Raw genomic sequence first — 114,834 nt, forward strand, 5'->3', positions numbered from 1 at the left:
TCACGCCCACCAGCATGAACACCGAGGCTTCATCCTGCCAGTCGGTGGGCTGATGGAAGAAGTAACGCACCACCACCGAATAGGTGAGGATGCAGGATGTGACCAGGAGCGCAATCATGCCCAGGAACACGGCCACCCGATGGTAGCCCCGCAGGAAGGCCCCCAGCCAGGCCACTGGGGCGCTGGCCGGCACTTCGGGGCGCGTCGCTGCCGCGCCGGGCATCTCGAAGCCATGACTCATAAGGTCTTCTCCGCCAGGGCCAGCAGCTTGGCGCAATTGGCGTTGCGCGCCGCGAAGTCCTTCCAGGCGGTGTTGCGGGCGATGTCCTGCCACTTCTTGACGACCTCGGCATTCAGGTCCACCACCTTGGCGCCGGCCTTCTGGTAGACCTGGGCCACGGCGATGTCATCGGCCTGGGCGGCCTTGGTGGCGAACTGTTCCATCTCGGCGCCCACGGCCATGATGACGGACTGCTGGTCCTTGGGCAGGCGCTCGAAGACGGCCTTGGAGATCATCAGCGGTTCGAACATGTACCAGTAGGCCTTGTCGCGCCCCGTGGTGAGGGCCTTGGCGACTTCTTCCAGGCGGAAGGACATGAAGGAAGTCGACGAGGTCATCGCCGCATCCATCGCGCCAGTCTGCATGGCGGCGTAGATTTCATTGGAGGGCAGCGTGACCACGGCGGCGCCCGCTTCCTTCAAGATCAGGTCCATCTCGCGCGAGCCGCCGCGCACCTTCATGCCCTTGGCGTCAGACGGATCGACGATGGGCTTGCCGCGCGAGGCCACGCCGCCGGCCTGCCAGATCCAGCTGACGATGATCACGCCCTTCTCGGCCAGTACGCGGGCCAGCTCCTTGCCGACTTCGGCATTCTTCCAGGCCGCGCCTTGCTGGTAGGACGTCACCAGGCCGGGCATGAGGCCGATATTGGTTTCGGGCACTTCGCCGCCGGCGTAGTTCAGCGGCACCAGCGACATGTCCAGCGCGCCCTTGCGCATGGCCGAGAACTGGGCATTGGTCTTCATCAGGGATGAACCGGGGTAGATCTCGAACTTCAAGGCGCCCTTGGTGCGTTCGCTGACCTGCTGGGCAAACATGCGCACCAGGCGGTCGCGGAAGTCGCCTTCTGTCAGGGTGCCGCCGGGGAACTGGTGCGAAATCTTCAGGCTGGCCGTTTGCGCCCAGACCGAGGGAACGGCGCTGGCCAATGGGGCTGCTGCGAGGGTGCCAAGAAACTGACGACGGGTGAATGCGCTCATGCTGGTATCTCCTCCAGGATTGATGGGACTGCGTGTGTTTTTATGCTCTCATCGTGTATACAATTTCATAGGAAACGCATACATTGTCAAGCATAAATCCCGTGGAGGCCCTTTCTTTTACAATGCTGACTTTAGAGGCAAACGCCATGGATACGCCAAAAACCCGCGCTGAAGCGCTCCGCGAGTCAATCGAAGAACTTATCGCTGTCAGCAAGCTGTCGCCCGGCCAGCACCTGGATGAGACATCGCTGGCCGAGGAATTCGGTGTCTCGCGCACCCCCATCCGCGAGGCGCTGATCCAGCTGGCCTCGATGGGCATCGTCGAGATGCGCCCGCGCCGGGGCGCCATCGTGGCCGAGATCGGCCCGCAACAGCTCATTGAAATGTTTGAAGTGATGGCCGAGTTCGAGGCCATGTGCGGCCGCCTGGCGGCGCGCCGGATGACGCCGGCCGAGCATGCCGAGCTGCTGGCGGCGCACCAGGCCTGCCAGGCGGCGCGCGACGCCAATGATCCGGATGCCTATTTCTATCTCAACGAAGCCTTCCACGACCATATCTACGCTGGCAGCCACAATGGCTTCCTGGCCGATCAGGCGCGCGCCCTGCACCGCCGCCTGCGGCCCTATCGGCGACTGCAGCTGCGGGTGCGGGACAGGCTCAAGAGCTCCTTCGACGAACACCAGGCAGTGGTCGACGCCATCATCTCCGGCGACGCCGAGAAGACCGTGGACCTGCTGCGCGAGCACATCATGATCCAGGGGCAGCGCTTTGCCGACCTGGTGGCCTCGCTGCATCAGCTGAAATCGGCCGCCTAAGGCGGCCACTCTCAAAGATTGCGTTCACTGCTGAAGTGACGTTCGCTGCCATCGAGCGGATCGATGAAGAACAGTGACCGGGCCAGCAGCTTGAGCGGCTTGTCCAGGTCATCGGCCACGCCGACCGGCACCGCCTCCGGATAGAACAGGTCATTGAGGATGGGGATGCCCAGCGCAGCCATGTGTACCCGCAACTGGTGACGCCGCCCGGTGACCGGTTCCAGCCGGTACAGGCCCAGCGCGCCACGAGCCTCGATGAGCGAGATATGGGTCTCGGAATTGGGCGCGCCCTCGGCTTCATGCATCTTGAAGAACTGCTCGGGAATCTCCTCCACCCGGCTGCGATGCACGCGCGGCAGCTCGAGATCGCTGCGCAGCGGGGCAATGGCTTCATAGACCTTGAACATGGCGCGCTGCTGGAACATCGACTGGTACTTGCCACGGCTGGCCGGCTGGTGGGAGAAGACGATCACCCCGGCCGTCTCGCGGTCCAGGCGGTGGATGGGCACCAGGTCTTGCAGGCCGGTGGCTTTCTTCAGGCGCACCAGCAGCGTCTCCTGCACGAAGCGCCCGGTCGGGATCACCGGCAGGAAGTGCGGTTTGTCGGCCACCAGCAGGTGATCATCCAGATGCAGGATCTTCTCTTCCACGGGTATGCGCGCTTCGCCCTGCGGCAGTTCGCGATAGTAGAAGATGCAGTCGCCGCTGCGGTAGGGCGTATCAGGCTGCAACGCTTCCCCATGCTGGTTGCGCACTTCTCCACGCAGCAGGCGTTCGCGCCAGACCGGCTCCGGCACGGCGGTAAAGCGCTCGGCCAGGAAAGACAGCATAGTGCGCCATGGCCCCGGCTGCAGCCACAGATAGCTGGGTGACAGCCCCTCGCGCATGGGCAGGGTCGGGGTCGGCCTCATGCGCCCTCCCCGCCGGCGGTGGCAGCTTTGCGGGCGGCGCGGCGACGCCAGGCGAGTACGCTGGCGTTGGCGTCCAGGTGACTCAGCAGCCGCGTGCGCTGGGCGTCGGTCAATGGCAGGCTGGCGATCAAGGCCGGCCATTGCGTCATGGCGCGCTCCACCGTGTCCACCAGGACGGCCTGCAACTTCGGTTCCGGGATGCGCCACAGATTGGCCAATTGGCGCAGGATGGCGGGGGTGAGCAATTGCTTGCCCTTCTGGCCCGGCACGAAGGCCAGGGCATGGCCATCACCGCCCACATAGGCGGCGTAGGCCACGATGTCATAGGCCGGCGACAAGGCGGCGGCCTGGGGCGTGTGATAGAGCAGGCTGAAGTTCTTCAGATGGGCGTCGAAATTGCCGAGCAGCTCGTTGACCTTGATCCGCCGCAGCAATTCATACACATCCTCCACCCCGCGCGTACTGCGTTCCAGCAGCACTACCCCGATGGCGGCATAGCTGCCCACATACTTGGCTCCTGGCGCGGTGCCGGTGACCTGGGCGAAATCCTCCATGTGCAGCCGGCCCGTGGGCGTGGGCGCGTCGCGGTCGAAACGTTGCACCAGCAGAAAGCGGCTGGCGTCATTGCGCAAGCCGAACGGCAGATGCTCCGCAATGGCTGAGAGCGGCTCCAGGCTGAAGCGGCAGGTATGGACACCCGCCGCCGCCGCCAGCGTGAGCGAGGAAAATTCGACCTGCGGCATGTTGGGATAATCGGTGGCCGGCAGCTTGGCGATGAAGTGGCTGCCGTGGCTGTCCTTGGAACGCATGACGTAGCGTCCTCCCGCTTCCCTGACCAGGGCCAGCTTGGGCTGCACCCCCGAGAGTGATTCCCCGCCCGGCACCGGCAACTGGCCCGAACTCATCTCGTAGCTGTCATGTCCCTGGCCCAGCAGGCGCCCCAGTCCACGTTCATCGAGCTCTTCGGCGCTGGCCGAGACATCGCCGGGCAAGTCGCGCCCGCAATAGGCCAGCAGGCCGAATTCATCATCCGGCGCCAGGCCTGCGCGCTGCACCAGATGCTTGCGCAGTTGCCCTTCCGGCAACAGGTTCTGGAAGAACGGTGGCAAGCCGCCGCGACCATCACCCCGGTTGGCCGCCAGGGTAGGATCGAGCAACTGGGCGCGAGTGCGTTCTTCGGTAGAGGCGCTGTAGAGCTGGGACAGGACGGGCCGTTGCGGACCTTGCAGGGCATAGGCGTCATCGAAACGGAAATAGCAACGTCCATCGTCGAGGGCAAACAGCGAACCGACCTCGGTCTGGCCCAGGCGTATGCGCAGGGAACGCAACATGCTCATGGCCGGCCTCCCTCACCCATCAGCGCTTGCAGGCGCTCACCCAGCTCGGTCTGCCCGCCTGCGCCCTGGCTGTCGGCCGCACGCAAGGCTGCGGCCTGGCGCGGCAGCACCAGCAGGTCCAGCTCCAGTTCGCTGCACAGGGCCAGCAGCTTGACCAGTTCGGTATTGCCGCGCCCGGTTTCCAGCGCCAGCAAGGTATTGCGATGCATGCCGGCGCGTTCGGCCAGCTCGACAGCCGTCAGTCCGCGCGCCTTGCGGGCGCTGCGGATGCGTTGGCCGATGTCTTGCAGATTGGTCATGGAAGAGGTGAAGTCCAATAAAAAAGGCTTTTTGAATATATACCATTCTATTGGTCATTCGCCTTAACGCAAGTACATTTAATTATTCAAATTGAATTAAGACCAATTAATTATGCTTTTTATGGAATAGGGACGAAAAAAATCGCAGTCCGAAGACTGCGATTTTCAAAAGCCTGTGACAGCACTCAAGCGGTCGTATTGACGTTGCGGCCGATATTGGGATTGGCCGGCACGGGCGGCAAGGCCTGCAACACGCCGACGACAGCCGCCGCCTGGGTATTGAGCGCCTTCTTCAGCATCAGGATATTGACCTGGTCCGAAGTCTGCGCTGTTGCCATGCTGGTGGCCAGCGATGCGATCTGATTGACATCCATGGACAGCTCCTTTTGAGGGAAACCGGCTGACAGGATTAATCGGCCGGTACACAGCGTTACGGCAGGATGTCGGGTTTCTTTACAGTGATCAAGACATTTCTTGCTATTCACTTACAGGCTCTCTTCTGTTGAGCAAGTAGAAATTTCTCTAAAACAACTTCTCTATTTGAGGCGCGACAGCGAGCCTTACCTGAACAGGTATAACCTGCTAGCATGCACGGTAAAGAAAAACCACTTGAATGGATAGGTAGCAGCTACAAGGACCTCATGGCACTGCCATCAGCCATTCGTCAGCGCTTTGGTTATGCCCTATCGTTGGCACAACTGGGAGATCGCGACGACGCAGCCAAAGTTCTAAGAGGATTTGGAGACGCAGGCGTGCTGGAAATCATTGAGGATGAGGCCAGCGGCACCTATCGGGCGGTGTACGTGATCAGGTTCGAAGAGGCGGTCTTCGTCCTCCATTGCTTCCAGAAGAAAAGCAAGCACGGTATTGCCACCCCGAAAACCGACATCGATATCATACGGACACGGCTGAAAGTCGCCGCCGCACGCGCAGAGGAGCTAAGACATGCACGACATGCAAAGAAGAACCATTGACGACACCCCTATCTTGCGCAGTTCAGACAATGTCTTCGCCGACCTCGGTCTGCCCGATGCGGACAAGCTCAAAATCAAGACTGCCCTGGTGGTTGAAATCCGCAAAGCCTTACGTACACTCGGACTCACCCAACAGGCCGCAGCCAAGCGCATGGGGATCTCCCAACCCAAGGTGTCAGGCATGATGCGTGGCGATTTCAGCAATCTGTCGGAACGCAAGCTGATGGATTGCCTGAACCGACTGGGCTATGACATCGAGATCAAATTGCATCCGACCAGCGCTGTTCAGGGTCACCTGACATTGACGGTGGCGTGAGCCAGCATGAGCGGCCAAGAGCGTCTTTATTGAACACTGGGGCATCCGGCCGGCGTTACGCCATGCCGTTGTGCTAAAACTAGACAATGGTATTGATGATCCGCCCGATATTCACATTCCCCGGCAACCGCGCCACCACCGTGGCCGCGCCGACCACCTCGTCCACGGTCGTCTTGGCGATCTTGCCCAGGTCGATGCCCACCGCATGCGCCGCCTTGTCCGCCAGCCAGGCTGTTGCCACTCCGCTGGCAATCGTTGCCATTTCCATATGAGCTCCCTCTGTGAAGTGCAGCCGGACCAAGGCGCCGGCATTCATCCATGTTTCCGCTTTCCCCCATCCTTGGGTCAAGCGCCTTTACGACATGGATGATTGTGTTAGCGGCAGCACGGTCGCGGCCTTAACCGTGGTTGGCCTTTCCTTACCCGCTTTTGCACTTGTAAACGCCGACCTCAGCGTGGCGGGGACGACGTCAGGGGAGACAACTGTTCATACACCGAGCTGGCGATGCGCGAGAGCTCGGCGCGGGCGATGCCGCCAGAAAGCGCATAACCGAACTGGCCATCGATCCAGTAGAAGACGTTGACCTTGCCTTCCTGGGCGAAGCGAAAGCCGGTTTCTCGGTTCTGCACCTGCTCATGCGAGACATACAGGGTCAGCCGCTGGCCCGCGGCGTCCTGGTACATGAATTGCGCCACCGGCCCGCTCTGGCCTGGCAGCAGGCGGCCACCGATCAGGTCGTAGCCCAGCGGGGCCAGCTTGGGGGCACGCAGGCTGGTTCCCAGGCGACGCGACAGCCAGGTCACCAGCGCCTGTTCCTGGTCCGCGCCGACTTCGACCGGACGGCGCAGGTCGACGCTGAATACCGCATGCGCCACCGCAGCCTGGCGCGCCAGCACCAGCGGCGCCTGCACACGGGCGTGTCGGCCATCGTCGCCAATATCATGCAGATACCAGCCCCCGACGCCACTGGCCATGCTCAACAGCAGCATGGCTGCCATGCGCCACCAGCGCGCTGCGTTGGCCGCAGGCGCGCGGGGCTGCTCCTGGTGGTTCGCCCCGGCCAGCACCGCCGCGGCCAGCCTGGGCGGCAAAGCCTCTTCGAGCACCGGGTCGAAGTGCGCATGCAGGGCGCGCTTCTGCCAGCGCCAGTCACGCACTTGCTCGGCCGCCTCGGCCTGGGTGGGGTCTTGCTCCAGCCAGGCGGCGATCTCGCTGGCGCGCGCGGCCGGCAACTGGCCGTCGGCAAAGGCGTGCAGATCTTCTTCAGGGATGGCCGGGGTCTTCATTTCACCACCTTCAAACTGGAACCGGGCGAGCTCTCGCCCTGCCCTTGCATCACGCGCCGCAGCCGCTCGCGGGCGCGCGACAGGCGTGACATGACGGTGCCGGTCGGAATGCCCAGCGTGACCGCCACTTCTTCGTAACGCATCTCTTCGAGCACCACCAGCAGCAGCACTTCGCGCTGCTCGGGCGGCAACAGCTGCAGGGCGGTTTCCAGGTCCAGCAAGACCCCCGGATCCAGCGCGACCTGGGCCTGGTCGATCTCGCCGTACTCGTCCAGCGCGACGGTCGCGGGCGATGCGCGCCGACGGGCATCGGCGTGCAGGTTGTGCATGATGGAGAACAGCCAGGGCCGCATGGGACTACCGCGCTGCCAGCTATCCAGCTTCTGCCAGGCGCGTTCCAGGGTGTCCTGCACCAGGTCGTCGGCGGCCTCGCGTGCACCGGTCAGCGCCCGGGCATAGCGGCGCAGACGCGGCAGGCAGGCGAGCATGGCTTGCTCGTCGGCCTGCCGCTCACGCTGCTGGCGTTGCTGCCGGGCCTGGCGTGTGAACATGGCGGGTCTCTGGACGGATCGGATCAGGGCTTGACGACGTGCCAGACATCCTTGAAGTTGTCGCCGGCACGGTCACCCGGCTTCTTGTCCTGCTCGTACAGGTACAGCGGCTTGCCCTGGTAGGCCAGCTGGGCGCTGCCGTCGTCGCGGGTCACCGTGGAGTACGGGGCGGCGGGGCTGCCCATGGGGGCGACCGGCGGCCACAGCTTGGCGCAGGGGCCGTTGCAGACGCTCTTGCCATTGTTGGGGGTGTCCTTGTCAAAGGTGTAGACGGTCATGCCGTGGGCGTCCACCAGGATGCCGTCCATGGCCTTCACGCCAGCGCCCTGGGCCAGCGCGGTGACGGATGCCGAGGCGCAAGCCAGGGCCAGCAGGGAGGTTGCGAGCAGTCTCATGTGATTTCCTTTTTCATGGTCGGGTTGCGCGGTGTGCCATACCCATGCCAGCGTATACGTCAGCCAGCCCGGCTTTATTCCAGCCGCCTGAAAAAAAACTTGCCATGCCTGGCTAGCGGGTCACGGTGTCGCGCTGCATCGGTGCCAGGAGCGCCAGCAGGCGGTTCTGGGTGCGGAAAGGGATACCGTTCTTGTCCATGGCCTGCTGCAGATCCTCGACCAGGGCGTTGAAATCGGCATTGGTCAGCTTGAGCCCCTGGTGGACCTCCTTCATGGGGTCGCCCGTATAGGTGCAGGGACCGCCGCTGAGCATGCAGAATTGTTCCACCAGCATGTCTTCCACCCGCTTCAGGTTGGAATGGTCGAAAGTATGCCGGATGCGCGCATCGGCCAGCATGTTGGCCATGAAATCATGCACGGTCTGGCGGATCACCGGCAGGCCGCCCAGGTCGGCAAAGAGGGTATCGGCGGCGTGCGCGGGCGGGGCCCACAGGCTCACGGCCAGCGCTGCCACGGCCAGGGCTTGCGGCAGGGTGCGGGGTGTCATGGGAAGGCTCCTCAGAATCCGGCCTGCAGCGACAGATAGACGCCGCGCTGCCGCTTGGGGTTGTAGACAGTGATGTCGCCCAGCGCCACATAGGCCAGGGTCAGCGACAGGTTCTTGCTGGGGAACCAGGCCAGGAAGGCGTCGTAGTAATCCTTTTCAGGATCGGCCGCCAGATTGCGCGGCTTCATGCGGTATTCCACACCCAGCGCCAGGTCGCGCTGGATCAGGTAGGCCGCCGAGAACTCGCCCATGGCCTGATAACGGTCGCCACGGTCACCGCCAAAGCCGAGCAAGCCCATCTGGTTGGCCTTGGTCAGTCGCACCGTGCCGTTGAGCAGCAGGCTTTGCGCCAGCAGCAGCTTGGTGGCCGAGAGGTAGTAATCGATGCCGGCGTCGCTGGCCGCCCCCAGTTGCTTCACGCTGGTGACCGGCCCCAGCCCGCCGACGCCGTTATTGCGCTTGAACATCACCCCGGCGGCGATCTGCGGCAGCCAGCGGTCCTGGTCATAGACGGCGTCACCGGCCAGCTTGAGCTTGACGCCGACGATATCCTGGGTGATCTTCAGATCATTGAGCGGGGCCGCGCCGCCGTAGAACTCCTGCTTGGCCACCGACAGTTCCAGCCGGTCCAGGATGCCCACGGCCACGCCATAGGATCTCAGGGTGTAGTCCTGGGTCGCCAGGTAGGTGTAGTGGGCATTGGCGCCATAGCTGTCACGGCTGCCATAGCCGGTGATCAGTGCCCAGGGCGTCAGCCCGCCCCCGCCCGCGCCTTCCACCTGGATCACGCCGCCGGTGGCGGTGAGCTTGGCCAGATCCGGCATCCAGCGATCATTACTATCATTGCGCTCATTGCGATCGGACGCCGGCGCTGCTTCTGCTGTGCTGGCCTGGCGCATGGCCTGCACCGCCTTCCGCTGGCGCGCTGCGGTCCAGGCCTCCTGTTCGGCTGGCGTCATCGGACGCATTTGCGCCAGCACCGGCGCGCCCAGCATCGCCAGCACGGCCAGCGCCGCGCCCCTGATCGTGTGTTTCATCCGCCCCCACCTGCCCCATATTCATTGATGTATTGCCGCTCGTGCAGCTGCACCCGCGGTGCGGCCTAGACGGCCATGTTTTCCGACTGGTCCAGCATGTCCGGCGCGCGCCATTGCTCGCGCCATGCGAGGAAGTGCTGCACCGGCATGGGCTTGCCCATGAAATAGCCCTGCCCCTGGTCGCACCCCATCTGCCGCAGCAGGAACCACACTTCCTCGCTCTCCACCCCCTCGGCCACCACCCGCAGGCCGAGGTTGTGACCGAGGTCCACGGTGGACCGGACGATCTTGGCGTCATCCTGGTCCTGCGCCATCTTCATGACGAAGGACTTGTCGATCTTGAGTTCATCCACCGGCAGCCGCTTGAGATAGGCCAGCGAGGAATAGCCGGTGCCGAAGTCGTCGATGCTCAGTGCAAAGCCCATGTTGGACAAGCGCTCCAGCGTGTTCTGCGCGCGCGCCGGGTCGTCCATGATGGCGCTTTCGGTGATCTCCAGGCAGAGCGCCGCTGGTTGCAGGCGGTGCCGCTGCAGGATCGCAGCGAACGCGGTCGGCAGCTCCTGGTCCAGCAGGTCGCGGGTGGAGAGGTTGACCGAGAACTTGAGCTGCACGCCCTGCTGCTGCAACTGCTCCGACAGGCGCGCGACCTGTTCCATCATCCACAGCGTGAGCATGCGGATGAAACCCGTGGTCTCGGCAAAGGGAATGAAATTGTCCGGCCCGATGAAACCCTTCTCCGGATGAATCCAGCGCACCAGCGCCTCGGCGCCGACCACCTGGCCCGAGCACAGCTCCAGCTTCGGCTGCAGGTAGAGCATGAATTCGTCGCGCTCCAGCGCACGGCGCAGCTCGGAGAGCAGCGACAAACTCTCCTGGCTGCTCTGGTCGATGGCCGGATCATAGATGACCAGCCCGCTGCCCTTGCGCTTGGCGATGTACATGGCGACCTCGGCGTGGCTGAGCAGCACGTCGCTGCTCTGGCCATGGGCCGGATAGCCGGAAATGCCGATACCCGCGCCCAGGTCCACGGTCTGCTGGTGCAAGGACAGGGGCTGTTCCAGCGCACGCAGGATCTGCAAGGCTTGCTCCACCGCGCCCTCCTGGTCCACCCCCGGCAGCAGGATGGCGAATTCGTCGCCGCCCAGGCGCGACAGCTTGGCGCCGGGATGCAGCAACTGCGCTGACAGGCGCAGCGCCACCTGGCGCAACAGGTCGTCGCCGAAGCTATGGCCGAGCACATCATTGACCTGCTGGAAGCGGTCCAGGTCCATCATCAGGATGTAACAGGCCGCCCCGGGGGTGCGCGCCGCCTCGGCAATGGCGTCGCGCAGCAGGTCGGCGAACTGCACGCGATTGGGCAGTCCGGTGAGCTGGTCCTGGTAAGCCAGCCGGCTGATCTTCAGTTCGCGGCTGGCGATTTCCAGGCGCATGGTCTCGAAGGCGTTGCCAAGGCGGCCGATCTCATCTTGCCGGCGGATGAACAGGCCTTCGCTGTAGTCGCCCTCCCCCAGTCGCTTGGCCACGTCCGCCAGGTCGCGCAGCGGGCTGGTGATGCGCCGCGCCAGCACCGCGCTGGCCACCGCCGCCCCCAGCACGCCAAGCACCGTGATGCTCAGCAGGATCAGTTGCAGACGCTGGTACGGCTCCACGGCCTCGCTGACCGAGCGCTGCAGCACCGCCACGGCCTGCTGCCCATTGCTGGCCTGCGCCAGCGGCAACAAGCGCGCACGGTACTGGTTGCCGTCGATCTGCAGATCGATCAGGCCGCCCGCACGCATGGCAGGCTGGCCGACCTCCTTGAGCAACATCGACGCGGCCGGCGCGGTCAGGGTCGACACATCGGCATTCCAGCCCACCCCGCCGCGCTGGCTGACCAGGATGGACACCTGCAAGGAGGACAGCTCGCGCATGTCGCTCACCAGCTGATGATCGATGGGAAAGCCCATGACCACCCAGGCGATGGTGACCGGCGCCTTGATCGGCACGGCCACGATCTGGAACAGGCGATCGCCTACCACGGCGTTTTCGGACGCGCCATTGCCATTGCCGGCCTTGCGCACCAGCTCCAGGCTGCTGCGCTGCAAATCGGTATCGGGATATTCGACGGTGGAGGCGCGGATCTGGCCATCATTGCCGATCAGCATGGCCATGGAAGCGCCAATGCGCGCGCCATGGTTGCTCAGCACCGAAGCGATGGTCTCGCGGTCATCGGTGCCGATGGCCTGGCGAAAGCCGAAGTCCGAAGCCAGCAGGCGCGCGCCCTGGGTGAGCTTCTGGGCGTTCTGGTCCAGCTGGCGCGCAAAGACGCGCTCGCCGACGGCCAGCTCCTCGCTGATGGAGGCGCGGGCATTGCGGTCGATGGCTGTCCGGATAGCCACGAAGCCAGCCAGTTGCACCACCACCAGCAAGGTGATGAACAGCGCAACGATCTTGCTCTCCAGACGATATAGACGCACCACCCTGACCCCGCTTCCCCTGAGGATGCCGCCCTACAGCGGCACGGCCTTGACGTTGAGTTTGATGGACGCCCGGCCGTCACCCTGGACCTGCAAGGGCTGTTCCACCGCGGCCTCGTTGGGCCCCATGGTGAAATACCAGGCCTTGAGCGTGTACTTACCATTGCCCACCCCCTCCAGCTTCACCGAACCGCTGCGGTCGGTGACGCCGAAAAAGGGCGTATTGACCACCTGCACATAGGCCACCATCTCGTCATGGATGTTGCAGCCCAGCACTACCGTGCCCGCCTTGTCGAAGACCACGGGGCTGCCCGGCACGCCTGAATACAGCTTCAGTTCAAAGGTCTTGGCGGGTGAAAAGGAATAGACGTGATGACGGACATTGTCGTGATTGGGGAAGAGAATCGGCGTGCCCGTCTGCACCACCGTTACCAGCGGCATGAAGGTCTTGTTCTTCTGTTCGATCTCGACCTGGCGCGGCGCCTTGGCCGGCGGCGCCGCAGCGCCGGCCGGTTCGACATAGACCACGGCATTGGGCATGGGCTGGCCGGCAGCGTCCAGCACCTGCACCGACACCGCCGCCTGCGCTGCGGCGGCCAGCGCCAGCAGCGCAGGCAGCAGGCCTGCCGCAATGCCGGTGCGGATCATGTTCTTCTGTTGCATATGGCTGGCGATGAATGAGTTGAGGGCGGTGCTTGTGCGTTGTGATGAATCCGACAAGAAACTCCCGCCACTATACGGGACTGCCCCGTATTTCATATAAGGAAGTTTCTGAGTGTGCCCGCCCGCGCCCCTTCTACGCGATGGCCGCTGCCAGCAGATCCGTCGCCGGCGGCCAGCAGACCCTCATATTTCTTCACACCATCAATTATGCCTGTGAATCAGATTGATCAGAATGACCAGAATGATCCGAACGCGGCAAGGTGAGATAACCGATCACCGCCGGCAGGATCTCCGAGCGCACGCTACCCGGCGGGACTCCGCCCGGGCCGGTCAGCACCACCGCCTTGATGAGGGCCTTCAACATCCGCTGCAGCACGAAGGCGGCCAGGTCCAGGTCGGGCGTGGTGATGCTGTCGCGGTGCTTTTCCAGCACGCGGTGGATGGCCTCGAAGAAGCCCTGGCGGATCTCGGTGGAGACCGGCAGGTTATAGGCCGGGAATTCCTCTTCCAGGATGCGGTTGAGCTCGGGCTCCAGCAGATGGGCCGCCACCACCGCACTGATCACCTGGTCGAAGTCGCTGGAGAGCGTACCGGCGTCGTCGATGTGCGCCACCGCGTCCTCGAACAGCGCCAGCATGCGGGTGGCGTGGCGCTCGCGCAGCGCGAAGATCAGCGCATCCTTGTTGGGGAAGTACTGATACAGCGAGCCCACGCTGATGCCGGCCGACTCGGCCACGAGATTGGTATTGGTCTTGGCGTAACCGCGCTCGACCAGCACGCGCGACATGGCATCAAGGATGGTATCGACCATCGCCCGCGAACGCGCCTGGCGAGGTTCTTTTCTGGGTTGCAGTTTCATTGGCTGATTTGGTAAGAATTCGCTCGCCCCCGATGCGAATTAGCCCCATAAGGGCAACATGAGTGATTGTTCGTATATCGAAGTATAATACGAAAAATGAGTTTTTACTCGCCCCATCCGGCATGGTACTCGTAAATTGCGGTTAGGGTAAGGCGTGCTGCCGGCTGGGCGTAGTGACGATTTTCCCGCGATCACTGCCCTGTGTGCGTACCGTCGTTCGCAAAACTCAGAAAAATTACTCGTATCGCCAAACAATTCGTCGTGGAGAATTCTATGAACCGTATCAATTCGTCCGCCTTCCGGCTGCGGGCGATCGCCGCCGTTGCTGCGCTGGCGGGCGTGCTCGGCCTGTCGGGCTGCGCCAGCTTCGCCGGCATCGGCAGCGACCGTCAGGTGGCGCAGGCGGGCGACTTCGCCACCCAGCGCAGCCTGTCCGATCCCAATCCGGGCGCGCCCAATGGCCAGTGGCCGGGCAGCGACTGGGTCCGCCAGTTCGGCGATGCGCAACTGGTCGCCCTGGTGGAACAGGCCCTGACCAGCAGCCCCAGCCTGCAACAGGCGCGCGCCCGCATCGCCGCGGCCAGCGCCCTGGCCGAGTCGCGCGGCGCGCCGCTGCTGCCCAGCGTGAACGCCGAAGCCTCGGTCACGCGCAACCAGTTCTCCAGCACCACCATCTATCCGCCGCCCTATGGCGGCAACTGGTACAACGAAAAGAAGGCCGGCCTGAACGTGGGCTATGAGCTTGATCTCTGGAACAAGAACCAGGCCGCCCTGGCCCAGGCCATCTCCAGCGAAAAGGCGGCCCAGGCCAGCGAGCAGGAAGCCCGCCTGGCCCTGACCGCCTCCATCGTCACCGTCTACAGCCAGCTGGCGGCGCAATACGCCTTGCACGATATCCTGCAAAGCACGGTGGACCAGCGCACCTCGCTCGAAAAGATCACCGCCGAGCGCCTGCGCACCGGCCTGGACAGCCAGATCGAACGCGACCAGTCCCGCACCAGCAGTGCCGACGCCCGCGCCCAGCTGGCGCAGAGCGAAGGCCAGATCGTGCTGCTGCGCCAGCAACTGGGCGCACTGGCCGGCAAGGGCCCGGACTACGGCCTGCAACTGGCGCCGCCGGCCCTGCAAGGGCTGGCCACGCCGGGCCTGCCCGCTGAGCTGCCGCTGAACCTGATGGGCCGCCGCCCTGACATCGTGGCCGCCCGCTGGCAGGTCGAAGCCGCCAGCCGCGGCGTGGACGTGGCCAAGGCGCGCTTCTATCCGGATATCAACCTGTCGGCCATGATCGGCTTCGATACCCTGCTCGACAGCAATCCCTTTACCGCCGCCAGCAAGAGCATCGCCTTCGGCCCGGCCATCACCCTGCCCATCTTCGAAGGCGGCGCCTTGCGCGCCGGCCTCAAGGGCGAGTACGCCAGCTATGAGCTGGCCGTGGCCACCTACAACAAGACCTTGAACGATGCCTATGCCGACGTGGCGCGCCAGATCGCGGCGATCCATGCCACCGAGCGCCAGCTGCCGATCCGCAGCGAGGCCCTGCAGGCCGCTGAGCGCGCCTATGCGCTGGCGCGCGAGCGCTACCGCCTGGGCCTGGTCTCGCAGCTCACGCTGCTGTCGGCCCAGACCGGCGTACTGGCCCAGCGCCAGGCAATGGTGGCCTTGCAGGCCCAGCGCCGCGACCAGCAGGTCGCGCTCTACAAAGCGCTGGGCGGCGGCTTTGACGCCCAGCGCGACGGCCTGGCCTATGGCGCGCAGCCGTGAAACAAGCCTGACATCCTGAACCGAACCCAGCCCGGCAGCCGGTCTCTCCACTGACCCACCGGCCACCGGGACGGCATGCCCTAGCAAGGCAGGCCGATTGACCGCCTACAAAAAGATAGAACGGAGTCCTCCATGAGTGACAGCACCACCCAACAACAACCGCAAGCCAACAACAATGGCAATGGCAAGCGCAAACGCCAGCTCATCCTCCTGACCCTGGTCTTGCTGGTCATTGCAGTGGCCTGCTTCCTGTACTGGTTCCTGCATGCGCGCTTCTTCGAAGAAACCGATGACGCCTACGTCGGCGGCAACGTCGTGCAGATTTCCGCCCAGGTCGGCGGCACAGTCGTGGCCGTCAAGGCCGACGATACCCAGGTCGTCAAGGCCGGCCAGCAACTGGTTGCGCTGGATGCGGCCGATACCAGGCTGGCGCTGGACCAGGCGCAGGCCGCCCTGGCCCAGGCCGTGCGCCAGACCCGCCAGCTGTTCCTGAACAATGACACCCTGGCCGCCAACGTGGCCGCCGCCGACAGCAACCTGGCGCGCGCCCGGGAAGACCTGCAGCGCCGCCAGGCCGGCCTGTCTTCCGGCGCCGTCTCGCAGGAAGACGTCTCGCACGCCCGCGACGCCGTCAAGAGCGCCGTGGCCGCGCTGGACCAGGCCCGCGCGGCCGCCGCTGCCAACCGCGCCCTGACCGACCACACCAGCGTGACCGAGCACCCCAACGTGTTGCAGGCCGCCACCGCCGTGCGCAACGCCTACCTCAACTATGCCCGCGTGAACATCGTCGCGCCGGTCTCGGGCTTTGTCTCCAAGCGCTCGGTGCAGGTGGGCCAGCGCATCGCCGCCGGTAATCCGCTGATGGCCATCGTGCCGCTGGAACAGATCTGGATCGACGCCAACTTCAAGGAAAGCCAGTTGCAGCACATCCGCATCGGCCAGCCAGTGGAAGTGATCGCCGACGTCTACGGCTCCAGCGTCAAGTACAAGGGCACCGTGATCGGTTTCTCGGCCGGCACCGGCGGCGCCTTCTCGCTGCTGCCGGCGCAGAACGCCACCGGCAACTGGATCAAGGTGGTGCAGCGCGTGCCGGTGCGCATCGCCCTGGACCCGGAACAGGTGCGCGCGCATCCCCTGCGCATTGGCCTGTCCACCACCGCCACGGTAGACATCCACGGCGATGGCCGGGCGCTGGAAGCGGTGCCGACCAATTACCAGACCAATGTCTATGACGACCTCGGCAAGCAGGCCGACGCCATCGTCGACCGCATCATCAGCGACAACGCCAGCGGCTTGCCGCAGGCGCACAAGAGCAAGGCGGCCGCAGCGCCCGTGGCGGTACCGCACACCTGAGCTGACGCCTCGCCGGACTTCTACTGGACAATGATCGAGCCCCATGGCTACTAGCCCTACTCCCTCCCAAGCCTACACGCCGCCGCCCCCGCTGACCGGCGCCAACCTGGTGCTGGGCACCTTGTCGGTGTCGCTGGCGGTGTTCATGAACGTGCTGGATTCGTCCATCGCCAACGTCGCCATCCCGACCATCTCGGGCAACCTGGGGGTGTCGGTCGATGAAGGCACCTGGGTCATCACCTCCTTTGCCGCCGCCAACGCCATCTCCATTCCGCTGACCGGATGGCTGACGCAGCGGCTGGGGGCGGTGCGCCTGTTCGTCACCTCGGTGCTGCTGTTCGTGCTGGCCTCGTGGCTGTGCGGACTGGCCCCGACGCTGCCCATCCTGCTGGCCGCGCGCGTACTGCAAGGCCTGGTGGCCGGCCCCATGGTGCCGCTGTCGCAATCGCTGCTGCTGGGGGCCTACCCCAAATCGAAGTCCTCCTTCGCCCTGGCGCTGTGGGGCATGACGGCAGTGGTCGCCCCCGTGGCCGGCCCGGCGCTGGGCGGCTGGATCACCGACAGCTACACCTGGCCCTGGATCTTCTACATCAACATCCCGGTGGGCCTGATCGCCGCTGGCGTCACCCTGGCCATCTACCGCTCGCGCGAGACCCCGACGCACAAGCTGCCCATCGACAAGATCGGCCTGGCGCTGTTGGTGACCTGGGTGGCGGCCTTCCAGATCATGCTCGACAAGGGCAAGGACCTGGACTGGTTCGCCTCGCCCACCATCGTCACGCTGGGCATCATCGCGCTGATCGCCTTTGCCTACTTCGTCGTCTGGGAACTCAACAATGATCACCCGGTGGTGGACCTGCGCCTGTTTGGCCGGCGCAATTTCGCCGGCGGCACCATCGCCATTTCCATCGGTTATGGGGTGTTCTTCGGCAATCTGGTGATCCTGCCGCAGTGGCTGCAGCAATACCTGGGCTATCGCTCCATCGACTCGGGACTGTCGACCGCGCCCATCGGCATCTTCGCGGTGATCCTGATGCCGCTGATCGGACGCTTCCTGCCGCTGGTGGATGCGCGCAAGGTAGCCACGGCTTCCTTCATCGGCTTTGCCATCGTGTTCTGGCTGCGCTCGCGCTACAACCTGCAGGTAGACCAGATGACGGTGATCCTGCCCACCCTCTTGCAGGGCATTCCCACGGCCATGTTCTTCGTGCCGCTGACGGTGTTGCTGCTGTCGGGCCTGCCACCGGAGCGCATTCCCGCGGCGGCCGGCCTGTCGTCCTTCGTGCGCGTGTTCTGCGGTGCGGTCGGTACGTCCATCTCGACCACGGCCTGGAACAACCGTAGCATCATGCACCACGCCCAGCTGACCGAGCACGCCACGCCCTACAGCCCCTGGCTGCAGGAAACCGTCAACAACCTCAGCAGCACCCTCGGGCTCAACGCCGAGCAAACGGCAGGCATGCTGGAGCGGACCATCACCTTCCAGGCCGCCATGCTGGGCATCAATGACATCTTCTATGTCTCGGCGGTGATCTTCATCGTCATCATTCCGCTGATCTGGATCATCAAGCCCTCCAAGGGTGGCGCCGGGGCGGCGGAGGCCTCGGCGGCGCACTAGTGCGCAGGCTATCCCGGCTAGCGCAGCCGGGACAGTCCATGCTGCAGGCGGATGATGTCGATGAGCTTGCGCAGGGCCGGATGGGCATGACGCCGGCTGCTGTAGTACATATGAAAAGGCTCGCTGGGGGCCGCCCATTCTTCCAGGATGGTCTCCAGCGAGCCTTCTTCGATTTCCTTGCTGATCCTTCCCTCCAGCAGATAGGCGATACCGACCCCAGCCTTGGCCGCCGCGATGGTGGCGGCGGTATTGTTGATCGTCACCAGGCCCGGCACGCGGATGCGCTGCCGGTGCTTGCCACGGCCGAACTCCCATTGATAGCTGGAATTGTCGCCCAGCAGCAGTTGCAGGCAGGTGTGCTGCTGCAGGTCTTGCAGCGTCAGGGGCCGCCCATGCCGATCCAGATAGGCCGGCGCAGCCGCGGCCACCCAGCGGTGCGCACGCGTGAGCGGCGCGGTCACCATGCCTTCCGGCACGTAATGCCCGTAGCGGATGCCGGCGTCATAGCCTTCGCTGACGATATCGATGGGCTTGTCATCGACCACGATGGTCAGCCTGACCTTGGGACATTGCCGCACGAACTCGGGAATGGCCGGTTCGATCAGCAGATGGGCGGCGTCGGCAAAGACATTGATGCGCAGCTCGCCCAGGCTGCCTGCTGCCGAACTGTCCAGTTGACTCAGGGCCGCCCCGATCTGCTCGAAACCCTGCTCCAGCCTGGCCGCCAGTTCGCTGCCCGCCGCCGTGGGCGAAATGGCGCGACTGGAGCGGTACAGCAATTGCGTGGCGAGCCGCTCCTCCAGCCGTTTCATGGCATGGCTGGTGGCCGAGGGGGTCAGGCCCAGCTGGATGGCGGCGGCCTTGAAGCTGCCGGTGCGCAAGATGGTGACGAACACCCGCAGGTCGGAAAATTCGATATGGTCGAGGATGGACATGGATGAATTTCAATCACTTCAGGAATGAATCAGGCTCATCTTAAACCAAGCGTCCTCGCGCGTGGCGCGCGGTATAAATACGGCTTTGAACATGCGACGAAGGAGTGCATACATGAAATCAAGACGCTTTGGCCGCACCGGCGCACAAGTCTCGGAAATCGGCTTCGGCGCCTGGGCCATCGGCGGCTCCTGGGGCGATGTCTCCGCCCAGGATGCCAAGGCCGCCCTGCATGCCGCGCTGGACGCGGGCGTGAGCTTCATCGATACGGCCGACGTCTACGGCGATGGCCGCTCCGAGCAACTGATTGCCCAGGTATTGAAGGAGCGCGGCGGCGAGCGTCCCTTCGTCGCCACCAAGGCCGGCCGCCGGCTCTCGCCGCATGTGGCCAGCGGTTACAACGACCGCGCCCAGCTCAGCGCCTTCATCGACCGCTCGCTGAAGAACCTGGGGGTGGATTGCCTGGACCTGGTGCAACTGCACTGCCCGCCCACCGAGGTGTATTACCAGCAGGAAGTGTTCGGCCATCTGGATGCGCTGGTCGCGGCCGGCAAGATCCGCCACTACGGCGTGTCGGTGGAGAAGGTGGAAGAAGCCCTCAAGGCCATCGAATACCCGAACGTGAAATCGGTCCAGATCATCTTCAACATCTTCCGCCAGCGCCCGATCTCGCTGTTCCTGCAGGAAGCGCAGCGCCGCGACATCGCCGTCATCGCCCGCGTACCGCTGGCCTCGGGCCTGCTGACCGGCAAGATGAGCGCACAGACCACCTTTGCCGCCGACGACCATCGCCAGTTCAACCGTCATGGCGAAGCCTTCGATGTCGGCGAGACTTTCTCGGGCGTGCCGTACGAGGTAGCCCTGGCCGCCGTGGAAAAGATCCGCGCACTGGTGCCGCAGGGCGTGCCTATGGCGCAATTCGCACTGCGCTGGATCTTGATGGAAAGCGGCATCAGCACCGTGATCCCCGGCGCGCGCAATGTGGCGCAGGCGCAATCCAACAGCGCCGCCAGCGCCCTGCCGCCCATTACGGCTGAGGTGATGCAGGCGCTGCGTGCGATCTATCTGCATGACATCGCCCCATACGTCCACCAACGCTGGTAATCTGTGTGCCCCCCTTCATGTAACCAACAATAAACAAGGACACCATGACAGCCATCCAGCTCGCCATTGCCGGCGTCGGCAAGATCGTCTATGACCAGCACGCCCCGGCCATTGCCGGCAACACCGATTTCAAGCTGGTCGCCACCGCCAGCCGCAACCACAGCATCGACGGCGTGACCGCCTACAAGAGCATGGCCGAGATGCTGGCCTCGGGCACGGCCATCGACGCCATCTCCCTGTGCATGCCGCCGCAGTACCGCTACGAAGCGGCGCGCGAAGCCATCCGCGCCGGCAAGCACGTCTTCCTGGAAAAGCCGCCCGGCGCCACCCTCTCCGAGGTCGAGTCGCTCAGGGACCTGGCTGCCGAACAGGGCGTCACGCTCTTTGCCAGCTGGCATTCACGTCACGCGCCGGCGGTCCAGGTGGTCAAGCGGCACCTGCAGCAACACGCGCCACGCCAGGTCAAGGTGATCTGGCGCGAAGACGTGCGTCACTGGCATCCCGACCAGGAATGGATCTGGCAACCGGGCGGCCTGGGCGTGTTCGATCCAGGCATCAACGCCTTGTCCATCGTCACCGAGATCCTGCCGCAGGCCATGTTCCTGAAGCAGGCAGCGCTGGAAGTGCCGTCCAACCGCCAGACCCCGATTGCCGCCCGCCTGGCCTTCACCGATGCGCTCGGCACCGATGTGCAGGCCGACTTCGACTGGCGCCAGACAGGGGGACAGACCTGGGACATCATCATCGAGACCGGCAGCACCCATGTCCACCTGAAGAAAGGCGGGCATGAACTGTGGATCGACGGGAAGCAGAGCGAGCTGCCGGTGGAGGGGGAATATCCTTCGCTGTACCAGCACTTCTGCCAGCTCATCCGCAAGCACGCTTCGGATGTGGATGTGGCGCCGCTGCGGCATGTGGCCGATGCGTTCATGCTGGGCGAGCATATCGTCACGGATGCGTTCGTCTGATTATCGCAGGCGACGTCGAGTCGTATCGATTCAGCGAAACCGGCCCCATCGGGCCGGTTTCGCTGTTTGGGGCACTGAATCAGTCCACCATTCCATCGAGGAAGAACAGCCTCCCCTTCTTGCGCGTCTCCAGCAGATAGCCATATCTGGCCTTCTGGAAACTGCCACTGCGGCCGATACCGTCGAACTGATCGCTGACGCACAGATATTGCTTGCCGTTCTCCCGGATCAAGGACCACTCTGCGAGCGCAACCTGGATAGGCTGCCTTGCTTTGGTCCTTGTCTGCGGCAGGGCAGTTGCCCGTCGCAATGGGTGGAGCAAGCCACGATAGACCAGTGCATCACCTCTTTGAGATCGGGCCACCCCGATCTCCATGCCGCGAAACAAAAGATACTCGGCCTGGTAACCGGACCGGTAATTCTCCTCGAGATAGATTTCGCGGGTTTCAATGGCGGTCAGCGACACGCCATCAACAGCTGTGGCTGAGAGGCAACTTTTGATAACCTCCTCGGAAGGAGCGGCGAGCACTCGCGTCGATAGCACGAATAAAGCCAGCAAGCATTGCCTCACTTGTACTCCTTAGCTTTCGTATGCCTCAAATAGGCAGCGTCTTGCTTCCAGAAGATGGTTCCACCATGCGCAGCAGTTGACACATAAATATGGTCATAACGATAAACCTCTTGTTTCTCGATCTTGATTTCACCGTTGATCTTCTTTTTTACCGTCTTGTGCTTGATGACCAGTTTTGAAGACTCCTTGATGGAGTAGATATTGTGAGAGGGATGCCCAAAGCGAATACCGTTTTTGACTTTGAAATGCTTCAGATAATTGCTGCTGATATCTGCGCCGTCCCAAAACCAGGCTCCATTGGACCTATCAGGCCCATCTGCCAAGGCATTTTCGGCTGCCTCAACAGCCGTCTTCATTACCGGATCTGACAAAATCTGCGTGTCCGTAGAAAGTCGGAAAAGTTGATATCGTTTATTGCCGTCACTGACAACGAAACTGAAACTTGATTCTCCGCGAACAAACGCCTCCATGGATGAATATCCTCTGGCGTCTCTTTGCCTTTTCAATACGCTGGCAAGGGCATATATTTCATCTGCGTTATTTTGGGTGGATGCCTCTCCATAGGCCATCGCCGCGAGCAATCGGACCTCGGGCGCTATCGGCTTCACGGCAGGCTCCGGGATGTTCCTTGTCATGACATGTCCTTTGCGACATGTTCTGATTCGCCAGCCAACCACATGACCATGCCTGATGCATCACCCGCGAAGGGCACGCTCCTCCCATCCAGAAAATGGCACTCCTGGGCAAGCATTTTCTCTTGCTGATAAACGTCGAAAAGATAGCCTTCTATAGGGTTTCCATCGCCATCTTCCAGGCTGTACCAGTGCTCAATGACCTCTTCATCAGATGCTTCGGTGGCTCGCAAGGGGGCGGCAACCGGACTCGCGCTGGCACCGATGAGAAAAGCACTCTGGCTGGCTTGCAGCTCCGCCCCACAGGCTGTCTTCATACCAGCCACTGCAACCGGGTTTCCCCCACATCTGAAATGTCGGACACCCTCCACAATGGCGTAGCTCCCTTTACAGCGTGGGCAATACACCATATGTCCAACCAACGCAGCAGGCAGGCCGAGTACGTTGAACGAGACAAGTCCTTCGAGAACCGTGCCGCCGTGAGACGTCGAATCTCCTTTTCGAATGATTGCTGATGACATGCTTCTCCTTTGAAAACGGAGAAGGTAAGCGGCGGCCGCTGATCAACCCATCGTCAAATGACGATTTCTCGGCGACATAGTCATCGCCAGCTATTGGTGCGCCAAGCTAACAAAAAAAGAACGAAATTATCGAAGATCTCTCGCGGAAGATGACGCCGACAGCTGGCCGCGACAGCAAGAAAACCGGGCAAAAAAAAAGAGGACTGCCGATACTGATCGCAGTCCTCTTGCTCTTTCCGAGCCCCCACCTTCAGAAACGTCAGCCCACCAAGTTCGCATGATGGAAGCGCAAATGATCTTCCATAAAAGTCTCAATGAAGTAATACCCGTGGTCATACCCCGCATGCCGACGCAAGCTCAGCGGTTGCGACGCCTCCTTGCAAGCTGCCTCGAAGCGTTCTGGCAGCAGCTGCTCGGCCAGGAATTTGTCGGCCAGCCCCTGGTCGATCAGGATGCCCTGCGGGAACGGCGTCTGCAATGCACGCATGAGCTCGCTGGCGTCATGCTGCTTCCATGCCTGCCGATCCGTCCCCAGGTAATGGCTGAACGCCTTCTGGCCCCACGCACAGTTGATCGGCGCAGCGATAGGCGCAAACGCCGACACCGAGCGGTACACGTCGCGATGGCGCAAGGCCAGCGTGAGCGCGCCATGCCCGCCCATGGAATGTCCGAAGACGCCCATGCGCTGCGGATCGGCGGGGAAATTGTCCAGCACGGCGCGCCGCAGGTCATCGACCACATAGCTCTCCATGCGGTAATGCTGGCTCCAGGGCGCCTGCGTGGCGTCGAGGTAGAACCCCGCTCCCACGCCGAAGTCCCAGCTATCGCTTTCGCCGGCAATGCCCGCGCCGCGCGGGCTGGTGTCGCTGGCCACCAGGATCATGCCCAGCTCAGCGGCCACGCGTTGCGCGCCGGCCTTGATCATGAAGGTTTCCTCGGTACAGGTCAGCCCGGCCAGGTAGAACAGCACCGGCAGCGGGCTGCCCTTGCTGGCCTGGGGCGGCACAAAGACCGAGAAGCGCATGTCCAGCCCGATGGCCGGCGACGCGTGGCGATAATAGCCCTGCACGCCGCCGAAACAGCCGTGCTCGGAGAGAGTCTCCAGCATCGCGCCCTCCTCAGAACTCGACCACGGAACGGATCGACTCGCCACTCTTCATCAGGTCGAAGCCCTCATTGATGCGCTCCAGCGGCAGCTTGTGGGTGATCAGGTCATCGATGTTGAGCTTGCCTTCCATGTACCAGTCGACGATCTTGGGCACATCGGTGCGGCCGCGCGCGCCGCCGAAGGCCGAGCCCTTCCAGACGCGGCCGGTCACCAGCTGGAACGGACGGGTCGAGATCTCCTGGCCGGCGGCGGCCACGCCGATGATGATGGACTGGCCCCAGCCCTTGTGGCAGCACTCCAGCGACTGGCGCATGGTGGTGGTATTGCCGATGCACTCGAAGCTGTAGTCGGCGCCGCCATCGGTCATGCCGATGATGGCGTCGACCACGTTGGGCACGTCCTTGGGATTGATGAAGTCGGTCATGCCGAACTTGCGGGCCATGGCTTCGCGGGCCGGGTTCAGGTCCACGCCGATGATCTTGTTGGCGCCCACCATCTTGGCCGCCTGGATGACGTTCAGGCCAATGCCGCCCAGGCCGAATACCACCACGTTGGCGCCCGCTTCCACCTTGGCGGTGAAGAGCACGGCGCCCACGCCGGTGGTCACGCCACAGCCGATGTAGCAGACCTTGTCGAAGGGGGCGTCGGAGCGGATCTTGGCCAGGGCGATCTCGGGCACGACGATGTAGTTGGAGAAGGTCGAGGTGCCCATGTAGTGGAACAGGGGCTTGCCATCCAGCGAGAAGCGGCTGGTGGCGTCGGGCATCAGGCCACGGCCCTGGGTGGCGCGGATGGCCTGGCACAGGTTGGTTTTCTGCGACAGGCAGAACTTGCACTCGCGGCATTCGGGCGTGTACAGGGGAATGACGTGGTCATCTTTTTTCAGCGACTTCACGCCCGGGCCGACATCGACCACCACGCCCGCGCCCTCATGGCCGAGAATGGCCGGGAAGATGCCTTCCGGGTCGGCGCCCGAGAGGGTGTAGTAGTCGGTATGGCAAATGCCGGTGGCCTTGATCTCGACCAGGACTTCGCCGGCCTTGGGGCCGCCGAGTTCGACTTCCTCGATGGTCAAGGGCTTGCCTGCCTGCCATGCTACCGCTGCTCTTGTCTTCATAGGGATGGGTCCTTTGCTAGGTAATGAGGGGGGTACGCACCCTGCCCGGGTCCGGTTGGACCGGGACAGGCGTGATGAGCTCTGTCACGAAGGCGTTATTATCGCATTGCAAATGAAACTGCATGAGTGCAGCTATCGGGAGGCAGCGTGACAGCATCGATTCCCGAAGCGTCGAAAATGTCTTGCCGACATGAAATTCTGGCTGTCCATACAACGGCAAGATGTGGCTTAATGACAAAGATCGCCGCTTGCGGTAAGGTTGCTACAGAAGAAACGGTACGGGGCCAGGATGGATCTGGCCGGATCAGATGACCAAGAGCAAACAATAACGGTCTGGTTCAACCAGCGGCAAGGGGTATCACGAGGCAAGATGGACGGCGGCGGCATGCTGCGGTCTCGCGTATCATCGCGTATCAAATAGTGGGGGCATCCACGTAACTCTGGTGTAAGCAAGACTCAACTGCTAGGATCGCGCTGCATTGCAGCGGTCATCGGCGGATGCGTCCTGCCCGGGCCAGCGGCGTGAGAGAGCTGTCGAAAGGGTCATTCCGCTGCGGCGGGACGAGAAAACGCGCAGCCGCAGGCTGCCTAACGACAGGTGTGGTGATATCGGTTACATGGGAAAAGAGAACAAATCGCCGGGACGCACGGGCTATACCCTCAAGACCTTGCTGCTGTTCGTCGCCTTCGTCGGTTCCTTCATCGTGGTGCAGACCTGGTGGGAAATCCGCCAGGACCGCCAGTTGACCATCGACGCCGAACGCGCCAGTTCGCTGACCGCTGCGCGCAGCATCCAGGAACATGCGACGCGGGTATTCAACGACCTCGAGCAGACCATGTGGAGCACGGCCGTGCAACTGCACGCGGGCGGCCCCGAGCTGCTGGAAAACGACCAGGGCCTCTACAACGTGCTGGCCAGCATGCAACAGCGCCTGCCCACGGTGATGGTGCTGCGCTACGTGGACCGCAACGGCAACACCCGCGCCACCTCCCTGCGCAGCCTCGACACCAGCAGCATTCCCGAAGACCGCAAGCTGACCTATGTGGATGGCAATCCCGCGCGTCCCAACCTGTTCGTGGGCCAGCTCATGCGCAGCCGCTACAACCGCGAGCTGGTGCTGCCGGTGGCCATGAACCTGTATGACCGCAGCGCCCGCCCCATCGGCCTGTTGGTGGCCGAGCTGCGCGCGGCGACCTTCTTCGACTTCTACAAGCGCATCACCAATTTCGAGGCCATCGTCTCGCTGCGCACCGAAAGCGGTTCGATGATGCTGCGCTCGCCCTTCGAGGAACGCTGGCTCGACGTCAACCTGGCCGATGCCAAGAGCATGACCTACATCCGCGCCGGCGGCGATGAAGGCAGTTTCGAAGAGAATTCCTACCTGACCGGCGAGCCGCTGCTGTTTGCCTACCGGCGGCTGGAGAAATGGTCGCTGGTGGCGGTCTATGCCCGGCGCATGAACGATGTGCTGGCGCCCTGGCGCAGCCGTACCGAGAACCGCATCCTGCTGACCACCGGCATCCTCGGCTTCATCCTCATTGCGCTCATTTCCTTCCTGGTCTATTACCGCTACCAGCGCCGCCTCGACCATGCGCTCTCGGCCAGCGAATATCGCTATCGCAAGCTCTACGAGGAAGGCAATGACCCCATCGTGCTGATCTCGGCCGAACTGCGCTACCTGGACTGCAATGCCGCCGCGCTGCGCTTTTTCGGCGTGCCGGACAAAGAACGCATCATCGGCCGCAAGGTCGGCCTGTTCTCGCGCCAGAAGTCGCGCCACATGGAGCAGCCCGACATCGACGAACTGGTCGCGCGCGTGCTGTCCGGCCAGCCGCAGCAATTCGAATGGGTGACGGTGCGGCGTAACAAGATCATCCACACCGATGTCACGCTCAACCGCGCCGAGTTCGAACGCGGCTACGCCATCTTTGCCATCCTGCGCGACATCAGCGCCCGCAAGCGCGCCGAGCTGCTGCAGAGCGAACAGAACCGGGTGCTGCACATGGTGATGGCCGACGATGAGCTCGACGGCGTCCTCTACGAGATCGTCAACTTTGCCGATGCGCAGATCCCCTATGGGGCGTGCAGCGTGATGCTGGTCAACGAACAGGCCTCGCACTTCACCTCGGTGTTGAGCCATCGTTATCCGCCACGCCTCATCCGTGCGCTGCAAGGCATGCCGATCCGCCATGGCTGCGGCGTCGGCGCAGAGGCGGCGCTGCGGCGCGGCCCCTGCATCGTCGCCAACATCGCCCAGGACCCGATCACCGAGCACCTGCGCCCGCTGATCGACACGGAGATCTACCCGTCCTGCGGCGCCTGGCCCATCATCGGCAAGGAGGGGCAACTGCTGGGCGTGTTCGCCGCGCTGCTCAAGGAAAACCAGGCCCCCAGCAATGAATACCTGCAACTGGCCAATATCGCCGCCGACCTGGCCAGCGTGGCCATCGAGAGCCGCCGCGCCGATGAACGCATCCGCCACCTGGCGCACTATGACGAGCTGACCGGCCTGCCCAACCGTTTCCTGTGCACCCAGCACGTCTCCAATGCCATCACCCATGCAGAGCACCGCAATGGCATGGTGGCGGTGATCCTGATGGACCTGGACCGCTTCAAGAACATCAACGATACCTTCGGCCATGAGACCGGCGAAGCCGTGCTGCAGGAAATCGCCCAGCGCTTCCGCAACAGCCTGCGCGAACTGGACATCCTGGCGCGCGTGGGCGGAGATGAATTCATCGTGCTGGTGGATGACTTCGACGATCCGGTGCAACTGGGCGAGATCGCCCAGAAGCTGCTCACCGAGGCGCGCAAGCCCTTCATCATCGATGGCCAGGAAGCCATGCTGTCGGTGAGCATCGGCATCGCCACCTATCCCGGCGATGGCGACAATGCCCAGACCCTGATCAAGAACGCCGACATCGCCATGTACCGCGCCAAGCACCATGGCAAGGACGACTACCGCTTCTTCTCCGACGAGATCAACACCAACACGGTCGAACGCATTGCCCTGGAAGCCGAACTGCGGCGCGCCATCGAACGCGCCGAGTTCGTGGTGCACTACCAGCCCAAGATCGAGCTGGCCGAAGGCCGCATCGTCGGCGCCGAAGCGCTGGTGCGCTGGCAGCACCCGCTGCGCGGCCTGCTGCCGCCGGGCGAATTCATCACCCTGGCCGAAGAAACCCGGCTGATCGACCAGATCGGCCTGCTGGTGCTGGATGTGGCCTGCCGCGATATCGGCCTGATGCGCCAGCAGCAGATGACGTGCGGGCGCATCTCCATCAACCTGACCGGCAGCCAGTTCGGCGACGAACGCCTGCTGGACGACATCAAGGAAGTGGTGGATCGGCATGGCACCCCACCCTCCTGCCTGGAATTCGAGATCACCGAAAGCATGGTGATGCACAATCGCGAGCGCGCCATCGCCATCATGGATGGCATCCGCGCAGAGGGCTTCACCATTTCCATCGACGATTTCGGCACCGGCTATTCCTCGCTGGCCTACCTGAAGCGCTTCCCGGTCAATACGCTGAAGATCGACAAGTCCTTCATCAACGATATTCCCGACAATCCCAACAGCAGCGCCATCGTGCAGGCCATCATCGCCATGAGCCATGCGCTGAATCTGAAGGTGGTCACCGAAGGAGTGGAGACGGAGAAGCAGTTGCAGGCCCTGCGCGAGTTCGGCTCGGATGAATACCAGGGCTATTACTTCAGCAAGCCGGTGCCCTATGCGCAGTTCGTGCAACTGCTGGCGGGCCAGCAGGACAGGCCGCAAGGGCTGGCCAGGCAAGGTTGAGCGCACCACGCTGTGCTGCGCCCGCGTGCTGCAGCGCCCGGACTAGCGTGAAGTCAGGCGATCCACGCGGTAGAGCGCCGGGAAGAGCCTCACCCACAGCAACACGATGAGCAAGGTGCCGACGCCGCCGATGAGCACCGCCGGCACCGCGCCGAACCAGGCTGCCGTGAGCCCGGACTCGAATTCACCGAGCTGGTTGGAAGTGCCGATGAAGACCGAATTGACCGCCGAGACGCGCCCGCGCATGGCGTCCGGCGTTTCCAGCTGCACGAAGGACGAGCGCACCACCACGCTGATCATGTCAGCCGCACCCAGCACGGCCAGCGCCGCCAGCGACAGCGGGAAGGAGCGCGACAGGCCGAACACCATGGTCGCCAGTCCGAACACCCCGACCGCCACGAACATGGTGCGCCCCACMMGCCCGCCCAGCGGCCGGCGCGCCAGCCAGAGCGCCACGGCCAGCGCTCCCGCAGCGGGAGCGGAGCGCAACAGTCCCAGTCCGGCCGCACCGGTGTGCAGGATGTCGTGGGCGAACACCGGCAACAAGGCGGTGGCCCCGCCCAGCAGCACGGCGAACATGTCCAGCGAGATCGCGCCGAAGATGGCCGGCTTGCTGCGGATGAAGGCCAGGCCAGCGAAGACCGAGGACAGGCTGGCCCCGGTCGGCTTGGCCGCAGCAGCCGGCGCGCCGGCCTGGGCTGGACGCCGGATCAGCCAGAGCAGCAGGCTGCACAGCGTGAAGAGCACGCAGCTGCTGGCATAGACCACCGCCGGCCCGGCCACGTAGAGGAAGCCACCCAGGGCCGGCCCGATGATGATGGCGAACTGCGTGGCCGAGGCCGAGCCCGCCACGGCGCCGGGCAACTGGCGCGGCGACATCAGACTGGGCAGCAGCGCCGACATGGTCGGCTTGGAAAAAGCCCGGCCCGCGCCGATGACGGCGACGATCACAAAGATGATCTCGCGGTTGAGCCAGCCGCCCAGGCTGCCGGCAGCCAGCGTGGCGGCGGCCAGGGCTTCGACCAGCGCACTGACGCGGGCGACATTGCGGCGGTCGAAGCGGTCGGCCACATGCCCGACCACGAAGACCAGGATCAGCGAAGGGATGAACTGCACCAGGCCGACGATGCCCAGGTCCAAGGCGCTATGGGTGAGCTGATAGACCTGCCAGCCCACCGCCACGATCTGCATCTGCAAGGCGATGGTCGAGGCCACGCTGGCGCACCAGAAGAGTTTGAAGGGGGTATGGTGGCGCAGGGGCGGCGGGGGCTCTGGGGAAGCGTCCGCGGCCGCGTCGGCGTGGGTGGATGACATGTCTGGACGAAGATGATCTGGCGTAATGAAGACCGGCGCAGGCAAGGCCCGCCGGCGTGACACAAGCGGTCTTGACGCCGCTGCGGCCCGCTCCTGCAAGCGGGAACGGGCGCAGCTATACTACCCGATCCCGCGCCCGCCGGCAGGCCTCTCGCCACCGGCCACCGGCCCGCCCGCCTCATCACAAGGAGAATCCATGCAGTATCGCCCACTCGGCCGCACCGACCTCAAGGTCAGCCTGATCACGCTTGGCACCATGACCTGGGGCGAGCAGAACAGCGAAGCCGACGCCCATGCGCAACTGGACTACGCCGTCGAACGCGGCATCAACCTCATTGACGTGGCCGAGATGTATCCCGTCCCGCCCAAGGCCGAGACCCAGGGTCTGACCGAACGCTACCTCGGCACCTGGCTCAAGAAATCGGGCAAGCGCGACCAGTTGCTCATCGCCACCAAGTGCACCGGTCCGGCGCGCAAGCCGCACAATCCGCGCCATGTGCGCGGCGGGATCAACAACCTCGATCGCAAGGGTCTCACCGAGGCCCTGCATGGCAGCCTGGAGCGCCTGCAACTGGATCACGTGGACCTGTACCAATTGCACTGGCCGGACCGCAGCGTCAACAGCTTCGGCCAGCTCGGCTACCAGCATGTGGAGGACGAGAGCACCGTTCCCATCGAAGAGACGCTGACCGTGCTGAGCGAATTCGTCAAGGCCGGCAAGATCCGCACCATCGGCCTGTCCAACGAAACCGCCTGGGGCGTGGCGCAGTTCCTGCGCGCAGCCGAGCAGCATGGGCTGGAGCGCATCGTCACCATCCAGAACCCGTACAACCTGCTCAATCGCAGCTTCGAAATCAACCTGGCCGAATTCGCCCATCGCGAGCAGGTCGGCCTGTTGGCCTATTCGCCGCTGGCCTTTGGCATGTTGAGCGGCAAGTACCTGGATGGCGCGCGTCCGGCCGGCGGCCGCCTGACGCTGTTCGAGCGTTTTTCGCGCTACACCAATGCGCAGGCTGAACGCGCCACCGCCGAGTACGTCGCCCTGGCGCGCCAGCACGGACTGGACCCGGCGCAGATGGCGCTGGCCTATGTCAACAGCCGCCCCTTCCTCACCTCCAACATCATCGGCGCCACCACGCTGGCGCAACTGCGCAGCAACATCGACAGCGCCGAGCTGCAACTGGGTGAGGATGTGCTGGCCGCCATCGAAGCGATTCACCGCCGCCAGCCCAATCCAGCGCCCTGAGCCGTCCGTCTGGTACCGTCGACTACCGGTTACCGTTCGGACTGAGTAGGCCCATCAGGGCCGTATCGAAGGCGCGCCTGCCCCGGCACGCGCAGGCGCGCCCCTCCTCAGTCGCCGCCGCTCTCGCTGGCCACGGCGGCCTCCACCTCTTCCTGGCGGGCGCCATAGCGCGCTGCCAGCACCGCGCAGACCATCAGCTGCAGCTGGTGGAACAGCATCACCGGCAGCAACACCATGCCAATGGCGCCGCTGGAGAACAGCACCTTGGCCATCGGCACCCCCGAGGCCAGGCTTTTCTTGGAACCGCAAAAGACGATGGTGATCTCGTCTTCCTTGCTGAAGCCCAGCCGGCGGCTGCCATAGGTGGTCAGCGCCATGATCAGCGCCAGCAGCACTGCATTGATGACCAGCAGCGCCACCAGCATCGACATCGGCACCTGGTGCCACAGCCCCTGCACCACGGCTTCGCTGAAGGCCACATAGACCACCAGCAAAATCGAGCTCTGGTCCACGAACTTGAGCCAGGACTTGTTGCGCTCGATCCAGCGACCGATCCAGGGGCGGGCGATCTGGCCGGCGACGAAGGGCAGCAATAATTGGTAAACGATTTTCAGGATGGAATCGAGCGAGGAATGCCCCGCGCCCTCATGCGCCACCACCAGCGCGCCCACCAGCAAGGGCGTCAGGAAGATCCCCAGCAGGTTCGACGCCGAAGCCGCGCAGATGGCCGCCGGCACATTGCCGCGCGCCACCGAGGTGAAGGCGATCGAAGACTGCACGGTGGACGGCAGCACGCACAGGAACAGCAGGCCCAGGTAGAGTTCGGGCGTGATGAAGGGGGTAAGCAGCGGCTTGAAGGCCAGGCCGACCAGCGGAAACAGCGCGAAGGTACACAGCAGCACCGTGACATGCAGCTTCCAGTGCGTAAAGCCGGCCACCACCGCTTCGCGCGAGAGCTTGGCGCCGTGCATGAAGAACAGCAGGCCGATCATGAAGGTGGTCAGGCCATCAAAGACCTCGGCCACCTGGCCGGTACAGGGAAGCAGGGATGCTGTCACCACCACGGCGAGCAGCAACAGGGTCATGTTATCGGGGAGGAAGCGGGGACGGGCCATGGCCTTATCGGTTCGGTTGCGAAAATCCGCCCGCGCCGCGGCGCAGGCAAACCGCCATTCTACGTGAGAGGCGCCGACGCCTGCTGGCGCCCTCCCCTCACGGACGCCGCCGGATCAGGCCTTGCGCACGAACTCGGTCTTCAGACCCATGGAGCCGAAGCCGTCGATCTTGCAATCGATGTCGTGGTCACCATCGACCAAGCGGATGTTCTTGACCTTGGTGCCCATCTTGACCACGCCACCGCCGCCCTTCAGCTTCAGGTCCTTGATGACGGTCACGGTGTCGCCATCCTGCAGGACGTTGCCGGAAGCATCCCGCCAGACGCGCGCCTGTTCGGCGGCCGGTGCGGCCTGGGCGCTCCATTCATGGGCGCATTCGGGACAGACGTACTGGCCGCCATCCTCATAGGTGTATTCGGACTGGCATTGGGGACAGGCGGGCAAGGTGCTCATGGAAAACTCCGGCAATTAGCGTGAAAAGGCTGCGATTGTACTGCTTCTGCATGCAAGCGCGCCATGATCCTGCTCAGTTTGTGGGCCACCGGAGATAAAAAAACGGCAGGCCGCGTACAGCGCCTGCCGTGGTTCTCGCGCCTGGGCGAATGCGCGACTGGGCGGAACAGCGCTACCAGCCCCAGAACATCAGCCACCAGGCCGTGTTGACCAGGGCCAGGCCGCCCATGAGCGGCAGCATGGCCAGGCACTGCTGCGCCCAGTGACCGGCGTGACGCGCCACCACCTTCCAGCACAGCCACAGGCTCCACAACGTCATGGCCGCCAGCAGCGCGGCGCGCACGTCATTGGCCCAGTACACCGGCAGGTGTTCGGCACGCAAGAGGCTGATCGTGGTGGCCGAGAGGCCGATGAACACGCCGCAACCGGCCAGCGGGATCAGCGCCTGCACCAGATGATTGAAGCGGCCCCACTGCCACTTGCCCAGCAGCCGCGTGGCCAGGGCGAACATCAACGCCACCCCGCTGCCCAGCACCAGGCCGGTGGCCAGGATATAGCCCACCACCATGGCCCCGTCGAGCCAGGTGAACACATCGCTTTGCTGCGGATAATTGGTCAGCAGCCACCAGGGCGCCTGGGTGCCGAAGGGCCACATGATGTCGCGGTCGATCAGCCAGGTGGCGATATCCTGCTTGATGGCGATGAACCAGGGGCTGACCGTCCAGTGGAAGGCGCCGATGGCGATGCCCAGCAGGCCATAGAGCACCAGCGCGCTTTCCCAGAGATTGTTCTCGGTCTTGCCGAACTGCACCACCTCGACTGCCGGCGGTCGGAAGGTCAGCGCGATGGCGTCGCGGTGACCGCTGCAACGGCCGCACATGTGGCAGTCCGACGCGCCCTTCATGTTGCGCAGCGGCACCAGCGGCGCGCAATTGATGGGGATGATCTTGTGCTCGGGATGATAGGAGGCGCGCCAGGCGTCTTCGTTGACCTTGTAGTGCAGCGGTGCCAGCTTGGCCAGCAGGCCGAAGACCCCATTGACCGGGCAGAGGTACTTGCACCAGACGCGCTTGTCGCGCCCGTAGAGGTAGCCGATGATGATGGCGCCCACCGTCGAGCCGCCCAGCACCAGCAGCACCGCCTTGGGGTACTGGTAGACGCTGACCATCTGGCCATAGATGGTGGTGAGGGCAAAGGCCACGAAGGGCCAGCCGCCCCAGCGCACCCACCTGGGAATGGCGCGGCCGCGTCCGTGCTTGCTGGCGAACTCGGTGAGCGCGCCTTCCGGGCAGAGCACCCCGCACCACACCCGTCCCATGAGCACCATGCTCACCAGCACGAAGGGCCACCAGATGCCCCAGAAGGCGAACTGGGCGATCAGGGTCAGGTTGGACCACAGATGGGCCGTCTCATCGGGCAGCGGGAGGAACACCGGTACCAGGATCAGCAAGGCGTACACCGCCACCACGATCCATTGCAGGGAGCGGATGAAGGCGCCATGGCGGCGCATCCATTCTCCGGTACGCGAGAGCAGAGTCGGCGATTGCGTACAGGTCGTCATCAGGTCGTCAGACTGCTTCTTGCCTCTTGGGCTGAGGCTGGGGTTTTCGATAGAGGGCCGAGCATACCACAGCCCAATAGAGCGCATAGACGATCACCGACAGCAGCGCCGGACGGGCGCGGTAGCCGGTCAGCGTGGAGACCAGGCTGCCCAGCGTGGTGGAGTCGTCCAGCAGCATGGAGGTATCCCAGACGGGCGCCGTCAGGGTCATGGTCCAGTCGGCCGAGGCCAGCATGTCGGAGCTTTCCAGCAGCACGTCGAAGAGCTTTTCCACGCCCGTGACCAAGAGGCCCGACGCCAGCAACAGCAGGATCACTTCGGTGACCTGGAAGAAGCGCCGCCAGGAGAAGATCTTGCCGCCCAGCTGCAGCAGGTAGAAGGTCAGGAAGGCCAGGCCAAAGCCGATCACTCCGGCCAGCACCAGCGAGGCGGTGCTGGCGTCCTGCTGGCCCAGGCCGATGCCGTAGAGGAACACCGCCGTCTCGCTGCCTTCGCGCGCGATGGCCAGCATCACCAGCACGAACACGCCCCACCAGTTGCCACTGTCATAGCTGGCCTGCATGGAGCTTTCCATTTCCTTCTTCAGGGTGCGGCCGTGCTTGCGCATCCAGAACACCATCTGCACGATCAGCACCGCCGCAATGAGGACGATGGCGATCTGGAAGTAGGTCTGGGCGTCGCCCGAGAGCAGTTCCGAAAAGCCCAGCAGCGCCGCGCCCAGCGCTGCGGCCAGCACCACGCCGGCGACCACGCCGCCCCACAGGTAGGGCAGGCCGCGCCGTGCCGCAACGTCGCCATTCTTCAGCCAGGCATAGAGGATGCCGACCACCAGAAGCGCCTCGACGCTTTCGCGCCAGACGATGAACATGACCTGTCCCATGAAACCCTTCCCTTGCTAGAAACCGGACTTCCGCCGCACCGCCTGTTACTTGGCGACGATCACGCCTTGCGGCATGTTGAGGTGGAAGTCATCGAAAAACTTGTATTCGCCCGGACGTAGCGGGGCGATCACCACGAAGGACTGCGCCCCGGGGGCCAGCACCTTTTCCTTGCGCAGTTCCACACTTTCAAACTCGGCGGCGGACTTGCCGATGTTGTGCACTTCGATCTTGATGCGCTGCCCGGCCGGCACTTCGATGCGCGGCGGGATCAGCTTGCCGTCCTGCATCTCCAGCTTGAAGGTCGGCAGCTCTGACGCCGGGGCCTGCGCCGCAGCGCCCATGAGAGCGGCGGCCAGCAGGGCCAGGCGGACTGTTCTTGCGATCATGGAGACTCCGGAATATCAAAAACGGGAACCGGCTGCACCGACAAGGCGGTGAGCCGGCGTCATTCACAGTGTTGAACAGCGGCGAACCACAGCTCAGACGGCCAGCCCTGACGGGCCAGCGCCAGGCTTAGTAGCCGCCCTTCTTGCCGATGCCGGCGAAGGTGAAGTCGTAGTTCAGCTCGAAGGTCTTGAACCACGGACCCACGCCGGTTTCCTTGTCGACGTGGCGACCGAAGTGGGCGTGTTCATTGGCCTGCGGCGAGGAGATGGTCAGCTTGAGCTTGTACTTGCCCGGGCCTTCCAGCTTGACGTTGTCGCCATAGTGCGGACCGTCATTGGCCACCATGGGCATCATGTCGCCCTTGATGGACTTGGTCGAACCGACCTTGGTCAGTTCGTACTTGATGGCCAGGTAGGGCATCCAGTCGCCTTCGGCAAAGCCGTTGGGGTTCTTGGCCACGGCGCGGATGTCGGCTTCCAGGTGGATATCGGACTCTTCGGCCTTGCGCATCATGCCGTCCGGTTCCATCTTCACCGGCTGCAGGTAGACGGCGTTGACTTCGAAGCCGTTCTGGATCTGCGGCTTGCCGATCGGATATTCAGCGGCGGAGGCCATCCCGGCGGCACACAAGGTCAGTGCGACGGCGGCGGCGAGTTTCTTGATACCCATCATTGCTTGTTCTCCTGAGGTCGGTTGAATCAAATTCGAGGCTCATCCGAGTCAACATCGACTCAAATGATAATGATTAGCATTAAGTATATCACTCTTTGAGCGACCCGGTATGACCAGTTTGTGGCGCACGGCGCCCTGCCTTGCCACCGGCCAGCGCCAGGACGAAAAAAAACCGCCCGGCATGCACCGGGCGGTCGGATGATACGAAGCAGCAAAAAGACGCAGCAGAAAGCGCGGCTGGGAAGCTCAGAACTCTTCCAGCGCCGGCTCTGCCTGCCGCGCCGCCGGGCTCGCCGGCAGACGCGCCGCACTGGCAGGCGCCTGGATGACGGGAATGCTGCCATTGAGGCGGCCCTCCAGCTTGAACACCGCGACCACGCTTTCCAGCGTCTCGGCCTGCTGCTGCAGGGCATGGGCCGCCGCCGCAGCCTCTTCCACCAGGGCGGCGTTCTGCTGCGTGCCCTGGTCCATCTGCGCGATGGCCTGGTTGACCTGCGAGATACCGGCGCTCTGCTCTTCGCTGGCGTTGGCGATGTCACCGACGATGACGGTCACGCGCTGCACGCTGTCGACGATGTCGCTCATGGTCGTGCCGGCCTGTTCCACCAGCTTGCTGCCGCTGCCCACCTTGCTCACGGAATCATCGATGAGCTCCTTGATCTCCTTGGCGGCCGCTGCCGACCGCTGCGCCAGCGAGCGCACTTCCGACGCCACCACGGCAAAGCCACGACCCTGCTCGCCAGCACGGGCCGCTTCGACGGCGGCGTTCAAGGCCAGGATGTTGGTCTGGAAGGCGATGCCGTCGATCACCGCGATGATGTCGACGATCTTGCGCGAGGATTCATTGATGGAATTCATGGTATCGACCACCTGGCGCACCACATCCCCGCCCTGCGAGGCGATGTGCGAGGCCGACTGCGCCAGCTCGTTGGCCTGGCGCGCATTCTGGGTGTTCTGGAGCACCACCGAGGTCAGCTGTTCCAGGCTGGAGGCGCTTTCTTCCAGCGCCGCAGCCTGTTGCTCGGTGCGCGCCGACAGGTCGGCATTGCCAGCGGCGATCTGACGCGCCGCCACCGTCACCGAATCGGTCGAGGTGCGGGTGGTGGCGACCACATCGACGATGCGCGCCAGCAGCTTGTTGAAGGCCGCGGCGGTGCGGCCGATCTCGTCCATGCGCTCCACCGGCACCGGGCGCGACAGGTCCAGGGTCTGGCTGACGTGTTCGAAGGTATGCTGGATCTTGCCCAGGCTACGGATCACGCTGCGCACGACCTGCAGGCCCAGCAGACCGGTCAGCAGCACCGCCACCACCACCACGGCGATCATGGTGCGCAGGGCGAAGGCATAGGCCTCGTCGCTTTCCTGCTTGATGGTGTCGATCATCTTGCGACCGATCAGGATGTGGTCCTCGAAGCCCTTCTTGGCAGCCGCCGCCGAGATCGCCAGGGGCGTGCCGGCCTGCAGGGTGGCGCGCACGCCATCCATGTCATTGGCGTAGGCGGCGGCGAAGAACGGCACCAGGGCCTTGCGGTAGGCTTCGATGTTGGCCTTGTCGGCCTGGATCAGGGCGCGGTCCTTTTCATCGAAGATCAGGTCGCGCTCGTAGTGGGCGAACTCTTCATCGAGCAGCTTGTTGGCCGTATCCACGGCCTTTTGCAGGCCGCTCTTGTCGGACAGGTTGGCGAACACCGACAGGCGATAGCCGGCCAGGCGCGAATCGGCCAGGTAGCCCTTGAGCAGGTTCAGGCTGTCCATGCCCGGGATGATGCGGTTCTGGATCAGCTCCAGGCGCTGCTGGGCGCGCTGCAGCTGCCAGAGGCCATCGGCGCCAACGAACAGCAGCGCCAGCAGGGCTGTCGAGAGAGTAATGATGAGGCGCTTGGTAATGGTCATGATTGAACATCCATGAAAAGGAATGGAAAGGACGGCAGCACCGCTGGCCGCCGGGCTAGGCGGCCAGGGCCGTGGCGCGCTGGGGATCGAGCACGTCGCCATGCTCGCGGCAGAAGGCCACGCCGGCGCGGTAGCCGACGTCGAACAGCAACTGCATGTTGGAGGACGACCAGTCCAGCACCTGCGGCCAGTGCGACTCCGGCACGCCCTCCATGAGGTCGACCTTGAGCACCTGGCGGCGCGGCTTGCCGGTGGCAGCGTCGGTGTTGTGCTCCAGCTCGAAGAGGCGTTGCTCGGCCTTGGAGATCTTCACCAGCGGCGTGATGATGGAGCGCACCCAGGCATCGTAGAGATTGCGGGGCTTACGGATGAGCCGGTCCTCGCCCAGGATGTCCAGCACCACCAGGGTATCGACATCGCCGGCCGGGGCCGGGCTGCCGTCTTCACCAGCGATGAAGGGCGTGAAGTTGAGCGTATCCAGGGCCGCGCCTTCAATGTAGTGCTCGCCGTCGATCTCGGTGGGCGCATACAGGAAAGGGAAGGACAGCGAGGCCCGCACATGGGCCGGCGTGATCTGGTCCTTGTTCCAGATCTGCATGCGATGGCGATCGATGTTGTAGGCGTTGATGTAGAACTCCGGGCGCATGGCCGGCACCGCCGTGAAATCGATGGACTGCTCCAGGAAAGGCAGGTGCGCGCACAGGCCCAGGCTGCCCGAATGCAGATCCGAAGGCGACAGCGCCGACATCAGCAGATGCATCCAGTCGTTCCACTTGGCCGACGCATCGGCGAAATGGCGCGTGAACATATCGGTGAAGGCATGCGCGCCCAACCCCGGCAGCTGCTGCATCTGCGCCAGCATGGACTCGCGGTAGCTCTCGGCCTGGGCGCCGGGCTTCTTGAAGACCTTGTAATTGACCGGAAAGAGCTTGTAGATGCTGTCGGCCACCCCGACTTCGGCCCACTTCATCAGCGCCTCGCGCGGCCCGACATCGCGCGGAGCGGTGTAGAGCAAGCCCATCAGCACCCCGGCCCCCGAGGCCGAGATGACATCGAACTCGATTCCTTCGGCCAGGAATGCGGCCAGCGCACCGGCGATGAGTGTCGAATTGGGGGCGCCGCCCCCGATGACCAGCGCCTTTTTCTTGCGTCCTGGCGATATTCCCATTGATAACCCCTTGTATTCGCATTGTCTGCGCCGCTTCGTGGGCGGCGTTGTGGCGTCGGACGGTGCTCCGCCGACGTAACTCTTGCGTACGTCAGGAATATAGCCCACCAGCAACTTTTCTATGTTGCAGTGCGCGATTTTATTCCCGCATAACAGGCATTCACAAATTTAATGAGCCCCCGCACATCCGCCATAGCGCTGCGATCCTGACATAAACTGACCTGTTGAGCTGCGCGTGTAATGTTCACGTAAGCTCACTGCTTTATTGCGACGCAACATGAGCAAGCCGCACAGGCGCCCGGCAGCGGGCGCAATTAGCAATGGCTTTCTCTAGGTCGCTATGTCACACTTGCCGCACCTACAAGCGGATCATCCGAAAAAAACCACGCATCGTCTTGTCATTGCCAGCATGTCCCGCCCCAGCATATTGATGGTTGATCCCAGTCCGGAGTCGGTTGAGCTGGCGCGTTTCGGGCTATGGCGCAACAAGCTGGACTGCGCCTTCGGCTGGTTCGAGGATGCCGAGGGAGCGGCCCAGTCGCTGTTCAACCCGCAAGCCAGAGCCCATCCTGCCGACCTGCCCTGCCTGATCCTGCTGGAACCGCGCCTGCCGCGCATGGAGGGGCTGGAGCTGTTGCACATGCTGCGCGCCCATGCCCACACCCGGGCGCTGCCGGTAGTCATGTTCGCCACCTCCCAGGATGACGCCGACGCCGCCCGCGCCCGCGCCGCCGGCGCCAACGACTACCTGGTCAAGCCGGTGGACGCCCGCGCCTTCATGGAACTGGTCAGCCAGACCGTGCGCCGCTGGCTGCCGGGCGCAACGCCCTGAACTGGCCGGCGCAAGCGTAGCGCCCTGCCTGTCCTCCCACCCTTCTCATCTCTCCGCTCCCCTCGCCCCTCATCCGTTGCATACCGGGAAAATCCTGATATTTCTTCACAACGCTCTTTCTTACACTCCAGATAACACTCGCTAAGAGCGCCCCGGCGCGGGCGCAGAGGATTTGATCAGGATGGAGGCGACCGGCCCGCCGGGAGCAGATGTCAACAAGGAGAGCAACATGAAATGGTTCTACGACCTCAGGATTTCCCGCAAGCTGATCACCACCTTCCTGGTGGTGGTGGCCATGGTGGCGGCGCTGGGCGTGTTTTCGATCCGCCAGCTGGATCAGGTCAACAGCGCCTCCACCGAGATCTCCACCAACTGGCTGCCCAGCATCCGCACCCTGGCCCGGCTGCAGTTGGCCATGTCGCGGCTGCGCAGCTTCGAGCTGCAGCACATCCTGGCCAAGGACGCCAAAGAGTACGAAGAAGTCGAGCGCGGCATGCAGGTCCAGATGAACAACCTGAAAACCGCCCAGGCCGAATACGTGACGCAGATTTCCGAGCCTGAGGAAAAGGCGATCTATCCCGAAGTCGAGAAGCTCATCGCTACCTTCGTCTCGGAACATGACAAGATCATCGCGTTGTCACGCCAGGGCAAGGACGAAGAAGCCCGCAACCTGCAACGCGGCGAATCCACCAAGGCCTATCGCACCTCTCTGCAACAGATCGACAAGCTCGCCGCTGTCAACGACAAGGGCGCCGACATCTCCAACAAACAGGCCGACGCCATCTATGCCCAGGCCCGACTGTGGATCATCGTCACGGTGGCGGCCTGCATCGGTCTGGCCATGTTGCTGGCGGTGTGGGTCTCGCGCCTGATCGCGCGGCCGCTGGAAGAGGCCGTATCGGTGGCGCAGCGCGTGGCCGGCGGTGACCTCACCACCCGCATCGAACCGGCCGGCAAGGATGAGACCGGCCAGCTGCTGGTCGCCCTCAAGAGCATGAATGACAGCCTGGTGGGCATCGTCGGGCAGGTCCGCATGGGCACCCAGACCATCACCACCGCCTCCACCGAAATCGCCTCGGGCAACCTGGACCTGTCCTCGCGCACCGAAGAGCAAGCCAGCTCCCTGGAAGAAACCGCCTCGGCCATGGAAGAACTGACGTCCACCGTAAAGCAGAACGCCGACAACGCCCGCCAGGCCAACCAGTTGGCCGTCTCGGCCTCGGAAGTGGCCAGCCAGGGCGGCGCGGTGGTCAACCAGGTGGTCGACACCATGGGCAGCATCAATGCCTCCTCGCGCAAGATTGCCGACATCATCGGCGTCATCGATGGCATTGCATTCCAGACCAACATCCTGGCCCTGAACGCTGCGGTGGAAGCCGCGCGCGCCGGTGAACAGGGACGCGGTTTCGCCGTGGTGGCCTCGGAAGTGCGCTCGCTGGCGCAGCGCTCGGCCGGTGCGGCCAAGGAGATCAAGGAACTCATCGAAGGATCGGTGGCCCAGGTGGACATGGGCAGCAAGCTGGTCGAGCGCGCCGGCATCACCATGAGCGAAGTGGTGCAAAGCGTACGCCGGGTCACCGACATCGTCGGCGAGATCAGTTCGGCCAGCCAGGAGCAGAGCGAAGGGATCGAGCAAGTCAACCTGGCCATCGCGCAAATGGATGAAGTCACCCAGCAGAACGCCGCCCTGGTGGAAGAAGCCGCCGCCGCCGCCCAGTCCTTGCAGGAACAGGCGGAAACCCTGACCCAGACGGTCGGCTTCTTCAAGCTGGAGCAGCAACCAGACGAGCCAGCGTCGCGCCCACCTGTGCGCGCCGCCAGCGTGGCCCGCACAGCCGCAGTGCGTCACGCGCCGGCAACGCGACCTGCTGCCACCCTTGCTGCCTCGGCGGCCCCGGCCAAGCCGGCGTCCGGATCGCGCTTGCCGGGCGGTGCGGCAGAGGACGGCGGCTCCTGGGAACAGTTCTGAGGCAAGTCTGGTCTGGCCTGACCAAGGCAAAGGGCGCATCCTCGGATGCGCCCTTTCTGCTTTGATCGCAGCCAGGGCACCGCTTGCGACACTGTCAAATTTTCCGACAGTCCCTCTCTTCCCGCTCAGCGTCCCGTCATCAACTGCTGCACGAACTTGGCGGGAATGGCATAGGTGATGCCGCTGGGAGCGCTGATGGCCGATTCCTTGGTGGCGTTGAGCACCTTGTTGATCACGCCCAGCACCACCCCGCTCTCGGGGTCGTACAACGGGCTGCCGCTGAAGCCCGGATAGGCCGTGCCATCGAGCTGGAAGACCGGGTAGGCGCTGCGCTGCAACTGCACGATGGCCTTGGCGTCCAGGCTGCGCGCATTGGGCGCGGGCGTGGCCACGACGGTGATGGCGGAGATCATTGCGCGATGCGTGACCGGATGAAAGCCCAGGATGGCCGTCAAGGGAAACCCGGTAAAGGCCAGCATCTGCCCTTCCCTGGCGCTGTCCGAATCACCTACCCGCAGCGCCGGCTCGGGCGCGCCGCTCAGGCGCAGCAGGGCCAGGTCATGCAGCCTGTCCATCACCAGCAGCGCAGCCTCGCGCGCCTCCACATTGGCGCCGCGCGCCACCAGCACGCGCAGGTTGTCCTTGCTGTCCTTGCGCTCCTCGCCGCTGGCCGCCGCCACCACGTGGGCATTGGTGACCACCGTGAGCCCGTCACCGACCACGAAGCCCGTTCCCACGAAACTCACCGCCGGACTGCGCATGGCCTGGTAGCTGCCGACACCGACGATGGCAGGCTTGATCGCGGCGATGGTCTGCACCAGGTCAGCAGCCCCGGCGCGGCCCGCGCCCAGGCAGTACAGGACCAGCAGCGCCAGCAATGGGTTCAGCAGCCTCATACCAGCACCTCAGCGGGCGCCGGATGCCCGAGGAAGGCAGTCGGACTGGCGCTCAGGCCATAGGCGCCCGACTGGAACACCACCACCAGGTCGCCCACCGCCGCCGCCGGCAACAGCATCTGCGCGGCCAGCACATCGAGCGGCGTACACAGGGGACCGACCACCGAGACCCGCTCGGTCGTCCCTCCACCCGAGCGCTGCGGCTGCTGCGGCACGATGGTGACCGGATAGTTCTTGCGGATCACCTGGCCGAAATTGCCGGAAGCCGCCAGATGATGATGCAAGCCGCCATCGACCACCAGGAACACCTCTCCCCGCGACTGCTTGCGATCGATCACGCGGCTGACATAGAGGCCGGCCTCGCCCACCAGATAACGCCCCATCTCCATGACCACCCGCAGCTGCGGATGGAGCGCGCGCAGACGCGGCAGCCACTGCGCCAGATGCGCGCCGATGGGGGCGATCTCCAGCGCCCGCTCACCGGGGAAATACGGTATGCCGAAGCCGCCGCCGATATTGAGCACACGCAGCGACAGCCCCGCCTCGCCGGCCAGTTGCAAGGCCAGTTCGAAACTGCTGGACTGGGCCGCCATGATGGCCTGGGCGTCCAGGCTCTGCGAGCCGCAGAAGATCTGCAGTCCCGCCACCTGCACGCCCTGCCCCGCCAACCACCGCAGCAGCGCCGGTGCGGCTTCGGCATCCACACCAAAGGGCTTGGCCCCCCCGCCCATGCGCATGCCCGAGGACTTCAGTTCGAAAGGCGGATTGATGCGCAGGGTGACGCCAGGGCGCACACCGAGCTCCTGCGCCAGCGCCGCTACCGCCTCGGCCTCGCGTTCGGATTCCACGTGCAGCATGACCCCGGCCGCCAGCGCGCGCCGCAGCTCGGCCAGGGACTTGCCCGGTCCGGTGAAGCTGATGTGCTGCACTGGCATGGGCGTATCCAGCGCGGTCGCGAGTTCGCCGCCCGAGGCCACGTCAAAGCCATCGACCAGTTGCGCCATCGCCTGTACCAACGCCGGCATGGGATTGGCCTTGATCGAATAATGCAGCGCCAGCTCCGCCGGCAGATGGGCGCGCAGATGCGCTACCCGCGCCCTCAGCAAGGCGCGGTCATAGACGTAGAACGGGGTCGCGCCCACCCGCAAGGCCAGCCGGTCCAGCGGCATGCCGCCCACGTGCAGCATGCCGTCCACGATGGGGAAGGCGGTCTGCTCGGCGTGGAGCGGTTTCTGGCGTGGGTCAGCGTGCATGGTCGGCTTTCATGAAATGATCTGCCAGGGTCTGCTGCATCAGCTTGCGATCCAGCTTGCCATTGGGCGAACGCGGCAACTCGCCGGGCCAGCGGTGCAGCGCGGCCGGCAACATGTAGGACGGCAGATGGGCGCGGCAGGCCTGCTGCACGGCCTCCAGGCTGGCCGTGCAGGAGGACGGCACCACCGCCACCACCGCCTGCCCCTGCTGCGGATGGGCCACGCCGACCACGGCGAACTGGTCCGCCAGGCCGGTGGCGTGCAGCACCTCTTCGACCTCGTGCGGGCTGATCCGGTAGCCGGAGACCTTGATCATGTCGTCCGCCCGTCCGACGAAGTAGAGATAGCCCTGCTCATCCATGCGCACCGAATCGCCCGACCACACCGCCAGTTCCGGCGTGCCCAGCGCCGCCTCGCGCCCCGGCGCGGGACGGAAGCGTTCCGCCGTCCTGGCCGGATCATTCCAGTAGCCTTGCGCCACCAGCGCGCCGCGATGCACCAGCTCGCCCACCTCGCCGGGCGCACAAGGGCTGCCGTCGGGACGCACCACCATGATCTCGGCATTGGGAATGGCGCGCCCGATGGAATCGGGACGACGATCCAGTTCCGCCGGCGGCAGGTAGGTCGAGCGGAACGCTTCGGTCAGGCCATACATCAGGAACACCTGGGCCTGTGGCAAGGCGCGGCGCAACTGCGCCAGGACGCTGCGCGGCAAGGCCCCGCCGGAATTGGTGAGATAGCGCAGACTGCATCCTTGCGGCCACGGCAGGCCGGCCAGCTGCTGCCACAGCGGCGGCACGCCGGCCAGGCCGGTGATGCCCTCGCTGGCCACTGCATGGAGGATGTCGCGCGGCGCCAGGTAGTTCAAGAGCGTCACCGACGCGCCGCTCAGGAAGGCCGTGCTCAGCTGGCTCAGGCCATAGTCGAAGCTCAGTGGCAGCACCGCCAGCAGGCGGTCCTGCGGATGATTGCCCAGGTAGCCGGCCACGCTCTGCGCACCCGCCACCAGATTGCGATGCGACAGCACCACGCCCTTGGGCTGGCCAGTGCTGCCGGAGGTATAGAGGATGGCGGCGATATCGGCATCGATGCGGCGATGGGCGCGCCGGCTGCCTGGTCCCGGCGCAGCCTGCAGGAAGGCGTTCCAGTCCAGCGTGGCCAGCCTGCCCAATGGGGCCGGTGGGGCCGGTGTGGCCGGCGCAGCTGCGGCGGCATCGACCAGCACCACCGTCTGCAAGGCCGGGCATTGGCTGAGCCGATCCGCCAGCGCTGGGTGGCGTGGTTCCGAGCTCACCAGTACCCGCACGGCGCAATCCTGCAGGATGTGGCTGACCTGGGCCGGTTTCAGCAAGGGATTGATCGGCACAAAGACCAGCCCGGCAGCCGCAGCACCGAAGAGCGCCAGCACCGTCTCCATGCGTTTTTCCAGGTACACCGCCACGCGCTCGCCCGGCCCCAGGCCCAGCGCCAGCAAGGCCGCCGCCACCTGCTCCACGCCCGCGGCCAGGCCGGCGTAGTCCAGCTGCTGGCCGCGATAGCGCAAGGCCGTCGCCTGGGGCCGCGCCTGCGCGCTGGCCAAGAGGGTGTCGTGGATGAGCGTAGGCGTCACGGGCAGGCCTACTTGATTTCGTGCCGGCTCATCAGGTCATACAGCGTCGGACGGCTCACGCCCAGCAGTTCGGCGGCCTTGAGGATATTGCCATCCATGCGCGTGAGCGCCTTGACCACCGCCTTGCGCTCGGCTTCGTCGCGCACCTGGCGCAGGTTCAGCGGTTCGGCCTCGCGGCCTTCCACCGACAAGCCCAGGTCCTCGGCCGTGATCTGCTGGCCATCGGCCATGATGACGGCGCGCATGACGCAGTTTTCCATCTCCCGCACATTGCCCGGCCATTCATAGCGTTCGATCGCCGCCACTGCGTCCTGGCTCAGGTGCAGCGTGGCGCGCCCTTCCTTGGCGCAGAACTTCTGGACGAAATGACGCGCCAGCAGGACCGCGTCGCCATGCCGCTCCTTCAGCGCCGGGATCTTGATGATGATCTCGCACAGGCGGTAATACAGGTCTTCACGGAAGCCGCCCGAGGCGGTCAGTTCCTTGAGGTTCTGGTGAGTGGCGCAGATGACCCGCACATCCACCGGGATTTCAGTGTGGCCGCCGACCCGCTCGATCACCCGCTCCTGCAGGAAGCGCAGCAGCTTGGCCTGCAAGGGCATGGGCAAGTCGCCCACTTCATCGAGGAAGAAGGTGCCGCCATGGGCCAGTTCGACCTTGCCGATGGTCTGCTTGGCCGCGCCGGTGAAGGCGCCCTTCTCGTAGCCGAACAGCTCGCTCTCCAGCAAGTTCTCGGGAATGGCCGCGCAGTTGATGGCCATGAAGCGGCGCCCACTGCGGGGACTGAGCTGATGCAGCGCGCGCGCCAGCACTTCCTTTCCGGTGCCGCTGCTGCCCAGCAGCATCACCGAGGCCGATGAGGGTGCGACCTTTTCGATGCTGCGACACACCGCGAGCATGCCGGCGTCGCGCGTGATCAGGCCGCCCAGGGCGGTATGGCCGCCGGCCTGCTGCATGCGCTGGTTTTCGCGCTGCAGCGCGTGCAGGTAGAAGGCGCGCTGCACCACCAGGCGCAGGGTCTCGTCAATGCATGGCTTCTGATGAAAATCGTAGGCGCCCATGCTGATAGCCTTGACCGCATGGGCGTGGTCCTGATTGCCGGTGAGCATGATGACCTTGGTATCGGGCGCCAGCGCCAGCACCTGCTGCAGCGTGGCGAAACCTTCGCTGGCGCCGTCGGGATCAGGCGGCAGGCCCAGGTCCATCGTCACGACCGCCGGCTCATGCCGGCGCACCATGGCCAGCGCGCTTTCGCGGTCACCTGCGACCAGCACTTCATAGGCGTCCAGGCTCCAGCGCAATTGCTTTTGCAGGCCCGGATCATCTTCCACGATCAACAGTTTCGGCTTGTTTTCACTCACGGATTTTCCTCTAGCAGTTGCGGGGCGGCGTGCGCCGCTGACACGTGCAATGGCAGCCGCATGCCCATGCGGGTGCCGGCCCCTTCGGTACTCTGGACCTGCAGCTCCCCTCCCAGCAGGTGCAGGTATTCTCGGCTTTCGAACACACCGATGCCCATGCCGGCCGACTTGGTCGTCTCGAAGGGCTTGAACAGGCGTTCGCGGATGAATTGCTCGCTCATCCCGTGGCCGTTGTCGATGATCTCCACCAGCGCCTGCTCGCCCACGCGATCCAGCCGCACATCGACCTGGCCAGTCACCGGCGCGACCGCCTCCAGCGCGTTTTGCACCAGGTGGCCGATGACGCGCTCCAGGCGCTCCACATCGGCCGTCACCTGCAGCCCGCTGGCCGCCACGATCAGGCGCGCCGCCGGGCCGAAGCCAGCCTTGGCGTGCAGGATGCGCTGCAACAGCGGCTCCAGCGCGATGACTTCATTGCGTTCGGCCGAGTCCTTGCGACTGAGCTTGTGCAACAGCAGACGCATCTTCTGCACGGAAAAATCAACGGTATCGATCATGTCGCGCTGGAACTCGGGATTGTCCTTGTGCCGCTCGGCATTGGCCATCAGCAGCGAAAGCTGCGCGACCAGGTTCTTGAGGTCATGCACCACGAAGGTGGACATGCGGTTGAAGGACTCGAACTGGCGCGCCACCATCAGATCGGTGGCGACCTGGTGCTGGGCCAGGAAGCTGCCGGCCTGGCGGCCGGCGATCTTGAGCAGGTCCGTGACTTCCCAGTTCAGCTTGATCGGACTGCGCGACTGCGCCAGCAGCACGAAGCCGAACAGCGCCCCCTGCACATGCAGCGGCACCACCAGCCAGCCGCGCGGCACCTCGCGCAGCCAGGCCGGCAGCACCAGATGGTCGTAGTGGGCAGGATGCTCGCGATGCTGGACCAGATCGATGACCCATTGCTTCTCGCCCAGGTAGCGCAGCAGTTCGGCATTGGCGGCATCGGGCTGGGCCGCCACCGCCATGTTCCAGCGCGCCACCGTCTCGATGCCCTCGGCGCGCACCACGAAAGCCGCCCCGGCCGGACTTTCCACCAGTCGCGCCATGGCCTCCACCACGCGCCTTTCCAGGTCCGGCCCCTTGGCCGAGAGCGAACCGGTGAAGGCCAGCCAGACCTCGCGGTAGTCGTAGTTGTAATGGTAGAAGTGCTTGCTGATGAACACCCGCAGGCGCGAGCGAACCCCACCCGAGAACAGCGCCCCCAGCAACAGCACCAGCGCCGCGCACAGGAAGGCCAGTTGCGCCACGGTCCCCCAACTGCCGCCGAAGAGCCGCACGTAGTAACCGGTGGAGGCCATGACCAGCAGATAGGCAGCGCTGCCGAACAGCGCCGCCGAATGGAACAGCACCTGGCGCGACACCTTCAAGCCCAGCGACCAGCGCGGATTGCGCAGCGCCGAGATGGCGATCAGCGGCACCGCCAGCGCATTGACGAAGCCACGCGCGGCCCAGGTGTCGGGACTGAAATGGCGGAACAGCAGCGCATCGCTGTAGAGATAGAAGTCATAGGCGAACATCAGTCCCATGCCCAGGCAGGCGAACTTGATGCCCCAGCGCTGCGTATCGATGGTATTGCGATAGAGCTGCTCGATCAGGAACAGGCCGAGGATGGCCGAGGTCGTGCGCAGCAGCGTCATCGCCGTGAACTCGCCCGCCTGCAACGGATAGCCATAGCGCCAAGATACGGCCAGGGTGCAGGCCAGCTGCAGCCCATAGAAGGCCGCCACCAGGACCAGCCAGCGATCGGCATGCGGCACCGTGCGCCGCCCCTCCCTACCCTTGCCGCCATCACGGCCAAAGGCGCCGATGAGCAGCAGGATGAACAGGTCCCAGGCCAGATTGCGCGCGCCTTCCAGCAAGGCAGCCGCCATCGGCCAGTTGGCTGGCGCCCACAGCGGCAGCGCCAGCAGCAAGGCCCACAGCGCATTGACCGCGCAGATCGCGCCCAGCACCACCCGCCGTGGCTGACCATGATGGCGCACGAACAGGAATGCGCCGAAGAGCGCAAAGGTCAGCGACGCCACCAGGTAACTCACCAGCGCCACTTCCATCAACATACCGAACATGGGCCAGGGTCCTAGGTGCCAGCGCCGAAGATGACCACGCTCAGGGTGTCGATGAGGATCAGGACATCCAGGAACAGGCTGTTGTTCTTGACGTAGTAGAGGTCGTACTGCAGCTTCTGGACCGCGTCATCCTTGGAAGCGCCGTACTTGTAGCGCACCTGCGCCCACCCCGTGATGCCCGGCTTGACGCAGTGGCGCACGTTGTAGAAGGTAATCTCGCGGGCGAACTGCTCGACGAAATAGGGACGCTCCGGGCGCGGGCCGACAAAGCTCATGTCGCCGCGCAGGACGTTGAACAGTTGCGGCAGCTCGTCGATGCGGTACTTGCGCATCACATTGCCCACGCGGGTGATGCGCGGGTCGCCCGAGGAGGCCCACTGGGGCGTGCCGGCCTTCTCGGCGTCCACCCGCATGCTGCGGAACTTGAGGACCATGAAGTGCTCGTTGTTCTTGCCCACGCGCTCCTGGCGATACAGGACGGGGCCACGGTCTTCCAGCCAGATGCAGATGGCCGCACCCAGCATCAGCGGCGAGAGCAGCGGCAGCATGATGCAACTGGTGATGAGGTCGAAGCTGCGCTTGAAGAAGGTGCGCAGCAGGCTCTGGTCGAAGCCGCTGCCGAACACCAGCCAGCTGGGATGCAGCGAGTCGAGCCGGATCTGGCAAGCCTCGCGTTCGAAGAAGCCGGCGGCATCGGTCACGCGCACGCCCTTCATCTTGCACTCCAGCAGTTCCTGGATGCGCAGCGCCCCGCCGCGCCGGTTCTGCACCGCCACCACGATCTCTTCAGCCTTGTATTTGCGGGCGGTCTCCAGGAGGCTGCCGGCCGGCTCCACCAGCATGGCCAGGGTGCTGTCCTCGCCGGCCACGGGAATGGTGCCGACGATGTTGTACTTGTGGTTGCGCAGGTTCTGGTGCGAGGTTTCCATGCAGTCGCGCACCAGCTCGCTGCTGCCCAGGAACAGGATGGGCGAAGCCAGCATGGGCGAATTGACCAGGCGGAAGAAGATCGTGCGCACGCACAGGATGCCCAGCGCCGACAACAGCAGCACGATCACCAGCAGCACGCGCCCCAGCGACAGTTCCGGCGCGGCGTAGAACACCACCATCATCACCAGCAGCGCGATGCCGAAGGAAGGCATCAGGCGCAGCAGCGTGGCGCGCAGGTTTTCATCGATATTGCGCTGGTACATCCCCACCGCGCTCATGCCCAGCAGGATGGACAGCGCGGTCACCCCCACCGGCGCCCAGAACTGGCGAAAATCACTCAGGTATTCCGGCTTGCCCATGAAACGCAGGTTCACCCCCAGGTAACCTGCGGCGAACAACACGCCCAGCTCAATGAACAGCAAGACCGCCACTATCTTCGAGACATAGTGGTTCGAGATTCTAAACATTGGTTCCCCCGCCTTTGCAGACTCGTCGCTGCCGCGCAGAACCGAACGGTCCACGCGGACGGTCCGCCCCGCCCCCGGGGCCGCTCTGGCGACAACACTTTCCCTCCGACACCCCTGGATGTCATGTGAATACCATGTGAATTTTTTAAGCGGATTTTGACAGGTGTCAAACATCCGTGGCGTCCCGGCCAGCCATTCACAGCGCTGAAGAATGAGCTTTTTTGGTCAAAATTGCAACATTATTCCAAAGATTTTTTTTCGTTTCCAGACAGCATGAATCGGCTTCTATCCCTTTGCTGGCGCGCTCTCCAAGAATCACGGAAAAGTTGCCTGACGCCACATCGGGATAGCAGCACCGCCTGTTTCCGCCGCGAAAGGCGAAATAACGATGACGCAGGGAAATGTTTTCCAGTGTCGGAAAAATTTACAGTCTCTTTAAAATTTTATTCGTCGAAAAACGCAAGCGCTTGAAATCTAAGTTCTTTTATCGGTGGGCACAGGAATTGCTATATCGACAACGAATGCATCGTTCACCTGTTCAACGACCTCGGAGTCTTGCCATGAAAAAATTCCTGCTCGCCGCCTTGTTTCTGGCCGCCAACATCAGCACCGGTCAAGCCAATGCGACCACGCTGAACTCCACCTTGAACGTGGACAACACCTTCCGCCTCTACCTCAGCACCAGCAACAACACCCTGGGCACGCTGGTGGGCAGCGGCAACGACTGGCCGACCACCTACAGCTTCAGCAGCGCGCTGACCGCAGGCGTGACCAACTTCCTGCACATCGTGGCGACCAACGAGGGCGGCCCTGGCGGCCTGCTGGGCGCCTTCACGCTGTCGGATGGCAACTTCAAGTTCGCCAACGGCACCCAGACCCTGCTCTCCGGTGACGCCGGTCTCACGCAGAACCTCACCGGCGTGGGCGCACCCGGCAACGCCACCGTCAATGAAGGCGCCAATGGCGTGGGCCCCTGGGGCGGTCGCAGCGGCTATGGTTCGCTGTCGCCGCAATGGGTCTGGAACTACTACAGCAACAACGGCGACGACTTCAACACCGTCTATTTCTCGGCCTCCATCCTCTCCACCCACGCCGTGCCGGAGCCGGGCTCGATCGCCCTGATGGGCCTGGGCCTCTTGGCGCTGCTGGGCTGGCGCAAGCGCAAGCAAGCCTCGGGCTTCTGATGCAAGACAGGCGCAAGCGCATCGTGCTTGCGCCTGCTCACTGCATCAAGCCATGTCAGCCATTGCACCGATGACTTGCCCACTATGAATTGCTCCAGGACCCGCCCTAGCCCTCCTGCCGATCGCCGCCCATGAGTTTGACGATGTGGATGTCGATGTTGGCCAGGACGCTGTTGCTGCCGCCCCTGAACCTGCTGCTATTGATCGCAGCGGGTTTTTTGCTTTGGCGTCGGCCTGCTCCTATCGGACATATCGGGCAGGTCATGGTCGCCCTGGGCGTAGCGCTGCTGACGCTGATCTGCATGCCGGCAGTGGCTGACCTGATGGTGCGCCCGCTGGAACAAGGCTATCCGGTGCTGTCGGCCGAGGCCGCGCGCCAAGCCCAGGCCATCGTCGTGCTGGCTGCCGGCAGCCTGGACCAGGCGCCGGAATACGAGGGCCGCGACCAGCCCGATTACGTGGCCCTGGCGCGCCTGCGCTACGCCGCCCGGCTGCAGCACCAGACCGGCCTGCCCGTGCTGGTCAGCGGCGGCAATGCCCGCGAGGAAACGCCTGAACAGAACAAGGCGCTGGCCATGGCCGAGGCGCTGCGCGAGGACTTCCGCACCCCGGTGCGCTGGATCGAGGGTGGCTCCGAGAACACGGAAGAGAACGCCCTGCGTTCCGCCGCCCTGCTGCGCGCCGATGGCGTGCAGCGCGTGCTGCTGGTCACCGACGCCATGCACATGCCGCGCGCCATGCTGGCCTTCGCACAGGCCGGCCTGGTTCCCACGGCAGCACCCACGGCCTTCTTCAGCTTGCCGCGCTGGCGCTGGCCGGCGCTGCTGCCCAGCGCCGAAGGCCTGCGCCGCAGCTGGTACGCCAGCTACGAATGGCTGGGCCTGGGCTGGTATCGCCTGCGCGCAGGCCAGGCAATGAGGTCGCCCACACCATGAACCGATTTTTCCGACCTTCCAGGATCGCGCTGGCCCTGCTGCTGATCATGCTGCTGGCCGTGGGCGCAGGCGTATCGCTGCTGGAACGCTTGAACATCCCGCCACGCCAGCTCGCCCCCTACCTGGAACACCGCGCTGCAGGCCATCAACCCGCCATCACCGCACTGGCTGCACAAGTTGCGGCGCAGCTGCAGCACGCCGACCGGGGCCCGCGCAGCAGCCCGTCGGCCGCGACGCTGGACGCTCTCATCATCGGTGCGCAAGCCACGCCCGCCAGCACGGCGTCGGCCAGCGTGGTAGAGGTGGCCAGCGTGGCCGAACTGAACCAGGCGCTGACCCAGGCCGCGCCCGGACAAGCCATCACGCTGCGACCCGGGCGCTATCGCATCGACCGCCCCCTCGGCCTGCACCAGTCCGGCAGCGCCGAGCTGCCCATCGTGCTGCGCGCCGCGCAGCCAGGGACGGTGGTCCTGGAGATCAATACCGCCGAAGGCCTGCGCATCGATGCGCCCTGGTGGCGGGTGGAAAACCTGGTCATCCAGGGCGTCTGCCCGACCCAGCACTTCTGCGAACACGCCTTGCACATCGTAGGCCGGGCGGCGCACTTCACGGCGCGCAACAATCGCATCGTCGATTTCAACGCGCACTTCAAGATCAACGGCGACGCCGGCCAATTCCCCGATGACGGCGTCATCGAAAACAATACCCTGACCAACACCGCCCCGCGCCAGACGCTGGGCCCGGTCACGCCCATCGACCTGGTGGCCGCCAGCGGCTGGCGCATCGCGCACAACCAGATCACTGACTTCATCAAGGCCGGGGGTGACCGCATCAGCTACGGCGCCTTCGTCAAGGGCGGCGGCAGCCGCAACCGCATTGAACAGAACCTGGTGCTGTGCGAGCAGAAGCTGCTGGGCCAGGGTGGCCAGCAGGTCGGCCTCTCGCTGGGCGGCGGCGGCACCGGCCCGGCCTATTGCCGCGACCGCCGTTGCATCACCGAACAGGATGGCGGCGTGATCGCCGGCAATCTCATTGCCGCCTGCTCCGACGACGGCGTCTACCTCAATCGCGCCGCAGCCAGCCAGATTTTCCACAACACCTTGATCGATACCGCCGGCGTCACGGTGCGCTTCCCGGAAAGCAGCGCCGACGTCGAAGGCAACCTGGTCGATGGCGTCGTGCGCAGCCGTGACGAGGGTCTGCTGCGCAGCACCGACAACAGCACCACCGCCGTGACCAGGCTGTACCTGGGCAGCCATCCGGTGCGCGACCTGTTCCAGGAACCGGCCACGCTGGCGCTGGGCTGGAGGACGCCAGCACCGCTGCGCCAGGCATTGGCCGCGCCGGTGCCGGACCTGTGCGGCGCGGTGCGCAGCACGCAAGCGTCCTACGGGGCGTTCGAGGATTTCGCTGCCTGCCGCAGGCGGCCTTGATGAGGCGCGACGGGGGTCGCGCCGTGAGGAAGGACGGGCAGAACCGGCCCGCTCATTTGCATTTATTTTGGGGGATGGAATCATGAGTATCGTTGCAGTCGTGGGCTTGGGCTATGTCGGCTTGCCGCTGGCCGTGGAGTTTGGCAAGAAGCGCGCTACCGTCGGCTTCGACCTGTCCAGGAGCAAGATCGAGAACTACCGCAGGTTCGTCGATCCCACCGGGGAAGTGAGCAGCGCGGAACTGCGCGCGGCCAGCCAGCTGACGGTCAGCACCGACCCGGCCATCCTGGCCGACGCCGACTACATCGTGGTGGCGGTCCCGACGCCCGTCGATGAGGCCCACAACCCTGACTTCGGTCCCCTCGCCGGCGCCAGCCAGACCGTGGGCAAGCACATGAAGCGCGGCGCCATCGTGGTGTTCGAGTCCACCGTCTATCCCGGCGCTACCGAAGAGGTCTGCGTGCCGCTGCTGGAAAAGTACTCCGGCCTGAAGTGGCGCGACGACTTCCACGTCGGCTTCTCGCCCGAGCGCATCAACCCGGGCGACAAGCAGCACACCCTGACCAACATCCTCAAGATCGTCTCGGGCGACGACGCCGACACCCTCGAACGCATCGCCCAGCTCTACGAATCCATCATCACCGCCGGCGTGCACCGTGCCTCCAGCATCAAGGTGGCCGAGGCGGCCAAGGTGATCGAGAACACCCAGCGCGATCTCAACATCGCGCTGATGAACGAACTCTCCATCATCTTCGACAAGATCGGCATCGATACCCTGGAAGTGCTGCAGGCGGCCGGCACCAAGTGGAACTTCCTGCCCTTCCGTCCCGGCCTGGTGGGTGGCCACTGCATCGGCGTCGATCCTTACTACCTGACCCACAAAGCCGAGATGCTGGGCTATCACCCGCAGGTGATCCTGGCCGGTCGCCGCATCAACGACGGCATGGCCAAGTTCGTGGCCGAGAAGACGGTCAAGTCGATGATCGCCGCCGGCTTCCCCATCAAGGGTTCCAAGGTCAACGTGCTGGGCCTGACCTTCAAGGAGAATTGCCCCGACCTGCGCAACTCCAAGGTGGTCGACATCGTCACCGAGCTGCAATCCTACGGCGTCGAGGTGCACGTGCACGACCCGGTGGCAGCCGGCGTGGATGCCGAGCACGAATATGGCATCGCCCTGGAGAACTGGTCCGACCTGCCGCGCGCCGACGCCGTCATCGCCGCCGTCTCGCACCGCGAGCTGCTGGCGCGGCCGCTGGCGGAGCTGCAAAGCAAGCTCAAGGACGGCGCCTGCTTCATCGACGTCAAGTCGGCCTTCGACCAGCCGGCGCTGGAGCAGGCCGGCTATAGCGTCTGGCGTCTGTAATGCGCAGCCTCACACGACAAGCAAGATGACACGATACGACACGCTCTGCGAGCAACTGCCCCAGCATCCCAAGCGCTGGCTCATCACCGGCGTGGCCGGCTTCATCGGCTCCAACCTGCTGGCGCGCCTGCTCACGCTGGGCCAGCAGGTGACCGGCCTGGACAACTTCAGCACCGGCCGCCAGGCCAACCTGGAGGAGGTGCGCGCCGAAGTGGGCGCGGCCGCCTGGGCCAACTTCCGCTTCATCGAAGGCGATATCTGCGATGCCGCTACCTGCCTGCGCGCCTGCGACGGCGCCGACTATGTGCTGCACCAGGCGGCGCTGGGTTCGGTGTCGCGCTCCATCGAAGATCCGGTGCGCACCAACCTGAACAACGTCAACGGTTTCCTCAACATGCTGGTGGCCGCGCGCGATGCGGGCGTGGCGCGCTTCGTCTATGCCGCCTCCAGTTCCACCTATGGCGACCATCCCGGCCTGCCCAAGGTGGAAGAGGTGATCGGCAAGCCGCTCTCGCCCTATGCCGTGACCAAGTATGTCAATGAACTGTACGCCGAGGTCTTTGCCCGCTGCTATGGCATGGAGAGCATCGGCCTGCGCTACTTCAACGTCTTCGGCCGCCGCCAGGACCCGCACGGCGCCTATGCCGCGGTGATCCCGCAATGGGTGACGGCGATGATCCGCAATGGCGAACTGCGCATCAATGGCGATGGCCAGACCAGCCGCGATTTCTGCTACATCGACAATGTCGTGCAAGCCAACCTGCTGGCCGCCACCGCCGGCGAGGAAGCGGTCAACCAGGTCTACAACGTGGCCCTGAACGACCGCACCAGTCTCAACGATTTGTACGCGATGATGCGCGAACTGCTGGTGCAGCGCTTCCCGCATCTGCAAGAGCACCGGCCCAGCTATGTGGGATTTCGCGCCGGCGACATCCGCGACTCCCAGGCCGACATCGGCAAGGCGCGCCAGCGCCTGGGCTATGCGCCTACCCATCGCCTGCGCGCCGGGCTGGAGCAGGCCATGTCCTGGTACATCGATCACCTGGGCAGCACTGCCTGCAACACCTGAGGCGATCAAGCATGGACGGCCTGCAGCGCTACGACAGCTTCGCGACCATGCCAGCAGAGACGCTGGCGGTCTTCGAACGCGCGGCGCAATCGGCTGACTTCTTCCTCTCGCCGGCCTGGCTGCGCTACCTGGCCCAGTCCACCCTGGCGCAACAGGGCCGTTTGCGGCTCTATTGCCTGTACCGCGACGGCGCCCCGCGCATCCTGCTGCCGCTGATGCAGCAAGAACAGGCGCGCGCAGGACGACGGCTGGCCTCGCCGTCCAACTATTATTCGGCCCTGGCCGGTCCCTTGATGGTGGCCCCGGCCATCGATGGCCATGCCTTGGGCGGGATGATCGCGGCCATCGCCGCCGAGCGTCCGCGCTGGGACCGCATCGACCTGCGCCCGCTGGCGCCCGAGGCGGTCTGCTTCCAGCAGCTGCAGCGTGGGCTGGACGACAGCGGCCTGGCGGTGCAGCCCTACTTCTGCTTCGGCAACTGGTATCTGGACGTCGCCGGGCGCAGCTATGCCCAATACCATGCGGGCCTGCCCTCGCGCCTGCGCAATACGCTGGCGCGCAAGATCCCGCAATTGCGCGCCAGCGGCCAGGTGGAACTGGAAATCGTGCAGGACGGCGCGGCGCTGGAGCGCGCCATCGCTGATTACCAGAGCGTCTACCTGGCCAGCTGGAAGAAGCCCGAGCCCTATCCCGATTTCATGCCTGGCTTGATACGCCTGTGCGCGGAACTGGGCAAGCTGCGTCTGGGCGTGGTGCGTATCGATGGCCAGCCGGTGGCGGCGCAGGTATGGATCGTCCACCACGGCGTGGCCGCCATCTACAAGCTGGCCTATGACGCAAGAGTGGCTGCGCTCTCAGTGGGCTCGGTGCTCACCGCCGCCTTGATGGAACACGTCATCGATATCGACCGCGTGCGCCAGGTGGACTATCTGATGGGCGACGATCGCTACAAGCAGGACTGGATGTCGCACCGTCGCGAACGCTGGGGATTGATGGCCTTTAATCTAAGTACATTGGATGGTCTGTCAGGCTATGCGCGGCATGTCGGCGGACGACTGTTCCGGCGCCTGGAAAGAGGCCTTCCCGAGGGCTTGCGATCCGGCAATACTTTCCAGTTCTGGCGCGGCTTTGCGGGGAGAAAGTGATGGCAGGAAACAGTGTAAATTTTCGCTGAATTTATTGCCTTTCCCGCACTAAAAACAGGAGCCGGGATGGTATGATTTCGGCATTGTCAAAAATGCACTATTAGTTAGTAAACGTAGGGACTTCCGAACAGGGAATTCGGAAGCAACGACAGGAAGAAACGACAGGGAAATACGGCAGGGGGAAATCGTTTGGGGGCCGCCGGGGGGCGGCAGGAAAACATCACTGATCCACAGACTGGCCTGATCGGTCGCTCCTCAGAGCGCGCCGGCAGGCGCATGCATGGGCGCGCCGCGGGCCGCCGGGTCAATTTTTGCCGTGCGTACTGTACGCATGGGGCGTATTGCAGGGGGGAAGCTGCTCAATGGCGGATTTGGTATCGCAACTCATGGCGCTCATCAAGAGCGCGTGGAAGCATCGCTGGCTGGCGCTGAGCGTGGCCTGGGGCGTGCTGGTGGTGGGCAGCATCGTGGTGTTCCGCCTGCCCAACGACTTCCAGGCCTCGGCGCGTATCTACGTGGATACGCAGAGCATCCTGAAGCCGCTGCTGGCGGGGATGACCACGGTGCCCAATATCGAACAGCAGGTCTCGATCATGAGCCGCACCCTGCTCAGCCGTCCCAACCTGGAACGGGTCACGCGCATGGCCGACCTGGACATCCGCGCCGAGACCGTGGGCGAAAAGGAAAAACTGGTCGATGAACTGGCCCAGCGCATCAAGATCATCCAGACCGGGCGCGACGATATCTACACCATCACCTATAACAATGAAAATCCCAAGCTGGGCAAGGACGTGGTGCAGTCGCTGCTGACCATCTTCGTCGAGGGCAGCGTGGGCGACAAGAAGGAAGACTCCGACAAGGCCGTGCGCTTCATCGGCGAGCAGATCAAGAGCTATGAAGAAAAGCTGGTCACGGCGGAAAACAACCTCAAGGAATTCAAGCAGAAGAATGCCGAACTGTTGCCGCGTCCCGGCAGCGACTACGGCAACAAGCTGCAGGAAGCCTCCGACCAGCTCAGCCAGGCCAGGCTGGAACTGGCCGAGGCCGAGCAGGCCCGCAACGCCATCCAGAAGCAGATGAGCGGCGGCAACGGCGAGGAACTGCCACGGGTGCCTACGCCTGAACTGGATTCGCGCCTGGATGCGGCCAACAAGCACCTGGACGACCTGCGCACCAAGTACACCGAACAGCATCCGGACGTGGTCGGCACGCGGCGCCTGATCGCCGAACTGGAAAAGCGCAAGCGCGAAGAAGCCAAGGCCCGCCCCAGCGGCGGCGACCCCGGCGCCAACTACAGCCCGATGATGCAGCAGCTCAGCGTGTCGCTGGCCGATGCGCGCGCCAAGGCCGCCAGCCTGCGCGCCCGGGTCGATGAATATGCCGCCCGGGTGGCGCGCCTGAAGGCCAAGAGCATTGCCGCGCCCGACGTGGAGGCGCAGTTCACCCAGCTCAATCGTGACTACCAGATCAACAAGGAAAACTACGAAAAGCTGGTGGCCCGCCGCGACGCCGCCAAGCTTTCCGGCGACCTCAGTTCGGCCACCGACCTGCTGACCTTCCGCGTCATCGATCCGCCGGTGGTGCCCCGCTTGCCGGTGGGCCCCAAGCGGCTGCGCCTGATGTCGCTGCTGCTGCTGGCGGCCATTGCCGCTGGCGTGGGCGTGACCGTGGTGATCGCCCAGGTACGCCCCTCGTTCATGAGCCAGCATCAGCTGCAACAGGTCACTGGCCTGCCCGTGCTGGGTGCGGTGGCCATGAGCTGGACCGAGGCCGAGATCGCCAGGCGCAAGCGCAGCGTGCGCAAGTTCGTGGCCCTGGTAGGCGCTTTCTTCACCACCTACGTGGTGATGATGGCGGTGCTGCTGTTGAGGTATTGATGATGCCCTGTCGCTTCACTTTCCGTCTGCATCGCGGCCGCGCCCGCCCTTCAGGAGAATCTGCATGAGCATCATCGAACGCGCGGCCAGCCGCCTCAAGACCACGGCGGCGCAACGCCCGGCGGGCAGCAGCGAATTGCTGTCGGCGGCCGAACTGGCGGCGCAGCAACAGCCAGCGCAAGTGCAAGTGCAAGCGCACCAACAAGTGCAGCAGCCAGCGCACCAGCAGCAGGAGCCATTGCCCTCGCAGCCTCAGCACCCGCTGCAAGCAGCACCGGCAACCACGGCGACGGCGGCGCAACCCGCCCCCGTCGCCCTGGCCAGCAGCATGGAAGCGCCCGCGCCGGCCGTGCGCAGCAGTTCGGCCAAGCGCATCGAGATCAATCTGGAACGCCTGGCCAGCATGGGCTTCCTCACTCCCGGCAGCCGTTCGCTGGTGTCGGAGCAGTTCCGCATGATCAAGCGCTCGCTGCTGCGCCAGGCCTTCGCCCCGCGCGAGGCGGGCAGCAAGCCGGGCAACCTGATCATGGTGACCAGCGCGCTGCCCGACGAAGGCAAGACCTTCTGCTCCATCAACCTGGCCCTGAGCATCGCCATGGAACTGGACCATACGGTCTTGCTGGTCGATGCCGATGTCGCCCGCCCTTCGGTGCTGCGCACCTTCGACCTGGCCGAAGACGAAGGCGCCGGCATGATGAACCTGCTGCTGGACGACAAGGTGGACATGGCCGACGTGCTGCTCAAGACCAATGTCGATACCCTCAGTGTGCTGCCGGTGGGCGCGCGCCACAGCCATTCCTCCGAACTGCTGGCCAGCCAGTCCATGCAGTTGCTGCTGGAAGAGATCGCCAACCGTTATCCGGACCGCATCGTCATCTTCGATTCGCCGCCCCTTCTGGTGACCAGCGAAGCCAGCGTGCTGGCCAGCCGCATGGGGCAGATCGCCGTGGTGGTGGCCGCCGAGAGCACCTCGCAGCAAGCCGTCAAGTCGGCGCTGAACCAGCTCAAGGGCTGCCAGAACGTCAGCCTGATCTACAACAAGAGCATGGCCTTTGCGGGCTCGCAAGAGTATGGATACGGCTATGGCTATGGCGATCGTTACTGAAATGGCGGGCGCCCCGCGCCGCCGCGCCATCGCCGCCGCCGTGGCCATGCTGGCGGCCGGCTGCGCCCAGGCGGCCGAATGGAGCTTCACGCCCACCCTGGACCTGCGCGAGACCTACACCGACAACGTCCGCCTGCAGGCGCAAGGCAAGAGCGACTTCGTCACCCAGGTCACGCCGGGCCTGGGCGTCAAGGCCAAGGGGCCGGACCTGACCCTCAACGCCAATGTGGGGGTGCAGGAAACCTACTACGGCAACCACAATGCCGGCTCCTCGCTGCTCAACCTGGGCCGCGCCGACCTCAAGGCGCGCCTGGCCGACAACCTGCTCTACCTCGACAGCGCCGCCTCGGTGAGCCAGCAGACCATCTCGGCCTTTGGCCCGCAGCCGGTCGACAACACCAATGGCGGTGACCGCACCAGCACCGTGCGCACCACCCGCGTGAGTCCCTACCTGAGCCACAAGTTCGGCCAGCTGGCCAGCGCCGAACTGCGCTACGCCCGCGAGAGCGTCAACGCCAGCAGTGGCGGACTGGCCAGCAGCAACACCGACGAACTCTCCTTCAAGGCCGACAGCGGCCCGGCCTATCACCTGATCGGCTGGGGCTTGCAGGCCAGCGACCGCACCACGCACTACAGCGGCCAGAACCGGGTGGCGCTGCAGAACATCCTGGGACGCCTGAGCTATCTGCTGGCGCCGCGCCTGCGCCTGGTAGGCACGCTGGGCCATGACAGCAACGACTACTCGGTGACCAACCAGGCCACCGCCGGCTATTCCTGGAGCGGCGGCCTGGAATGGAAGGTGAGCCAGCGCACCAGCCTCAATGCTTCGCTGGGCCACAAGTACTACGGCAACACCTATGCGCTCACCGCCAGCACCCGCAGCCGCATGGCCAACTGGATGCTCAGCTATGCCGAAGACGTGACCACCACGCCGGCGCAATTCTCCCTGCCGGTGACCAGCGATACCGCGTCCTTCCTCGACAAATTGCTGTCGGCCTCGATCACCGATCCCACCGCGCGCGCTGCTGCCGTGGCCAACATGATCCGCCAGGGCAATCTGCCGGCCTCGCTGGATTCGTCCATCAATTCCTTCACCAACACGGTGTTCCTGCAAAAGCGCCTGCAGGCCTCGGTGCTGCTCAGCGGCGTGCGCACCACCCTGCTGCTGTCGGTGTTCGATGTCGAGCGCCAACCATTGTCCAACAATGGCCTGGGCAGCCTGGTGGGCAGCGCCAATGACCATACCGAACAACTGGGCGCCAGCGCCGTGCTCTCGCGCCGCCTGAGCGAGCGGGTGCGCCTGAACGGCTCGCTGGCGGCCACGCGGGTGAAGTCGCTCACCAGCGGCCGGGTCGACAACACCCAGACCCTGCGCCTGGGCCTGACGCGCCAGCTCACCCCTGACGTACAAGGCACGGTGGAGCTGCGCCGCAACCAGGGCCAGTCCACCCAATCCGGCGTGGCCTATCGCGAGAACGCGATCAGCGCCTTCCTGAACATGAAGCTCTGAGAGTCCGCATCCATGTACGAATCCTTCTACGGCCTGCGCGACAAGCCCTTCCGCCTGCGTCCCGACCCCAGCTTCTTCTTTGGCAGCAAGGGCCACAAGCGCGCCATGAGCTACCTGGAATACGGCTTGTCGCAGGGCGAGGGCTTCATCATCGTCACTGGCGAAGTCGGCGCCGGCAAGACCACCCTGGTGAGAAAGCTGCTGGGCAAGATCAATCCCATGCAGATCATCTCGGCCCACATCGTCAACACCCACCTGGACCCGGACAATACCCTGCGCATGGTGGCCTCGGCCTTCGGCCTGGCCACCGAGAACGCCAGCAAGGCCGCCCTGCTGACCCAGCTGGAGCAGTTCTTCCTGCACTGCGAACAGAAAGGCGTCCGCGCCCTGCTGGTGGTGGACGAGGCGCAGAACCTCTCGCCGACCACGCTGGAAGAACTGCGCATGCTGTCCAACTTCCAGAGCGGCGAACGCTCGCTGTTGCAGACCTTCCTGCTGGGCCAGCCGGAATTCCGCATCACCTTGCATAGCGAGGCCATGCTGCAGCTGCGCCAGCGCGTCATCGCCACCTATCACCTGGGGCCGATGGACGAGGAAGAGACCATCACCTACATCCAGCACCGCCTGCGCACGGTGGGCTGGGAAAACGATCCGGCCTTCGATGCGGCCGCCTACGCGGCCATCCATGCCTACAGCGGCGGCATCCCGCGCAAGATCAATTCGCTGTGCGACCGGCTCTTGCTGATGGGTTACCTGGAAGAACTGCGCGCCTTCGAGGGCGAGCACGTGCAGGACGTCATCCGCGACATCCAGGAAGAATTCGAGCAGCCCCTCTCCGACGCCAGCGCCCAGACCGACGCCGAACTGCGTTCGCTGGAACGGCAGTTCGCCGATGACGCGCTGGAAGAACTGCAGCAGCGCGTGGGCAAGCTGGAAAACGCTACCGCCTCCATCCTCAAGATACTGCGCGACATCACCTCGCAAGCTTCCCGCTACCCTGTCCAGGAACCCAAGCCATGAGCTCCCCGCACCGCATCCTCTGCATCGTCGGCGCCCGCCCCAACTTCATGAAGATCGCCCCCATCATGGCGGCCTTCAGCCAGTTGGGCGAGCGCGTCCAGGCGGTCCTGCTGCATACCGGCCAGCACTATGACGTGGCCATGAACCACCAGTACTTCGAAGCGCTGGGCATCCCCGCGCCGGACATCAACCTGGAGATCGGTTCGGGCAGCCACGCCCAGCAGACCGCGGCCATCATGCAGCACTTCGAGCCGGCGCTGGAGCAGGTCCAGCCCGCCGCCGTGCTGGTGCTGGGCGACATCAACTCGACCCTGGCCTGCGCCCTGGTGGCGGTCAAGAAAGGCGTGCCGGTGGTGCACGTGGAAGCCGGCCTGCGCAGCAACGACCGCAGCATGCCCGAGGAAATCAACCGCATCCTGACCGACCAGATCTCCGACCTGCTCTACACCACCGAGGCCAATGCCCTGCAGAACCTGACCCGCGAGGGCATTGCCGCCGAGCGCGTGCGCTTCGTCGGCAATGTGATGATCGATACCCTGCGCCACAACCTGGCGCGCGCCATCAGCCTGCCGCAGATCCTGGCGACCCAGGGCCGCGAGGATTTCCGTCACGACAAGGGCTATGCGGTGCTGACCCTGCATCGTCCCTCCAATGTGGACGATCCCGCGGTGCTGCGCGCGCTGCTGGAGACGGTGCGCACCATCAGTGCCACGCTGCCGGTGGTGTTCCCGCTGCATCCGCGCACCCGCGGCATGATCGAGAAGTTCGGCCTGGCCGGACTGATCGACATTCCCCAGATCCTGCAACTGCCGCCCATGGGCTACCTTGAAATGCTGGGCCTGATGCGCGATGCGCGCCTGGCGCTGACCGACTCCGGCGGCATCCAGGAAGAGACCACCGCCCTGGGCGTGCCCTGCGTGACCCTGCGCCACAATACCGAGCGCCCCATCACGGTCGAGCAAGGCACCAACACCCTGGCCGGCAATGATCCGCAGGCCATCCTGGCGATCTTTGCCGAGGTCATGGAGCACGGCGGCAAGGCTGGCCGCATCCCCGAGTTCTGGGACGGCCATGCCGCCGAACGCATTGCGCAAGACCTGTGCGACTGGCTGGACCAGCGCCGCGCCGCCTGAGAACGAGGAGGAGCACGGACATGCCAGCGCCCATCCGCAATGCCATGACAGTCGATGTCGAGGACTACTTCCAGGTCTCGGCCTTCGCCAATACCATCGCCCGCAGCAGCTGGGAGCAGCAGCCCTGCCGCATCGAACGCAACATGGACACCATCCTGGCGCTGTTCGAGGAACACGGTATCCGCGCCACCTTCTTCACCCTGGGCTGGATCGCCGAGCGCTACCCGCAGCTGGTGCGGCGCATCGTCGCCCAGGGCCATGAGCTGGCCAGCCACGGCTACGGCCACCTGCGCGCCAGCGACCAGGACCACGTCCAGTTCGCCCAGGACGTGGGCCGCAGCAAGATGATCCTGGAAGACCTGGGCGGACAGCCGGTACGCGGTTATCGCGCGCCGAGCTTTTCGATCGGCCGCGACAACCTGTGGGCGCTGGACGTGCTGCAGGAAACGGGCTACCTCTACAGCTCCAGCATCTACCCGGTCCAGCACGACCATTATGGGCTGCCCGATGCGCCCCGTTTCGCCTGGCGACCCAGCGGCAGCGGCGGCTTGCTGGAAGTGCCGGTGAGCACGGTGCGCCTGGGCCGCAAGAACTTCCCGGCTGGCGGTGGCGGCTTCTTCCGCTTCTATCCGTACGCCCTGTCGCGCTGGCTGCTGCGCCAGGTCAACCAGCGCGACGGCCAGTCGGCCATCTTCTACTTCCATCCCTGGGAACTGGACCCGCATCAGCCGCGCCAGCACGGCATCAGCACCAAGACCCGGTTCCGCCACTACGTCAACCTGCATCGCACCGAAGATCGTCTGAAAGCGCTGGCCAGCGATTTCCAGTGGGACCGCATGGACCGCATCTACCTGGGGACGTCATGAACGCCACTCTCCGCTGCTCCGAATTGCAGGCCGCGAGCGCGGCGGCCACGCCCGTGGTGCGCCAGTTGCAGAGCGACGATGCGGCGCGCTGGGACGCCTTCGTGCTGCAATGCCCGCAGGCCACCTTCTTCCATCGCGCCGGCTGGAAAGAGGTGATGGAGCGCTCCTTCGGCCATCGCACCTATTTCCTCTATGCCGAACGGGCCGGGCAGATCTGCGCCGTGCTGCCGCTGGCGCGCATCAAGAGCCCGCTGTTCGGTCACTGGCTGGGCTCGCTGCCCTTCTGCGTCTATGGCGGCATCGCCGGCGACGATGCCCAGGCGCGCGCCCTGCTGGAACAGGCCGCCCTCGAGCTGGCCCATGAGCTGGGCGTGGACCACCTGGAGTACCGCAACATCGAGGCGCAGCATAGCGACTGGCCCGGCAAGGCGCTCTACGTCACCTTCCGCAAGGGCATCTCGGCCGATGACGAAGAGAACATGCAGGCCATTCCGCGCAAGCAGCGCGCCATGGTGCGCAAGGGCGTCAAGTTCGGACTGCAGAGCGAGATCGACAGCGATACTGAGCGCTTCTTCGCGGCCTATTCGGCCAGCGTACACAGGCTGGGCACGCCGGTGTTCTCGCGCAAGCATTTCAAGGTGCTGGCCGAGGTGTTCGGCGAGGATTGCGAAGTGCTCACCATCACCCACAACGGCCAGACCGTGAGCAGCGTCATGAGCTTCTATTTCCGCGACGAAGTGCTGCCCTACTACGGCGGCGGCAACGCCAGCGCGCGCGAACTGGCGGGCAACGACTTCATGTACTGGGAACTGATGCGTCGCGCCGCCGCGCGCGGCGTGCGCGTCTTCGACTTCGGTCGCAGCAAGGAAGGCACCGGCGCCTACGACTTCAAGAAGAACTGGGGCTTCACGCCTACCCCGCTGCACTACGAATACCAGTTGCTGCGCGGCCAGGACGTGCCCGACACCAATCCGCTCAATCCCAGGTACCAGCTGATGATCAAGACCTGGCAGCGGCTGCCGCTGTGGGCGGCCAACCTGATCGGGCCGCACATCGTGCGCCAGTTGGGCTAGGCCATGCAGCACCTGCTCTTTTTGGCCCATCGCATCCCGTATCCGCCCAACAAGGGCGACAAGATACGCTCCTTCCATCTGCTGCGGCACCTGGCCGCACGCTATCACCTGCACCTGGGCGCCTTTATCGATGATGCGACCGACTGGCAGTATGTGGAGACCGTCCAGGCCTATTGCGCCTCGACCCACTTCGTGCGCCTGGACAGCCTGCGGGCGCGCCTGCGCAGCCTGCCGGCGCTGGCGACGACGCGCGCGCTGAGCCTGGACTACTACCGCCACGCCGACATGCAACGCTGGGTCGCGCAGACGCTGGCGGCCGCGCCCATCTCGCGGGCGCTGGTGTTTTCCTCGGTGATGGCGCAATACGCGCAGGACCCACGGCTCACGCGCCGGGTCATCGATTTCGTCGATGTCGATTCGGACAAGTGGCTGCAATATGCGCAAAAGAAGCGCTGGCCCATGCGCTGGCTGTATCGCCGCGAAGGCCGCTGCCTGCTGGACTACGAACGGCAGGTCGCGGCCAGCAGCGAGGTATCGCTGTTCGTCTCCGAGGCCGAGGCCGCGCTGTTTCGCCGCCTGGCGCCGGAATCGACCGGGCGCATCGGCCATCTCAACAATGGCGTGGATCTCGATTACTTTTCGCCCGCCCATGCCTTCGAGAATCCCTACCGGGCGCCAGCGCAGGTGCTGGTCTTCACCGGCGCCATGGACTACTGGCCCAACATCGATGCGGTGCAGTGGTTCGCCCAGGCGATCTTCCCGCAGATCCTCGCCCGGAACCCGCAGGCGCGCTTTGTCATCGTCGGTGCACGTCCCGCCGCCCAGGTGCAGGCGCTGGCCCAGTTGCCTGGCGTGACCGTGATCGGCGCCGTGCCCGACATCCGTCCCTATCTGGCCCATGCGCGCTGCGCCGTGGCGCCGCTGCGCATTGCCCGCGGCATCCAGAACAAGGTGCTGGAAGCCATGTCCATGGGCATCCCGGTGCTGGCCACGCCGCAGGCCTTTGAAGGCATCTCGGCCACGCCCGGGCGCGACTTGCTGGTGGCCGATGGCGCCAGCGCCCTGGCCGAGGCGGCGCTGCCCCTGTTGCAGGAGCCGCGCGACCCGGCCCTGGCGCTGGGTGCAGAGGGCCGCCGCCTGATCGAACGGCAGTACGCCTGGCGTCAGCAACTGGCCGTGCTCGATACGCTGATGGAAGCGGACGCAGCGTCTTCGCTGACCACGGAAAGCTGAACATGCGCCCCAACGACCTGCCCTTGCCGCTGCCGCGCACCCAGCGCATTGCGCCCGCCACGCTGGCGCTGCTGGCGCTGGCCTTGCTGGCGCCGCTGCTGGCGCTGCCGCAGACCTTGTGGTCCATGGTGGCGATCTGGAACAGTTCCGAGACCTTCACCCACCAGTACCTGATCCTGCCCATCAGCCTGTGGCTGATCTGGCGGCAACGCGCCCAGTTGCGCGGCCTGCCGGCGCAGCCCTTCCTGCCCGGCCTGGCCGTGCTGGCGCTGTGCAGCCTGGGCTGGCTGCTGGGCGAGCTGGCCGATGTGCAGGTGGTCAAGCAGTTCGCCCTGGTGGCGCTGATGGTGGCGGGCGCCGTGACGCTGCTGGGCTTGCGCATGGCGCGGCTGCTGGCCTTTCCACTGTTGTTCCTGCTGCTGGCGGTGCCGGTGGGCGAGGTGCTGCTGGAGCCGCTCATCGGCTTCACCGCCGACTTCACCATCGCCGCCCTGCAGCTCACTGGCATCCCGGTCTGGCGCGAGGGCAATACCTTTGCCATTCCCTCCGGCCGCTGGTCGGTGGTGGAAGCCTGCAGCGGCGTGCGCTACCTGATCGCCTCGGTCACGCTGGGCGTGCTCTATGCCCACCTGAGCTACCGCTCGCGCTGGCGCCAGGCGGGCTTCGTGCTGCTCTCGGTGCTGGTGCCGGTGCTGGCCAACGGCGTGCGCGCCTACCTGATCGTCATGATCGGCCACTTGAGCAGCATGCAGCTGGCCACCGGCGTGGATCACCTGATCTATGGCTGGCTGTTCTTCGGGCTGGTGATGTTCCTGATGTTCTGGATCGGCGGCTTCTGGATCGAAGGCCGCAAAGCGCCGCACAAGGACCTGCCGCCGACCGCGCCCGTCGCACCTTCTACGCCCTCTACTCCAGCAGCCAGGCCGGTGCGCCTGCTGGTGTGCGCGCTGCTGGCGCTGGCCGCCATCCTGCTGGGGCCGCTCTATGCGCACAGCATGCATGCGCTGGACGCCGAAGGCGCGCCGGTGCAACTGACTGCGCTGCCAAGCCGCTGGAGCGAGGCGCCCATCTTCAGCAGCTGGACGCCGGCCTTCCTGCCGGGCGTGGCCGAACTGAGCCGCGCCTATCGGCAGCAGGACATGCAAGTCGGCCTTTACCTGCGCTACTACCGCGCCCAGGGTCCGGGCGCGGCGCTGGTCAGCTCGGTCAACCGCATCCTGCCGGTCAAGGACAGCCCCTGGACACGCGCCGCCAGCGCGGTGCGCCAGGAGCGCGTGGGCGAGCGCCAGCTGGCGGTGCGGGAAGAACTCATTCGCGGCACCGGCCAGTCCCTGCTGATCTGGCGCTGGTACTGGATCGACCGCCGCTTCGTCGAGAACGACTACCTGGCCAAGCTGCTGCAGACCAAGAGCCAGCTGGAGATGCAGGGCGATGACGGTGCTGCGCTGTTCGTCTTTACGCCAGTGGACGACGACCCCGAACCGGCGCGCGCGGTATTGCGGCGCTATCTGGCGGACAACCTGGCCGGCATCGAAGCCGCCCTCAACCACAATGGCAAGCGATAGGCGCGACGTGAAACGGCATATTCCACTGGTGGTGCACCTGATCTACCGGCTCGACTTCGGCGGGCTGGAGACCTTGCTGGTCGATTGCATCAACCGCATGCCGGCCCAGCGCTATCGCCACGCCATCATCTGCCTGACCGACTACACCGACTTCGCCCGCAAGATCGACAAGGCCGATGTGGCCATCCACGCCCTGCACAAGCCGCCCGGACTGGCGCCGCAGACCCATCTGCAGCTGTGGCGGCTGCTGCGCCGCCTGCGCCCGGACGTGCTGCACACCTACAACCTGCCCACCATCGAATACGCCCCGGCGGCCTGGCTGGCCGGGGTGCCGGTGCGGGTGCATGGCGAGCATGGACGCGACGCCCGTGATCCGCATGGCCGCAATGCCCGCCACAACCTGCTGCGGCGGCTGGTGCTGCCCTTCTACGACTGCTACTACGCGGTCTCGGCGGACCTGCGCGACTGGCTGCGCGACACCATCAAGGTGCCGGCAGACAAGAACCTGCTGCTGGCCAATGGCGTAGACACGGCCCGCTTCCATCCGCCCGCTGACGGTCAGCGCGAGGCCACGCCCGAGCTGCCGGCTGGCTGCATGGTGTTTGGCGCGGTGGGCCGGGTCCAGGACGTCAAGGACCACGCCACCCTGGTCAACGCCTTCATCGCCTTGCTGGCCATGCGGCCGCAACAACGTGCCCGCCTGCGCCTGGCCATCGTCGGCGAGGGTCCGCTGCTGCCGGCCCTGCGCGCCCAGGTGCAGGCGGCAGGGATTGCCGATCTGGTGTGGCTGCCGGGCGCGCGCATGGATGTGGAGGTGATGATGCGGCGCTTCTCGGTCTTCATGCTTTCTTCCATTGCCGAGGGCGTTCCGGTGACCATCCTGGAAGCCATGGCCACCGGTCTGCCGGTCATTTCGACGGCGGTCGGGGGCGTGCCGGAAGTGGTGACCGAGGGCGCCACCGGCCAGCTCACCCCGGCGGGCGATGCAGCGGCGCTGGCGCGGGCCATGGCCGCCTATGTCGATGACCCGGCGCTGGCAGCCCGCCATGGCGCAGCCGGTCTGGAACGCTGCCGGCGCCAGCACAGCATGGCGGCCATGCTGCAAGCCTATGCCGGCATGTATGACCGCATGCTGGCGGGCAAGCGCGGCCAATCTACCGTACAAGGACACTGAGCATCATGTGTGGAATCACCGGCATCTTTTCCCTGCACGGCCAGGCCGAGATCGACCGCCAGCTGCTGGCGCGGATGAACGAGACCCAGCATCATCGCGGCCCCGATGAAGGCGGCCTGCATGTCGAAGCCGGCCTCGGCCTGGGTCATCGCCGCCTGTCCATCGTCGATCTGTCCAGCGGCCAGCAGCCGCTGTTCAACGAGGATGGCAGCGTGGTGGTGGTCTTCAACGGCATGATCTACAACTACCGCGAACTGATGCGCGAACTGACCGCCCTGGGCCACCAGTTCCGCTCGCGCTGCGATACCGAGGTCATCGTCCACGCCTGGGAACAGTGGGGCCGGGATTGCGTGACGCGCCTGCGCGGCATGTTCGCCTTCGCCCTGTGGGACCGCCAGCGCCAGACCCTGTTCGTGGCGCGTGACCGGCTGGGCATCAAGCCGCTGTTCTATGCGCTGCTGCCGGATGGCCGTTTCCTGTTCGCCTCCGAACTCAAGGCGCTGCTGGCCGATCCGGCCTTGCCCAGGGCGCTCGATCCCTGCGCCGTCGAAGAGTATTTCGCCTATGGCTATGTGCCCGAACCGCGCACCATCCTGCGTGGCGTGCACAAGCTCAGTCCCGGCCATACGCTGTTGCTGCAACGGGGTGCGACACGCGGCCAGCCGCAGCAGCAACGCTATTGGGACATCCCCTTCCAGCTCGGCAGCCAGCGGCCCGCCGAGGAAATCGCCGCCGAATTGCTGGAACGGCTGCGCGAGGTGGTGGGCAGCCATCTGGTCACCGATGTGAGCCTGGGCGGCTTCCTCTCCGGCGGTGTCGATTCCAGCGCGGTGGTGGCGATGATGGCGCAATTGACGGGCGAGTCCGTCAATACCTGCTCGATCGCCTTCAACGATCCCGCCTATGACGAGTCACACTACGCCGCCCAGGTGGCGCAGCAATTCCGGACCCGCCATCACATGCGCACCGTGGACAAGGACGACTACGGCCTCATCGACCTGCTGGCCAAGCTGTACGACGAACCCTACGCCGACAGTTCGGCCATTCCCACCTATCGCGTCTGCCAGCTGGCCAAGGAGAGCGTGACGGTGGCGCTGTCCGGCGATGGCGGCGACGAGAATTTCGCCGGCTACCGCCGCTACCGCTATGCGATGAATGAAGAGAAGGTGCGCGCCCGGCTGCCGGAGGGCTTGCGCAAGCCGCTGTTCGGTTTCCTCGGACGCCACTATCCCAAGGCCGACTGGGCGCCGCGCGTGCTGCGCGCCAAGACCACCTTCGAAGCGCTGGCGCGCGACACCGTGGAAGGCTATTTCCATGGCGTGTCGATCATGCCCGACCGGGTCCGCCAGCGCCTGCTGAGCCCCGGCCTGCGGCGCGAGCTGCAGGGCTACCAGGCCATCGAGGTCATGCGCGGCCATGCCGCGCAAGCGCCCACCGAGGACGCGCTCTCGCTGCTGCAGTACCTGGACCTGAAGACCTACCTGCCCGGCGACATCCTCACCAAGGTCGACCGCGCCAGCATGGCCCATGCGCTGGAGGTGCGGGTGCCGTTGCTGGATCACCAGTTCGTGGAATGGGTGTCGGGCCTGCCGCCGGCGCTCAAGCTGCACGAAGGCCAAGGCAAGTACATCTTCAAGAAAGCCCTCGAAGGGACGCTCTCCGAGGACATCCTCTATCGCCGCAAGATGGGCTTTTCCATCCCGCTCTCGAGCTGGCTGCGCGGGCCGCTGCGCCAGGTGGTGCAGGACAGTCTCTTGGGACCGCTGCTGCGCCAGACCGGACTGTTCGACATGGACTTCGTGCAAGAGCTGGTGGAGCAGCACCAGAGCGGTCGCCGCGACCATGCCGCGCCGCTGTGGGCGCTGCTGATGTTCGCGGCCTTCCTGCGCAATGTCCTGCAGGCCGGCGCCGGCGCAGCGCCGCAACAACCCGCCGCCCGTGCCGCCTGAACCGCACCGAGACCTTACGCCATGCATATCCTGCACATCCTCGACCATTCCATCCCGCTGCATAGCGGCTATACCTTCCGCACGCTGTCCATCCTGAAGCAGCAGCGGGCGCTGGGCTGGCAGACCTCGCACATCACCAGCGCCAAGCAGGGCGCCGCCGGCGCTGCCGAAGAAGAGGTCGATGGCTGGCGCTTCTATCGCACGCCGCCCGCCACGGGACTGCTGGCGCGGCTGCCGGTGCTGAACCAGCTGGCCGTGATTCAGGGTCTGGCCAGGCGGCTGGAAGAAGTGGCGCGCCAGGTCCGGCCCGATGTGCTGCATGCCCATTCGCCGGCCTTGAACGCCATCGCCGCGCTGCGGGTGGGCCGCCGCCTGGGCATTCCGGTGGTCTATGAAGTGCGCGCCTTCTGGGAAGACGCCGCCGTGGACCACGGCACCAGCCGCGCTGGCGGCCTGCGCTATCGCCTCACTCGCGCGCTGGAAACCTATGCCTTGAAGCGCGCCGACGCCGTCACCACCATCTGCGAAGGCCTGCGCGCCGACATCGCCGCGCGCGGCGTACCGCTGGCCAAGATGACGGTGATTCCCAACGCGGTCAACATCGACGACTTCAGCCTGGGCCAGCAGGCCGACCCTGCGCTGGCGCGCCAGCTCGGGCTGGAGGGCAAGACGCTGCTGGGCTTCATCGGCTCCTTCTATGCCTACGAGGGCTTGCCGGTGCTGGTGCAGGCGCTGCCGCAGCTGCTGGCGGGCAATCCCGACGTGCGCCTGCTGCTGGTGGGCGGCGGCCCGCAAGAACGGGCCCTGCACGCCCTGGCCGCCGAACTCGGGGTGAGCGACAAGGTGGTGTTTGCCGGCCGGGTGCCGCATGAGCAGGTGCAGCGCTACTACAACCTGATCGACGTGCTGGTCTATCCGCGCCTGAAGATGCGCCTGACCGACCTGGTCACGCCGCTCAAGCCGCTGGAAGCCATGGCCCAGGGCCGGCTGGTGGTGGCCTCCGATGTGGGCGGGCATCGCGAACTGATCAGCGATGGCCGTACCGGCGTACTCTTTGCCGCCGGTTCGCCCGAGGCCCTGGCGCAGAAGGTGCTGGCCTTGCTGGCCGAACCGGCGCGCTGGCCTCAACTGCGCGCCGCCGGTCGCCACTTCGTCGAGACCGAACGCAACTGGGCCGCCAGCGTGGCGCGCTACCAGCAGATCTATCCGCGCCTGGTGGCCGCCAGCGCAGGCATCCAATGAAGCTGCTGACCTTTTCCACGCTGTTTCCCAACCTCGAACGTCCCGGCCACGGGATCTTCGTGGAAACCCGCCTGCGCCATCTGCTCGCCAGTGGGCAGGTACAGTCACGCGTGGTGGCGCCGGTGCCGTGGTTCCCGCTGCGCCATCCCCGCTTTGGCAGCTATGCGCGCTTTGCGCGGGTGCCGCGCAGCGAGGTGCGCAGCGGCATCCCGGTGCTGCATCCGCGCTATGCGCTGCTGCCCAAGGTCGGCATGACGCCCGCCCCCTTGCTCATGGCCATGGCGGTCAAGCCGGTGCTGCGCCGGCTGATAGCCGAAGGCTACGATTTCGACGCCATCGACGCCCACTACTTCTATCCCGACGGGGTGGCCGCGGCCATGCTGGCGCGGGAGTTCGGCAAGCCGGTGGTGATCACCGCACGCGGTTCCGACATCACCCTGCTGCCGCACTACCGCTGGCCCGGCAAGATGATCCGCTGGGCGGCCGACCAGGCCGCCGGCATCATCACCGTCTGCAACGCGCTGCGTGATGAACTGATCGTGCTGGGCGCGGACCCCGACAAGGTGGTCGCGCTGCGCAATGGCGTGGACCTGCAGTTGTTCCGGCCGCTGGAGCGCGAGGCGGTGCGCCGCGAACTGGAGATCACTGGCTTCACCCTGCTCTCGGTGGGCAACCTGGCGCCCGTCAAAGGCCACGACCTGACCATCGCCGCGCTGCCGCGATTGCCCGAGGCGCGCCTGCTCATCGCCGGCAGCGGCCCCGAACAGGCGCGCCTGGAAGCGCTGGCGGCGCAACTGGGCGTGCGCGAGCGGGTGCGCTTCCTGGGGGCGCTGCCGCAGAGCGCCCTGTGCCGCTACTACAACGCCGCCGACATGATGGTGCTGGCCTCCGCGCGCGAGGGCTGGGCCAATGTCCTGCTCGAATCCATGGCCTGCGGCACGCCCGTGGTGGCCAGCAAGGTCTGGGGCACGCCCGAAGTGGTGGCGCATCCCGATGCCGGTCTGCTGATGCAGGAGCGCAGCGCCGCCGGCATTGCGGCCGCCGTGCGCGCCCTGCAAGCGGCGGCGCCGACGCGGGCAGCTACGCGCCGCTATGCCGAAGGCTTCAGCTGGGACGCCACCACCCAGGGCCAGTTGCAGTTGTTCCACCGCATCCTGGCGCGAGGACGCTGAACCATGCACGCCACCCTGCCTGCGCTGCCGTCCCCTGCTCCGCTGCCTGCCTCTCTGGGCATGCTGGCGCTGCTGCTGCGCCTGGGCGGCAACCTGCTGGCGCTGGGCCGGCGTCGGCGCCTGTGCATCCTGACCTATCACCGCGTGCTGGCGCAGCCGGACCCGCTCCTGGGGGGCGAGATCGACCTGGCCAGTTTTCGCTGGCAGATGCAATTGCTGGCCAAGGGATTCACCGTGCTGCCGCTGGCCGAGGCGCTGCAACGGCTGCGGCAGAACCGCCTGCCGCCGCGTGCGGTGAGCATCACCTTCGACGATGGCTACCGCTCGGTGCATACGCTGGCCCTGCCGGTCTTGCAACAACTGGGCTTGCCGGCCACCGTCTTCGCCACCACCGGCTTTGTCGAGCACGGCAGCATGTGGAATGACCGCATCCTCCACGCCGTGCGGCGACTGCCCGCCGATGCCCATGACTGGCAAGCGCTGGGCCTGCCGCAGGAACTGCTGCCGAGCGCGCCCGACCTGCGCCACGACCCGGACGCCCGCACCCATCTGGCTACCTTGCTCGATGCCCATGTCAAGTACCTGGCGCCGGCGGAGCGCCAGCGCGTCATCGAAACGCTGGAGCGCCATGCCGGCCCGGTGGGCCAGGCCGACCAGGCAAACCAGGCGGACCAGGACCTCATGCTCGATCACGACATGCTGCTCGCCCTGGCGCAGGCGGGCGTGGAAATCGGCGGCCATACGACCTCGCACCCCATCCTGAGCCGGCTTGATGACGCCCAGGCGCGCCACGAGATCTGCGACAACAAGGCGGCGCTGGAAGCCATCCTGGGCCGCCGACTGCGGCTGTTCGCCTACCCCAACGGCAAACCGGGGCTGGACTATGACCAGCGCCACGTGGCCATGGTGCGCGGCGCCGGTTATGAGGCCGCCTTTACCACGGCGGGCGGCTCGGCCGGACCGGAACATGACTGCTACCAGATCCCGCGCGGCCGTCCCTGGGACCGCCGCCCCCTGATGTTCGGCCTGCGCCTGCTGCGCTGGCTGGCCCGGCCTGGAGCCTGACGACCATGCAACACCACTCCTCCCCCTCCCAAGAAGGCGCCACGCTGCCGCGCGCCTTGCTGATCGCCTTCCACTTTCCGCCGCAGTCGGAAAGCAGCGGCATCCAGCGCACCCTCAGTTTTTCGCGGCACCTGGCCCAGTTCGGCTGGACGCCCATGGTGCTCTCGGCCCACCCGATGGCCTATGAACGCAAGAACGCCTCGCAGTTGGCCAGCCTGCCGCCGGAACTGATCGTGCGCCGTCCGCTGGCGCTGGACGCCAAGCGTCACCTGGGCTGGAAGGGCCGCTACCTGCAGCTCACCGCCTTGCCGGACCGCTGGATCAGCTGGTGGCTGTTCGCCCTGCCCTGCGCCCTGGCGATGGTGCGCAAGCACAAGCCGGCGGTGATCTGGTCCACCTTCCCGATCTCCACGGCGCACCTGATCGGCCTGTGCCTGCACCGCCTGACCGGCCTGCCCTGGGTGGCCGACTTCCGCGACCCCATGCTGCAATCGGACTTTCCCAGCAACCGCTGGCAGCGCAAGCTGTTCGGCTGGATCGAGCGGCTCGCGATCAGGCATTGCACCCACGCCACCTTCACCACGCAAGGGGCGCTGGAGTCCTACCGGGCGCGCTTTCCCCAAGCCCTGCACCACAAGTTCGTGGTGATCGAAAACGGCTATGACGAACAGACCTTCGCCCAGGAGCCGCACGCCTGCGCGCTGCCGGGCCAGCCTGGGCAGACGCGCCCGCTGACGCTGGTCCATAGCGGTGTGCTCTATACCGAGGGACGCGACCCCAGCGCCTTCTTCCAGGCCCTGGCCATGCTGCGCGCGCGCGGGCTGGTCGATGCCCAGCGCTTGCGGGTGATCCTGCGCGCCCCTGGCGACCTGGACTATTTCACCCAGCTGGCGCAGCGCTGCGGCGTGATCGATCTGGTCCACATCGCGCCGCCCGTGCCGTATCGCCAGGCCTTGCATGAAATGCTGGAAGCCGATGGCCTGCTGGTGTTCCAGGGCCGGCCCTTCAACCGCCAGGCGCCGGCCAAGATCTACGAATACTTCCGCGCCCGCAAACCCGTGCTGGGGCTGCTGGACCTGGAAGGAGAAACCGCCGGCATGCTGCGTAGCGCCGGATTTCCCGACCTGGTCGAGATGACCGATCCCGAGGCCATCGCGCCGGTGCTCACGCGCTTCCTGCGAGCCATCGCCGATGGCACGGCGCACGTGGCCAGCGAAGCACTGGTGGCGGCCAGTTCGCGCACCCACCGCACGCGCCAGCTGGCCGAGCTGTTCACCCAGAGCCTGCCGTGAGCCAGACCATGCACAACGATCTGCGCAGCAAGACCGTCAAGGCCATCAGCCATGTCGGCCTGGGCAATGCCGTGGGCAAGCTGGTCTCGCTCAGCACCACGCTGGTGCTGGCGCGGCTGCTGAGCCCGGCAGAATACGGCCTCATGGAAATCGCCATGATGCTCATTGCCTTCATCGGCTTTTTCAACGAGATCGGCCTGACCACGGCCATCGTGCAGCGGCCCCAGCTGAGCCAGGAACAGGTCAACGGCTGCTTCCTCATCGCCATGGGATGCAGCGTGGTGCTGTTCCTGCTGACGCTGCTGGCGGCCGGCCCCCTGGCCGGTTTCTTCCGCCAGCCGCAGCTGCAGCCGATGATTTCCACGCTGGCGGTCGGTTTCATCATGGGGGCCGCAGGCAGCGTGCCGGAAGCCTTCCTGCGCAAGCAGATGCAGTTCAAGGCCATGGCCGGCATCACCATCCTGGGCATCGTGCTGCAAAGCGCGGTGAGCCTGGGACTGGCGCTGGCGGGCATGGGCGTGTGGTCGCTGGTGTGGGGGTCGCTGGTGGCCACGGCCACCTACAGCGGCGGCTACTTCCTGCTCTCGCCCTGGCGTCCGCGCGGTCGCTATGGCGTGCGCGAAGCGGTGGAACTGGTGCTCTTCGGCCTGCACGTCATCACCAGCCGGGTGTTCTGGTACCTCTACAGCAATGCCGACCGCGCCATCGTCGGACGCGTGCTGGGCGCGGCCTCGCTGGGCATCTATGGGATGGCGTTTTCACTGGCCACGCTGCCCAGCAGCCAGATCACTTCGCTGGTCATCAATGTGGCCGCACCGCTCTTTGCCAAGCTGCAGCATGAGCCGGCGCGGCTCAATGCGGTGCTGGTCAACATGACGCGCGGCATTGCCTACGTGGTCTATCCGGCCCTCATGGGCATGCTGGCCTGTTCGCACGAACTGATCCTGGTGGTGCTGGGACCGCAATGGGAGCAATGCCAGGTGCCGTTCTCGGCGCTCTGCCTGATGGGGCTGGTGAAGTCGGTCGATCCGCTGCTCTCCCAGGTGCTCACCGCCATCGGCCAGGTCAAGCGGCTGGTGGCCTACACGGCGCTGTGCGCGGTGACGATGTCGCTGGCCTTTGCTGTGGGCGCCTGGGCCGATGGGCTGCGCGGGGTGTCGGCGGCCTGGGTGCTGGTCTATCCGCTGCTGTCGGTGAAGCTGCTGCATGACGTGGCGCGGCTGACCGGACTGTCGATGCGGGGCTATTACCGCGCCCTGCTGCCTATCCTGGCCGGCGCCCTGGCCATGCTGGCGGTGTTGCTGGGCGTGCGCGCCGGGCTGTATGCGCTGGCCTTGCCGGTGCCGCTGATCCTGGTGCTGGAGATCCTCAGCGGAGCGCTGGCCTACCTGGCCTGGATCGTCTATGTGGACCGCCACGCCGTGGGCGAGATCGGCCAGATCCTGGTCGACCTGGGCGTGCCGGCGGCGCGGCTGCAACGCTGGCCTTTCGTACGGAAAGGTCAGCCATGAGGCAGTTTGCTGACCGTCAGATTTACCTGCGCACTGCGCGAAAAACTTGCCAGATAGGCTATAGTGGCATCCACGATAGTTATCGAAATTACAACAATCACCGGATCGAGGGATCAGAAAAATGGGATGGACGATGCTAGAGTCAAAACGCATGGGGCGCCTCTGCGCTGTGGTGTTCGCCGTGGCCCTGGTGTGTGCGGGGGTGACGGCCTGCGGACGTTTCAAGTCGGCCGATTCGCTGGTGGACGAAGCGCGGCAGTACCAGCAGAAAGGCGATAGCGCCGCCGCCGAGATCCAGCTCAAGAACGCCTTGCAAAAGGATGGCGAGAACGCCCAGGCGCGCCTGATGCTGGGCCAGATCTACCTGGCCAATGGCAACGCCGCCTCGGCCGAGAAGGAATTGCGACGCGCCTTGTCGCTGGGGATCAAGCCCGAGCAGGTGGTGCCAGCGCTGACCCAGTCCTTGCTGCTGCAGGGCCAGTTCGCCAAGGCGCTGGAACAGACTGCCGCCCTGCCGGCCCAGGGCGAGATCGCGGCGCTGCGCGGCAACGCCTACCTGGGGCTGGGCAAGTCCGCCGAGGCCAAGGCGGCGTTCGAGACGGCGCTGCAGAGCGATGCCAAGCTGCCCACCGCCTTGATCGGGCTGGCCCGCAGCGCCCTGCTGGAGCGCAAGCTGGACACGGCGACCCGCTACGCCGACGAGGCCATCGCCAAGAATCCCGACAACAACGAGGTGCTCATGTTCAAGGCCCACCTGTTGAGCAGCCAGGGCGCCACGGACGAGGCCGCCGCCGTGCTGGGCCAGGTGATCAAGCGTAAGCCGGACCAGGTCGATGCCCTGCTGGCGCGGGCGGACCTGGAGATCCGCCAGCGCCAGTTCGCGCAAGCCGAGGCCGATATCCAGGCCGCGCAGAAGGCCAAACCCAAGAACCTGCTGGCGACCTACATGCAGTCCCTCTTGGCCTTCAGCCAGGGCAAGCATGCCGACGCCCTGACCGAGATCCAGAAGGTGCAGGCTGGTGCGCCCGACTACATGCCAGCGGCGCTCCTGGCCGGCGCGATCCAGTACGCGCTGGGCTCGATGCCGCAGGCCGAGCTGAGCCTGGGCAAGTACCTGGACAAGGTCCCCGATGACAACTACGCCCGCAAGCTGCTGGCGTCGGCGCAACTGAAGAATGGCCAGAAGGCCAAGGCCGCCGCCACGCTGGAACCAGCCCTCAAGAGCGGCCAGCAGGATGCCGAACTGCTGGCCCTGGCCGGCGAGATCGCCATCGAGAACAAGGATTTCGCCAAGGCCGCCGACTACTATGAAAAGGCCAGCGCGCTGGCGCCGCAAAGCGCGCGTTATCACATGGGCCTGGGCCTGAGCAACCTGGGACGCGGCCAGACCGACAGCGCCGCCGCCCAGTTCCAGACTGCCGCCAGCCTGGATACCAAGTCGTCCCAGGCGGGCGTGCTGCTGGTGATGACGCACATGCGCCAGAAGGAATACGACAAGGCGCTGGCCGCCGCCAACGCAGCCGAAAAGGAACAGCCCGCCAACCCCATCGTGCAGAACCTCAAGGGCGGCGTCTATCTGGCCCAGAACGACTACGCCAATGCCCGCAAGGCCTTCGAGAAGGCGCTGGCGATCGATCCCAGCTTCTTTGCCGCCACCGCCAACCTGGCCCAGCTCGATCTGAAGGACAACCAGCCCGAGCTGGCGCGCAAGCGCTTTGAGGCAGTGCTGGCCACGGACAAGAAGAGCATCCCCGCCATGACCGCGCTGGCGACCCTGGCCGAGCGCAACGGGCATCCGCAGGAAGCGACCCAGTGGCTGGAACGGGCGGTCAATGAAAATCCGGAATCGGTGCAGGCCAGCGCGCAGCTGATCGCCCGCTACCTGCTGACCGACCAGAAGGAAAAGGGCCTGACCATGGCCCGCAAGCTGCAGGCCAGCAATCCCGGCGATGCGGTGGCGCTGGAAATGCTGGGCCAGGCCCAGTTCGCCAGTGGCGATACCCAGGGTGCGCTGGCCAGCTACCAGCGCCTGGCCACGCTGCAGCCGGATTCGGCGCCGACGCAGTTGCGCCTGGCCTCGCTCTACCAGAGCGCCAAGGATGTACAGGGCGCCGCCGACGCGGCCCGCAAGGCGCTGGAGATCCAGCCCGACTACACCGATGCCGAGATCTTCCGCGCCACCCTCTTCAGCCAGAACGGCGAGCCGGCCAAGGCCCTGGCTATCGCCCAGCAGATGCAGAAGCGCCCCGCCCAGGCACTGGTGGGCTACGAGCTGGAAGGCAATCTGCAAGCCTTCCAGAACAAGCCTGAACTGGCCGCAGCGGCCTTCGGACAGGCCTTCGCGCGCGACAAGGAAAACGTGCGCCTGCTCATGAAGCTGCACGGCGCGCTACTGCTGGCGGGCAAGGACGCGGCCGCCGATACGCTGGCCGCGCAGTGGTTCAAGAGCCATCCCAAGGATTTCGCCCTGCATCTCTACCTGGGTGAAACGGCGCTCTCGCGCAAGCAGAACAAGCAGGCCATCGAGCAATACCAGCTGGCGCTGCGCCAGCAACCGGACAATGCCGGAGCGCTCAACAACCTGGCCTGGGCCTATCAGCAGGAAGGCGATGCACGCGCCTTGCCGACGGCCGAAAAAGCCTATGCGGCGGCAAGTGACAGCGCCCCGGTGATCGATACCCTGGGCTGGATGCTGGTCGAGAAAGGCCATACCGAACGCGGCCTGCCACTGCTGAAGAAGGCCGTGGCGGCCGCCCCTGAGGCCATGGATATCCGCCTGCACCTGGCCCAGGCGCTGGTGAAGGCCGGCGACAAGAGCGGCGCCCGCAGCGAGCTGGAAAAGATCCTGGCCAGCCCCAAGGGCAGCGCCCAGAACGAGCAGGCGCGCGCTCTGCTGGCCCAGCTGTGAGCACGTCCATGGATATTCTTGCCGAGATCAGGACACTGCTGGGCGAATCCCTGGGACTGCAGCAGCGCTGCACCCAGTGGCAACGCGAGACGCCGCTGTTAGGCAGCGTGGCCGAGCTGGATTCGGCGGCAGTGATCCATATCGTGGCCTCGCTGGAGGAGCGCTTTGGCGTCTACCTGGACGACGACGACATCCAGGCCACCCATTTCGAGACCGTCGGTGCGCTCGCCGCGTTAGTCGAAGGCAAGCTGGCGCAATGAAACCGCTCGCCGCCGCGCCCTTGCCGTTCTACCTGAGCGCCGCGCACGGCGAGCGGCTGTGCCTGTACCACGCCCCCGCCGCCCATCGGCCTTGTCTTGGCGGGCTGGTCTATGTCGCCCCCTTTGCCGAGGAAATGAACCGCAGCCGTCGCATGGCCGCCCTGCAAGCCCAGGCGCTGGCGCAGCAGGGCGTGGGGGTCTTGCTGATCGACCTCTATGGTTGCGGCGACAGCGCTGGTGAACTGGCCGAGGCCAGCTGGGCGGTGTGGCGCGACGATATCGGCCTGGCCATCGACTGGCTGCAACAGCGCGTGCATGCGCCGGTCGGACTGTGGGGGCTGCGTCTGGGCGCCCTGCTGGCGCTGGAGGTGGCGCGCCTGCGCGCAGCCGACCTGGCGCTGCTGCTGTTGTGGAATCCGCTGGCCGATGCGCAGGCCTACATGACGCAGTTCCTGCGCCTGCAACTGGCCGCGGGCCTGGGCAGTGCATGCGGACAGCCGGCCAACAGCGTGGCCGCCCTGCGTGCGCAATTGCAGCAAGGCCAATTGCTGGAAGTGGGGGGCTATGAACTCAATGGCGCACTGGTGGCCAGCATCGATGGCCTGCAGGCTACTGCGCTGCCGCCGCCGGGACTGCCGCTGCACTGGCTGGAGCTGGTGCGCGACGCGGCGCTGCCGCTGGCCCCGGGCAGCGCCCGGCTGGCGCAGGCCTGGTCGCTCACGCCCCAGACAGTGACGGGGCCGGCCTTCTGGTCTACCCCGGAGGTGACTACCTGCCCCGCCCTGATCGAGGCCAGTTGCGCCTGGGTGCGAACCACGCTGGAGCATGCCCATGGCCTATGAAGAACGCGTCTGTCCGCTCCAGTGCCAGGGGCAGCAGCTGATGGGCATCCTGACCTTGCCCGAGACCGCACTCTCGCAGGCCACCGTGCGGCGGCCCGGCATTCTCATGCTGGTGGGCGGCGCACAGTATCGCGCCGGCAGCCATCGTCAATTCACCCTGCTGGCGCGCCATTTCGCGGCCGCCGGTTTTACGGTGCTGCGCATGGATTTCCGTGGGATGGGCGACAGCCAGGGCGAAGCGGCCGGCTTCGAAGGCGTAGCGGCGGACATCGACTGCGCTCTGGACGGCTTGCTCCAGGCCCAGCCCGGACTGGACGGCGTGGTGCTGTGGGGCTTGTGTGACGGCGCCTCGGCGGCGCTCTTGCATGCCAGCGCCGATGCGCGGGTGCGCGCCATGGTGCTGGTCAACCCCTGGGCGCGTACGGAGGCCGGCCAGGCCCAGGCCTATCTGAAGCATTATTACCGCGCGCGCCTGACCAGTCCTGACCTGTGGAACAAGATCCTGCGCGGGCAATTCAATGCGGTGGCAGCGCTGCGCTCTTTGCTCGGCCAGTGGCGCCGGGCCGCCAGCCCCCCTGCGGCCACCCCGGAGCTGCTGCCGATACGGCTGCAACAGGCTTATGAGCGCTTTCGCGGTCCGGTGCTGCTGATCCTGTCGGGCGCGGACCTGACCGCGCGCGAGTTTGCCGACCTGGCCACGCCGGGCAGCCGCTGGGAAGCGCTCTTGCTGGCCTCTCGCACCACCCGCATCGACCTGCCCGAGGCCAACCACACCTTTTCCACCCGCCTCTGGCGGGAACAGCTCGCGCAAGCTTGCCTGCGCTGGCTGACACGGCTGGAACGCTGACACCGCAGGCGCCAGCAAAAACGCCGTGCGCTGGTCAGGCGCACGGCGTCACGGCGATGAACTAGATGGATTAGGTGGACTAAGTGGCAAGCCAGGCTTCAGCCCTGGCGACGACGCCAGCTCATCACGCCCAGCAGCAGCAGGCCCAGGCCGAACAGGGCCAGGATGGCAGGCTCGGGCACCTGGTAGATGTAGCGCAGGTAGACCACGCCGCTGGCCGTGCCGTCGTAGCCGGTCAGCACGTTGCGGGCCAGCGAGCCGCTCTGCACGCCCAGTCCATCCACGCTGATGGTCACCTGATGGTTGGCGCCGATATAGCTGGCCAGCGAGGCCGGGGTGCCATTGAGCTGCACCGGAGCCACCTGATGATTGCTCAGCGAAGCCGTCGCGATGGTGCTCAGGCCGCTCGGGACCTTGCCGCGGAACGGCGTGGTGCTCAACTGGTTGACGCTTTGCAGGCCCAGGGGACCGGACACGGTAATGATGGAGGTAGCGAAGATCTGGCTGGGATTGCCGATGTTGCTGGCCTTGGAGCCCAGATTGAAGACCCGGTCATACAGGGTCTCGGACAAGCTGAATTTCATGACCACGCCGATCAGGCTGCCCAGCCCCAAGTTGAAGCCGTGGAAGCTCAAGGTGGTGTCGTCATCGATGGAGGCCAGATTGAAGGCCGCGCTCTGCCAGTTGGTATTGAGGATCGCACCGGCCTGGGCGGGTGCATGCAAGGACATAGCGACGCAAGCCAGAATGGCGGCGACGATGGAGAAAATCTGCTTTTTCATACCCACTCCTCTGATTGTGCCGGGATGACAGAAAGTTGTTGTCAATCCCACCATAGCAAGGACCGGGCCAGAAAAAAATGATAGAAAAAACAAGTACTTAGCAAGCAGCCCCAAGGCAGGTGTAAAGAAAACCGGCACCCACTCCCGCCCCCTCCCCAAAAGCGACAAGGGCGCTACCGGTTCGGCAGCGCCCTTGTCCAGGAGCCGTGCGCCCCTTGCGGGCGCTGGCGGCCTGATCCTCAGGAAGACTTGCGGCGACGCAGTTGGGTCAGCGCCAGCAGGCCCAAGGCGAACAGGGCCATGGAGGCGGGTTCCGGCACCTGGTAGATGTATTGCAGGTAGACCATGCCGTTGGCGCTGGCCGAGTAGCCATTCATCACGTTGGGCGGCAGGGAGCCGGACTGGCTGCCTTCGCCATCGACATTGATGGTCACGCTGTTCTGGCCTCCGATATAGGCGGCCAGCGAGGCGGGGGTGCCGTTCACGGTCACCGGGCCGGACTGGATGCCGGTCACGGTGTTGCTGATGCTCTTGCTGCCGAAGCTGCCCAGCGAGGGCGCAGCCGGGACCACGCCAGCGAATTGCGGGGTGGTGGTCAACTGGTTCACGGTGGAAAGGCCCAGGGGACCGGTGGCGGTAATGGTCGAGGTCGCAAAGACCGGGCGCGGATTGCCCACGGTGACCGCGTGGGTGTTGAAGTTGTAGATGGTGTCGGTGAGGGTTTCATCCATGATGAACTTGACCGTCACGCCGATCAGCTTGCCCAGGGAGGCATTGAAGCCATTGAACTGGACGGTGGCGCTGGCATCGATGGTGGGCAGGTCGAACGCGGCTTGCTGCCAAGCCGATGTCACCGTGGTCAGGGTCGCGTGGGCCGGAGCGGCGGCCATGAAGCTGGCTGCGGCAGCAAAAGAAACCAGCAGGGAAGAAAACTTTTTCATGATAGATTTAATAATAAAAAAAGTGTTGGGCGCCACAACACTAAGCAATCGGCATGCCAACAATTAAATATCATTAAAATCAATGGCTTATGAAATTTTCAAGGGGAAAATGATGGGTCTGTGTCAAGAATTCCGGCAGCTGCGCGGCTCCCTGTTGCTACTGGCCTGGATGACCTTGCCCGGCCTGCCCCCGGCACAGGCCGCCAGCGCTGATACGATCCCCAGCTTGCCCTCGGTACGCATCGAAAATACCGCCCGGACCGAGCAAAAGGAGGTCGCCCTCACCTTCGGCCAGGTCTTCAAGCCTGGCGACTTCAAGCGTGACAGCACCGTCAGGCTCAAGCTTGCGGACGGCCAGGACCTGCCCCTGCAACTGGACATCAAGGCTAGGCATGCCGATGGCTCGGTGCGTCACGCCATCCTGTCGACGGTGTTGCCGGTGCTGGGCGAAGGCCAGCCGCTGGAACTGAAGATGGAGGCTGCGCCGGGCCAGCCGGCGCAGTCCGCAGAGCCAGGAGCGGAAAAGGCAAGGGGCAAGGCATCCAGCCTGGCCGCAGAACGCCTCAAGGCCTTGCTCGCTGAGCCCTTCGACGCCAGCGTGGCCATCACCATCGATGGCCGCAGCTACCGCGCCAGCCCGCGCCCGGGCTTGCAGCAGGGGGCTTACCGGCTATGGCTGGACGGTGCGGTGGTGACCGAATGGCTGGTCAATGCGCCGCTGCTGGACGCCCAGAACCGGCCGCATCCGCACCTGCAGGTGCGCTACGCCATCCGCGACTATGGTCGCAAGGGCGGCGTACGGATCGACGTGACGGTGGAAAACGACTGGGCCTTCGAGGCCGCGCCGGGCAACTTCAGCTACGACGTCCACATCGACCTGGATGGCCACAGCGTCTACGACAAGAGCGGCCTGACCCACTATCACCACACGCGCTGGCGCAAGGTGTTCTGGCGCGGGACCGCGCCGCAGGTCAACGTGCGCAGCGACACCGCCTACCTCATCGCCAGCCGCGCCCTGCCCAACTATGACCGCAGCAGCATGGTGGCCGAAAAGGCCCTGCGCGACCTGGCCAGCGCCTGGACCGGTCCCAAGACCGAACCCATGGGCGCCGGCGTGGCCAACCCGGCCATGCCCACCACCGGGGGCCGCCCCGATATCGGCCTGCTGCCGGGCTGGAACGTGCTCTGGCTGCTCAGCATGGACCGCCGTGCGCGCGAGGCCAGCCTGGGCACCGGCGACCTGGCAGGCAGTTGGTCGATCCACTACCGCGACCGCAGCAGCGACCGTCCGGTGAGCCTGGCGCGCTTCCCCGCCCTGACCCTGCTGGGCCAGCCCGGCGATGCGCGCAATCCACGCACCGGCAAGAGCGAAGCCTTCCCGCCCTGCCAGGGCTGCAGCAATCCCAACATCGCCGATTCAGCCCACATGCCGGCCATGAACTACCTGCCCTACCTGCTCACGGGCGACTACTACCAGCTCGAGGAATTGCAGTTCTGGGCCACCTGGGCGGTGTTCAAGAGCAATCCCGCCTATCGCGGCTACGCCCAGGGGCTGGTGCATCGCAGCCAGGTGCGCGACCAGGCCTGGACCCTGCGCAGCCTGGGCCAGGCGGCCTACATCACGCCCGACGACGATGCGCTCAAGAAGGAGCTGCAAGACATCGTCAAGAACAACCTGGACTGGTACACCGCGCAATACGTCAACAACAGCCAGGCCAATCGCCTGGGCATCATCGTCGATAACGCCATCGTCTACCAAGGCAACACCGGGATTGCGCCTTGGATGGATGATTTCTTCACATCCTCAATCGGTTACCTGAATGATCTTGGATACCAGGAAGCCCTGCCGCTGCTGCGCTACAAGGCGGCCTTCCCAGTGGCGCGGATGACGCACCCGGGCTACTGCTGGATCTTCGGCGCGGCCTACAGCATCCCGGTGCGGCCCGACCAGAACGCGCCGCTCTACACCGACCTGGGTCAGGCCTACCAGGCCATGCTGGCGGCCAACTACCGCGACAACGCACCGGCGCTGGCGCAGACGGCCTGCGCCAGCGACGCCATGGCGCAGCTGCTGAAATTACGGGGAGGAGAAATGACGGGCTATTCCAGCCAGCCGGCCGGATTTCCCTCCAACCTGCAGCCGGCCCTGGCCTACAGCGTCGACAGCGACGCGCCTGGAGCCAGACAGGCCTGGGAGAGGTTCATGCGGCGCTCGGTGAAGCCGGACTATGGCCTGGGACCGCAGTTTTCGGTGATGCCGCGCACCGCTGGCAAGAGCAACTGAGCAGCCAGCGGGCGGGCCAAGGAAGAAGCACAGCGGGACCAGGTCAGGCGATGCGACCTGATCCGCGCCGATCAGAAGATGCTTTCGGGGATGACCAGGATGTCGCCCGGGCGCATGGCCAGGTTGGCGGAGATGTCGCCATCCTTCATCAGATCGTCCAGGCGCACGGCGATCTTGGTCTGCTTGCCGTCGACCAGGCGGATCACGCTGGCGCGGTTGCCAGCGGCGAACTCGGTGGTGCCGCCCACGGCAATGACCACGTCCAGCAGCGACATTTCCTTGCGATAGGGCAGCGCCTGTGGCTTGGCGGCCTGGCCGATGACGCGGATCTGGTCGCTGTAGATGCCCGAGAAGCCAGTCACCACCACGGTGACCACCGGATCGGTGATATAGGCCGACAAGGCCTTGGCGATCTCGGCGCCGACTTCCTTGGGAGTCTTGCCGCTGGCCTCGATGTCATTGGCCAGGGGCGTGGAGAACTTGCCATCCGGACGCACCGGCACCACCAGCGAGACCTCGGGATTGCGCCAGACGATGACGTTGAGGTTGTCGCCCGGTCCGATGCGGTACTCGCTGTTTACCGGCGCCGCCGGGACGCTGGCGGTATCGGCCACGGGACGGCTGGCACAGCCTGCCAGCAACAGGGTGGAGGCGAGGATGTAGCTTGCATAGCGCACGAGTTGAGGCCGCATGGACTTTCCTTTTTGTTGTCGTCAATGAAGTGAGATTTCCCCCGAACCAAACGCGCAATACGCGGTCGCGCCGGCTGATTGAGTGGCAGGATAAGCAAGTGTTTATATTTCGTCAACAAGGATGAGAAAAATGTCGCGCGCAGACGATAGCCGACCTTGTTGAAAGTTGCCGCAAGATAACAGGAAGTTAGGAACAAACGACGGATGCAGCCGCATCGTGATGCGCAGCAGCGGAAAAGGCGGGGGAAAGGCGGAGGGACAAAGAAAAAAGGGCCCATCTTGCGATGGACCCTTTATATCTGGTGCGGCTGGCAGGAATCGAACCCACGACCCCTTGGTTCGTAGCCAAGTACTCTATCCAGCTGAGCTACAGCCGCGAAAGAATGAAATTATAAGGGATTTTTTGTTCATTGCAAACGTTTTTTATAAAAAAATGAGAATTCACTTCCTGCCGAGCAAGGTCTCTGCATCGCCAGGAAAAACGAAACGACGCACCCAGCCCATGCGCATGAGCCCGTGGGCCAGGCCCATGCTGATGATCATCGTGGCCAGCATGGACAGCACGAACTTGCCGCCCTGCCCCACCTGCGGCAAGCCCTTCTCGCAGAGCCGGTACACCACCAGGGCGACAAAGGGATGGATCAGGTAGACCGGCAAGGTATGCTGTCCGCCCCAGGCCAGCAGCGCAGGCAGGCGCAGGCGCGCCGCCTGGAACAGCATGAGCGCCCCGCAGACCGACTCGAGGTCGTTGAGCAACAGCGCCGGCAGGCTGCGATAGTCGCTCACCAGCGCAAACCCCAGCTCCTGGCTCAGCCCCGCCGCCATCTGCGCAGCCTTCACCGCCACGAACACCAGCCCGGTCAGCAAGACCCCCGCCAGCGGGCCCAGCCGCGCGCTGCAATGGGTGTTGAGCCACACCAGCAGATAACACAAGGGCAAGGCATAGACCGCCGGCAGCAGGCCCAGCGGCAGATAGTCGCGGATGAGCGGTGCGATCGGACCGATGACCAGGTGCGCCGCCAACAGCACCAGCAGGCAGATGCGGCGCAGCGCCGGGCCGCGCGCATCGATGAAGGCGCGCAGCAGCAGCAGGGAGAGCAAGGACGGCAGGAACCACAGCAAGGCCATCTGGGTGGCGTTCTTGAGGGCGTCGTTGTTGCCGCTGTAGAGCGCCAGCAGCAAGCGCCCTGCTGCCGCCATCGACACCCCGGCCTGCGTGACCATGGTCAGCGCAGCCATGGCGCAGACGATCAGCAGGAAGGGATAGTAGTAGCGGCAGACGATCTTGCCGACATAGTCCCAGTCCAGCGCCGGCGCAGGCCGCAGCAGCGGCAGCGCCAGGAAGCCCAGGACATGGAAGGCGAACCCGGTCAGGAACAGGGGGAACAGCTGGTGGGCATATTCATTGTGGTCGAACATGACCAGCAGGATCAGCACGGCCTTGATGACGTTCTGGTTCATGCGAGCGCTCCGGGCTTGCCCTGGCCAGGCAGATAGGCCGGCAGGATGCGTTTTTCCAGGACCACGATCAGCGCGCACAGCGTGTAGGTCATGTCGAAATAGGCAAAGCTGAGCGCGGCCGCGCCCACGCAGTAGGCGAACAGCGAGAGCTGCAGCGCCGTGGCCAGGCTGGCGATCCATTCCGGCGCGCCCACCTCGGTGGCGGTGCGGGCCACGCGGGCCGCCTTGCGGAAGGCGGTGACCAGGATGCACAGGAACAGCAGCAGCCCCGGGAAGCCATGCTCGCCCAGCACCTGGAAATAGATGCTGTGGGCCGCGTGCGCGCCGCGCGTGTCGGGGACCGCATCGCCGGTCGGGAAGAAGGACAGCATATGGAAATCCAGCGACAGCAGTGTCCACACCGGCCAATATTCCAGCGACTTGAAACCGCCACCCAGCAGCGGATGCTGCAAGGCCAGGATGGTGGAAAGCTTCCAGGCCACGACCCGGCCCATGAACGAACTGTCACCACCGACCCGTTCGATGGTGTCCATGCGATGGAACCACTCGGAGGGAATCAGCCCCACCACCAGGCTGCCGGCGATGAGCACCGAGACCAGCAGCAGGATCTTGCGCCGGCTCTTGAGGAAGAGATAGCCGCCCACCACGGTCAGGGCGATGAAGCCGCCGCGCGACTGCGTGCCGATGATGGACACCACCAGCAGCAGCAGGCTGCCCAGCAGCCCCAGGCGCAGCAGCCGCGAGCGCTTGCCGTATTCGGCCAGCAGGTAGAAGGTCAGCGGCAGCATCATGGCGAAGGCGATGGAGAGCTCGTTGCGGTCGCCCAGGGTGTGGGTGGCGAAGCCTTCGATCTTGTGGCCGCCGCCGCTGGCGATGAACTTGAGGCCTTCCAGGCCGGCGTAGAAGCCCACCGACAGCACCAGGCACCAGAGCACGAATTCGATGTGCTCCTTCTTCGTCAGCACCAGGGTGATGAGCACGAACAGCACCACCGTCTTGAGGAAATCGTTCCAGAAGCCCCACACCCGATCCGGCATGGCCAGGGCAAACACCGAGGTCACCGTGGTCCAGGCGAAGAACAGCAGCACGAAGGCGCCGGTATTGCCGACCTCGAAACGGTTCTTGTTGCGCGAACAGAGGTAGGAAAGGATGGCCGAGGCCGAGATGAGCAGGTTGTAGCGGATCCCCGCAGCCATGCCGTAGACCCAGGCATTGGGATAGAACATGGCCGTCCAGATCCAGAGGCCCAGGCCGATGAAGGGGCGTTTCAGGGTGGCGTAGAGCAGGAAAGGCAGTACGCAGAGCAGGATGATGTCGCGCATGGCGGGTCTTGGGCTCCGGTTGCGGCTACTGCTCGCCCGGATCGCGCCGGTCGTTCTTGAGCGCCCACCGGCACAGGTAGACGACCGCCAACAGGTCCATTGCCCACAGGATACTTTCCACGCCTTGCCCCTCCCCAAGCGCTCGTGCTCGTTCATCCGGCCCGCCGCTCGCCTGAACAGGCAAACTCCCCCGGACCGCCCCCACTGCGAGCGAAATTATACTTTAGACAACACTTGTCGCCTATCCTGTCGTGCTTGTTGTTGTGCTTGTTGTGTGTTTCCTGTTGTGCTTGCTGCAGCCCCAAGCACCCTCGCCCGCTCACTTGGCAGGTACAGGCGGATGACCTGCAGACGGGGGGCCGCTATGATGAAGCTTTATTCGCTTCCCGCTGCATTCATGTCACATCCTCTTCCTCCTCCTGCCACTGCCATCCATATCCGCGAACAGGAACGCGAACGGATCGCCCGCGACCTGCACGACGATCTGGGCGGCGTTCTGGCGGGCGTCGGCATGGCGCTGGGCCGCTTGCAGGAGCAACTGGCTGCGCAAGGCCTGGCCGCCCCGCTGGCCGAGGCCGACGAGGCCAGGCAGTTGCTGCAGCAAGCCATGGCCAGCATGCACAGCATCATCGATGAGCTGCACCCGCCGATCGTGGAGTTCGGGCTGGTCGATGCCTTGCAGTGGCAGTGCCGGCAGATCCAGCGCGAATACCGCCTGCACTGCCAGCTGGACTGCCCGCCCACGCTGGAGCAGGAAGATCGCTTCCTGATCCTGGGCCTGCTGCGCATCCTGCGCGAAGCGGCCAGCAATGCCGCGCGCCATGGCCGCGCCAGCGCGTTGCGGGTGGACCTGCGGATGCGCCAAGCCAGGCTGGAAATGCAGATCGCCGATGATGGCTGCGGCATCGCACCGCTCCACGCCAAGGAAGTCGCCCCGCGCCACGGACATGGCTTGCGCAACATGCGGGAACGGGCGCAGGCGCTGGGCGGAGAGCTCTTCATCGAGGCCGGCCAGGACGGCGGGGTCGTGATCAGAACGCTCATCCCTGTTGCGCGCTGAGTGAACGCTATAGAATACGGCCTGCTTCTGCCTGTGGGCAGCCACGACCAAACGCTTTGAATAATCCGCCCCCTCCGCACCGCATGCACCGCCCATGAGCAAGAAAGTCACCGCCGCCATCAAGGTCCTGATCGCCGACGACCATGCCATCGTCCGCGAAGGCCTGCGCCAGATCTGCGCGGGCAGCAAGGACATCATGGTCGCAGGCAACGCCGCCAACGGCCTGGAAGCCATCAAGCTGGCGCGTGAAGGCAATGGCGACGTGCTGCTGCTGGACATCGTCCTGCCGGACCGCAATGGCATCGACATCCTCAAGCAGATCCGCAAGGAACAGCCAGAGCTGCCGGTGCTGATCCTGTCCATCCATCGCGAGGACCAGTACGCCATCCGCGCCCTCAAGGCCGGAGCGGCGGGCTTCCTCAACAAGCAGGCGGCCCCGGCCGAACTGCTGGCGGCGATCCGCCAGGCGGCCTCGGGGCGCAAGTACGTGAGCCCCTCGCTGGCCCAGGAGCTGGCCAACCAGATCGGCTTCGACCACGAGACGCCGCTGCATGAGACCCTCTCTGATCGCGAATACCAGACCATGGTCATGATCGCCTCCGGCAAGACGGTCAGCGACATCGCCGCCGAGCTGACGCTGTCGGTCAAGACCATCAGCATGTACCGCTCGCGGGTGCTGTCGAAGATGAAGATGCGCCACAACGCCGAGCTGACCCATTACGCGCTCAAGAACGCCCTGGTGGAATAAACGTAAAAGAAGGAAAAAGTCACCAATCCACACCGCCGCCCAGGCCGCCTGATGCGGGACGATGCGGGCCGATGCGGGCATTTTCTCCCGCTATTAAAGGGATGCAGCCGAGGCCGGCTGACGTAGAATGCATCGTCGCTTTCCTCCGTTTGCAGCACGCCGGGAGAGCAGTAGGCAGCCGGCGGGCTCAAGCCTGGCCGCTACGCTGCCGATACTGATAGCACCATCCCTGTGGCACCAAGACAACTACACCAACAACACTGAACACTGTCAGTCGGCATGTCCAAGAAACCGTCCACGCTCACGCCCGTCGAGATTGCCCGTGAAGCCTTCCAGCGACTCGGGGCGCGGCGCATCGCGCCTACCCCGGATGCCTATCGCATCGCCTATGAAGAAATCCAGGGGGACGGACCCGGCGCCAGCGCCGAGAGCGTACTGGCGGCTTTCGCCACCAAGCTCTCGCGCCAGCCCGGCGAGAACGGCCTGCTGGGTACGCGCCTGGTGCGCGCCAGGGAGAACAATGACTGGGCCGAATTCGAACGCCAGCTGATCGAGTTCGCGGAAGAAAACTGGCAGAACCGCCCTCTTGGGCCCCAGGTGCAGCATGGCGAGCTGGTGCCCATCGACCTGGAACGGGAGTTCATCCGCGACAGCAAGAAGGAAAAGATGCTGCGCGAAATGCTGGCGAGGGTGCTGGTGTTCAACCTGCCGTCGCTGCTCTCGACCGCACCGGAACTGGCCAACGAATCGCGCAACAGCGGCCAGGAGCTCAAGACCGCCTTCTCGGAACAGGCGATGAACGAGATCATCGCCCGGCTCAAGCAGTTGAGCTTCCAGATCGAACTCAAGACCGACGACATGGCCCAGCAGCAGGACTTGCTGATGCGCCTGTTCCAGTTGCTGCTGGAAAACATCAATGGCCTGCTTGAGCAGGGTTCCTGGCTGTCCAGCCAGATCGAAACGGTGCAAAGCCTCATCGCCGGCCCGCTGAGCACGACCTCGCTGGCCGACGCCACCAAGAACCTCAAGGAAGTGATCTACAAGCAGGGCTTGCTGAAGAACACCCTGTCCGAGGAAAAAGTGGTGGTCAAGAACATGATGCTGACCTTCGTGGACCGGCTCTCGGCGATGGTCTCCACCACCGACAACTACCAGCGCACCATCCGCGGGTTCTCGCAGCAGATCAGCCAGGCGGGCAACATCGCCGACCTCAACAGCGTGTTGAGCGAGATCATGACCGAGACCCAGAAGGCGCAGGAAGAAGCCACCCGCTCGCGCGACGCCATGGAAGATGCGCGCCAGGAAGTGGAAAAAGCCGAGGAACGCATCCAGACCCTGGAGCAGCAGCTGCTGCAGATGGGCGAACTGGTGCGCGAAGACCAGCTCACCGGCAGCCTGAACCGGCGCGGCATGGATGAGTCGCTGGACCGCGAGATCACCAACGCCCTGCGTCGCGACACGCCCCTGTGCGTGGCGCTGCTGGACCTGGACGACTTCAAGCGCATCAACGACACCCATGGCCATGCTACCGGCGATGAAGTGCTGGTGCACATGGTGCAGGTCATTCGCGAGACGCTGCGCAAGCTGGATGTGATCGCCCGTTTCGGCGGCGAGGAATTCCTGGTGCTGATGCCCGAGACGGCGCCGCAGGATGCGGTGCAGATCATCACTCGCGTGCAGCGCGAACTGACCAAGCGCATCTTCATGCATGAGAGCCAGCGCCTGCTGATCACCTTCAGCGCCGGCGTGGCCGTGTATCACCCGGGAGAAAGCCAGGCCGACCTGTTGAAGCGCGCCGACGTGGCGCTGTACAAGGCCAAGAACGCCGGCAAGAACCGCATCGTCTTCGCCGACCCGCCCGCACCGGAGCAGGTAGGCAACTAAGCCGGCCTGCCCGCCTGGGCAGCGGCGCGGCGCCAGCTGCGCCAGCCGGCCGCGGCCATCAGCACGAAGAGCGCGTAGAGCATGGCGGTCAGGCTCAGGTGCTTGTAGACATACAGGCCCACGTAGAGCACGTCCACCGCGATCCAGACCAGCCAGTTCTCGATCTTCTTGCGCGAGAGCAGGAACTGCCCCACCAGGCTGCCCGCCGTGAGGAAGCCGTCCATATGCGGCACATCGGTGTCGGTGTAGCGTTGCAGGAACCACGACAGCACCCACCACCCCGCCAGCCAGGCCGCCAGCATCAGCCCCCAGCCACCGCGCTGCAAGCGCGAGACCGCCAGCGGCTGGTGCGCCACGCCACCGCGCAGCCATTGATACCAGCCCCAGACCGACACCGCCACGAAGACGAATTGCAGCCCGGCGTCGCCATAGAGGCGGGCATCGGCGAAGACGGCCGCATAGAGCACGGACGAGAGGATGGAAAACAGCCAGGCCCAGTGGTTCTGGCGGATATTGAGCCAGACCGTGATCACGGCCAGAGCGAAGGAGACCAGCTCCAGCGGCGTGGTGCTCAGGCCCAGCAAGCTCAGGGGTGTATCAGGACTCATGCAAGCGCGTGTGGAGGCGTCGAGGACCGGCGCACTCAGCGCGCAGCCGTACGGGCGGGCGAGCCCGGCGCACTGGCAGGGACCGATACGCTATTGGGTTGCCCGGAACCGGGCATGTAGGGATTGGGATTGACGGCGCCGGCAGGCTTGCCGGAACTGCCATCGAGCAGCTGGACGAAGATCTCGTTCTGCTTGATCATGCCCAGCTCGAAACGCGCGCGCTCTTCCACGGCCCCCTTGGACTGCTTGAGGTCATCCACTTCAGAGGCCAGCTTGGCGTTGCGTTCCTTGAGTTCGTCGTTCTTCTTGTGCGCCAGTTGCACCTGGCGATCGAGCTCCCAGACCTTGAACCAGCCGCCCTTGCCCAGCCAGAGCGGATACTGGATCAGCACCAGCAGGAAAGACAGGCAGAGGATGATCAGGCGCATAGCCGGGAGCTTTCGATGCGGCGCCTGCCTTCAGGGGCGGGCGCCGCAAGCTTCTTACTTCAGGTTGTAGAACGCAGCGCGGCCGGGATAGCTGGCGATGTCGCCCAGATCTTCCTCGATACGCAGCAGCTGGTTGTACTTGGCCATGCGGTCCGAACGCGACATCGAGCCGGTCTTGATCTGCAGGGCGTTCATGCCAACGGCGATATCGGCGATGGTCGAGTCTTCGGTCTCGCCCGAACGGTGCGAGATCACGGCGGTGTAGCCGGCGCGCTTGGCCATTTCGATGGCGGCGAAGGTCTCGGTCAGGGTGCCGATCTGGTTGATCTTGATCAGGATCGAGTTGGCGATGCCCTTGTCGATGCCTTCCTTCAGGATCTTGGTGTTGGTGACGAACAGGTCGTCGCCCACCAGCTGGACCTTCTTGCCCAGGGTTTCGGTCAACAGCTTCCAGCCAGCCCAGTCGTTCTCGGCCATGCCGTCTTCGATGCTGATGATGGGGTACTTGTCGCACCAGGAAGCCAGCAAACCGGTCTTCTGGGCCGGGGTCAGCACCATGTTTTCACCGGCCAGGTGGTAGTTGCCGTCCTTGTAGTACTCGGACGCGGCGCAGTCCAGGCCCAGGGCGATCTGGGTGCCCGGTTCGTAGCCAGCCTTCTCGATGGCTTCGATGATCAGCTTGATGGCTTCTTCGTGGCTGGAGACGTTGGGGGCGAAGCCGCCTTCGTCGCCGACCGAGGTGGCCAGGCCGCGATCATGCAGGATCTTCTTCAGGGTGTGGAACACCTCGGCGCCATAGCGCAGGGCTTCACGGAAGCTCGGTGCGCCCACCGGGATGATCATGAATTCCTGGATGTCCAGGTTGTTGTCGGCGTGCGCGCCGCCGTTGATGACGTTCATCATCGGCACCGGCATCTGCATGGAACCGCTGCCGCCGAAATAGCGATACAGGGGCAGGCCCGATTCTTCGGCAGCGGCCTTGGCCACGGCCATCGAGACGGCCAGCATGGCGTTGGCGCCCAGGCGGCTCTTGTTCTCGGTGCCGTCCAGGTCGATCAGGGTGCGGTCCAGGAAGGCTTGCTCATTGGCGTCCAGGCCCATGATGGCTTCCGAGATCTCGGTATTGATGTTTTCGCAGGCTTGCAGCACGCCCTTGCCGAAATAGCGGCTCTTGTCGCCGTCACGCAGTTCGATCGCTTCGCGCGAACCGGTGGATGCGCCCGAAGGCACGGCAGCGCGGCCCAGCACGCCGGATTCCAGCAGCACGTCGCATTCCACGGTGGGATTGCCACGGGAGTCGATCACTTCGCGGCCGATAATATCAACGATTGCACTCATTCCACATCTCCATCGAGGTTTTAAAAATTGTTGGCGGGTGCAGGCCCGGTGAACGGGACAGCGGCGAGTTCTTCACTTCAAGCCTCACCGCGTGCGCCGATGATGAAACGGCCGCCGGGCGGCAGCCGTTTCATGCTCAGGTCAGGAAAAATGGTTTTCCAGGAAGCCCGCCTTCTTCACGATGCGATCCAGGTCGATCATCGTGCCCAGCAAATCCTTCATGCGCGCCAGCGGCACGGCATTGGGACCGTCCGACTTGGCTTCGGCAGGGTTCGGGTGGGTTTCCATGAACACGCCCGAAATGCCCACGGCAATGGCCGCACGCGCCAGCACCGGCACGAATTCGCGCTGACCGCCCGAGGACGTGCCCTGCCCGCCCGGCAGCTGCACCGAGTGGGTGGCGTCGAAGACCACCGGAGCACCGGTCTCGCGCATGATGGCCAGGCTGCGCATGTCCGACACCAGGTTGTTGTAGCCGAACGAGACGCCGCGTTCGCAGGCCATGAACTGGTCGGTCGGCAGGCCCGCTTCCTTGGCGGCGGCACGGGCCTTGTCGATGACGTTGACCATGTCGTGCGGCGCCAGGAACTGGCCCTTCTTGATGTTGACCGGCTTGCCCGACTGCGCACAGGCGCGGATGAAGTCGGTCTGACGGCACAGGAAGGCCGGGGTCTGCAACACGTCCACCACGGCCGCCACGGGCTTGATCTCGTCGATCTCGTGGATGTCGGTGAGGACCGGCACGCCGATTTCCTTCTTCACCTTGGCCAGGATCTCCAGACCCTTTTCCATGCCCAGGCCGCGGAAGGAGCTGCCCGAGGAGCGGTTGGCCTTGTCGAAGGAGGACTTGTAGATGAACGGGATGCCCAGTTCAGCCGTGATCTCCTTCAGGGTGCCGGCGGTGTCCAGCGCCATCTGCTCGGACTCGATCACACAGGTGCCGGCGATGAGGAAGAACGGGTGGTCCAGACCGACATCAAATCCGCACAGTTTCATGCTTTGCCCTTTGCAGCGGCATCCTGCTGCGCCTGGGCGTGATGCGCCAGGGCTGCACGGATGTAGGAAATGAACAGCGGGTGGCCGTCACGCGGCGTGGACTTGAACTCGGGGTGGTACTGCACGCCGATATAGAACGGGTGAGCGTTCTCGCCGGTGCGCGGCAGTTCCATGATCTCGCACAGGTCTTCGGTCGGGGTGCGGGCCGAGACCACCATGCCAGCCTCTTCCACGCGGCTCAGGTAGAAGTTGTTGGCTTCATAACGATGACGGTGACGTTCGGTGACGCTGTCGCCGTAGATCTCGGCGGCGAGGGTGCCCGGCTTGACCGCGCAGGTCTGCGCGCCCAGGCGCATGGTGCCGCCCAGGTCCGAGTTGGCGTCGCGGCGCTCGACCTTGCCGTCATGGTTTTGCCATTCGTCGATCAGGGCCACCACCGGTTGCTCGGTGTCGGGATCGAACTCGGTCGAATTGGCCTTGGACAGGCCGGCCTTGTTGCGCGCATATTCCAGCAGCGCCACTTGCATGCCCAGGCAGATGCCCAGGTAGGGAACCTTGTTCTCACGGGCATAGCGGGCGGCGGCAATCTTGCCTTCCACGCCGCGCTTGCCGAAGCCGCCAGGCACCAGGATGGCGTCGTACTTGTCCAGGCTGTCGGTGCCGTTGGCTTCGATCTCTTCCGAATCCAGGTACTCGATATTGACGCGGCTGCCGGTATGGATACCGGCGTGGCGCAGCGCTTCGGTCAGCGACTTGTAGGACTCGGTCAGGTCGACATACTTGCCGACCATGCCGATGGTGACTTCGTGCGAGGGATTGTTCTGCGCATCGATCAGCTTATCCCAAATGGACAGGTCGGCCGGCTTGGGCGAGAGGCCCAGCTTTTCGCAGATGATGGTGTCCAGGCCCTGGTCGTGCAGCATCTGCGGGATCTTGTAGATGCTGTCGGCGTCCCACACCGAGATGACGGCGTCAGCCGCGACGTTGGAGAACAGCGAGATCTTGTCGCGTTCGTCGTCGGGGATGCGGCGGTCGGCGCGGCACAGCAGCGCGTCGGGCAAGATGCCGATCTCGCGCAGCTTTTGCACGCTGTGCTGGGTGGGCTTGGTCTTGAGTTCGCCGGCCGAGGCCAGGAAGGGAACCAGGGTCAGGTGCACGAAGGCGGTGGCGTTGCGGCCCGAACGCAGGCTCAGCTGACGCGCCGCTTCCAGGAAGGGCAGCGACTCGATGTCGCCGACGGTGCCGCCGATTTCCACCAGCGCGACCTCGAAGCCTTCGGCGCCGCGATGGATGAATTCCTGGATCTCGTTGGTGATGTGCGGGATCACCTGGACGGTCTTGCCCAGGTATTCGCCACGGCGTTCCTTGCGGATCACCGATTCATACACCTGGCCGGTGGTGAAGTTGTTCACCTTCTTCATCTTGGCCGAGATGAAGCGCTCGTAGTGACCCAGGTCGAGGTCGGTCTCGGCGCCGTCGTCGGTGACGAACACTTCACCGTGCTGCAACGGGCTCATCGTGCCGGGGTCGACGTTGATGTAGGGGTCGAGCTTGAGGAGGGTGACTTTGAGGCCGCGCGATTCGAGGATCGCAGCCAGGGACGCGGCGGCAATCCCTTTACCGAGGGAAGACACGACGCCGCCAGTGACAAATACAAACTTGGTCATTACAGATGAGTGCCGGACGGCACATGCGGGAAATTCAAATTATACCCCAAAATGCGCTCGTTTTTTAAGCCACCCTGCGATAAGTGTCTCGGCCTGGTGAAACTTGCAGCAGGAAAACATGCACGCAGGGGCCGAAGGACTTGACCAGGCATCAACGGATTGGTTCTGCGTCGCCCTGCCCTGGCGCTGGCTTTTTATCGTCCCAGCAGCTCGCCTATCATGGCGTGCGTGGCTTCGGCGGCCGCCACCGGCGCTTCCATGGGGAACAGGTGACCGCCGGGGATCTGGCGGAAATGCCGGCCGACCAGCCGCCGGGTCGCCTCCAGCCCGGCCATCCGGCACTCGACCGAATCGATGCCGCCGACAAAGCCGATGGGCAAGGGATAGGGCTGGCGCACCAGTGGCCCCAGGTGATGCGGGATGGTGCGGTAGACGGCGGTCTCGGTCTCGCGGGAAAAGCGCAGGCGCACGCCGCCGCCAGCCTGCGGCACCAGTCCGTGCTGCACGTAGTCGCGCAGCACCTGCTGCGGCCAGGCGGCAAAGACGGACTTGGCGGCGTAGTGCTGGTAGGCCGCCTCCATGTCGGGCCAGTGATCGCGCCGGCGCGCCGAGGCATTGGCCGGCGAATAGCGGCTGTCATACCGGAACACCTTGGTCAACCGCAGCACCTGGGCGCGCCAGCCAGCCACGATGGGAGAATCCAGCAACACCACGCAGCGCACCAGCGCCGGGCGCTTGCGGGCCGCCATCAGGGACAGGATACCGCCCATGGAATGGCCGACCAGGATGACCGGCTCGTGATAGCTGCGCTCCAGCTCTTCGCGCAGTTCCCGCGCCAGGGTGCGCCAGCCGTCATCGACCGGAAAGCGCGGATCGTGGGCGTGGATGGGCAAGGCGCGCACATCATAGTGGGCGCGCAATTGTTCGAAGAACATGCCATAGGTGCCAGCCGGGTAGCTGTTGGCATGGGCGAAATGAAGAATCGGGAGAGACATGGCGAAGCGGGCCGCGAAGCAACATTGCAATGGCGGCAGCATAGCAAAACGGCCGGCGCCGCGAGCGTGCTATTTTCCCGCATCGCGAAATGCGCGGCCGCCCTGCTGCCTCAGTGTCCCTGCCAGTAGCGGCGGCGCTGCTGGCGATATTGCTCAACCTGCAATTGGTCGCCCAGGACCATGGTCACCGCGCCACTTTCATCGGTACGCAGGCGGCGGATGCCCAGGCGCTGGTAACGCGCATCGACGTCCGGATGGGGATGGCGGAAGCGATTGCGGTAGCCGACCTGGAAGATCGCCAGCTCCGGCCGCACCGCCCGCAGGAAGGGCTCGGTGGACGAGGTGGCGCTGCCATGATGCGGCGCCAGCAAGACCGTGGCGGGCAAGCGCTCGCCCATGGGGCCGTTGACCAGCTCATCTTCCTGCACCGCCTCGATATCTCCCGCCAGCAGTACGGACTGGCGGCCGATCTGCACCTTCAGCACGCAACTGCGCGCATTGGGCCGCCACTTGTCGCTGTCGTAGCTGGCTGCCGTGGGATGCAGCATGGAAAAGCCGATGCCGTCCCAGTTCCAGGTCTGGCCAGCCTGGCAGCGCGTATGCAGGGGCGCAGCGCGCAGGATAGGACTGTCCTCGGCCAGCGAAGAATAGACGCTGTCGACCGGCAGGCTGCCGAACAGCGACAGTGCGCCGCCCGAATGATCGTTGTCGTTATGCGAAATGACCACGCGGTCCAGGTGATCGATGCCGCGTGCGCGCAGGTAAGGCAGGATCACCCGCGTGGCGCCATCCGACTCCGGCGTGTAGTACGGCCCGGTGTCATACAGGAGCCGATGGGTGGGCGTTTCCACCAGCACTGCCATGCCCTGCCCGACGTCGAAGGCAGTCACCCGCATGCTGCCCTCGGCTGGCGCCATCGGCGCATTGAGCAGCAGCGGCAGCCAGCCGAACCAGCCCAGCCAGCGCACCGGCCAGCCGCGCGGGGCGAGCAGCAGCATGGTGCCGCCCATGGCCAGGGCGAACATCCACCAGCTCGGCACCGGCGTCTGCCAGACCGCCCAGGGCATGGCGCTGAGTCCTTGCAGGAAACCGGCCAGCCAGGCCAGCAGCGCATGCGGAAGCTGCAACACGAACTGCGCCAGCACCGTGGGCAAGACGCTGCCCAGCAGCGCCAGCGGCGTGATCACCAGCGACACCAGCGGAATGGCCACGGCATTGGCGATGGGGCCGATCAGCGAATACTGGCCGAACAGCAGCACGGTCAAGGGCACCAGGCCCAGCGTCACCAGGTATTGGGCGTGGCTGGCTTCCTTCAGGCGCTGCACCAGCGCCGGCCACCAATGCTTGCGCGAGGCCGCCGCCGCCATCGCGCGCGGGGGCTGCATGCGCCCTACCGAGCCATACAGCAGCAGGCCGACGGCGCCAAAGGAGAGCCAGAAGCCGGGCCACAACAGCGCCCACGGGTCCAACAGCAAGACCAGCCCCAGCGCCAGGCTCATCACCAGCGAGACGCGCACGATACGCCCACGCCAGAAGGCGATGCCTACCACGATGAGCATGTACAGCGTGCGCTGGGCCGGCACGCCGAAGCCCGACAGCAGCACATACAGCAAGGCCGCCGCCATGCCCGCCAGCACCGCCACCTTCTGGGCCGGCAGGCGCAGCGGCAGTTGCGCGCCGGTGAAGAAGGAGCGCCGCCAGAGCCAGCTCGCCAGTCCGCCGAACAGGGCCGCCAGCATGGTGATGTGCAGGCCGGAAATGGCCATGAGGTGGCCGATGCCGGTGCGGTTGAAGATACTCCAGTCGGCCTGGCTGATGCCGCGCTGGTCGCCGATGACAAGGGCGGCGATGACGCCGGCATAGGGCGCGCCCGGCAGCGCGGCGTAGATGCCGTCGCGCAGCCAGCCGCGTGCATAGTCGATGGCGTGGGAAGGCGTCCAGACGAAGGCCTCCAGACGCCGGTTGATGGCCGTGGCCGGCGCACCTGGCGCGGCCGGCGCACCGACCACGTAGCCGGTGGCGCGCACATCGTCCTGCAACAGCCAGAGTTCATAGTCGAAGCCACCGGGATTGGCATTGCCATGCGGGCGCTTGAGCCTCACCTTGAGCCGCCAGCGCTCGCCCGGACGCATGTCCGGCAAGGCCAGCCGCGCCGGAGCAGCCTGCTCGCCATCCTCGGCAGGAGACTGATAGCGCTGGTTGCCATACCAGGACAAGGCCAGACGCGGCGGCACCGGCGGCTTCACGCCACCTTGCAGCACCACCTGCTCCACATCGAAACGCCAGCGCAAGCCCTGGGCGCTATGGTCCGGCAGGTCGGCCACAGTGCCGATGACGGTGATGTCATGCCCTTCCCAGGCCGCCGGCAACTCCTGGTCCAGATAATAGGCGGCAAAACCGGCGGCCCACAAAAAGCCCAGCCAGGCGCCGCAGGTCAGCAGCAGCGGCACGCGCAGGAAGGGTTGCCAGAATTTCCAGGCGGTGAAGCCCAGCAAGGCCGCCAGCACCAGGCCAACGCCGTACCATTCCAGCCCGGGCAATTGCGCCTGCATCTGCAGCAAGCCAATGCCGATGGCAAAACCGATGATCAGCGACCGCATCAGAAGCTCAACCCCGAACTGGCCAGCCGCGGCAGCGCGGCGCGGGCATTGGCCGTGGTAGCGGCGGCGACCTCCTGCTGTGGCAGGCCGCGCAACTCGGCCAGCACCTGGCCTATGCGGGGGATCTGGTCGGGCGTATTGATCTCCGGATGCCGCCAGGCCGGGGCAATGTCGGGCGCATCGGTTTCCAGCACGATGGAGGACAAGGGCAGCTCGGCCGCCAGCCGCCTGATCTGCAGCGCGCGCGGGAAGGTCATGGCGCCGCCAAAGCCCAGGTGCAGGCCCAGCTCGACGAAGGTGCGGGCCTGCTGGTCGCTGCCGTTGAAGGCGTGGGCAATGCCGCCGGGTACGCGGATGCGGCGCAGGTGCTTGAGGATGATGTCTTGCGAGCGGCGCACATGCAGCAGCACCGGCAGCGCGAAGTCGCGCGCCAGCTTGAGCTGTTCGGCAAAGAAGAATTCCTGCTTCTCGCGCAAGGGCGGCTCCTTGAGCGCGGGCACGAAGAAGTCCAGGCCGATCTCGCCGATGCCCACGAAGAGCGGATCATCGAGCGCCGCCGCAATGGCCTCGCGTAGCAAGGCCAGGTCGGACTCCTGCGAGCTCGGGACATAGAGCGGATGGATGCCCAGCGCGTAGACGGCATTGCCGACCTCGCGCGCCAGCTGGCCGACCCGTGCGAAGTTGGCCCGGGCGATGGCCGGGATGACGATCACGCGCACGCCCGCCTGCGCCGCCTCATCGGCGAGGATGGCGGAGCGCTCGCCGAATTCCCCGGCGTCGAGATGACAGTGCGTATCGACCCACATGTGCTGGCTGCTCAGACGAAAATCGGAAGACCAGCGCCTGGCGGTGCTGGTTCCGGATGACCACGCGCGCACCGGGGACCCTGTTCTGGCCTGGCCTGCATCCCCCGAAGCGCATTATTTTTTTGACAGCATAGCCGGCCTGGCGATCTGGCCGGCATGCCAGCGCGCAGTTTACCGTCTAACCGCTCCTTGCAACACTTAACAGACGTAAAGAATTACATTCAGGCATGCCCGCAGCCCAGCAAAAAGGACGCATGATCGCGTCCTTTTTGCTCACTGCCAGGCAGTCCGCCCTGCTCAGGCCGCCTGCAACGACTTGCCCAGCTTGCGCAGGAACTGTTCGCAATGCTCCATCTGCGCCAGGGTCACGAACTCATTGGGCTTGTGGGCATTGCCGATGTCGCCGGGCCCGCAGACGATGGTAGGAATGCCGATCTGCTGGAACAGGCCGGCTTCGGTGCCATAGGCCACCTTGCGGGTCTGGCGATCTCCCGTCAGGGCGCGCACCAGTTCGGTGATGGCGGCCTGCTCGACCGCTTCCAGCGCCGGGCTGCCGGCGAAGTTGTCGATCTCCACACGGGCGTCGGGGAACTCGGTGCGCATCTTGGGCAGCAGCACCTCGGCGATGTACTTGTCGATCTGGGCCTGGATATCGGCCACGCTCATGCCCGGCAGGTTGCGGAATTCATAGGTGAATTCGCACAGCTCGGGGATGGTGTTGACCGCGATGCCGCCGCGGATCTGGTTGGTGGTCATGGTGCTGAAAGGCACGTCGAAGAACTGGTCATAAGGGCCATTGGCCTTGTAGCCGTCGGCGAAGTCGCGGATGGCGCAGATCAGGCGGGCAGCGTGCTCGATGGCGTTGCAGCCCTGCGGGGTCAGCGAAGAGTGCGCCGACTTGCCATGCACCTTGCAGGCGAACACGTTGATGCCCTTGTGCGCCACCACTACGTTCATGCTGGTGGGCTCCCCCACCACGCAACCATCGACCTTGATGCCGCGCTTGACGATTTCTTCCAGCATCACCGGCGCACCGATGCAGCCGATTTCTTCGTCAAAGGAAAACGCCAGGTGGATGGGCTTCACGCGCGGCATGGCCAGGTATTCCGGCACCAGGGCCAGGGCGGTGGCGATGAAGCCCTTCATGTCGCAGCTGCCACGGGCATAGAGTGCGCCGTCCTTTTCGGTCAGCTTGAAGGGATCGGTATCCCATTTCTGCCCGTCCACCGGCACCACGTCGGTGTGGCCGGAGAGCACGATGCCGCCTTCGGTGCTGCCCGCATGGGGACCGGCCGTGGCCGGCAGCGTGGCGAACAGGTTGGCCTTGGTCTTGTCCTTGTTGTGCGCCAGCCAGGAGGCGACGCCCTGCTGTTGCAGGCTGTCACGCACGGTGGTGATCAGCTCCAGGTTGGAATTGCGGCTGGTGGTATCAAAGGCGACCAGGGTTTCTAGCCATTGGCGGGTGTTCATGTTCAGCGACTCCATGGTTCAAAAACACACCGCCGTCTGGTGGAGACGGCGGTGTAAAGGTAGATCAGGTAGATCAGGTAGATCAGGTAGATCAGGTAGATCAGGATGCAAGCTTACCCGGATTACGTCAGGCCTGCTGCGCAGCTGCCTGCAAACCCTGCTCGGACAGGCGCAGGACGCGCCCGCAACGACCGGCCAGTTCAATGTCGTGGGTGACGATGACAAAGGCCGTGCCCAGGGTGCGCGAGAGTTCGATCATCAGTTCGAAGGTGCGATCGGCCGTGCTGCGGTCCAGGTTGCCGGTCGGTTCATCGGCCAGCACGCAGGCCGGGTGCGTGACCAGCGCTCGCGCCAGCGCCACGCGCTGGCGTTCGCCGCCGGAGAGCTCTCCCGGCACGTGGGTCACGCGCTGGGCCAGGCCGACCTTGCCCAGCATCTCGCGGGCCTGCTCCTGGGCATCGGCGCGCTTGACGCGGCGGATCATCAGCGGCATGGCCACGTTGTCCAGCGCCGAGAATTCCGGCAGCAGATGGTGGAACTGGTAGACGAAGCCCAGCGACTGGTTGCGCAGCGCGCCGCGCTCGCTCTCGCCCAGGCTGGCGAAATCCTTGCCCAGCAGGCTGACCGTGCCGCTGCTGGGCGTGTCCAGCCCGCCCAGCAGATGCAGCAGCGTGGACTTGCCGGAGCCGGAAGCACCGACGATGGCCACCTGCTCACCATGATAGACATCGATATCGACATTACCCAGCACCTTCACCGAGTACTTGCCCTGGGTGAAGGTCTTGCCCAGACCACGGGCGGCCAGCACGGCCTGGCGGTTCTTCAGGGGATCATTCATAACGCAGGGCCTCCGCCGGTTTGACGCGTGCTGCCGACCAGCTCGGGTAGAGGGTAGCGAGGAAAGCCAGCACCACGGCCACGCCGCCGATGGTGTAGACGTCCGACCAGATCAGGTCGGAAGGCAATTCGGAAATCACATAGATGCTCTTGGGCAGGAACTGCACATGGAACAGACGTTCGATGGCCGGCACCACCACGTCGATGTTCAAGGCCACCAGCACGCCCAGGCCGACGCCGATGCCAGTGCCGATCAAGCCCACCAGGGCGCCCTGGATCACGAAGATCTTCATGATGGAGCCCGGCGAGGCCCCCAGCGTGCGCAGGATGGCGATGTCGGCCTGCTTGTCGGTGACCGTCATGACCAGCGTAGAGACCAGGTTGAAGGCGGCCACGGCGATGATGAGCGTGAGGATGATGAACATCATGCGCTTTTCGGTCTTGACGGCGGCAAACCAGTTGCTGTTCTGCTGCGACCAGTCGCGCAGGTAGAGGTCGCCGGTGAGCGTGCGCGCCAGTTCCTGGGTCACCTGCGGGGCCTGCAGCATGTCGCGGATGCGCAGGCGCACGCCGGTGGGCGCGTCCATGCGGAAGAGCGTCTCGGCGTCCTGCAGGTCGATGAAGGCCAGCGAGGAATCGAATTCATAATGCCCAGCCTCGAAGATGCCGGTGACGGTGAACTGCTTCAGGCGCGGCAGCACGCCGGCCGGCGTGACCTGGCCTTGCGGAGCGATCAGGGTGACCTTGTCGCCCAGGCCCACGCGCAGGCCACGGGCCAGCTCGCCGCCGATGACGATGTTGAATTCGCCCGGCTTCAAGGAATCGAAGCTGCCCTGCTTGACCTGCTTGGCCACGTCCGAGACCTTGGGCTCTTCCTGGGGCAGCACGCCGCGCACCAGCACGCCGCGCACGCTGTCGTCGCGCGTCATCATGGCCTGCGCGGCCACATAGGGCGCCGCGCCCAGCACTTCCGGATTCTGGAAGGTCTGCTTGGCCACGGCCTGCCAGTCCTTCATGGAACCGGAGGCGTCGAACACCTCGATATGCGCCAGCACCGACAGCATGCGGTCACGCACTTCTTTCTGGAAACCGTTCATCACCGACAGCACCACGATGAGCGCGGCCACGCCCAGCGCAATGCCGGCCATGGAAATGAGGGAAATGAAGGAAATAAAACTGTTGCGGCCGCTGCGCTTGCCGGCCCGCGTGTAGCGGATGCCGACCAGCCATTCGAACGGCAGGTTTTTAATCAGACTCAAAATTGCTCCGGGAGTGGGCCTGCACAATGCGCGGACGTGGCTGCCTACCTGAACAGGCAGAGGGGGCAGCCGGCCGGCCACGCGCTGACACGGGCGAAGACGAAGCGCGAAGTTTGCCACAGTTTGGAGCGACGGCCCATCCCTGACCACCCGCCCCCTGCTCGCACCTGACCCGTCGATCGCCCGCGGTGAAGCTTGTAGAACCCATTTCATAAATAGGCGTGAGATGCGTTCTGCCCAGAAAGGGCGCTGGCAAGGCGCGCGACGCGTCGTGTGGCGGTGCCACACGCAAGGAGCGCAACGCGGCCAGCGCCCTTTCTGGGCAGAACCCGGAGGGAGCGGCCCGTTTGGGCGAATTGCTGCGTTACAAATTTGGGTCAAGACGCCCAGTCTTGACCCAAATTCGCGCCTTGCACTTCATCCCAAACGGGACTCGCTCGCACTCACGCCTATTTATGAAATGGGTTCTAGATTCACTTCCACGGCAGAGGTTCGCGTTGCAGCGATTCATATAGAAAACGCGCCGCCTGTTGCACCCTGGACTGGTTATATATACAGTACCGTTCTACGCCCCACCGCTCACCTGAATTCTCTTGCACGCCCATGCCGCCCGAACTCATCCAGGACGCCCCCGACACCACCAGCCTGCCTGACCGGGAGAGCGATCCCTTCGCCCGCCTGAACGCGCAGCAGCGCGAGGCCGTCGAGCATGGCGGCAAGCTGCCGCCGTCGCAGCAGCCGCCCTTGCTGATCGTGGCCGGGGCCGGCTCGGGCAAGACCAATACGCTGGCGCATCGGGTGGCGCGGCTGGTGCTGGAGGGCGCCGATCCCCAGCGCATCCTGCTGCTGAGCTTTTCGCGCCGCGCCGCCGCCGACATGGGCCGGCGCGTCGGCCAGGTGATCGCCCAGGTGCTGGGGCTGGCGGCCAGCGACACGCCGCCGCAACTGCACTGGTCCGGGACCTTCCACGCCATCGGCGCGCGCCTGCTGCGCGAATACGCCAAGGTGATCGGGCTGGAAGAAGACTTCACCATCCAGGACCGAGGCGATTCGGAAGACCTCATGGGCCTGCTGCGTCATGACATGGGCTTGTCGGCCACCGAGAAGCGCTTTCCGCTCAAGGCCACCTGCCTGGCCATCTATTCGCGCGCGGTCAACACCCGGCAAGACCTGGGCGAGGTGCTGCAACAGCACTTTCCCTGGTGCTGCGAGTGGGAAAGGCCGCTGGGCGAACTCTTTGGCCGCTATGTGGACGCCAAGGAAGAACAGCATGTGCTGGACTACGACGACCTGCTGCTGTTCTGGGCCGACATGCTCGGTGATGCGCAGATTGCGCAATCGGTGGGGCAGCGCTTCGACCATGTGCTGGTCGATGAATACCAGGACACCAACCGCCTGCAGGCCGAGATCCTGCAGCGGATGAAGCCCGACGGCGCCGGCGTGACCGCCGTGGGCGATGACGCCCAGGCGATCTATTCGTTCCGGGGCGCGACGGTGCGCAACATCCTCGACTTTCCTGGGCTGTTCACCCAACCGGTGCGCCTGCTGACGCTGGAACAGAACTACCGCTCCACCCAGCCTATCCTGCACGCTTCCAATGCGGTGATCGCCGATGCGCCGGAGCGCCACGTCAAGCACCTCTGGAGCGACAAGCCTTCGTCGCAAAAGCCGCAGCTGGTGGTGATCCCGGATGAAGCCGAACAGGCGCGCTGGGTCGCCAACCGCATCCTGGCGCACCGGGAAGAAGGCCTCACGCTCAAATCCCAGGCCGTCCTGTTCCGCACCGCCACCCACAGCGCCGCGCTGGAACTGGAACTGGCGCGCCGCAACATCCCCTTCGTGAAATTCGGCGGTCTCAAGTTCCTGGAAAGCGGCCACATCAAGGACCTGCTGGCCCTGCTGCGGCTGGCCCACAATCCCAGTGGCCGCATGGCCGGCCTGCGCGCGCTGCAGCTCATCCCCGGGGTCGGCCCGGCCACGGCGCGCAAGGTGCTGGACCTGATGGCCGCTGCCGCCGATCCCGCCGACGCCCTGCTCAACTTCGGCGCGCCCGCCAATATCGCCCTGCAATGGCAAGCCTTCGCCGATACCTACGCGCTCATGCGCCGCGCCAGCGCCAGCTGGCCCACGGACATCCTGGCCGCGCGCGACTGGTACCTGCCCCAGCTGCAGGAGCGCTACGACGACGCCCAGGCCCGCGCCGCCGACATCGAGCAACTGGCGGTGCTGGCCAATGGCTATGCCTCGCGCGAGAAATTCCTGACCGAGCTGACCCTGGACCCGCCGGAGGCCAGCAGCGACTTTTCCGGTCCGCCCCTGCGCGACGAAGACTACCTGACGCTGTCCACCATCCATTCGGCCAAGGGCCAGGAATGGCGTTCGGTACATATCCTCAACGTCGTCGATGGCTGCATCCCCTCGGACCTGGCCACCGGCAGCGAGGCCGAGATCGCTGAAGAACGCCGCCTGCTCTACGTGGCCATGACCCGCGCCCGCCAATACCTGCACCTGGTGGTGCCGCAGCGTTTCTACATCACCCAGCAGACGCCCCAGGGCGACCGCCATGTCAACGGCATCCGCAGCCGCTTCATCACCCCGCGCATGCTGCCGCATTTCGAGGACAGCCTGTGGTTCTCCGCCGAGACCAATGGCGCCCGCACGCCCATGCCGGAGAGCGTGCGCATGCTGGTGCGGCAGCGCGCCCGCCAGAGCTGGAACAAGTCCTGACCCGATGTTGAAGTGAACACTTGCGCAGGCCATCAAGGCCAAGCGGCCCGGCAGCCGCTAAAATAGCGCCCCATGAATCAACTCGATCTCCTCATTCCCTTCGCCCTGCCGCCGGCCGAGCTGGCGCGCGACCTGTTGCGCCAATGCCAGGCCCCAGCCCTGGCCATGCTGCTGGGCCGTGGCCGCGCCGCGCCGCGCCAGTCGCACGATCCGTTTTCCCGCGCCCTGCCGCATGAGCACTGGCTGGCGCAGCGCTTCGGCCTGCCCGCCACCGCCCAGGATTGCAGCCCGGCCGCGGCCACGGCCCTGATGCAGCGCCTGGGCCATGCGCCCGATGGCGGCCACTGGTTCGTGCTGCACCCGGCCCACATCCATGTGGCCCGGGACCACCTGGTGCTGACCGATATCGGCCAGCTGCAGCTGGAAGAGGCAGAGTCCCGTCGCCTGTTCGACGCCGCCCTGCCCCTGTTCACCGAGATCGGCCACGCGCTGGTCTATGGCGACGCCCGCACCTGGTTCATCCGGGCCGACGCCTGGGCCGGCCTGCGCACGTCCACGCCATCGGCGGCCAGCGGTCGCAATGTCGATATCTGGATGCCGGAAGGCCCGGGCGAACTGGCCTGGCGCAAGCTGCAGAACGAAGTGCAGATGCAATGGTTCGCCGAAGCGCTCAACGAACAACGCGAAATGCGCGGCCAGAAGGCCATCAACTCGATCTGGATCTGGGGCGGCGCCGATGCTGGCGTGCTGGCCCAGCAACGCTATGCCGCCAGCTTTGGCCTGCGCGGCTGGATGCGCGCCTTCGGTGATGAACACCCGGCCAGCGACCCCACCCAGCTCGGCCAATCCAGCGGCCACCGCCTGCTGGTGCTGGACGCCCTGGCCGAAGCCGCCCTGGCCGAGGAATGGGGCCTGTGGCTGCAACACCTGGAACACCTGGACCGCGACTGGCTGGCGCCGCTGCTGGTGTCGTTGCGGGCAGGCACGCTGGAGGCGCTGCACCTGGTGCTGACCGGCGCTGACCGTAGCATCGCGGTCGACGTCACACGGGGGGCGCTGCGGCGCTTCTGGCGCAAGCCCTCGCTGGCGGGGTTGTCGGCATGATCCGCGTCGCCACCCGCACCTATGACCTGGTCCAGGCCGAGCAACTGATCAACGAAGGCGTCCACCCGGTGCTGGCGCGGGTGTATGCCGCCCGCGGCCTGTCCAGCGCACGCGAACTGGCCAGCGAACTCAACGCCCTGATCGCCCCCTCCGGCCTGCTGCATATCGATGCGGCGGCCAGCTACCTGGCTGACGCCATTGCTGCGCGCAAGAAGCTGGTGATCGTGGCCGACTATGACTGCGACGGCGCCACCGCCTGCGCGGTCGGCCTGCGCGGCCTGCGCCTCTTGGGCGCCCAGGTCGATTACATCGTGCCGAACCGCTTCGAGTACGGCTATGGCCTCACGCCCGAGATCGTCGAGCTGACCGTACGCGAAAAGAATCCCGACATCATCGTCACCGTCGACAATGGCATCGCCAGCATCGATGGCGTGGCCGAGGCCAAGCGGCGCGGCATCGACGTGGTCGTGACGGACCACCACCTGCCCGGCGACGCCCTGCCGCAGGCCCGCGTGATCGTCAATCCCAACCAGCCGCAGTGCGGCTTTCCCAGCAAGAACCTGGCCGGCGTGGGGGTGATGTTCTATGTGCTGCTGGCGCTGCGCGCCGAGATGCGCAAGCGCGGCCTGTTCGACGCCCAGACCCAGCCCCGGCTGGACAGTCTGCTGGACCTGGTGGCGCTGGGCACCGTGGCCGACGTGGTCAAGCTGGACGCCAACAACCGCATCCTGGTGGCGCAAGGCTTGAAGCGCATGCGCAGCGGCAAGATGCATCCCGGCATTGCCGCGCTCTTTCGCGCCGCCGGCCGGGAAGCGCGCCGCGCCACCCCGTTCGACCTCGGCTTTGCGGTCGGCCCGCGCCTGAACGCTGCCGGCCGCCTGGCCGACATGTCCCTGGGCATCGAATGCCTGACCACCGATGACGAGGGCCGCGCCTGGGCCATCGCCCAGCAGCTCGACGCCATCAATCGCGAGCGGCGCGACATCGAAGCCGGCATGCAGGATACCGCCCTGCTGCTGCTGGACGACTACAACCCGGCTGACCGCCGCACCATTGCCGTCTTCGATCCTTCCTGGCACCAGGGCGTGATCGGCATCGTGGCCTCGCGCCTGAAGGACAAGTTCTACCGCCCCACCATCACCTTCGCGCCCGGCGACGAGGGTTTCATCAAGGGCTCGGGACGTTCGATCGCGGGCTTCCACCTGCGCGATGCGCTGGACCTGGTGTCCAAGCACGCCCCCTCGGTGATGACCAAGTTCGGCGGTCACGCCATGGCGGCCGGCCTGACCATCCATGCCGAGGCCTTCGATGCCTTCTCCCACGCCTTCGAGGCGGTGGGTCGCGACTGGCTCACGCAGAACCAGCTGGAACGGGTCATCGAGACCGATGGCGTGCTGGAGGACGCCTATTACTCGGTGGAGTTCATCACCCTGATGGACCAGCAGGTCTGGGGCCAGGGCTTCGCGCCGCCAGTCTTCTGCGACCACTTCCGTGTGCTCAACCAGCGCATCCTCAAGGAGAAGCACCTCAAGCTGCAGCTGGAAAAGGATGGCCGCCGCTACGACGCCATCTGGTTCGGTCACACCGACTCCCTGCCCGAGCTCGCCAAGGTCGCCTTCCGGCTCGACGCCAATGAATACAACGGCCGCACCACGGTGCAATTGATGGTGGAACACGCTGAACCGGCCTGACAGGAAGCTGACGCTTTGCTGACGCAGGATTGCAGCGCAAGAAGCTTGTCAAAAAGTTCAACAAACAGCGTCTGCAATGGCAAAATGCCGGTTTGGAGCGACAAACCGGCGTGCAGCATTGGGTGGGGCCGGAGCAGCGCGAGTGGTAACGCAGATAGCAGCGCTCCAGACCACAACAACAACAAGACCACACTCGATGAAGATCAAGCGCTTCGATTGCAGCCTGGTGACTCGACTCGTCCTGTTCGGCCTGATGCTGATCGGGATCAGCGCGGTGCTGCGCTATCACATCCTGATCGGCTTCCTGGAAAAGGAACAGGCCCAGGTCGCCGCTGACCAGCAAAGCATCATTGCCAGCTATCTGGCCCAGGACATCGGCTATCGCGTCCAGGAACGCGTCCGCTATCTGGAGCGCCTGGCGCTGCACCTGCCGGCGGACCGGCTGGAGGATGGCCATGCCATGCAGGCATGGCTGCGGGAACATCAGGAACTGCAGCCGCTGTTCGCCCAGGGCATGTTCGTGGCGGCCGCCAATGGCCAGATCCTGGTCGATTACCCCACCCTCAACGGCCGGCGCGCCTTGTCGCTGGCGGACTATCCTGACTTCAAGCGCGTCCTGCAGGGCGCCACCGTGATCTGCCCGCCGCTGCTGAGCCCGGCCACGGGCCGGCCCATCATGGCCGTGCTCACGCCCGTGCGCGATGCCCACGGGCGCGTGGTCGGCATCCTCGGCGGCAGCACCGAACTGACGGCGGCCGGGTTCCTGGACCACTTGCAGCGCGCGCAACTGGGACCGACCGGCAGCTTCCTGTTGATTTCCCCGGAACAACGCATGATCGTGGCCTCCAGTGACGAAGCCCTGGTCTATACGCGCTTGCCCGCGACAGGCCAGGACTTGCTCATGGACCAGGCCTTGCAGGGCTTCCGGGGCAATGGCGTAGGCCTGGCGGCCAATGGCGTCAACGAGATCAAGGCCTTTGCCCCGGTACCCGGCACCAGCTGGCTGGTAGCGGCCACGCTGCCCTTGGCGGCAGCGCTGCCGAC

General features: G+C 65.1%; 98 protein-coding genes and 1 tRNA gene (2 of these 99 running past the window's edge). 46 read left to right on the forward strand and 53 right to left on the reverse strand.

Going from position 1 to position 114,834, the window contains the following annotated elements; all coding sequences use genetic code 11:
• On the reverse strand, positions 1-241 hold the start of the coding sequence (locus ACP92_RS13430; RefSeq protein ID WP_013234659.1) for a TRAP transporter small permease. 338 nt of this gene lie to the left of the window's left edge; only the first 241 of its 579 coding nucleotides appear in the window; the start codon lies at positions 239-241; the stop codon falls past the left edge of the window.
• The gene (gene dctP, locus ACP92_RS13435) at positions 238-1,260 is read right to left on the reverse strand and encodes a TRAP transporter substrate-binding protein DctP (protein WP_041310849.1); all 1,023 of its coding nucleotides are present in this window, start codon (positions 1,258-1,260) and stop codon (positions 238-240) included. The genes ACP92_RS13430 and dctP overlap by 4 nt, the downstream gene beginning before the upstream one ends.
• Positions 1,261-1,406: 146 nt before the next feature.
• Between dctP and ACP92_RS13440 the strand changes: the two genes are divergently transcribed.
• Positions 1,407-2,075, forward strand: a complete 669-nt coding sequence (locus ACP92_RS13440; RefSeq protein ID WP_013234661.1) for a GntR family transcriptional regulator — start codon at positions 1,407-1,409, stop codon at positions 2,073-2,075.
• 11 nt (positions 2,076-2,086) lie between these two features.
• On the opposite strand, the gene ACP92_RS13445 is transcribed toward ACP92_RS13440, so the two are convergent.
• From ACP92_RS13445 to ACP92_RS13460, 4 genes are all read right to left on the reverse strand, one after another.
• Entirely contained in the window at positions 2,087-2,986 is a 900-nt protein-coding gene (locus ACP92_RS13445; RefSeq protein ID WP_013234662.1) for a pseudouridine synthase, read from the reverse strand.
• Positions 2,983-4,323: a type II toxin-antitoxin system HipA family toxin gene (locus tag ACP92_RS13450; protein ID WP_013234663.1), complete on the reverse strand. Its 1,341-nt coding sequence runs from the start codon at positions 4,321-4,323 to the stop codon at positions 2,983-2,985. The genes ACP92_RS13445 and ACP92_RS13450 overlap by 4 nt, the downstream gene beginning before the upstream one ends.
• Positions 4,320-4,622: a helix-turn-helix domain-containing protein gene (locus ACP92_RS13455; RefSeq protein WP_013234664.1), complete on the reverse strand. Its 303-nt coding sequence runs from the start codon at positions 4,620-4,622 to the stop codon at positions 4,320-4,322. The genes ACP92_RS13450 and ACP92_RS13455 overlap by 4 nt, the downstream gene beginning before the upstream one ends.
• A 185-nt stretch (positions 4,623-4,807) precedes the next feature.
• Entirely contained in the window at positions 4,808-4,996 is a 189-nt protein-coding gene (locus ACP92_RS13460; protein ID WP_013234665.1) for a YjfB family protein, read from the reverse strand.
• A 213-nt stretch (positions 4,997-5,209) separates the two neighbouring features.
• Between ACP92_RS13460 and ACP92_RS13465 the strand changes: the two genes are divergently transcribed.
• Positions 5,210-5,596, forward strand: coding sequence for a type II toxin-antitoxin system RelE/ParE family toxin (locus ACP92_RS13465; protein ID WP_013234666.1), 387 nt, complete (start codon positions 5,210-5,212; stop codon positions 5,594-5,596).
• A complete protein-coding gene (locus tag ACP92_RS13470) occupies positions 5,577-5,912 on the forward strand; it encodes a helix-turn-helix domain-containing protein (RefSeq protein ID WP_041311942.1) in 336 nt (111 codons plus the stop codon). The genes ACP92_RS13465 and ACP92_RS13470 overlap by 20 nt, the downstream gene beginning before the upstream one ends.
• 79 nt (positions 5,913-5,991) lie before the next feature.
• Here the strand turns inward: ACP92_RS13470 and ACP92_RS13475 are convergent, their stop codons facing one another.
• The 9 genes from ACP92_RS13475 to ACP92_RS13515 all read right to left on the reverse strand — a co-directional run bounded on the left by ACP92_RS13475 (position 5,992) and on the right by ACP92_RS13515 (position 13,707).
• Positions 5,992-6,180 carry a hypothetical protein gene (locus ACP92_RS13475; protein WP_041311945.1) on the reverse strand — a complete coding sequence of 63 codons (189 nt, stop codon included), beginning with the start codon at positions 6,178-6,180 and terminating at the stop codon, positions 5,992-5,994.
• A gap of 182 nt (positions 6,181-6,362) precedes the next feature.
• Entirely contained in the window at positions 6,363-7,199 is an 837-nt protein-coding gene (locus tag ACP92_RS13480; protein ID WP_013234669.1) for an anti-sigma factor family protein, read from the reverse strand.
• Positions 7,196-7,750: an RNA polymerase sigma factor gene (locus ACP92_RS13485; RefSeq protein ID WP_048348571.1), complete on the reverse strand. Its 555-nt coding sequence runs from the start codon at positions 7,748-7,750 to the stop codon at positions 7,196-7,198. The genes ACP92_RS13480 and ACP92_RS13485 overlap by 4 nt, the downstream gene beginning before the upstream one ends.
• A 23-nt stretch (positions 7,751-7,773) precedes the next feature.
• A complete protein-coding gene (locus tag ACP92_RS13490; RefSeq protein ID WP_013234671.1) occupies positions 7,774-8,145 on the reverse strand; it encodes a COG4315 family predicted lipoprotein in 372 nt (123 codons plus the stop codon).
• Positions 8,146-8,257: 112 nt separating this feature from the next.
• Positions 8,258-8,692 (reverse strand): group I truncated hemoglobin, encoded by a 435-nt coding sequence (locus tag ACP92_RS13495; protein WP_013234672.1) that lies wholly within the window; start codon positions 8,690-8,692, stop codon positions 8,258-8,260.
• 11 nt (positions 8,693-8,703) lie between these two features.
• Positions 8,704-9,729: a DUF3034 family protein gene (locus tag ACP92_RS13500; protein WP_013234673.1), complete on the reverse strand. Its 1,026-nt coding sequence runs from the start codon at positions 9,727-9,729 to the stop codon at positions 8,704-8,706.
• A gap of 65 nt (positions 9,730-9,794) precedes the next feature.
• Positions 9,795-12,185 (reverse strand): putative bifunctional diguanylate cyclase/phosphodiesterase, encoded by a 2,391-nt coding sequence (locus ACP92_RS13505; RefSeq protein WP_041311948.1) that lies wholly within the window; start codon positions 12,183-12,185, stop codon positions 9,795-9,797.
• A gap of 33 nt (positions 12,186-12,218) precedes the next feature.
• Positions 12,219-12,848: a methylamine utilization protein gene (locus tag ACP92_RS13510; RefSeq protein WP_048348714.1), complete on the reverse strand. Its 630-nt coding sequence runs from the start codon at positions 12,846-12,848 to the stop codon at positions 12,219-12,221.
• 205 nt (positions 12,849-13,053) lie between these two features.
• Positions 13,054-13,707 carry a TetR/AcrR family transcriptional regulator gene (locus ACP92_RS13515; RefSeq protein WP_013234676.1) on the reverse strand — a complete coding sequence of 218 codons (654 nt, stop codon included), beginning with the start codon at positions 13,705-13,707 and terminating at the stop codon, positions 13,054-13,056.
• A gap of 273 nt (positions 13,708-13,980) precedes the next feature.
• On the opposite strand from ACP92_RS13515, the gene ACP92_RS13520 reads away from it, so the two are divergent.
• From ACP92_RS13520 to ACP92_RS13530, 3 genes are all read left to right on the forward strand, one after another.
• Positions 13,981-15,468, forward strand: a complete 1,488-nt coding sequence (locus ACP92_RS13520) for an efflux transporter outer membrane subunit (protein ID WP_013234677.1) — start codon at positions 13,981-13,983, stop codon at positions 15,466-15,468.
• A gap of 132 nt (positions 15,469-15,600) precedes the next feature.
• The gene (locus ACP92_RS13525; protein ID WP_013234678.1) at positions 15,601-16,821 is read left to right on the forward strand and encodes an HlyD/EmrA/EmrK family protein; all 1,221 of its coding nucleotides are present in this window, start codon (positions 15,601-15,603) and stop codon (positions 16,819-16,821) included.
• Positions 16,822-16,864: 43 nt separating this feature from the next.
• Complete coding sequence (locus ACP92_RS13530) at positions 16,865-18,439, forward strand: DHA2 family efflux MFS transporter permease subunit (RefSeq protein ID WP_013234679.1); 1,575 nt, start codon at positions 16,865-16,867, stop codon at positions 18,437-18,439.
• A gap of 17 nt (positions 18,440-18,456) precedes the next feature.
• On the opposite strand, the gene ACP92_RS13535 is transcribed toward ACP92_RS13530, so the two are convergent.
• Positions 18,457-19,374, reverse strand: coding sequence for a LysR family transcriptional regulator (locus tag ACP92_RS13535; RefSeq protein ID WP_013234680.1), 918 nt, complete (start codon positions 19,372-19,374; stop codon positions 18,457-18,459).
• Positions 19,375-19,486: 112 nt separating this feature from the next.
• Between ACP92_RS13535 and ACP92_RS13540 the strand changes: the two genes are divergently transcribed.
• Positions 19,487-20,476 carry an aldo/keto reductase gene (locus tag ACP92_RS13540; RefSeq protein WP_013234681.1) on the forward strand — a complete coding sequence of 330 codons (990 nt, stop codon included), beginning with the start codon at positions 19,487-19,489 and terminating at the stop codon, positions 20,474-20,476.
• 44 nt (positions 20,477-20,520) lie between these two features.
• Positions 20,521-21,444, forward strand: a complete 924-nt coding sequence (locus tag ACP92_RS13545) for a Gfo/Idh/MocA family protein (protein WP_013234682.1) — start codon at positions 20,521-20,523, stop codon at positions 21,442-21,444.
• A 79-nt stretch (positions 21,445-21,523) separates the two neighbouring features.
• Here the strand turns inward: ACP92_RS13545 and ACP92_RS13550 are convergent, their stop codons facing one another.
• The 5 genes from ACP92_RS13550 to ACP92_RS13570 all read right to left on the reverse strand — a co-directional run bounded on the left by ACP92_RS13550 (position 21,524) and on the right by ACP92_RS13570 (position 25,393).
• Entirely contained in the window at positions 21,524-22,003 is a 480-nt protein-coding gene (locus ACP92_RS13550) for a hypothetical protein (protein ID WP_156181787.1), read from the reverse strand.
• 8 nt (positions 22,004-22,011) lie between these two features.
• Entirely contained in the window at positions 22,012-22,650 is a 639-nt protein-coding gene (locus ACP92_RS13555; protein WP_013234684.1) for a hypothetical protein, read from the reverse strand.
• Positions 22,647-23,168 (reverse strand): PAAR domain-containing protein, encoded by a 522-nt coding sequence (locus tag ACP92_RS24290; RefSeq protein ID WP_013234685.1) that lies wholly within the window; start codon positions 23,166-23,168, stop codon positions 22,647-22,649. The genes ACP92_RS13555 and ACP92_RS24290 overlap by 4 nt, the downstream gene beginning before the upstream one ends.
• Before the next feature lie 259 nt (positions 23,169-23,427).
• Positions 23,428-24,276: an S-formylglutathione hydrolase gene (fghA, locus tag ACP92_RS13565; RefSeq protein WP_013234686.1), complete on the reverse strand. Its 849-nt coding sequence runs from the start codon at positions 24,274-24,276 to the stop codon at positions 23,428-23,430.
• A 10-nt stretch (positions 24,277-24,286) separates the two neighbouring features.
• Positions 24,287-25,393, reverse strand: coding sequence for an S-(hydroxymethyl)glutathione dehydrogenase/class III alcohol dehydrogenase (locus ACP92_RS13570; RefSeq protein WP_013234687.1), 1,107 nt, complete (start codon positions 25,391-25,393; stop codon positions 24,287-24,289).
• 617 nt (positions 25,394-26,010) lie between these two features.
• On the opposite strand from ACP92_RS13570, the gene ACP92_RS13575 reads away from it, so the two are divergent.
• Complete coding sequence (locus ACP92_RS13575) at positions 26,011-29,193, forward strand: EAL domain-containing protein (protein WP_041310854.1); 3,183 nt, start codon at positions 26,011-26,013, stop codon at positions 29,191-29,193.
• 42 nt (positions 29,194-29,235) lie between these two features.
• Here the strand turns inward: ACP92_RS13575 and ACP92_RS13580 are convergent, their stop codons facing one another.
• Positions 29,236-30,507 (reverse strand): MFS transporter, encoded by a 1,272-nt coding sequence (locus tag ACP92_RS13580; RefSeq protein ID WP_048348572.1) that lies wholly within the window; start codon positions 30,505-30,507, stop codon positions 29,236-29,238.
• 196 nt (positions 30,508-30,703) lie between these two features.
• Between ACP92_RS13580 and ACP92_RS13585 the strand changes: the two genes are divergently transcribed.
• Positions 30,704-31,753 carry an NADP(H)-dependent aldo-keto reductase gene (locus tag ACP92_RS13585; protein ID WP_013234690.1) on the forward strand — a complete coding sequence of 350 codons (1,050 nt, stop codon included), beginning with the start codon at positions 30,704-30,706 and terminating at the stop codon, positions 31,751-31,753.
• 107 nt (positions 31,754-31,860) lie between these two features.
• On the opposite strand, the gene ACP92_RS13590 is transcribed toward ACP92_RS13585, so the two are convergent.
• From ACP92_RS13590 to ACP92_RS13625, 8 genes are all read right to left on the reverse strand, one after another.
• On the reverse strand, positions 31,861-32,868 hold the full coding sequence (locus ACP92_RS13590; protein WP_013234691.1) for a bile acid:sodium symporter family protein: 1,008 nt from the start codon (positions 32,866-32,868) through the stop codon (positions 31,861-31,863).
• Between the two features lie 114 nt (positions 32,869-32,982).
• Complete coding sequence (locus tag ACP92_RS13595; protein WP_013234692.1) at positions 32,983-33,321, reverse strand: zinc ribbon domain-containing protein YjdM; 339 nt, start codon at positions 33,319-33,321, stop codon at positions 32,983-32,985.
• 172 nt (positions 33,322-33,493) lie between these two features.
• A complete protein-coding gene (locus ACP92_RS13600) occupies positions 33,494-34,831 on the reverse strand; it encodes a 4Fe-4S binding protein (RefSeq protein WP_013234693.1) in 1,338 nt (445 codons plus the stop codon).
• Positions 34,832-34,889: 58 nt separating this feature from the next.
• Positions 34,890-35,762 (reverse strand): FTR1 family iron permease, encoded by an 873-nt coding sequence (locus ACP92_RS13605; RefSeq protein WP_013234694.1) that lies wholly within the window; start codon positions 35,760-35,762, stop codon positions 34,890-34,892.
• A gap of 45 nt (positions 35,763-35,807) precedes the next feature.
• Positions 35,808-36,149, reverse strand: a complete 342-nt coding sequence (locus tag ACP92_RS13610) for a cupredoxin domain-containing protein (RefSeq protein WP_013234695.1) — start codon at positions 36,147-36,149, stop codon at positions 35,808-35,810.
• Positions 36,150-36,276: 127 nt separating this feature from the next.
• The gene (locus ACP92_RS13615) at positions 36,277-36,822 is read right to left on the reverse strand and encodes an iron transporter (protein WP_013234696.1); all 546 of its coding nucleotides are present in this window, start codon (positions 36,820-36,822) and stop codon (positions 36,277-36,279) included.
• 246 nt (positions 36,823-37,068) lie between these two features.
• The gene (locus ACP92_RS13620) at positions 37,069-38,715 is read right to left on the reverse strand and encodes a methyl-accepting chemotaxis protein (RefSeq protein WP_013234697.1); all 1,647 of its coding nucleotides are present in this window, start codon (positions 38,713-38,715) and stop codon (positions 37,069-37,071) included.
• 55 nt (positions 38,716-38,770) lie between these two features.
• Complete coding sequence (locus ACP92_RS13625) at positions 38,771-39,883, reverse strand: patatin-like phospholipase family protein (protein WP_013234698.1); 1,113 nt, start codon at positions 39,881-39,883, stop codon at positions 38,771-38,773.
• A gap of 430 nt (positions 39,884-40,313) precedes the next feature.
• Here ACP92_RS13625 and ACP92_RS13630 point away from each other — a divergent pair, with 430 nt between their 5' ends.
• Positions 40,314-40,715, forward strand: a complete 402-nt coding sequence (locus ACP92_RS13630) for a response regulator (RefSeq protein ID WP_231944323.1) — start codon at positions 40,314-40,316, stop codon at positions 40,713-40,715.
• Positions 40,716-40,944: 229 nt separating this feature from the next.
• The gene (locus ACP92_RS13635) at positions 40,945-42,684 is read left to right on the forward strand and encodes a methyl-accepting chemotaxis protein (RefSeq protein WP_013234700.1); all 1,740 of its coding nucleotides are present in this window, start codon (positions 40,945-40,947) and stop codon (positions 42,682-42,684) included.
• 125 nt (positions 42,685-42,809) lie between these two features.
• Here the strand turns inward: ACP92_RS13635 and ACP92_RS13640 are convergent, their stop codons facing one another.
• The 6 genes from ACP92_RS13640 to ACP92_RS13665 are packed head-to-tail and all read right to left on the reverse strand — an operon-like array spanning position 42,810 to position 51,317.
• Entirely contained in the window at positions 42,810-43,580 is a 771-nt protein-coding gene (locus ACP92_RS13640; protein ID WP_013234701.1) for a S1 family peptidase, read from the reverse strand.
• Positions 43,577-44,833 (reverse strand): pyridoxal-dependent decarboxylase, exosortase A system-associated, encoded by a 1,257-nt coding sequence (locus ACP92_RS13645; RefSeq protein WP_013234702.1) that lies wholly within the window; start codon positions 44,831-44,833, stop codon positions 43,577-43,579. Before ACP92_RS13645 ends, ACP92_RS13640 begins: the two co-directional genes overlap by 4 nt.
• Positions 44,823-46,442, reverse strand: coding sequence for an acyl-CoA ligase (AMP-forming), exosortase A system-associated (locus ACP92_RS13650; RefSeq protein WP_013234703.1), 1,620 nt, complete (start codon positions 46,440-46,442; stop codon positions 44,823-44,825). Before ACP92_RS13650 ends, ACP92_RS13645 begins: the two co-directional genes overlap by 11 nt.
• A gap of 8 nt (positions 46,443-46,450) precedes the next feature.
• Positions 46,451-47,803, reverse strand: coding sequence for a PEP-CTERM-box response regulator transcription factor (gene prsR, locus ACP92_RS13655; protein ID WP_013234704.1), 1,353 nt, complete (start codon positions 47,801-47,803; stop codon positions 46,451-46,453).
• A complete protein-coding gene (gene prsK / locus ACP92_RS13660; RefSeq protein ID WP_013234705.1) occupies positions 47,800-49,920 on the reverse strand; it encodes an XrtA/PEP-CTERM system histidine kinase PrsK in 2,121 nt (706 codons plus the stop codon). The genes prsR and prsK overlap by 4 nt, the downstream gene beginning before the upstream one ends.
• Before the next feature lie 11 nt (positions 49,921-49,931).
• Positions 49,932-51,317, reverse strand: coding sequence for a TIGR03013 family XrtA/PEP-CTERM system glycosyltransferase (locus ACP92_RS13665; protein ID WP_013234706.1), 1,386 nt, complete (start codon positions 51,315-51,317; stop codon positions 49,932-49,934).
• Positions 51,318-51,877: 560 nt separating this feature from the next.
• Here ACP92_RS13665 and ACP92_RS13670 point away from each other — a divergent pair.
• The 26 genes from ACP92_RS13670 (at position 51,878) to ACP92_RS13795 (ending at position 84,090) form a co-directional block, all read left to right on the forward strand.
• Positions 51,878-52,501: a PEP-CTERM sorting domain-containing protein gene (locus ACP92_RS13670; protein WP_049788064.1), complete on the forward strand. Its 624-nt coding sequence runs from the start codon at positions 51,878-51,880 to the stop codon at positions 52,499-52,501.
• A 131-nt stretch (positions 52,502-52,632) separates the two neighbouring features.
• The gene (locus ACP92_RS13675; protein ID WP_041310858.1) at positions 52,633-53,436 is read left to right on the forward strand and encodes a YdcF family protein; all 804 of its coding nucleotides are present in this window, start codon (positions 52,633-52,635) and stop codon (positions 53,434-53,436) included.
• Positions 53,433-54,869 carry a chondroitinase-B domain-containing protein gene (locus ACP92_RS13680; RefSeq protein ID WP_049788065.1) on the forward strand — a complete coding sequence of 479 codons (1,437 nt, stop codon included), beginning with the start codon at positions 53,433-53,435 and terminating at the stop codon, positions 54,867-54,869. Before ACP92_RS13675 ends, ACP92_RS13680 begins: the two co-directional genes overlap by 4 nt.
• An 82-nt stretch (positions 54,870-54,951) precedes the next feature.
• Positions 54,952-56,232 (forward strand): nucleotide sugar dehydrogenase, encoded by a 1,281-nt coding sequence (locus ACP92_RS13685; RefSeq protein ID WP_013234710.1) that lies wholly within the window; start codon positions 54,952-54,954, stop codon positions 56,230-56,232.
• Between the two features lie 25 nt (positions 56,233-56,257).
• Positions 56,258-57,301, forward strand: coding sequence for an SDR family oxidoreductase (locus ACP92_RS13690; RefSeq protein ID WP_013234711.1), 1,044 nt, complete (start codon positions 56,258-56,260; stop codon positions 57,299-57,301).
• Positions 57,302-57,312: 11 nt separating this feature from the next.
• Entirely contained in the window at positions 57,313-58,446 is a 1,134-nt protein-coding gene (locus ACP92_RS13695; RefSeq protein WP_013234712.1) for a GNAT family N-acetyltransferase, read from the forward strand.
• Positions 58,447-58,808: 362 nt separating this feature from the next.
• Positions 58,809-60,323 carry an XrtA system polysaccharide chain length determinant gene (locus ACP92_RS13700; protein WP_013234713.1) on the forward strand — a complete coding sequence of 505 codons (1,515 nt, stop codon included), beginning with the start codon at positions 58,809-58,811 and terminating at the stop codon, positions 60,321-60,323.
• Positions 60,324-60,387: 64 nt separating this feature from the next.
• Positions 60,388-61,428, forward strand: a complete 1,041-nt coding sequence (locus ACP92_RS13705; protein ID WP_013234714.1) for an XrtA-associated tyrosine autokinase — start codon at positions 60,388-60,390, stop codon at positions 61,426-61,428.
• The gene (locus ACP92_RS13710) at positions 61,412-62,938 is read left to right on the forward strand and encodes a TIGR03016 family PEP-CTERM system-associated outer membrane protein (RefSeq protein WP_167578389.1); all 1,527 of its coding nucleotides are present in this window, start codon (positions 61,412-61,414) and stop codon (positions 62,936-62,938) included. The genes ACP92_RS13705 and ACP92_RS13710 overlap by 17 nt, the downstream gene beginning before the upstream one ends.
• A 12-nt stretch (positions 62,939-62,950) precedes the next feature.
• Positions 62,951-63,958, forward strand: coding sequence for an XrtA/PEP-CTERM system-associated ATPase (locus ACP92_RS13715; RefSeq protein ID WP_013234716.1), 1,008 nt, complete (start codon positions 62,951-62,953; stop codon positions 63,956-63,958).
• Complete coding sequence (gene wecB / locus ACP92_RS13720; RefSeq protein ID WP_013234717.1) at positions 63,955-65,091, forward strand: non-hydrolyzing UDP-N-acetylglucosamine 2-epimerase; 1,137 nt, start codon at positions 63,955-63,957, stop codon at positions 65,089-65,091. Before ACP92_RS13715 ends, wecB begins: the two co-directional genes overlap by 4 nt.
• Positions 65,092-65,111: 20 nt before the next feature.
• Positions 65,112-65,957: an XrtA system polysaccharide deacetylase gene (locus tag ACP92_RS13725; protein ID WP_013234718.1), complete on the forward strand. Its 846-nt coding sequence runs from the start codon at positions 65,112-65,114 to the stop codon at positions 65,955-65,957.
• Positions 65,954-67,030, forward strand: coding sequence for a FemAB family XrtA/PEP-CTERM system-associated protein (locus ACP92_RS13730; protein ID WP_041310860.1), 1,077 nt, complete (start codon positions 65,954-65,956; stop codon positions 67,028-67,030). Before ACP92_RS13725 ends, ACP92_RS13730 begins: the two co-directional genes overlap by 4 nt.
• Before the next feature lie 3 nt (positions 67,031-67,033).
• The gene (locus tag ACP92_RS13735) at positions 67,034-68,263 is read left to right on the forward strand and encodes a TIGR03087 family PEP-CTERM/XrtA system glycosyltransferase (protein ID WP_013234720.1); all 1,230 of its coding nucleotides are present in this window, start codon (positions 67,034-67,036) and stop codon (positions 68,261-68,263) included.
• A gap of 2 nt (positions 68,264-68,265) precedes the next feature.
• Positions 68,266-69,828 (forward strand): exosortase A, encoded by a 1,563-nt coding sequence (gene xrtA / locus ACP92_RS13740; RefSeq protein ID WP_013234721.1) that lies wholly within the window; start codon positions 68,266-68,268, stop codon positions 69,826-69,828.
• Between the two features lie 7 nt (positions 69,829-69,835).
• Positions 69,836-71,002 (forward strand): TIGR03088 family PEP-CTERM/XrtA system glycosyltransferase, encoded by a 1,167-nt coding sequence (locus tag ACP92_RS13745; protein ID WP_013234722.1) that lies wholly within the window; start codon positions 69,836-69,838, stop codon positions 71,000-71,002.
• Between the two features lie 5 nt (positions 71,003-71,007).
• Entirely contained in the window at positions 71,008-72,951 is a 1,944-nt protein-coding gene (locus ACP92_RS13750; protein ID WP_013234723.1) for an XrtA/PEP-CTERM system amidotransferase, read from the forward strand.
• Between the two features lie 21 nt (positions 72,952-72,972).
• Entirely contained in the window at positions 72,973-74,193 is a 1,221-nt protein-coding gene (locus ACP92_RS13755) for a TIGR04063 family PEP-CTERM/XrtA system glycosyltransferase (RefSeq protein WP_013234724.1), read from the forward strand.
• The gene (locus tag ACP92_RS13760) at positions 74,190-75,365 is read left to right on the forward strand and encodes a glycosyltransferase family 4 protein (RefSeq protein ID WP_013234725.1); all 1,176 of its coding nucleotides are present in this window, start codon (positions 74,190-74,192) and stop codon (positions 75,363-75,365) included. Before ACP92_RS13755 ends, ACP92_RS13760 begins: the two co-directional genes overlap by 4 nt.
• Positions 75,366-75,368: 3 nt before the next feature.
• Positions 75,369-76,430: a polysaccharide deacetylase family protein gene (locus tag ACP92_RS13765; protein WP_013234726.1), complete on the forward strand. Its 1,062-nt coding sequence runs from the start codon at positions 75,369-75,371 to the stop codon at positions 76,428-76,430.
• Positions 76,431-76,435: 5 nt separating this feature from the next.
• Positions 76,436-77,722, forward strand: a complete 1,287-nt coding sequence (locus ACP92_RS13770) for a glycosyltransferase (RefSeq protein ID WP_013234727.1) — start codon at positions 76,436-76,438, stop codon at positions 77,720-77,722.
• Positions 77,719-79,233 carry a lipopolysaccharide biosynthesis protein gene (locus ACP92_RS13775; protein WP_041310865.1) on the forward strand — a complete coding sequence of 505 codons (1,515 nt, stop codon included), beginning with the start codon at positions 77,719-77,721 and terminating at the stop codon, positions 79,231-79,233. Before ACP92_RS13770 ends, ACP92_RS13775 begins: the two co-directional genes overlap by 4 nt.
• Positions 79,234-79,366: 133 nt before the next feature.
• Positions 79,367-82,141, forward strand: coding sequence for an XrtA/PEP-CTERM system TPR-repeat protein PrsT (gene prsT, locus ACP92_RS13780; RefSeq protein ID WP_013234729.1), 2,775 nt, complete (start codon positions 79,367-79,369; stop codon positions 82,139-82,141).
• An 8-nt stretch (positions 82,142-82,149) separates the two neighbouring features.
• Complete coding sequence (locus ACP92_RS13785; RefSeq protein ID WP_041310867.1) at positions 82,150-82,401, forward strand: acyl carrier protein; 252 nt, start codon at positions 82,150-82,152, stop codon at positions 82,399-82,401.
• Entirely contained in the window at positions 82,398-83,243 is an 846-nt protein-coding gene (locus ACP92_RS13790) for a hydrolase 2, exosortase A system-associated (protein ID WP_013234730.1), read from the forward strand. The genes ACP92_RS13785 and ACP92_RS13790 overlap by 4 nt, the downstream gene beginning before the upstream one ends.
• Positions 83,233-84,090, forward strand: a complete 858-nt coding sequence (locus tag ACP92_RS13795) for a hydrolase 1, exosortase A system-associated (RefSeq protein WP_041310869.1) — start codon at positions 83,233-83,235, stop codon at positions 84,088-84,090. Before ACP92_RS13790 ends, ACP92_RS13795 begins: the two co-directional genes overlap by 11 nt.
• A gap of 98 nt (positions 84,091-84,188) precedes the next feature.
• Here ACP92_RS13795 and ACP92_RS13800 read toward each other — a convergent pair whose 3' ends face one another.
• Together ACP92_RS13800 and ACP92_RS13805 are read right to left on the reverse strand one after the other, a co-directional pair.
• Positions 84,189-84,872, reverse strand: a complete 684-nt coding sequence (locus ACP92_RS13800; RefSeq protein ID WP_013234732.1) for a choice-of-anchor E domain-containing protein — start codon at positions 84,870-84,872, stop codon at positions 84,189-84,191.
• Positions 84,873-85,111: 239 nt separating this feature from the next.
• The gene (locus ACP92_RS13805; RefSeq protein ID WP_041310871.1) at positions 85,112-85,813 is read right to left on the reverse strand and encodes a choice-of-anchor E domain-containing protein; all 702 of its coding nucleotides are present in this window, start codon (positions 85,811-85,813) and stop codon (positions 85,112-85,114) included.
• 109 nt (positions 85,814-85,922) lie between these two features.
• Here ACP92_RS13805 and ACP92_RS13810 point away from each other — a divergent pair, with 109 nt between their 5' ends.
• The gene (locus ACP92_RS13810) at positions 85,923-88,097 is read left to right on the forward strand and encodes an RIFT barrel domain-containing protein (RefSeq protein WP_013234734.1); all 2,175 of its coding nucleotides are present in this window, start codon (positions 85,923-85,925) and stop codon (positions 88,095-88,097) included.
• A gap of 71 nt (positions 88,098-88,168) precedes the next feature.
• Here the strand turns inward: ACP92_RS13810 and ACP92_RS13815 are convergent, their stop codons facing one another.
• The 4 genes from ACP92_RS13815 to ACP92_RS13830 all read right to left on the reverse strand — a co-directional run bounded on the left by ACP92_RS13815 (position 88,169) and on the right by ACP92_RS13830 (position 91,572).
• On the reverse strand, positions 88,169-88,789 hold the full coding sequence (locus tag ACP92_RS13815; RefSeq protein WP_013234735.1) for an XrtA/PEP-CTERM system exopolysaccharide export protein: 621 nt from the start codon (positions 88,787-88,789) through the stop codon (positions 88,169-88,171).
• A 300-nt stretch (positions 88,790-89,089) separates the two neighbouring features.
• Positions 89,090-89,166 (reverse strand) — tRNA-Arg (locus ACP92_RS13820).
• Positions 89,167-89,230: 64 nt separating this feature from the next.
• Positions 89,231-90,250: a hypothetical protein gene (locus ACP92_RS13825; RefSeq protein WP_013234736.1), complete on the reverse strand. Its 1,020-nt coding sequence runs from the start codon at positions 90,248-90,250 to the stop codon at positions 89,231-89,233.
• Positions 90,247-91,572, reverse strand: coding sequence for a putative O-glycosylation ligase, exosortase A system-associated (locus ACP92_RS13830; protein ID WP_013234737.1), 1,326 nt, complete (start codon positions 91,570-91,572; stop codon positions 90,247-90,249). Before ACP92_RS13830 ends, ACP92_RS13825 begins: the two co-directional genes overlap by 4 nt.
• A gap of 397 nt (positions 91,573-91,969) precedes the next feature.
• Between ACP92_RS13830 and ACP92_RS13840 the strand changes: the two genes are divergently transcribed.
• The 3 genes from ACP92_RS13840 (at position 91,970) to ACP92_RS13850 (ending at position 95,264) form a co-directional block, all read left to right on the forward strand.
• Positions 91,970-92,632 (forward strand): sensor histidine kinase, encoded by a 663-nt coding sequence (locus ACP92_RS13840; RefSeq protein WP_041310875.1) that lies wholly within the window; start codon positions 91,970-91,972, stop codon positions 92,630-92,632.
• 94 nt (positions 92,633-92,726) lie between these two features.
• Complete coding sequence (locus tag ACP92_RS13845) at positions 92,727-93,380, forward strand: response regulator (RefSeq protein ID WP_013234739.1); 654 nt, start codon at positions 92,727-92,729, stop codon at positions 93,378-93,380.
• A 279-nt stretch (positions 93,381-93,659) separates the two neighbouring features.
• Positions 93,660-95,264: a GGDEF domain-containing protein gene (locus ACP92_RS13850; RefSeq protein ID WP_013234740.1), complete on the forward strand. Its 1,605-nt coding sequence runs from the start codon at positions 93,660-93,662 to the stop codon at positions 95,262-95,264.
• Here ACP92_RS13850 and pnuC read toward each other — a convergent pair.
• The 11 genes from pnuC to ACP92_RS13905 form a co-directional block, all read right to left on the reverse strand.
• Positions 95,261-95,872 carry a nicotinamide riboside transporter PnuC gene (gene pnuC / locus ACP92_RS13855; protein ID WP_041310877.1) on the reverse strand — a complete coding sequence of 204 codons (612 nt, stop codon included), beginning with the start codon at positions 95,870-95,872 and terminating at the stop codon, positions 95,261-95,263. The two genes, ACP92_RS13850 and pnuC, sit on opposite strands and share 4 nt — an antisense overlap.
• A gap of 35 nt (positions 95,873-95,907) precedes the next feature.
• On the reverse strand, positions 95,908-96,300 hold the full coding sequence (ftsB, locus tag ACP92_RS13860; protein WP_013234742.1) for a cell division protein FtsB: 393 nt from the start codon (positions 96,298-96,300) through the stop codon (positions 95,908-95,910).
• Positions 96,301-96,354: 54 nt separating this feature from the next.
• Positions 96,355-97,638 (reverse strand): phosphopyruvate hydratase, encoded by a 1,284-nt coding sequence (gene eno, locus ACP92_RS13865; protein WP_013234743.1) that lies wholly within the window; start codon positions 97,636-97,638, stop codon positions 96,355-96,357.
• Positions 97,639-97,779: 141 nt separating this feature from the next.
• On the reverse strand, positions 97,780-98,634 hold the full coding sequence (gene kdsA / locus ACP92_RS13870) for a 3-deoxy-8-phosphooctulonate synthase (RefSeq protein WP_013234744.1): 855 nt from the start codon (positions 98,632-98,634) through the stop codon (positions 97,780-97,782).
• Complete coding sequence (locus tag ACP92_RS13875; RefSeq protein ID WP_013234745.1) at positions 98,631-100,301, reverse strand: CTP synthase; 1,671 nt, start codon at positions 100,299-100,301, stop codon at positions 98,631-98,633. The genes kdsA and ACP92_RS13875 overlap by 4 nt, the downstream gene beginning before the upstream one ends.
• Positions 100,302-100,495: 194 nt before the next feature.
• Positions 100,496-101,296: an alpha/beta fold hydrolase gene (locus tag ACP92_RS13880; protein WP_013234746.1), complete on the reverse strand. Its 801-nt coding sequence runs from the start codon at positions 101,294-101,296 to the stop codon at positions 100,496-100,498.
• A 110-nt stretch (positions 101,297-101,406) separates the two neighbouring features.
• Positions 101,407-103,896 carry a DNA internalization-related competence protein ComEC/Rec2 gene (locus ACP92_RS13885; RefSeq protein WP_013234747.1) on the reverse strand — a complete coding sequence of 830 codons (2,490 nt, stop codon included), beginning with the start codon at positions 103,894-103,896 and terminating at the stop codon, positions 101,407-101,409.
• Complete coding sequence (locus ACP92_RS13890) at positions 103,896-104,702, reverse strand: TatD family hydrolase (RefSeq protein WP_013234748.1); 807 nt, start codon at positions 104,700-104,702, stop codon at positions 103,896-103,898. Before ACP92_RS13890 ends, ACP92_RS13885 begins: the two co-directional genes overlap by 1 nt.
• Before the next feature lie 297 nt (positions 104,703-104,999).
• The gene (gene argE, locus ACP92_RS13895) at positions 105,000-106,172 is read right to left on the reverse strand and encodes an acetylornithine deacetylase (protein ID WP_041311975.1); all 1,173 of its coding nucleotides are present in this window, start codon (positions 106,170-106,172) and stop codon (positions 105,000-105,002) included.
• Positions 106,173-106,299: 127 nt separating this feature from the next.
• The gene (gene lolD / locus ACP92_RS13900) at positions 106,300-107,010 is read right to left on the reverse strand and encodes a lipoprotein-releasing ABC transporter ATP-binding protein LolD (RefSeq protein WP_013234750.1); all 711 of its coding nucleotides are present in this window, start codon (positions 107,008-107,010) and stop codon (positions 106,300-106,302) included.
• Positions 107,003-108,268 carry a lipoprotein-releasing ABC transporter permease subunit gene (locus tag ACP92_RS13905; RefSeq protein ID WP_013234751.1) on the reverse strand — a complete coding sequence of 422 codons (1,266 nt, stop codon included), beginning with the start codon at positions 108,266-108,268 and terminating at the stop codon, positions 107,003-107,005. The genes lolD and ACP92_RS13905 overlap by 8 nt, the downstream gene beginning before the upstream one ends.
• Before the next feature lie 603 nt (positions 108,269-108,871).
• Here ACP92_RS13905 and ACP92_RS13910 point away from each other — a divergent pair.
• The 4 genes from ACP92_RS13910 to ACP92_RS13925 all read left to right on the forward strand — a co-directional run.
• Complete coding sequence (locus ACP92_RS13910) at positions 108,872-110,995, forward strand: ATP-dependent helicase (RefSeq protein WP_013234752.1); 2,124 nt, start codon at positions 108,872-108,874, stop codon at positions 110,993-110,995.
• A gap of 72 nt (positions 110,996-111,067) precedes the next feature.
• Positions 111,068-112,099 (forward strand): hypothetical protein, encoded by a 1,032-nt coding sequence (locus ACP92_RS13915; RefSeq protein WP_013234753.1) that lies wholly within the window; start codon positions 111,068-111,070, stop codon positions 112,097-112,099.
• A complete protein-coding gene (gene recJ / locus ACP92_RS13920) occupies positions 112,096-113,790 on the forward strand; it encodes a single-stranded-DNA-specific exonuclease RecJ (RefSeq protein ID WP_013234754.1) in 1,695 nt (564 codons plus the stop codon). The genes ACP92_RS13915 and recJ overlap by 4 nt, the downstream gene beginning before the upstream one ends.
• Before the next feature lie 196 nt (positions 113,791-113,986).
• On the forward strand, positions 113,987-114,834 hold the 5' portion of the coding sequence (locus tag ACP92_RS13925) for a diguanylate cyclase domain-containing protein (RefSeq protein ID WP_041310881.1). 838 nt of this gene lie beyond the right edge of the window; the window shows 848 of its 1,686 coding nt (coding positions 1-848); the start codon lies at positions 113,987-113,989; the stop codon falls past the right edge of the window.

The sequence above is a fragment of the Herbaspirillum seropedicae genome (genome assembly GCF_001040945.1).
GTDB lineage: Bacteria > Pseudomonadota > Gammaproteobacteria > Burkholderiales > Burkholderiaceae_D > Herbaspirillum > Herbaspirillum seropedicae.

Bases quoted from the DNA above. Each gene is read 5' to 3' on its own strand.
- dctP (WP_041310849.1), bottom strand. From the start codon at position 1,260: ATGAGCGCATTCACCCGTCGTCAGTTTCTTGGCACCCTCGCAGCAGCC.
- ACP92_RS13440 (WP_013234661.1), top strand. From the start codon at position 1,407: ATGGATACGCCAAAAACCCGCGCTGAAGCGCTCCGCGAGTCAATCGAA.
- ACP92_RS13445 (WP_013234662.1), bottom strand. From the start codon at position 2,986: ATGAGGCCGACCCCGACCCTGCCCATGCGCGAGGGGCTGTCACCCAGC.
- ACP92_RS13450 (WP_013234663.1), bottom strand. From the start codon at position 4,323: ATGAGCATGTTGCGTTCCCTGCGCATACGCCTGGGCCAGACCGAGGTC.
- ACP92_RS13455 (WP_013234664.1), bottom strand. From the start codon at position 4,622: ATGACCAATCTGCAAGACATCGGCCAACGCATCCGCAGCGCCCGCAAG.
- ACP92_RS13460 (WP_013234665.1), bottom strand. From the start codon at position 4,996: ATGGATGTCAATCAGATCGCATCGCTGGCCACCAGCATGGCAACAGCG.
- ACP92_RS13465 (WP_013234666.1), top strand. From the start codon at position 5,210: ATGCACGGTAAAGAAAAACCACTTGAATGGATAGGTAGCAGCTACAAG.
- ACP92_RS13470 (WP_041311942.1), top strand. From the start codon at position 5,577: ATGCAAAGAAGAACCATTGACGACACCCCTATCTTGCGCAGTTCAGAC.
- ACP92_RS13475 (WP_041311945.1), bottom strand. From the start codon at position 6,180: ATGGAAATGGCAACGATTGCCAGCGGAGTGGCAACAGCCTGGCTGGCG.
- ACP92_RS13480 (WP_013234669.1), bottom strand. From the start codon at position 7,199: ATGAAGACCCCGGCCATCCCTGAAGAAGATCTGCACGCCTTTGCCGAC.
- ACP92_RS13485 (WP_048348571.1), bottom strand. From the start codon at position 7,750: ATGTTCACACGCCAGGCCCGGCAGCAACGCCAGCAGCGTGAGCGGCAG.
- ACP92_RS13490 (WP_013234671.1), bottom strand. From the start codon at position 8,145: ATGAGACTGCTCGCAACCTCCCTGCTGGCCCTGGCTTGCGCCTCGGCA.
- ACP92_RS13495 (WP_013234672.1), bottom strand. From the start codon at position 8,692: ATGACACCCCGCACCCTGCCGCAAGCCCTGGCCGTGGCAGCGCTGGCC.
- ACP92_RS13500 (WP_013234673.1), bottom strand. From the start codon at position 9,729: ATGAAACACACGATCAGGGGCGCGGCGCTGGCCGTGCTGGCGATGCTG.
- ACP92_RS13510 (WP_048348714.1), bottom strand. From the start codon at position 12,848: ATGCAACAGAAGAACATGATCCGCACCGGCATTGCGGCAGGCCTGCTG.
- ACP92_RS13515 (WP_013234676.1), bottom strand. From the start codon at position 13,707: ATGAAACTGCAACCCAGAAAAGAACCTCGCCAGGCGCGTTCGCGGGCG.
- ACP92_RS13520 (WP_013234677.1), top strand. From the start codon at position 13,981: ATGAACCGTATCAATTCGTCCGCCTTCCGGCTGCGGGCGATCGCCGCC.
- ACP92_RS13525 (WP_013234678.1), top strand. From the start codon at position 15,601: ATGAGTGACAGCACCACCCAACAACAACCGCAAGCCAACAACAATGGC.
- ACP92_RS13530 (WP_013234679.1), top strand. From the start codon at position 16,865: ATGGCTACTAGCCCTACTCCCTCCCAAGCCTACACGCCGCCGCCCCCG.
- ACP92_RS13535 (WP_013234680.1), bottom strand. From the start codon at position 19,374: ATGTCCATCCTCGACCATATCGAATTTTCCGACCTGCGGGTGTTCGTC.
- ACP92_RS13540 (WP_013234681.1), top strand. From the start codon at position 19,487: ATGAAATCAAGACGCTTTGGCCGCACCGGCGCACAAGTCTCGGAAATC.
- ACP92_RS13545 (WP_013234682.1), top strand. From the start codon at position 20,521: ATGACAGCCATCCAGCTCGCCATTGCCGGCGTCGGCAAGATCGTCTAT.
- ACP92_RS13555 (WP_013234684.1), bottom strand. From the start codon at position 22,650: ATGACAAGGAACATCCCGGAGCCTGCCGTGAAGCCGATAGCGCCCGAG.
- ACP92_RS24290 (WP_013234685.1), bottom strand. From the start codon at position 23,168: ATGTCATCAGCAATCATTCGAAAAGGAGATTCGACGTCTCACGGCGGC.
- fghA (WP_013234686.1), bottom strand. From the start codon at position 24,276: ATGCTGGAGACTCTCTCCGAGCACGGCTGTTTCGGCGGCGTGCAGGGC.
- ACP92_RS13570 (WP_013234687.1), bottom strand. From the start codon at position 25,393: ATGAAGACAAGAGCAGCGGTAGCATGGCAGGCAGGCAAGCCCTTGACC.
- ACP92_RS13575 (WP_041310854.1), top strand. From the start codon at position 26,011: ATGGGAAAAGAGAACAAATCGCCGGGACGCACGGGCTATACCCTCAAG.
- ACP92_RS13585 (WP_013234690.1), top strand. From the start codon at position 30,704: ATGCAGTATCGCCCACTCGGCCGCACCGACCTCAAGGTCAGCCTGATC.
- ACP92_RS13590 (WP_013234691.1), bottom strand. From the start codon at position 32,868: ATGGCCCGTCCCCGCTTCCTCCCCGATAACATGACCCTGTTGCTGCTC.
- ACP92_RS13595 (WP_013234692.1), bottom strand. From the start codon at position 33,321: ATGAGCACCTTGCCCGCCTGTCCCCAATGCCAGTCCGAATACACCTAT.
- ACP92_RS13600 (WP_013234693.1), bottom strand. From the start codon at position 34,831: ATGCGCCGCCATGGCGCCTTCATCCGCTCCCTGCAATGGATCGTGGTG.
- ACP92_RS13605 (WP_013234694.1), bottom strand. From the start codon at position 35,762: ATGGGACAGGTCATGTTCATCGTCTGGCGCGAAAGCGTCGAGGCGCTT.
- ACP92_RS13610 (WP_013234695.1), bottom strand. From the start codon at position 36,149: ATGATCGCAAGAACAGTCCGCCTGGCCCTGCTGGCCGCCGCTCTCATG.
- ACP92_RS13615 (WP_013234696.1), bottom strand. From the start codon at position 36,822: ATGATGGGTATCAAGAAACTCGCCGCCGCCGTCGCACTGACCTTGTGT.
- ACP92_RS13620 (WP_013234697.1), bottom strand. From the start codon at position 38,715: ATGACCATTACCAAGCGCCTCATCATTACTCTCTCGACAGCCCTGCTG.
- ACP92_RS13625 (WP_013234698.1), bottom strand. From the start codon at position 39,883: ATGGGAATATCGCCAGGACGCAAGAAAAAGGCGCTGGTCATCGGGGGC.
- ACP92_RS13630 (WP_231944323.1), top strand. From the start codon at position 40,314: ATGGTTGATCCCAGTCCGGAGTCGGTTGAGCTGGCGCGTTTCGGGCTA.
- ACP92_RS13635 (WP_013234700.1), top strand. From the start codon at position 40,945: ATGAAATGGTTCTACGACCTCAGGATTTCCCGCAAGCTGATCACCACC.
- ACP92_RS13640 (WP_013234701.1), bottom strand. From the start codon at position 43,580: ATGAGGCTGCTGAACCCATTGCTGGCGCTGCTGGTCCTGTACTGCCTG.
- ACP92_RS13645 (WP_013234702.1), bottom strand. From the start codon at position 44,833: ATGCACGCTGACCCACGCCAGAAACCGCTCCACGCCGAGCAGACCGCC.
- prsK (WP_013234705.1), bottom strand. From the start codon at position 49,920: ATGTTCGGTATGTTGATGGAAGTGGCGCTGGTGAGTTACCTGGTGGCG.
- ACP92_RS13665 (WP_013234706.1), bottom strand. From the start codon at position 51,317: ATGTTTAGAATCTCGAACCACTATGTCTCGAAGATAGTGGCGGTCTTG.
- ACP92_RS13670 (WP_049788064.1), top strand. From the start codon at position 51,878: ATGAAAAAATTCCTGCTCGCCGCCTTGTTTCTGGCCGCCAACATCAGC.
- ACP92_RS13675 (WP_041310858.1), top strand. From the start codon at position 52,633: ATGAGTTTGACGATGTGGATGTCGATGTTGGCCAGGACGCTGTTGCTG.
- ACP92_RS13680 (WP_049788065.1), top strand. From the start codon at position 53,433: ATGAACCGATTTTTCCGACCTTCCAGGATCGCGCTGGCCCTGCTGCTG.
- ACP92_RS13685 (WP_013234710.1), top strand. From the start codon at position 54,952: ATGAGTATCGTTGCAGTCGTGGGCTTGGGCTATGTCGGCTTGCCGCTG.
- ACP92_RS13690 (WP_013234711.1), top strand. From the start codon at position 56,258: ATGACACGATACGACACGCTCTGCGAGCAACTGCCCCAGCATCCCAAG.
- ACP92_RS13695 (WP_013234712.1), top strand. From the start codon at position 57,313: ATGGACGGCCTGCAGCGCTACGACAGCTTCGCGACCATGCCAGCAGAG.
- ACP92_RS13700 (WP_013234713.1), top strand. From the start codon at position 58,809: ATGGCGGATTTGGTATCGCAACTCATGGCGCTCATCAAGAGCGCGTGG.
- ACP92_RS13705 (WP_013234714.1), top strand. From the start codon at position 60,388: ATGAGCATCATCGAACGCGCGGCCAGCCGCCTCAAGACCACGGCGGCG.
- ACP92_RS13710 (WP_167578389.1), top strand. From the start codon at position 61,412: ATGGCGATCGTTACTGAAATGGCGGGCGCCCCGCGCCGCCGCGCCATC.
- ACP92_RS13715 (WP_013234716.1), top strand. From the start codon at position 62,951: ATGTACGAATCCTTCTACGGCCTGCGCGACAAGCCCTTCCGCCTGCGT.
- wecB (WP_013234717.1), top strand. From the start codon at position 63,955: ATGAGCTCCCCGCACCGCATCCTCTGCATCGTCGGCGCCCGCCCCAAC.
- ACP92_RS13725 (WP_013234718.1), top strand. From the start codon at position 65,112: ATGCCAGCGCCCATCCGCAATGCCATGACAGTCGATGTCGAGGACTAC.
- ACP92_RS13730 (WP_041310860.1), top strand. From the start codon at position 65,954: ATGAACGCCACTCTCCGCTGCTCCGAATTGCAGGCCGCGAGCGCGGCG.
- ACP92_RS13735 (WP_013234720.1), top strand. From the start codon at position 67,034: ATGCAGCACCTGCTCTTTTTGGCCCATCGCATCCCGTATCCGCCCAAC.
- xrtA (WP_013234721.1), top strand. From the start codon at position 68,266: ATGCGCCCCAACGACCTGCCCTTGCCGCTGCCGCGCACCCAGCGCATT.
- ACP92_RS13750 (WP_013234723.1), top strand. From the start codon at position 71,008: ATGTGTGGAATCACCGGCATCTTTTCCCTGCACGGCCAGGCCGAGATC.
- ACP92_RS13755 (WP_013234724.1), top strand. From the start codon at position 72,973: ATGCATATCCTGCACATCCTCGACCATTCCATCCCGCTGCATAGCGGC.
- ACP92_RS13760 (WP_013234725.1), top strand. From the start codon at position 74,190: ATGAAGCTGCTGACCTTTTCCACGCTGTTTCCCAACCTCGAACGTCCC.
- ACP92_RS13765 (WP_013234726.1), top strand. From the start codon at position 75,369: ATGCACGCCACCCTGCCTGCGCTGCCGTCCCCTGCTCCGCTGCCTGCC.
- ACP92_RS13770 (WP_013234727.1), top strand. From the start codon at position 76,436: ATGCAACACCACTCCTCCCCCTCCCAAGAAGGCGCCACGCTGCCGCGC.
- prsT (WP_013234729.1), top strand. From the start codon at position 79,367: ATGCTAGAGTCAAAACGCATGGGGCGCCTCTGCGCTGTGGTGTTCGCC.
- ACP92_RS13785 (WP_041310867.1), top strand. From the start codon at position 82,150: ATGGATATTCTTGCCGAGATCAGGACACTGCTGGGCGAATCCCTGGGA.
- ACP92_RS13790 (WP_013234730.1), top strand. From the start codon at position 82,398: ATGAAACCGCTCGCCGCCGCGCCCTTGCCGTTCTACCTGAGCGCCGCG.
- ACP92_RS13795 (WP_041310869.1), top strand. From the start codon at position 83,233: ATGGCCTATGAAGAACGCGTCTGTCCGCTCCAGTGCCAGGGGCAGCAG.
- ACP92_RS13800 (WP_013234732.1), bottom strand. From the start codon at position 84,872: ATGAAAAAGCAGATTTTCTCCATCGTCGCCGCCATTCTGGCTTGCGTC.
- ACP92_RS13805 (WP_041310871.1), bottom strand. From the start codon at position 85,813: ATGAAAAAGTTTTCTTCCCTGCTGGTTTCTTTTGCTGCCGCAGCCAGC.
- ACP92_RS13810 (WP_013234734.1), top strand. From the start codon at position 85,923: ATGATGGGTCTGTGTCAAGAATTCCGGCAGCTGCGCGGCTCCCTGTTG.
- ACP92_RS13815 (WP_013234735.1), bottom strand. From the start codon at position 88,789: ATGCGGCCTCAACTCGTGCGCTATGCAAGCTACATCCTCGCCTCCACC.
- ACP92_RS13825 (WP_013234736.1), bottom strand. From the start codon at position 90,250: ATGAACCAGAACGTCATCAAGGCCGTGCTGATCCTGCTGGTCATGTTC.
- ACP92_RS13830 (WP_013234737.1), bottom strand. From the start codon at position 91,572: ATGCGCGACATCATCCTGCTCTGCGTACTGCCTTTCCTGCTCTACGCC.
- ACP92_RS13840 (WP_041310875.1), top strand. From the start codon at position 91,970: ATGTCACATCCTCTTCCTCCTCCTGCCACTGCCATCCATATCCGCGAA.
- ACP92_RS13845 (WP_013234739.1), top strand. From the start codon at position 92,727: ATGAGCAAGAAAGTCACCGCCGCCATCAAGGTCCTGATCGCCGACGAC.
- ACP92_RS13850 (WP_013234740.1), top strand. From the start codon at position 93,660: ATGTCCAAGAAACCGTCCACGCTCACGCCCGTCGAGATTGCCCGTGAA.
- pnuC (WP_041310877.1), bottom strand. From the start codon at position 95,872: ATGAGTCCTGATACACCCCTGAGCTTGCTGGGCCTGAGCACCACGCCG.
- ftsB (WP_013234742.1), bottom strand. From the start codon at position 96,300: ATGCGCCTGATCATCCTCTGCCTGTCTTTCCTGCTGGTGCTGATCCAG.
- eno (WP_013234743.1), bottom strand. From the start codon at position 97,638: ATGAGTGCAATCGTTGATATTATCGGCCGCGAAGTGATCGACTCCCGT.
- kdsA (WP_013234744.1), bottom strand. From the start codon at position 98,634: ATGAAACTGTGCGGATTTGATGTCGGTCTGGACCACCCGTTCTTCCTC.
- ACP92_RS13875 (WP_013234745.1), bottom strand. From the start codon at position 100,301: ATGACCAAGTTTGTATTTGTCACTGGCGGCGTCGTGTCTTCCCTCGGT.
- ACP92_RS13880 (WP_013234746.1), bottom strand. From the start codon at position 101,296: ATGTCTCTCCCGATTCTTCATTTCGCCCATGCCAACAGCTACCCGGCT.
- ACP92_RS13885 (WP_013234747.1), bottom strand. From the start codon at position 103,896: ATGCGGTCGCTGATCATCGGTTTTGCCATCGGCATTGGCTTGCTGCAG.
- ACP92_RS13890 (WP_013234748.1), bottom strand. From the start codon at position 104,702: ATGTGGGTCGATACGCACTGTCATCTCGACGCCGGGGAATTCGGCGAG.
- argE (WP_041311975.1), bottom strand. From the start codon at position 106,172: ATGAACACCCGCCAATGGCTAGAAACCCTGGTCGCCTTTGATACCACC.
- lolD (WP_013234750.1), bottom strand. From the start codon at position 107,010: ATGAATGATCCCCTGAAGAACCGCCAGGCCGTGCTGGCCGCCCGTGGT.
- ACP92_RS13910 (WP_013234752.1), top strand. From the start codon at position 108,872: ATGCCGCCCGAACTCATCCAGGACGCCCCCGACACCACCAGCCTGCCT.
- ACP92_RS13915 (WP_013234753.1), top strand. From the start codon at position 111,068: ATGAATCAACTCGATCTCCTCATTCCCTTCGCCCTGCCGCCGGCCGAG.
- recJ (WP_013234754.1), top strand. From the start codon at position 112,096: ATGATCCGCGTCGCCACCCGCACCTATGACCTGGTCCAGGCCGAGCAA.